Consider the following 113,280-nt stretch of genomic DNA (forward strand, 5'->3'; position numbering starts at 1 on the left):
GGGCCGTAGTCGGTCTGGATGCGCTCCAGCTCCTCGTGGAAGAGATCGAGGGCCGCATCCCAGGTCAGCCGCACGAAGCGGTTGTCGCCCCGGGTGGTGCGGTCGCCGTTGTGGCGATTCTTCAGCCACTCCAGGCGCACCATCGGATAGCGGATGCGCGACGGGTTGTAGATCAATCCCTTGATGCCGTTGAGCATCTCGGTGGGGTACTGGTCGGCACCGAACGGCTTCACCTCGGCCACCTTGCCCCCCTTCACCAGGGCATTCATGGCGCCCCAGTGGGAGCCGGCCGTCTTCCAGACGCCCTGCTCGGTCACCCCGGCAGCGGCGGTGCTGGTGAGTAGCCCGGGGCCGATCAGCGAGGCAGCGGAGCCGGCCATGGCCCCCTTGAGGAAACTTCTACGGCTGATAGTCATGAGAGCTCCTTGGGCGTCATCAGTGAGCACCGTCGGCATAATCGGATGAGTGCATCTGCAGGTACTTGAGCACCAGCTCCTGGGTGCCTGCGCTCAGGTTGGTGAAGCCCACCATGCCCGAGAACATCGCCGGCCAGGTGTTGGCATCGAAGTGCTCGGGCGCCGGCTCGGTGTGGCAGACGCTGCAGGCATCACGATAGGTCTGTCCGGCGGTTTCCCAGAGCGAATCACGGGTTTCGAGGTAGGCTCCCTTCTCGGCCCATAGCGCCACGCTCACCCTGCCCCAAGGCAGGCCGGTCATCTCGTCGACCACATCGGTCTCCTGGACCTCGATCAGGGCATCATCCTGGGCAATATCCTTGTTGAGGACGGCACTGCTGATGTTCTGGCCGAAGTCCTCGTAGAGCACCCGTCCGAAGCCCTTCTCCTTGCGCCATGCGGGGATCTCCAGCTTCACGCTGTCCCCCTGGGTGTCGACGATGCTGACCTCGGTGGCCACCTGCAGCACCCCGGCACGCTCGGTGAGTTCAGCATCGGTGTAGAGGTCCACGGACTTGGCGCTGTAGTACTGCTGCCCCTCATCCACGCTGACCGAGGTGGCTTCGCGAACCAGGCTGGCCAGCATGGGATCCTCGCTGCCCATCTGCTCGGGCAGCTTGTGGGCGATACCCTTGTGGCAATCGATGCAGCTCTGATCACGCTCGGCGGCGGGCTCCATGAAACGCCGCGCTTCGTCGGACATCTTGTCCCAGTCCATGCTGTTGTAGTCGTGGCAGCTGCGGCACTCCAGTGAGCCGTTGGCCTTGAAGCGCGCCCACTCGTGCTGGGCCAGCTCCAGGCGCTTCGCCTCAAACTTCTCGGGGGTATCGATGGTGCCGAAGATGGCACCCCAGACCTCCTTGCTCGCCTGCATCTTGCGGGCGATCTTGGCGGTCCAGTCATGGGGCACGTGACAGTCGGAGCAGATGGCCCGGACCCCGGTGCGGTTGGACCAGTGCACGGTGGTCTGCAGCTCCTGGTAGACGTTGTCCTCCATCTCGTGGCAGCTGACGCAGAACTCTTCGGTATTGGTGTACTCCATGGCGGTATTGAAGCCACCCCAGAACACAATGCCGGCGAAGAAGCTGACGATGATGATGACCCCCAGGCTGATATGCACAGGGGGTTTCTTCAGGGTGTTCCACAGCGTTGCAAGGATCTTCATGTCTCGTCTCTCTCTATCAGTAGGGGCTTAACCGCCATGCCCGGGCGGGCCCAGCACGAAGACCTGCAGCATCCACACCACGAAGCCATAGCCGCCCACGACGGCAATGGTCAGCAGTGGCACGACGACCGCCGTGACAAAAAGAAAGGCAAGCCACTCTCGCCGCTTGCCACCGGAGCCAGTTTCGTTCTCGCTCTTGACCTCTGCCATATCGCCCCCTCGCAGGTCAGCCAGCACAGTTTCGGCATGCACAACACGCATGCGCACAATGTTGATTTAATCAGTACGCGAACAGTAGCAGCCTGCCGGGAAATAGCCATGACATTCATCAAGAAATCGCCGCTTCCTTATGATGCATGGTGACGACCTTAGTCCTTCGACCTCGACCGGCCCCGAGACCCGGAATGCATCGCGGCATCCCTTTCGCCATGTTCGCCATCGCTGTCGCTCTCGAAGGCTTCGAGATTCTGCTCGTACTCCTCGGAGTGAATCCAGTCCGCCAGGCGCGCCAGCAGGGCATCCAGCTGGTGGGCCTCGGATACCGCCAAGGGCGCCAGCAGCAACTCCTCGAGAGCATCCGACAATCCTTTCGCCACCTCCCGCTTCGCATCGCCCATCTGCGTGGTGAACAGCCGGAAGCGGCGCGCATCCGCTTCGTCATTCTCGCGCCTCACCAGCTCCTGCTTGATCAACCGCTGGATGATGCGTGACGTGAGGCTGCGCTCCATGCGGGCCTGGTGCGTGAGCTCGACAAAGGTGATCCCCGGATTCTGGCCGATGATCCGCAGCACCCGTACCTCATGAACCTTGAGGCCCACCCGCGCCTGGAAGATATCGTCGTTGGCGCGAATCGCCTCCTGGGCCAGGATATCGAGGCGAAAGGTCAACCTCTCGCGACTGAACGGCTTTGCCACCTCTTGCTCCTTCTTTCATGTTCCGCGGCGAGCGGCAGGCTGGCCCGACAGGGGCCTGCATGGCACCGGACGCTCGCCGCCGGTGTGTCACCCATGATAATCGAATGGGTGACGCGACTATTGATACCAGTCAATATTCTCAATCTGCAACTATCTTAACCTGATCCCAAGAGCAGACCGGTTCGAGCCGAAGCACCCGACTCGCTCCCTTCACTGCTCCTTCGTGGCTGTGCCTCCACCGGTACGGCCTTGAGCGAGCCAATCGAGGACCGTCGTCATGACCCAACCCGCTACCACCTACCAGGGTACCGACAGACTGCTGTACGGCATCATCCTGGGCGTCCTGGCCTTCTGGCTGTTCGCCCAGACCACTCTCAATATCGCCCCCACCATGGCCGCCGACCTGGGGGTAGAACAGAACCTGATGAACATCGCCGTGTCGATCACGGCACTCTTCTCTGGCATCTTCATCGTCGTCGTCGGCGGCCTCGCCGACCGCATCGGCCGCGTCAAGACGGTGATGTGGGGCTTCGTCTTCTCCATCATCGGCTCGCTGCTGATCGGCCTGGCCCCCTCGGGCTCGCTGGGCAGCAGCTTCCTGATGGTGGGGCGGATCTGCCAGGGTCTCTCGGGCGCCTTCATCATGCCGGCGTCCCTGGCGCTGGTGAAGGAGTACTGGGAAGGCGCCGGCCGCCAGCGCGCCATCTCCCTGTGGTCCATGGGCTCCTGGGGCGGCTCCGGCTTTGCCGCCCTGTTCGGCGGCCTGATGGCCCAGAACGTGGGCTGGCGCTGGATCTTCATTATCGCCGCCGCTCTCTCCGTGGTCGGCATGCTGATGGTGCGTGGCACGCCGGAGTCCAAGGCCGAGAACAAGGGCGCCTACAAGTTTGACCTGGTCGGTGTCATCACTTTCATGGTGGCCATGGTCGCACTCCAGGTGCTCGCCACCCAGGGCAGCAAGTTCGGCTGGACCAGCATGGCCTCGTTGGGCCTGATAGCCATCGTCTTCGTGTTCGGCGCCGTCTTCTTCAAGGTCGAGTCCGGCAATCCCAACGCCTTCGTGCAGTTCCGTCTGTTCCGCAACAGCACCTACACCGGTGCTACCATCTCCAACATGCTGCTCAATGCCACCGCCGGCATCATCATCGTCGCCATGCTGGTACTGCAGCAGGGGGGCGGTATCTCGGCCCAGGAAGCCGGCCTGCTGACGCTGGGCTACGCGATCTCCATCCTGGCCTTCATCCGCGTTGGCGAGCGGCTCCTGCAGCGCTTCGGTCCGCGCCAGCCGATGCTGTGGGGCTGCTATATCGTCGGCCTGGCCATCGTGCTGCTGATGCCCACCAACCTGATGCTGGGCAGCTACAAGATCCTCGCCGTTATCGCCTTCTCGCTGTTCGGTGTCGGCCTCGCCTTCTACGCTACTCCCTCTACCGATGCGGCGCTCTCCAACCTGCCCGCCGACCAGTCAGGTGCCGGCGCGGGCATCTACAAGATGGCCTCCTCCCTGGGCGCCTCCTTCGGCGTGGCGATCTCCTCGGCGATCTACACCGCCATCGCAGGCAACAACGCCGGCATCCGCTGGATCGAAGGGGTCATCAGCTTCGTCGGCAACCAGACCAACCTGGCCTCCCGGGAAGCCGCCTTCTTCGCCTTGCTGGTCATGCTGATCATGCTGCTGGTCGCCATCGCCTCGATCGTGCTGACGATCCCCAAGGGCCGCCCGGCCGACCATGCCTGATGCCATAACGGCCCACCGGCCGAGCGGCCGGTGGGCATCAACCGAACGTTGCTGCAACTGCCCTTAGATTGAAGAGGAAAGAGACATGAATGCCATCGTCAAGGAAATCAAGCAGAACGAAACCCAGCTCCGTGAGTGGTTCGAGCACCTGCACCGTCATCCCGAGCTCTCGATGCAGGAGTCGCAGACCGCCAGGTACATCGAGGAGACCCTGCGTAGCCTGGGTGCCTATGAGATCGAGACCGGCGTCGGCAAGCACGGCATCGTCGCCTCGCTGAAGGTCGGCGACAGCGACCGGGCCATCGGCCTGCGGGCCGACTTCGACGCCCTGCCGATCCAGGAAACCAATGATCTGGACTATCGCTCGGAAACCCCCGGTGTCTCGCACCTCTGCGGCCACGACGGCCATACCACCATGCTGCTGGCCGCCGCCAGGCAACTGGCCGAGACCCGTAACTTCGACGGCACTGTGCATCTGATCTTCCAGCCGGCGGAGGAGACCATGGAAGGGAGTCCGGCGATGATCGCCGACGGCCTGTTCGAGCGCTTCCCGATGGACGCGGTGTTCGGCATGCACAACATGCCCGGACTGGAACTCGGCAAGCTCTACTTCACGGAAGGCGACACCATGGCCGCGGTGGACAACTGGGAGGTGGAGATCACCGGCAAGGGCGGCCACGGCGCCTTCCCGGAGCATGCCATCGACCCGGTAGTCGCCGGCTCCTCGCTGGTGATGGCCCTGCAGAGTGTGGTCGCCCGCAATGTGGCCCCCGCCCACCGCGCCGTGGTCACCGTGGGCGCCTTCCAGGCCGGCCAGGCGGGCAACGTGATCGCCCACAGCGCCATCCTGCGCCTCTCCATCCGCACCACCACCCCCGAGGACCGCGAGATGGTGCTGGGCAATATCCGCCGCCTCATCCAGCAGCAGAGTGAATCCTTCGGCTGCACCTCCGAGATCCGCGAGGGCGTGCCGGGCGCCGTGCTGACCAACGACCCCGAGGAGACCCGCAAGGCGGCCGCCATCGCCCGTCAGGCCTTCGGCGAGGAGCTGGTGTTCGAGGAGGGGCCCACCTACCTGGGCTCCGAGGACTTCGCCTTCATGCTGCAGCAGAAGAAGGGCACCTACTGCTTCCTGGGCAATGGCGACACCCCCTTCGTCCACCACCCGGAATATGTACTCAACCCGGAGATCCTGCCCATCGGCGCGGCCTACTGGGTAGCGCTCACCGAGGGCTACCTGGCCAAGCAGGGCTGAGGCTCGGCACCCGCTGCGCCACGGGGCGATTCCGCCCCGTGGCGCCTTGTCGTGGACGGCCTCTTCACGCTAGACGACGGCGCAGAGACACCGCCAGGCATCGGCAGCAGCGCTACTACCAAGGTCGCAGGCTTGACGCGAAAACCACTTGATACCAGCCTCAGGGGGCGCCATTATCAGCGCCCACTCGCCTCCCCCCTGCCAGGGTGGTCGAGCGAGGCCAAGACACTTACTCTCTACCCGATCTGGATTCGAACCCCATGAGCAAAGTCCTGATTATCGGCGCCGGCGGCGTCGGCGGCGTCGTTACCCACAAGTGCGCCCAGCATCCCGAGGTCTTCAGCGAGATCATGCTGGCCAGCCGCAACGAGGCGAAGTGCAAGGCCATCGCCGACCAGCTGGATCGACCGATCCAGACCGCCCGGGTGGATGCCGACGACGTCGAGGCGCTGGTCGCCCTGATCGAGTCGTTCAAGCCCGACGTGCTGATCCACGTGGCCCTGCCCTATCAGGACCTAACCATCATGGAGGCCTGCCTGCGTACCGGCGTGCCCTATCTGGACACCGCCAACTACGAGCATCCGGACGAGGCCAAGTTCGAGTACAAGGAGCAGTGGGCCTTCCAGGAGCGCTACAAGGACGCGGGCAACATGGCCACCCTGGGCTGCGGCTTCGACCCGGGCATGACCAACATCTACTGCGCCTACGCCCAGAAGAACCTGTTCGACGAGATCCACCGCATCGACATCCTGGATGCCAACGGTGGCGACCACGGCTACCCCTTCGCCACCAACTTCAACCCGGAGATCAACATTCGCGAGATCACCGCGAAGGGTCGCTACTGGGAGAAGGGCGAGTGGAAGGAGACCGACCCGCTGGCGGTGAAGCGCACCTTCGACTTCGACGGCATCGGCGAGAAGGACCTCTACCTGCTCTATCACGAGGAGCTCGAGTCCCTCAGTCAGAACATCAAGGGCCTGGAGCGCATCCGCTTCTGGATGACCTTCTCCGACAAGTACATCACCCATCTCAAGGTGCTCGAGAACGTCGGCATGACCAGCATCGAGCCGATCAAGGTGGGAGATACCGAGATCGCCCCGCTGGAGTTCCTCAAGGCGGTGCTGCCCGACCCGGCCTCGCTGGGCCCGCGCACCAAGGGCAAGACCAACATCGGCATCATCGCCGATGGCATCAAGGACGGTAAGCGGCGCAAGGTGCACATCTACAACATCTGCGACCATCAGGAGTGCTACGCCGAGGTGCAGTCCCAGGCCATCTCCTACACCACCGGCGTGCCGGCGGTGACCGGCGCCATGCTGATGCTGGAAGGCATCTGGAAGGGTGACGGCGTGTTCAACGTCGAGCAGCTCGACCCCGACCCCTTCATGGAGCGCATCGGCGAGATGGGCCTGCCCTGGCAGGTGGTCGAGCTCGACCCCGACCACGACCCCCTGGCCTGAGCCATGGCGAACGCACGCGAGCAGGGCCTGGGCTTCGATCTCAATTTCGACGTTATGGCCTGCCCCTCCCCGGCCTATGTGATGGACGACGCCCTGCTGCGCCGCAACCTGGAGCGCCTCGGCGAGGTCCAGGAGCGCAGCGGGGCGAAGATCCTGCTGGCCCTGAAGGGCTTCGCCATGTGGGACACCTTTCCGCTGGTACGCCAGTACCTGGTGGGCACCACGGCCAGCGGCCAGGACGAGGCACGCCTGGGCGCCGAGACCTTCGGCGGCGAGGTCCACTGCTACTCGCCGGCCTTCACCGAGGAGGAGATGCGGGTGGTGCTGCGCTACGCCGACCACCTCAGCTTCAACTCGCCAGGCCAGTGGCAACACTTCCGCGAGACGATCGCGGCAGCGCCCCGCCGGGTCTCCTGCGGCCTGCGGGTCAACCCCGAGCACTCCACGGGCGACGTGCCTCTCTACGACCCCTGTGCGCCAGGCTCGCGGCTCGGCACCCGGGCGGCGGACCTGACGTCGGAGGTGATGGAAGGCCTCGAGGGGCTGCACTTCCATACCCTGTGCGAGCAGAACAGCGACGACCTGGAGTCGACCCTGACGGCCTTCGAGGAGCGCTTCGGCCACTACCTCGCCGGCCTGAAGTGGGTCAACTTCGGGGGCGGACACCATATCACCCGTGACGACTACGACGTCGAGCGGCTGGTGCGGGTGATCCGCGACTTCAAGGCTCGCCATCCGCATCTCGAGGTCTACCTGGAGCCGGGCGAGGCGATCGCCCTGAATACCGGCTACCTGGTATGCACGGTGCTGGATATCGTCGAGAATGACGGCCCCATCGCCATCCTCGACACCTCCGCCACGGCGCATATGCCCGACGTGCTGGAGATGCCCTACCGCCCGCACATCATCGGCGGCGGCGAGCCGAACGAGAAGGGCCACACTTACCGCCTGGGGGGGCAGACCTGCCTGGCCGGCGACGTGATCGGCGACTACTCCTTCGACGCGCCCCTGCAGATCGGCGACCGTCTGGTGTTCACCGACATGGCCCACTACACCATGGTCAAGACCACCACCTTCAACGGCATCCGCCTGCCGTCGATCTGCCGGATCGACGAGGCGAGCCGCGAGGTGCGCACGGTCAGGACCTTCGGCTATGTGGACTATATGCAGCGGCTGAGCTGAGCCTCCCTGCCCTGCCGCTGGCCTCGCGAAGCCCCCTCACGGGGGCTTTTTCGTGGTGGTTCAGGGTGGGCGCGGAACACCTGCCCCTTCACCACTCCCCCCGCGGGCTCTATGGTGAGGAAAAGCCACTGCCACAGGGAGCCCGTGATGCCCGAGATCTACAAGTTCGGCGGCGCCTCGATAAAGGACGCCGAGGCCATCCGCCGCCTCGGCGAGCTGCTGTCCCGCCACGACCTGCACCCTCGCGCCCTGGTCGTCTCGGCGATGGGCAAGACCACCAACGCCCTGGAGGCCCTGCTCGACGCCGCCCGCGGCGATGAGCCCGGCCCCTATCGCGAACGCCTCGAGGCTCTGCGCGATGATCACCTGGCGGTGGCGAAGACGCTGTTCGACTCGGGCTCCGCGGCCGAGGCCGACCTGGAGCGGCTGCTGGAGGAGCTCGATGCCGCCCACCGGGCCCACTGCGATGCCCCCTACCCGATGCACTATGACCAGACCGTGGGATTCGGCGAGCTGCTCTCCACCACCCTGGTAGCCGCCTGGCTCAACGAGATCGGCCTGCCCACCCGCTGGTGTGATGCCCGCGAGCTGATCGTCACCGACGACCACCACCAGGCCGCCGGGGTCGACTGGCGCGAGACCTGCAACCGCCTGCAAACGCTGGCCAACGAGGAGGAAGCCCTGCTGCTGACCCAGGGCTTTATCGGCGCCACCGCAGGCGGCACCATGACCACCCTGGGGCGCGAGGGCTCCGACTTCAGCGCCGCCATCCTCGCCCACTGCCTGGATGCGCCGGGCCTGACCATCTGGAAGGACGTCACCGGGGTCTTCAACGCCGACCCCGGGCGCTTCGACAACGCCCGCCAGCTCGAGCGCCTGAGCTACGCCGAGGCCGTGGAGCAGAGCTGGCACGGCGCCAAGGTGATCCACCCCCGCACCCTGGCCCCGCTGCAGCGCAAGGCGATCCCGCTCACCGTGCGCTCCTTCCTCGAGCCCGGGGCCACCCCCAGCCGCATCGGCCCGGAGCCCGGCGACGGCGACCGCCAGCCCGCCTGCATCCTGCGCGACGACCAGCGCCTGCTCGACATCAGCCCCGCGGACTTCCGCTTCATGGACGAGGCGTGCCTGGGGGAGGTGCTCGGCCTCCTGGCCCGCCATGGCCTGCACGCCAACTACCTCGCGTGCGAGGCGATGCGCCTGAGACTGGCCATCAATGACGATGCCGCCAAGTGCGCCGCGCTGCTGGCCGACCTGCGAGGAGACTACCGGGTCGAATGCCGGGAAGGGCTGACCCTGCTGACCGTGCGCCACCCCGGCGATGGTCTGCTGCAGCTGCTGAGCGGCGACATGCCGGTCGTCGCCGAGCAGTGCAGCGCCACCACCGCCCAGCGGCTCTTCCCCTCCGACGCCTGCCCGACTGCCTGGCACCTGCCGGACTAGGCGCGCCGCGTGGCCAGTCTCTGCCCGGCATGATGGCCGGCCCAGGCAGCGCCGAGCCAGGCCACCAGGCTCAGTGCCACATAGCCCAGGGCCGTCACGAAGCGCCCCTGGCTGAGCATCACCAGGGTCTCGAGGCCGAACAGCGAGAAGGTGGTGAAGCCGCCACTGAAGCCGGCGACCAGGAAGGGCTGCCAGCGTGCCACCCGGCCATGGGCACGGCCCGCGGCGTAGGCGGCGAACAGCGCAATCAGCCCGGAGCCTGCCAGGTTCACCACCAGGGTCGCCCAGGGAAAGTCGGGGGTCGCCAGCCAAGCGCCGAGCTGATAGCGCAGCACGCTGCCCAGCCCGCTGCCCAGGCCGACTGCGGCGTAGGCCCGCCAGGCACTCATGCCAGGCCTCCCGTCAGCCAGGCACCCAGAGCCAGGGCGGCGAGCCCGGCGACCAGGGTCATCGCCATGTAGCCGATGGCCGCCGTCTCGCGGCCCTGCTGCCACAGCGTCACCGCCTGCAGGCTGAGCGACGACACCGTGGTGTAGCCGCCCAGCAGGCCGATGGCGAGCAGGGACCAGGCGGTGTTCGACACGCCCGGGGCGGGGAAGCCGAGCACACCGGCCAGCATCCCCATGGCCAAGGCGCCACTCAGGTTGACCGCCAGGGTACCCCAGGGCAGATGGGCTCCCAGCTGCCGGCCCACGGCGTTGCCGAGAGCCAGGCGCACCATGCCTCCCAGCGCCCCGCCGAGCAGTACCGACAGCAGTTCCAGCATGCCTGACCGTCTCCCTGAAACGAAAAACGCCACCCGAGGGTGGCGAAAGAGTATCGCATGCTTGCCGCGCCGACGGCAGGAGGCGCCGCCGACAGGACAAAGATGGCACAAACAGATCAGGATGTACAATTAATGTACATGTATGTGCCGTGACAGGCCCCGGGGTCGTGGCCTCACGGCAAAGCCCGTATCATGTCGACCTGACACCTCATCGCCCCACACGCCAAGAGACGGAGGTCACCGCGTGAACCCCAAGCGAGTCCTACCCCTGATGCTCGGCTGGCTGCTGCTTGTCCTGCTGGCGCTGGCGGGTCCTGCCCAGGCGCAGCAAGAGAGCGGCGGCGGAGAACCGCCAGCCTACTCCACCCTGGCCGACCTGCTCGAGAACGAACAGACCCGCCAGGAGCTGATCGACCAGCTGCGCGGCATGGCCGGCGACGTGGCCGAATCGGCCCCCGCCGAGGAAGCCGCCGCCGAGCCCTCGCTGCCGCGACAGCTGGCCCAGGTCACCAGCCGCGTCGCCGGCGACGTCGGCGCCCAGTTCGACGCCATCGCCTCCGCCATCGGCGGCATGTTCGCCAGTGACCTGGAGAGCACCTTCGACATGGCGGCCTTCACCAGCGCCGCCATCAACCTGGGCCTGGTCATCCTGGCGACCTTCGTGGTGTTCGCTGTCGTCCGTCGCCTGGCTCGGCCGCTGTTCACCGGCATCAGCCAGTGGTCGCTCAACGGCAGCGGGCTGACCCCGATCCTGCGCCTGATCATCTGCGTGGCCCTGGCCGCCGTGGTGGACGTCCTGATCGTGGCCTTCGCCTATCTGGGTGGCAACCTGATCGCCACCTTCGCCATCGGCGAGACCGGTGAGCTCTCCACTCGCGCCTCGCTGTTCCTCAACGCCTTCCTGGTGATCGAGCTGCTCAAGGCCGGGGTGCGCATGCTGTTTGCCTCCCGCTACGAGGGGCTGCGCCTGCTGCCCATCGGCTCCGACGAGGCCTCCTACTGGAACCGCTGGATCGCTCGGCTGATCGGCCTGGTGGGCTACGGGCTGATGGTGGTGGTGCCTCTGGTCAACGCCTACGTGTCACCGGCAGTGGGTCAGGGCCTGGGCACCCTGATCATGATCGGCGCCTTCCTCTATGCCGTGGTGGTGGTGCTCAGGAACCGCAAGCGCCTGCGCGACGCCATCAACGCCAAGGCCAGCCAGGCCACCATGGCGGCGAGCCGCGTCACCCTGCAGCTGTTCGCGCGCACCTGGCACCTGTTCGCCCTGGCCTACTTCGTCATGGTCCTGGTCTTGACCCTGACGCGCCCCGCCGATGCCCTGCCCTACGTGCTCTTCGCCACCCTCAAGACCATCGCCGCAGTGGTGGTGGGCCTGCTGGCCTCCAGCTTCCTGACCCAGACCATCGGCCGGCGCATCCGCCTGTCCGATGACCTGCGGCGCAAGCTGCCGCTCCTCGAGCCGCGCCTCAACAGCTACGTGCCCAACGCCCTGCGGGTCATCCGCACGGTGATCGTGGTGCTGGTGGTGATGGTGGTGCTCAACGCCTGGGGCGCCTTCGACCTCGCCGCCTGGTACGCCTCCGAGGCGGGCCGGGGCCTGGTCGGCAAGCTGGTCAGCGTGGCGATGATCCTGGCCATCGCGGTCATGGTATGGCTGGCGCTGGCCAGCCTGATCGAGCACAAGCTCAACCCCGAGACCGGCGGCGGCGTGCCCTCGGCGCGTGCCCAGACCCTGCTCTCGCTGTTCCGCAACGCCCTGGCCATCGCCCTGATCACCATGACGGCGATGATCGTGCTAGCCGAGATCGGCATCAATATCGGGCCGCTGATCGCCGGTGCCGGTGTGCTGGGCCTGGCCATCGGTTTCGGCGCCCAGAAGCTGGTGCAGGACATCATCACCGGCATCTTCATCCAGGTGGAGAACGCCATGAACACCGGCGACGTGGTCACCGTGGGCGGCGTCACCGGTACCGCCGAGAAGCTCAGCATCCGCTCGGTGGGCATCCGCGACCTCTCCGGCACCTACCACGTGGTGCCCTTCTCCAGCGTGGACACCGTCTCCAACTACATGCGCGAGTTCGGCAACCACGTGGGCGAGTACGGCATCGCCTACCGCGAGAATATCGACGAAGCGATCGAGCAGCTCAAGGTGGCCTTCGAGGACCTCAAGGCCAGCGACGAGCATGGCCACAAGCTGCTGGCGCCGCTCGATGTGGCCGGCGTCATCGCCCTGGCCGACAGCTCGGTGAATATTCGGGTGATCATCAAGACCACCCCCGGCGACCAGTGGGCGGTGGGGCGTGCCTACAACCGCCTGGTCAAGCTGCGCTTCGACGAGGCCGGCATCGAGATCCCCTTCCCGCACACCACCCTCTACTTCGGCGAGGACAAGCAGGGGGACTCCCCGGCCGCCAATGTGCGGGTGCTGGAATCTCGCAGCAGGGCCCGGCAGGCCGAACCTGCCTCCGCTGCCGCACACCGCGACGCTCAGGAGATCAGCAACCCGGAGCACGAGAAGCCCAGCGGTGACGACGTGGACGAGCCCGACGAGCCCTGAGCCCGACGACTCGGCCACACCAAACAGCGGGGCCGCCTTCGGGCGGCCTCGCTGTTTTTGTTTCTGCCCCGGATACACGAAGGGGGCGCCGAAGCGCCCCCTGGAGTGGTGTGGGTGAGGTGGAGTGTTGGAAAGAATCAGGCTGCCTTCAGGAAGCCTTCTTCGCCTCCTTGCCCTCTCCAAGCACGTCCTTGTCCTCGCTGGGCTGCGGCAGGGAGGGTAGTGACTTGTCGAGCAGCTCCACGCTCTGGCGGTAGTAGAGCTGGCTCTTCTGGTGCTCGCCCAGGTTGGCGAAGAGCCGCGCCAGCTCGGCACACACCACGCCACTCGGCCGCTGGCGCTGGCTCGCCTCGAAGTACTCCTGAGCCTTGCCCCAGTAGGCGTTGCGCAGCGCCAGGCGACCCAGGGTGAGCAGCAGGTCGGGATCGTTGGGCCGCTCCTGCAGCCACTTCTCGGCGGTGACCAGCTGACGCGAGGCATCCACGTCGAGCAGGCCATAGCGCAGCACCAGGCGGCTATCCCAGCTCTCCTTGAGGGAGTGGCGCAGCAGCCGCTCGGCGATGGGCTCCTGGCCGCCGCGCACCAGCGCCTCGGCGTAGAGCACGATCAGCTCGACGTCGCCACGCAGGTGGTCGGGCATGTCCGCCCACAGGCTGCGCACCGTCTCGATGTCGCTGCCCTCGCGGGCCTCGCGCACGATCAGCTCGCGGTAGGCACGCCGCTCGAGCTGGTCGCGCTCCTCGCGGGAGATCAGCTGCTGGGCGCCCAGGCGCGGCATCAGGCGGCGCAGGCCATCCCAGTCGCTGACGCTGAGGTAGGCCTGCTTGAGCTGCTTGAGCACCTGGGGGTGGTTGGGCAGCTGGCGGTCGAGGCGGGTCAGGATGGCCAGCGCCTCCTCGTACTGCTGACGGTCGAGCATCAGCTGGGCCTGCATCATGCCCACCGCGGTATCGGCGCCCTCGGTGCTTAGATGGGCCCGCTTGAGCAGGGTATCGGCCTGGTCGAAGCGACCCTGGTAGTGAGCCGCCAGCGCCGCTGAGAGGTAGTTGACCAGCGGGGTGCTGGAGTCGTCCGCCGCCTTGACCAGCGACTTCTCGGCCTTCTTCCAGCGCCCCTCGGCCAGCGCCACCAGGCCGCGCACGGTGCGCTTCATGGCAGTGCGGTTGCGCGAGCGGCTGTTCCACACCTTGAAGCGCGACACCGGGCGCGACAGGCGCATCAGCAGGCGCAGCGCGAAGTGCAGCACCAGGAAGGCCGCCAGCAGCAGCACCAGGCCGAACCAGAAGGAGGTCTGGAATGAGGTGTCACCCACCCGCACCAGCCAGTAGCCGGGCACCGACATCATCAGCTGCCCGAACAGCGCACCGATGGCCAGGCCCAGGACGATGATCAGTATCAGCTTTCTCATGCCTCATCTCCCTGGCGCGACTCGAAGCGCCGCTCGATGAAGGTGGCCAGGGCCTGCTGCGAGCCGCTGATGTCGGGCAGCTCGGGACGCACCGCCTCACCCTTCAGCTCACCCAGCCGCGCGAGGACCGACTGCACGCCGCTGTCATCGGTGTCGTAGTAGCCTTCGATCAGGGTGATCGCCTTGTCGAGGCTGGCCTCGTAGAGCTCCTCCTCTTCCTTGAGCAGGGCCAGCTGGGCCTGCTCGATCACCAGGCGCACACTCTGGCGCAGGTAGGACTCCTGCTCCGGCGAGATCAGCGCCTCCAGGGCCTCGTCGTGCTGGCGCACGGTGACCAGGTCCTTGAGCTCCTGACCGAAGCTCGACAGCTGCTGCTGCCAGGAGCCGCTGGGCGCCTCCTGCATGCCGGAGCTGGCGGTGATCTCATCGATATCCTGGGAGAGCGGACGCCCGGCGATCTGCTCCTGCTGGGCGTTGAGCGCCAGCCACAGGCCGGTGCGATCCACTTGCGGCACCGCCTCCAGGGCGGAGAGCTCGCTGGCGATCTCGCGGCGCACCGGTACCAGCGCCGGGTTGTCGGCCTCCTTCAGGCGGGCGTCGGCGGTGCGCAGCAGCGCCGCGGCACCCTGAACATCACGCTCCAGCTGCAGGCGCTGGTTGGCCAGGCGCAAGAGGTAAGCGGCCTCGGCGTGCAGCCAGTCGCGCTCGTCGGTCTCCTGCTCGCTTGCAAGCTCGGCCAGCACCCGGTCGAGGGTCTCGTCGACCTCGCCACGGTAGTCGCTGAAGTCGCTCTCGAGGGAGGCCACGGCCTCCTCGAGAGCCGCCTGGCGCTCGCCCTCGGCCTCCTCGAAGCGTGACTGCAGCTGGTTCAGGTCGCTGGCGGTGGCGGACTGGCTGGTCTGGGACTCCAGTTCGGCGATGCGCGCCTGCTGGGCGTCGAGCTTCTGCCACGCCTGCCAGCCGAACAGGCCGGCGGCGATGGCCAGCAGGACGACCAGCACGATCGCCACCATGCCGGCCTTGCCCCCCTTGCCATCGCCGCCACCACCGGCAGGCGTGCCGGGCTTGCCACCACTCCCGCCCGGCTGCGACTTGCCGGCCTGGGACGGGGCCGCTTCGGCCTTGTCGGCGGCGGGTTTCGATGACGACGCCCGTGTGTCAGTGGCCTTCTGGTCGGCCGGCTTGTCGGCCTCCTGCTTGCCGCCCGAGGACTGGCCGGCCGCCGACGACTCGGCGGATGCCTGGCTCTGAGCGGGCCTGGTGGCCTCGCTCCTGCCGGTGCCGCCGCCCTGGTTGGGCTTGTCATGCCGACGCGAACGACGTCTGCCGGAGGCGTTGCCTCTGCTTGCCTCGTCTCCCGAGGTCGCCGACTGTGCGCCGTCAGACGCCTTCTGTTCTTCCTGCTCGTGTGGTTGCTTGCTCATCTTGTCGCTAGCCCTTTTCGAGATCGTCTTGATCGACATCGGCTTCCTGCGGGTCACAGGCATCGGCCACGGCCGCCGCCAGCGCCGTCGGGGTGGCGCCACGCGCCACCACGGAGTCGCGAAACCCCAGCTTGCCGGCCAGTGTAGCCAACCGGGCGCTGGAAACGATTAGCGGTTGGTTCAAGGCGGCGCCTGAACACCATCTTGCCAGATATTCGAGGATTTCTCCGCTACTGACCACCAGCGCACGGAAGTCGCCCGCCGCGAGGCAGTCGGCCATGGCCGGCTCGGGGGGCTGGAGGGTGCGTCGGTAGACGGCCAGGCGGGTCACCCGGGCACCGCGCTCGGTGAGCGTCTCGGCCAGCAGGGTGCGCCCGCCTTCGCCGGCCACCAGCAGGATCTTCTCGTCGTGAAGTGTGCGCAGGGAGCCCAGGGTCAGCAGGGCCTCGCTGGTATCCTCGCCGGCAGTCGACGGCGGCACATGGACGCGCACCCCGAGCCGCTCATGCAGGACGGCGGCGGTGGCCGCTCCCACGGCGTAGTAGTCGATGCCCAGTGGCAGTTGGGGCCAGTAGCGGTCCAGCGCCTCGGCGAGGCACACCGCGGCGAAGGGGCTCACCACCACCACGCGCCGGAAGTGGTCGAAGTCGAGCCAGGCGGCGCGCTGCTCGGGAGTCTCGGGCAATGCCTCGACGCGCATCGCCTCGAGGCGCGCCACCGGTAGCCCGCGCGCCTCGATGGCCGCGGCGAGCACGGCACCGCGCTCACCGGGACGGGTGATCACCACCGGCGGCTGAATATCCATCAGCCGGCGCCGTAGACCTCGGCGAGAATCTCCCCGGCGCCCATCTCCAGCAGCTCCTCGGCGACGCGAATACCCAGCGCCTCGGGCTCATGGATCGAGCCGCGCCCCTCGGCGCGCAGCACCCTGGCACCATCAGGGGTGCCCACCAGGGCGCGCAGCCACAGGGTCTGGCCATCGTTCTCGAATACCGCATGGCCACCGATGGGCACCTGGCAGCCCCCCTCGAGGCGGGTGTTCATGGCGCGCTCGGCGCGCACCCGGGTGGCGGTATCGGGATCATCCAGCGGCGCCAGCAGGTTGATCAGCTCGGGATCGTGGAGGCGACACTCGATGCCCAGGGCGCCCTGGCCACAGGCCGGCAGGCACACCTCGGGCGGCAGCTCCTGGGCGATGCGTGCGTCCAGCTCCAGGCGACGCAGGCCGGAGGTGGCCAGGATGATGGCATCGAACTCACCGTCATCGAGCTTGCCCAGCCGGGTCTGGACATTGCCGCGCAGGCTGAGGATCTCCAGGTCCGGGCGCGCCTCCTTGACCTGCAGGCCGCGGCGCAGGCTGGAGGTGCCCACCCGAGCCCCCTCGGGCAGCTCATCGAAGCTGGCGTAGTGGTTGGAGACGAAGGCGTCGGTGGCCTCGGCGCCGGCCAGGATCACCGAGAGGCCAAGCCCCTCGGGGAAGTGCATGGGCACATCCTTCATGGAGTGCACGGCGATATCGGCGCGGCCGTCGAGCATCGACTCCTCGAGCTCCTTCACGAAGAGCCCCTTGCCGCCCACCTTGGCCAGCGGGGTATCGAGGATCTTGTCACCGCGGGTGGACATGGCCACCAGCTCCACCTCGAGGCCGGGATGGAGGGCCAGCAGACGATCGCGGACATGTTCGGCCTGCCACATGGCCAGTTGACTCTTGCGCGTGGCGATACGCAGCTTGGTGATGGCTTGCACGAAGTTCTCCCTGTACCGGTTTCCTCGCTGGCGGCGAGCCAGCGCCGACACCCGGTGAAGTTGGCATGCGTGACGCACGGTTACCCTCATCATAAAGCACGCGGCCAAGGAGGAAAAATCCACGCCCCGGGCGGCCAGGCGCCCCTCGCCTGCCTCGGCGACTCTGGTACACTCCTGCCATGTCGCGCCTGCCGCCGCGAGACCGGCGGCCGCGGGGGGCCCTCGCCCCCAGCCAACCGCAACCCGTCATGCAGGATCCCAAGCCGATGACCTCGAACTCTTCCAGCCCCGGCACCAACCAGTCCTGGGGGGGCCGCTTCAGCGAGCCCACCGACGCCTTCGTCGCCCGCTTCACCGCCTCGGAGGCCTTCGACCGCCGCCTGGCCTTCCACGACATCCAGGGCTCCATCGCCCACGCCACCATGCTGGCCCGGGTCGGCGTGCTCGAGGAGGCCGAGCGCGACGCCATCATCGCGGGGCTCGACGAGGTGCGCGGCGAGATCGAGCGCGGCGAGTTCCCGTGGTCCGTGGAGCTCGAGGACGTGCACATGAACATCGAGGCACGCCTGACCGCGAAGATCGGCATCACCGGCAAGAAGCTGCATACCGGTCGCTCGCGCAACGACCAGGTGGCCACCGATATCCGCCTCTTCCTGCGTGACGAGATCGACCAGGTGGCCATGGAGCTGGCCCGCCTGCGCGAAGGGCTGATCGAGCTCGCCGACCGCGAGGCCGACACCATCATGCCGGGCTTCACCCACCTGCAGACCGCCCAGCCGGTGACCTTCGGCCACCATCTGCTGGCCTGGCAGGAGATGCTGGCCCGGGATCACGAGCGGCTTCTCGACTGCCGCAAGCGGGTCAACGTGATGCCGCTGGGCGCCGCCGCGCTGGCCGGCACCACCTACCCCATCGACCGGCATGTCACCGCCGAGCTGCTGGGCTTCGAGCGCCCCGCCGAGAACAGCCTCGACGCGGTCAGCGATCGCGACTTCGCCATCGAGTTCACCGCCTTCGCCAGCCTGCTGCTGATGCACATGTCGCGCATGAGCGAGGAGCTGGTGCTGTGGACCAGCGCCCAGTTCGACTTCATCGACCTGCCCGACCGCTTCTGCACCGGCTCCTCCATCATGCCGCAGAAGAAGAACCCCGACGTGCCCGAGCTGGTGCGCGGCAAGTCCGGCCGGGTCTACGGCCACCTGATGGGCCTGCTGACCCTGATGAAGTCCCAGCCGCTGGCCTACAACAAGGACAACCAGGAGGACAAGGAGCCGCTGTTCGACGCCGTGGACACGGTCAAGGACTGCCTCAAGGCCTTCGCCGACATGATCCCCGCCATCGAGCCGAAGAAGGCCAGCATGGCCGAGGCAGCCCGCCGCGGCTTCTCCACCGCCACCGACCTGGCCGACTACCTGGTGCGCAAGGGGGTGGCCTTCCGTGACGCCCACGAGATCGTCGGCGAGTCAGTGGCCTTCGGCATCCGCGAAGGCAAGGACCTCTCCGAGATGACCCTCGACGAGCTCCGGCAGTTCTCCGACACCATCGAGCAGGACGTCTTCGAGGTGCTGACCCTGGAGGGCTCGGTAGCCGCCCGCAACCATATCGGCGGCACCGCCCCCGACCAGGTGCGCGCCGCCGCCCAGCGGGCCCGCGAGGCCCTCGCTGCCCTGACAGGAGGTGCCTGATGGCCCGACTTGCCGTCCCGGCGCTCGGCCTGGCACTGATCCTGGGGCTCGCCGGCTGTGGCCAGAAGGGGCCGCTCTACCTGCCCGATGACGAGCAGGCCGCCGAGCAGTATGGTCCCCGTGAGGCCGCGCAGAGCGAAGAGGAAAGCCCCGCGGGCGACGACGCCGAGCGCGAGGGCAGCGAACCCCGGGAGGACGAGGAGTAGCCATGGACCACTTCAACTACCGCGACGGCGTGCTCTACGGCGAGGAGGTCCCGCTGACCCGCATCGCCGAGGAGTTCGGCACGCCCTGCTACGTCTACTCCAAGGCCACCCTGGCGCGCCACTTCCGTGCTTACACCGAGGCGCTGGGCAGCCATCCGCACCTGATCTGCTATGCGGTCAAGGCCAACTCCAATCTGGCGGTGCTGGGGCTGCTGGCCCGCCTGGGCGCCGGCTTCGACATCGTCTCGATGGGCGAGCTGGAGCGGGTGCTGGCCGCCGGCGGCGACCCGGCCAGGGTGGTCTTCTCCGGCGTGGCCAAGCAGGAGGCCGAGATGGCCCGGGCGCTGGAGGTGGGCATCAAGTGCTTCAACGTGGAGTCGCGCCCCGAGCTCGAGCGCCTCGACGCCGTGGCCGGGCGGCTCGGCAAGGTCGCCCCGGTGTCGCTGCGGGTCAACCCGGATGTCGACGCCGGCACCCACCCCTATATCTCCACCGGGCTCAAGGACAACAAGTTCGGCATCCCGGTGGACGAGGCGCTGGCGGTCTACGAACTGGCCGCCACGCTTCCCAACGTGCGCATCACCGGCCTGGACTGCCATATCGGCTCCCAGCTCACCGAGCTCTCGCCCTTCCTGGACGCCCTGGACCGCCTGCTGGTGCTGCTCGAGACCCTGCGCGAGCGCGGCATCGAGGTGGAGCACCTGGACCTGGGCGGCGGCCTCGGCGTGCCCTACCGTGACGAGCATCCGCCGGCGCCCTTCGACTACGCCACCGCCCTGCTCGAGCGGCTCTCGAGCTGGCCCGGCAGCGAGCGCCTGACCCTGCTCTTCGAGCCGGGCCGCTCCATCGCCGCCAATGCCGGGGTGCTGCTGACCCGGGTGGAGTTCCTCAAGCCCGGCGAGACCAAGAACTTCGCCATCGTCGACGCCGCCATGAACGACCTGATCCGTCCCGCGCTCTACCAGGCATGGCAGGCGATCCTGCCGGTAGACACGCGCCGTGCGCGGCAGAGCGCCACCTACGACGTGGTGGGCCCGGTCTGCGAGACCGGTGACTTCCTGGGCAAGGAGCGTGAGCTTGCCATCGCCCCCGGCGACCTGCTGGCGGTGCGCTCCGCCGGGGCCTATGGCTTCGTGATGGCCTCCAACTACAACAGCCGCCCGCGCCCCGCCGAGGTGATGGTGGATGGCGACCAGGCCCACCTGGTGCGTCGTCGCGAACGCCTCGAAGAGCTGTGGGCAGGCGAGTCCCTGCTGCCGGAAGAGCCGCTGCCGGAGGGAGCGCGCTGATGCTGCTGCACTTCACCAAGATGCATGGCCTCGGCAACGACTTCATGATGGTCGACCTGGTGACCCAGCGCGCCCACTTCACCGACGCCCAGGTGCGCCGCCTGGCCGACCGTCGCTTCGGTGTCGGCTTCGACCAGCTGCTGGTGGTCGAGCCGCCCCGGGACCCGGACATGGACTTCCGCTATCGCATCTACAACGCCGACGGCAGCGAGGTGGAGAACTGCGGCAATGGCGCGCGCTGCTTCGCCCGCTTCGTGCGCGACCAGCGCCTGACCCACAAGCGCGAGATCCACGTGGAGACCGCCGGCGGCCCGCTGGTGCTGAAGGTGGAGGACGACGGCCGTATCCGGGTCGACATGGGCGAGCCGCGCTTCGCCCCCGAGGCCCTGCCCTTCACCCCCGAGCCCTTCGAGGCGACCGAGGACCGCGTACTGCACGCCCTGGACGTCGACGGCGAGCGCCTCGAGGTGGGTGTGGTCTCCATGGGCAACCCCCATGCGGTGCTGCGGGTCGACGACGTCGACACGGCTCCCGTCGAGCGTCTGGGGCCGGCCATCGAGGCCCACCCGCGCTTCCCGAGACGCGTCAACGCCGGCTTCATGCAGGTCGTGTCGGCGCACGAGATCCGCCTGCGTGTCTACGAGCGGGGCAGCGGCGAAACCCTGGCCTGCGGCACCGGCGCCTGCGCCGCGGTGGCCAGCGGCATCCGCCAGGGAGTGCTGGAGAGCCCGGTCAACGTGCATCTGCCGGGGGGCGAGCTGACCATCGAGTGGGCCGGCCCCGGCCACCCCCTGTTCATGACCGGCCCCGCCGAGCGCGTCTTCGATGGCCGCCTGGTGCTTTACTGAGAGAGCTAACCCGATTTCGCGACCCCGCGAGGAGATGGCATGTCACGAGCCGCCCCAGAACCGCGCAAGACCCTCGACCCGGACCGGGTCGCCGAATGGCTGGCCACCCATCCCGACTTCTTCGTCGGCCGCGAAGGCCTGCTGCAGCAGCTCAAGGTGCCCCACCCCGAGGCGCGCGGCGCCACCTCGCTGCTCGAGCGCCTGGTCCACGACCTGAGAACACGCGCCGAGCAGGCCGAGTGGCGCCTGGAGCAGCTGCTGGAGTCGGCGCGCCACAACGAGGCCCAGTACCGGCGCACCCGCGAGCTGGTGCTGGCGCTGGTGGAGGCCCAGGACCGCGACGCCCTGGGGCAGGCGCTGGCCACCCACCTCGCCGAGCACTTCGCCACGCCCGCGGTGGCGCTGTGGTGCCCGTCCAGCCTCTCCGATGCCGAGCCGCACCCGCCCCAGGCCCCGCGCCAGGTGCTCGACGAGCATGCCGGGTCACGCCTGGCGGCGCTGCTCGACGGCCGCACCAGCCGCTGTACCCGACTGACACCTACCGACTGGAAGCGCCTGCTGCCCCACACCAGCGCACCGCGTCGCTCGGGCTCCTGCGCCATCACCCGGCTGAGCCTGGGCGAGCCGCTGGGGTACCTGGTGCTGGCCAGCCCCGATCCCGATCACTTCCGGGCCAGCATGGACACCCTGTTCACCGAATATGTGGGCGACGTGGTGGCACGGCTGCTGATACGCCTCGGCCCCGAGCATGCCTAGCCCCGGACCGCTCGCCGCCGAGGTGGAGGCCTTCCTGGCCAGGCTCGCGCGCACCGCCAGTCTCGCCACCCTGGACGCCTACCGGCGCGACCTGACCCGCCTGCTCGACTTCCTGGAGGAGCAGGAGGTGACGGCATGGCGCCAGCTGGATGCCGGCCTGATGCGCCGCTTCCTGGGCGGCGAGCGGGCCCGGGGCCTGGCGCCACGCAGCCTGGCCCGGCGTCGCTCGGCCTGCTCGCGCCTGGCCGACCACCTGCTCGCCGCGGGCCACCTCGACCACAACCCGGTGGCACTGGTGCGCAGCCCGCGTCAGCCCCGCCACCTGCCACGCCCGGTGGACGTGGATCGCCTGGCGAACTTCCTGGATACGCCCCACGACGGCTCCCCCCTGGCGGTGCGCGACCAGGCGATGCTCGAACTCTTCTACTCCAGCGGCCTGCGCCTGGCGGAGCTGGCGGGGCTCGACCTCGACGACCTGCGCGACGAGCGGGTACGGGTGCTGGGCAAGGGCGGCAAGCCGCGCCAGGTTCCGGTGGGATCGCGTGCCCGCCAGGCGCTGCAGGCCTGGACCGGTGTGCGCGCGGCCATGGCCGCCCCCGGCGAGACCGCCCTGTTCGTGGGCAAGCGCGGTACCCGGCTGGGTCATCGCGCCATCCAGCAGCGCCTGGCGCTGATCGCCCGGCGCCGCGGGCTCGACGAACACCTCCACCCCCACCGCCTGCGCCACTCCTTCGCCAGTCACCTGCTGGAGTCGAGCCAGGACCTGCGCGCCGTCCAGGAGCTGCTGGGCCACGCCAACCTCTCCACCACCCAGGTCTATACCCACCTCGACTGGCAGCACCTGGCGGCCAGCTACGATGCCGCCCACCCCCGGGCGCGGCGTCGACACAACGACGAGACCCCGACATGAGCCTCGAGGCGATCACCTTCGACCTGGACGACACCCTGTGGGACAACGGCGGCGTGATGACGCGCACCGAGCAGGGCCACTACGCCTGGCTCGACGCGGCGCTGGCCGAGCAGGCGGCCGAGGCCTCCAGCGGCCGCTTCGCCGCGCGCTTCCCGCTGGAGGCCTTCGTGGCGCGCCGCCAGGCCCTGGCCACCGCCCATCCGCCACGCCGCGGCGACTTCACCTGGCTGCGCCGACGGGCGCTGGCCGAGCTGCTGGGGGAGTACGGGCTGACGAATGAACACGCCGAACACTGGGCGGACCGGGCCATGGAGCGCTTCATGGCGCTCAGGCACGAGGTGGAACCGCACCCTGAGGTGGAGACGCTGCTCGAGGCGCTGGGACGACGTTACCGGCTGGCCAGCATCACCAACGGCAACGTCGAGGTCACGCGCCTGCCGCTGGGCCGCCACTTCCCGGTGGCCGTCGCCGCCGGTGAGCTGCTCGCCCCCAAGCCCGACCCGCGCCCCTTCCTGCTGGCGATGTCACGCCTGGGCGTACACCCCGCGCGAGCACTCCACGTGGGCGACTCCTGGGAGGAGGATGCCCTGCCCGCCCGTCGCCTGGGCATGCGCGCGGCGTGGATCGGCCCCGACGACCGCCCGATGCCCCAGGGCATCCACCGCCTGGCCCATGTGCGCGAGCTGCCGGAGCTGATTCGCTGGCTGGAAGCACGGAGCTGACCCCCGGCAAGGAGCGCCGTGGACCCCGGCAAGGAGCGCCGTGGACAAGCCGAAGAAGGCCGTCCACGGGAAAGCTCCGACCGAAAGTTACGCTTCTGTGGGCCCCAGCAGCCAGGCATCCAGGCGCGCCTCGAGCTCCTCGATACCCTGCCCCTTGAGTGACGAGAAGAGCTGGATACTCACCAGGTCCTCCCACTCGCGCAGCCGCGAACGCACCTGCTGCAGGGCGCTCGCCGCGGGGCCGCGCTTGAGCTTGTCGGCCTTGGTCAACAGGATATGCACCGGCATCTCCTGGGCATCGGCCCAGCCGAGCATGGTCTGGTCGAACTCGGACAGCGGGTGGCGCACATCCATCACCAGCACCAGGCCCTTGAGCGAGGCGCGGCGCTGAAGGTAGTCGGAGAGGTGGCGCTGCCACTCCAGCTTGACCGACTCGGGCACCTTGGCGTATCCATAGCCGGGCAGGTCCACCAGGCGCCGGTCGAGGTTGTCACCCAGCGAGAAGAAGTTGATCAGCTGAGTCCGCCCAGGCGTCTTGGAGATCCGCGCCAGCGCATTCTGCCGGGTCAAGGTATTGATTGCGCTTGATTTTCCCGCATTCGAGCGGCCGGCGAAGGCCACCTCGGCACCGTCGTCCGCCGGGCACTTGGCCAGGGTCGGAGCGCTGATAAGGAAGCGGGCGGTCTGGTAGTTGAGACGAGAGTTGAGTCGCGCCATGGGCAAGAATTCCTGACATTGATCAAGGGCCTGGCGGCTTGCATTCCCGCCGGCGGGGTGATTCGGTATAATACAGTGTCTTTTGTCTGCGACCCGGGGCACGCTAGTGTACCACCGCGCCCACGACGTCCGCGATTGGCCCGCTCGATAACCCATAGGCTGGCCGGCGTCGCGATCCGGGCGACACCCAGGGTACGTACCGGTCAACAACGTAACGGCATAGTGGATTAGCGATGAGAAAGTTACTGGCAAGCCTGGCAATCACCATGGGCGCCGTCGGCGCCGCCCACGCAGACCTCGAGGCCGATGCCGATGCGGCAGCCGGTCGCGACAAGGCCGCCGCCTGTGCGGCATGTCACGGCCAGGAGGGCATCAGTCCCACCGGCGCCTTCCCCAACCTGGCGGGTCAGCAGGCCTCCTACCTGGCCAAGCAGATCATGGACATCCGCGACGGCAATCGCGTGGTGCCGCAGATGGCCGGCCAGGTCGACAACTTCTCCGACCAGGACGCCTGGGACGTAGCCAAGTTCTATGCCGACAAGGACGCGGCCCTGGGCCAGGCCGACCCGGACGAGGCGCTGGTCGCCCGCGGCCGCGAACTGTATCGCGCCGGCGACATGGCCAAGGGCATCCCGGCCTGCGCCGCCTGCCACACCCCCACCGGCCAGGGCATCGGCACCGCCGTCTACCCGGCGCTCTCCGGCCAGCATCCCGAGTACACCCTGGCCACCCTACAGGCCTTCGCCTCCGGCGAGCGGGCCAATGATCCGGCCAACATCATGCGCGACATCGCCAGCAAGATGAGCGATGCCGACATGGAGGCCGTGGCCAACTACGTGCTGGGCCTGCACTGAGACCGTCTCGGTCAGCGCATCTGCACACAGTCGGGGCGGCCTTCGGGCCGCCCCTGGCATATTTGCCGTAGCGTGCGTGGGGAACCCGAGCCCGACGACGCGCTCAAAGGCAGCGACACCCGGCCCGCCGGGACGCGATTCATCCCAAGGAGAGAGATGCCCATGTTGAAACCCCTGATGCTCGTGCTCGCCGGCCTCGCCCTGCCGGGCCTGGCCTCGGCCCAGAACCTGGTCGAGGGTGAGCACTACGAGGTGCTGCCCGAGCCGGTGGAGACCCGCGTGGACGAGGGCCAGATCGAGGTCACCGAGGCCTTCTGGTACGGCTGCCCCCACTGCGACAACCTCGAGGAGCCGCTCAACGCCTGGGTCGCCGAGCTTCCCGACGACGTCAGCTTCCAGCGTATGCCGGCCACCATGGGCGGCGACTGGAACCAGCACGCCCTGGCCTTCTACGCCGCCGAGGAGCTGGGCATCCTCGACGCCATCCATGACGACTTCTTCCACGCCATTCACGAGGAGGGCCGCAGCCTGACCGGGAATGCCGAGATCGCCGAGTTCTTCAGCGACTACGGCGTGAGCGAGGAGGAGGCACAGCAGGCGCTGGGCTCCTTCGCGGTGAAGAGCCAGGTCAACCAGGCCAATTCCCGCATGCGCAAGATGCGCCTGATGGGCGTCCCGGCACTGATCGTCGACGGCCGCTACCTGGTCAGCCCGAGCAGCGCCGGCAGCCTGGCCAACATGCCACAGATCGCCGAGGCCCTGGTCGGGAAGGTCCGCGAGGAGCGTGAAGACTGAGATGTCTCACCTGGCCGAGGCAAGGATGCCGCCCCTTGAGGGCGGCCACCTCAAGCTGCTCACCTTCAACCTGCAGGTGGGCATCCAGACCTCGGCCTATCATCACTACCTGACCCGCAGCTGGCAGCACCTGCTGCCTCATCCCCGGCGACAGCACCGCCTGGACATGGTTAGCGAGGTGCTGGGGCGCTTCGACATCGTCGGTCTTCAGGAGGCCGACGGTGGCAGTTTCCGCTCCAGCCACGTCAACCAGGTGGAGTACCTCGCCACCCATGGCGGCTTCCCCCATCACTTCCAGCAGCTCAATCGCAATCTGGGCCGCATCGCCCAGCACAGCAACGGCCTGCTGTCACGACTCCCTCCCGCCCGCATCGAGGAGCACCAGCTCCCCGGCACGCTACCCGGACGCGGCGCCATCCACGCCCGCTTCGGCGAGGGCCCCGACGCGCTACACCTGTTCGTCGCCCACCTGGCGCTGAGCCACCGAGGCCGGGTACGCCAGCTCGACTACCTCTCCGAGATCATCCAGCCGTTGCGCCATGTGGTGGTGATGGGCGACCTCAACTGTACCCCCGAGCAGCTCCACGGCCACCAGCGCTTCAGCGCCGCGCTGCCGCTGCACCCGGTACGGCCGCCACTCAGCTATCCCTCCTGGCAGCCACGCCGTGCCCTGGACCATATCCTTCTCTCCAATTCCCTGGAGGCCGACGAGGTCCGCGTGCTCGACCACCTGTTCTCCGACCACCTGCCGATTGCCGTGGATATTCGCCTGCCGGCGGCTTGCCTGAAGGCCCTCACCCCACGCCTCAAGGACCACCAGGACTGACCGCGTTGGCCGCGGATAGGTGACGCTGGCCGGGGAATCGGCGAAGATGCGCCTCCGGATCAACTGGCAGCGGAGGAGACATGCCCCACCCTCGCCACCTGGGCCTGCTGAGGGGCCTCGACGCCGTGACCGACCTTGTCGGCCGCGCCACCGCCTGGCTGGTACTCGCCATGATGGCGGTGCAGTTCGCCATCGTGGTGATGCGCTACATCTTCGGCGTCCACAGCATCGCCCTGCAGGAGTCGGTGATGTACATGCACGCCATGGTATTCATGCTCGGGGCCGCCTGGACCCTGCGCCATGACGCCCATGTGCGCGTCGATATCTTCTATCGCAAGCGCTCGCCTCGGGGTCGCGCCGCCACCGACCTGTTCGGCACCCTCTTCCTGCTGCTTCCGGTGACCCTGTATATCCTGCTCGGCAGCTTCGGCTATGTCGGCAGCAGCTGGGCCATCCTCGAGCGCTCCCCGGATGGGGGCATCCCCGCGGTGTTCCTGCTCAAGAGCCTGATCCTGGTGATGGCGGCCCTGCTGCTGCTGCAGGGCATCGCCCAGCTGATCCGCCAGACGCTGATCCTCAAGGGTCGCCTCTCCTCCGATACGCCGACCCACGAGGAGAAGCTGTAATGCTCGCAACGCTGCTCGAACTGATGCCCCTGGTGCTGTTTGCCACCATCTGCGGCGTGCTGATGCTGGGTTATCCGGTGGCACTGTCGCTGGCGGGCACCGCCCTGATCTTCGCCGGTCTGGGCTTCGCGCTTACCCACCTGGGGGTTCCCGTCCCCTTCGAGGCGGGCTACCTCAGCGCCATGCCCAACCGCCTCTACGGCATCATGACCAACCAGACCCTGCTGGCGGTGCCGCTGTTCGTGCTGATGGGGGTGCTGCTGGAGAAGTCGCGGGTCGCCGAGACCCTGCTCGACGCCATGGCCCTGGCCTTCGGCTCGCTGCGCGGCGGGCTGGGCATCGCCGTGGTGATGGTCGGCATGCTGCTCGCGGCCTCCACCGGCATCGTCGGCGCCACCGTGGTGACCATGGGTCTGCTGTCGCTGCCCACCATGCTCAAACGCGGCTACTCCGCCTCGCTGGCCACCGGCACCATCTGCGCCACTGGTACCCTGGGCCAGATCATCCCGCCCTCCATCGCCCTGGTACTGCTCGGCGACGTGCTCTCCAACGCCTACCAGCAGGCCCAGCTGGCGATGGGCGTATGGAGCCCCAGGACCCTCTCGGTGGGCGACCTCTTCATCGGTGCGCTCGTCCCGGGCGTGCTGCTGGTGGCCGCCTATATCGTCTACGTGATCCTGACTGCCTGGCTGCGCCCCAGCGTGGCCCCGCCGGTGGACCGACAGGCACTGATGGAGGAGCTCGGCCACAGCGGCAGCCTCTGGCCACTGCTGCTCAAGGGGCTGCTGCCGCCGGTGCTGCTGATCGTGGCCGTGCTGGGCTCGATCCTCGGCGGCTTCGCCACGCCTACCGAGGCCTCGGCGGTGGGCGCCGCCGGCGCCTTCCTGCTGGCCCTGACCAATCGCCGTCTGAACCTTCGCATGCTGCGCGAGGTGGTCCACTCCACCGCCCAGGTCACCAGCATGGTGTTCCTGATCCTGATCGGCGCCGCGCTCTTCTCGCTGGTGTTCCGCGCCTTCGGTGGCGAGGAGCTGGTCATCGAACTGTTCGAGGCGCTGCCCGGCGGCGTGGTGGGCGTCACCCTGGTGGTGATGCTGGTGATCTTCCTGCTCGGCTTCATCCTCGACTTCATCGAGATCACCTTCGTGGTGGTGCCCATCGTCGGGCCGGTGCTGCTGGCCATGGGGCTCGACCCCATCTGGCTGGGGATCATGATCGCTGTGAACCTGCAGACCTCGTTCCTGACACCGCCCTTCGGCTTCGCGCTCTTCTACCTGCGTGGGGTGACGCCAGAATCGGTACCCACCTCGGCGATCTACCGCGGGGTGCTGCCCTTCATCCTGATCCAGCTCGGCATGCTGGGGGCGCTGGCGCTGTTCCCGGGACTGGCCACCTGGCTGCCCGGGGTGCTCTAGCCACGCGCGGCGAGCTACTGGCAGAGCGGCGCCAGCCACGCCTCGGCGAGCCACAGCACCAGCGCATAGCGCGCCGCCTTGGCCACGCCGATCAGCAGGATGGCCCGCCACCACGGAAGCCGGAAGAGGCCGGCCAGCACGGTGAGCGGGTCGCCCACCACCGGCACCCAGGAGGCCAGCAGGCTCCACTCGCCGAAGCGGAGGTACCAGCGCTCGGCCCGCGCCAGGCTCGCCGGCGAGGCGGGAAACCAGCGACGCCCCTGGAAATGGCGCGCATAGCGGCCCAGGGCCACGTTGACCAGGCTGCCCAGGGTGTTGCCGGCGGTGGCCACCGCCCACAGGGCGAGGGCGGGCTGCTCCAGGCACCACAGCCGTGCCAGCCATGCCTCGGAGCCACCGGGCAGCAGGGTGGCACTGGCCAGGGCCACCAGGAAGAGGCTCAGCATGGCCTACCCCCCACTCCTTGCAGTAGGCTGGAAACCTTCCAATGACCCTGTGATGACATGACGATGACGCCCCTCTCAGACCGGATTCCCAATGCCCTGACCATCGCCGGCTCCGACCCCAGCGGCGGCGCCGGCATCCAGGCCGACCTCAAGACCTTCTCGGCGCTCGGCGCCTATGCTACCAGCGTCATTACCGCCCTGACCGCCCAGAACACGCGTGGCGTCAGCGGGGTTCACCCGGTGCCCGCCGACTTTATCGCCGCTCAGCTCGCGACCCTGCTCGACGACGTGCGCATCGATGCGGCGAAGATCGGCATGGTGGCCAGCCGCGAAGTGGCCGAGGTGATCCGCGACGCCCTGGCGCGACGCCGGCCGCGCTGGGTGGTGCTTGACCCGGTGATGGTGGCCAAGAGCGGCGACATCCTGGTCGACGACGCCGGCATCCGCGCGGTACGCGAGGTGCTGGTGCCGCTGGCCGACCTGGTGACCCCCAACCTGCCCGAGGCGGCGGTGCTGCTGGACACCCCGGCGCCGACCGACCGCGCCGGCATGCTGGCGATGGCCCCGGCGCTGCGTGAGCTGGGCGCCGGGGCCACCCTGCTCAAGGGCGGCCACCTGCACGGCGAGGAGTGCCCCGACCTGCTGGTCACCGCCGAGGCGGCCACCTGGATCGAGGGGGCGCGGGTCGACACCGCCAACCTCCACGGTACCGGCTGCACCCTCTCCTCGGCGATCGCCGCACGCCTCGCCCGGGGCGATGCCCTCGAGGAGGCGGTGGCCGCGGCCAAGCACTGGCTTGGAGCAGCGCTGGCCGCCAGCCGGCGGCTGGATGTGGGGCACGGCCACGGGCCGGTACACCACTTCCACGCCTGGTGGTAGTGGCCTTTCGCGCATCTCGCCTTGCAGGCCCGGCCGGCGCCTCCCATGCTGAAGGTCTACACCGCCGTGGCGCCACGCCAAGGAGCCGTCATGACCCCGACCCTGCTGTTTGCCTGCGACCTCTCGGCCGAGAACCGCGCCGCCTTCGCCAGGGCGGTGCGCCTGGCCGGTGAACAGGGCGCGCGTCTCGACGTCATCCATGTCCTCGACCCCTACCTGCCACGCCGCGTGCTCCACGATCTGGAGGAGGCCGTGGTGGCCGACATGCAGGCCACCCTCACCGATATCCGCGAGGACTACGCCCTGCCCGAGCCGCGGGTGCTGATGCAGACGGTCACCGGCTCCCCCTATGCCGAGATCATCCGCGAGGCCCACGAACGCGAGGTGGACATGATCGTGCTGGGGGCTCACCGCAAGCGGGGCCAGCCCGATCTGGTGGCCGGCACCACCCTGGCCCGGGTGCTGCGCAGTGCTCCCTGCCCGGTGCTCTCGGTGAGCCACACCGCCAGCCAGGGCTGGGAAGAGATCCTGCTGCCCATGGACTTCTCGCTCACCTCCCGCCACACCCTGCGCGAGACCCTCCGCCGCTTTCCCGACACCCGCCTGACCCTGCTCCACGCCTGGGATATCCCCGGTGAGCGCGAGCTCGGCTCCCGCGGCGACTTCGCCCGCTGGCGCGACCGCGAGGTGGCACGCCTGCAGAGCCAGCTGGAGACCGAGGTGGAACGCCTGATGGCCGAGCTCGACGACGTGCCCGAGGTGGAACTGGTGCTGGAGCAGGGCGCGCCCCTGGAGGTGCTGATGAACCGCCTGCGTCGCCAGCCGCCCGACCTGCTGGCGCTGGGCAGCCGCGGCCAGCTGGGTCGCCACAGCCAGATCACCGAGTCGCTGCTGGCCGAGCCCCACTGCGACATCATGCTGTGTCGTGCCTGGTAGCGAGCAAATAAATAGACAGAACTTGTACATGGTGGCATTGTCTGCACAGGAAGATCCCCTTCTCCTGGAGGCACTGCCATGCATCTGTTTCCCCTTATCTCCCTGCTGGCGCTCCTGCTGCTTGCCCCCACGGCCAGCGCCCAGGCCAGCGAGCGCGTGGAGGTCAACGGCGCCCGCTTCACCACCCAGCTCGAGGTCGACGGCCAGCCCTTCCATCTGGTCGGCCACGGCCTGTTCCGTTACATGATCTGGGACGCCTATGCCGGGGCCTACTACCAGGCGCCGGAGAGCCGGACGCCCGCCCCCCTGGACGAGATCCCGCGGCGCCTGGAGCTGGAGTACTTCCACGCCATCGAGGCCGACGACTTCGCCGGCGTCACCCGCGACCGGGTCCGCGAGAACCTCGGCGAGGCCGGCTACCGCGAGCTGCTGGCGGGGCTCAACGCCTTCACCCGCGCCTACCGCAGCGTCGAGCCCGGTGACCGCTATGCCCTGACCTGGAGTGACGAGGAACTCAGCCTGGCACTGAACGACGAGGAGCTCTACCGGGGCGGAGACACGGCCCTGGCCGAGGCACTCTTCGCCATCTGGCTGGGTGCGTCGCCGCTCAAGGAGAACTTCCGTGACTCCCTGCTGGGGCGCGGCTGAGCCTCGCCGCGTGCTACCCTGCGCGCGTTCGAGATCGTCGGGAGACTCAGGATGAAGGCGTTGATCCAGCGCGTGACCCGCGCCAGCGTGGAGGTAGAGGGACGCACCGTGGGCGCCATCGACCACGGCCTGCTGGCCCTGGTCGGGGTAGAGAAGGGCGACGACGAGGCCGCCGTGGAGCGCCTGCTGCACAAGCTGCTGCACTACCGCGTGTTCAGCGATGCCGATGGCAAGATGAACCTCAACCTGCAGCAGGTCGATGGCGGCCTGCTGCTGGTCTCCCAGTTCACCCTGGCCGCGGATACCCGCAAGGGGCTGCGGCCCAGCTTCTCAAGCGCCGCCCCGCCCGCCGAGGGCGACCGCCTCTTCCACCTGCTGCTGGCGCGCGCCGAGGCGGCCTGGCCGAAGGTCGCCAGCGGCGAGTTCGCCGCCGACATGCAGGTCACGCTGGTCAACGACGGTCCGGTGACCTTCCTGCTCGAAAGCTAGCCGCCCAGTTCGGCCTGCATCGCCTCGAGGGCCTCCTCGGCGACGAGCCACTCCGCCTCCAGATCGTCGAGACGCGACTTGAGCTCGCCCTGGCGGGCCAGGGTCGTGGTGAGCTCCTCCTTGCGGGCGGAATCGGTGTAGAGCTCGGCATCACCCAACAGCGCTTCCACCTCGGCAAGTTGTGACTGGACCTTGTCCATGGTCTGCTCGACGCGGTCGCGCTGCTTCTTCAGCGGGCGCAGCTTCTCGCGCTGCTCGGCGGCGGCACGACGCGACGCCTTGCGATCCTCCTTCGGCGCGCCCTCCTCGACCTGGCGTTCCTCCTTGTCGCCGCGGGCCTCGCGCCGCTCGCCCTCCAGGCGCGCCTTGAGCCACAGGCGATAGTCCTCCAGGTCGCCATCGAAGGGCTCCACCCGATGGTCGGCCACCCGCCAGAACTCGTCCACGCTGGCGCGCAGCAGGTGGCGGTCGTGGGAGACGATGATCACCGTGCCCTCGAAGCCCGCCAGGGCCTCGGTCAGCGCCTCGCGCATCTCGAGATCCAGATGGTTGGTGGGCTCGTCGAGCAGCAGCAGGTTGGGCTTCTGCCAGGCCACCAGGGCCAGCGCCAGACGCGCCTTCTCGCCCCCCGAGAAGCGCCCCACCTCGCCGAACACATCGTTGCCCGGGAAGCCGAAGCCGCCCAGGAAGTTGCGGATCTCCTGGTCGCTGGCGGTGGGCGAGAGACGCTGCACATGCATGAAGGGGGTGGAGGCGAGATCCAGCCCCTCGAGCTGGTGCTGGGCGAAGTAGCCGACCTTGAGGTGCTCGCCGGCCACCCGCTTGCCGGCGAGCAGCGGCAGTTCACCGATCAGCGACTTGATCAGGGTCGACTTGCCGGCGCCGTTGGGACCCAGCAGGCCGATACGCTGCCCGGGCAGCAGCGTCAGCCTGACGTTGTCGAGCTGTACCGACTCATGGCCCGCCTCGTCGCGATAGCCCAGCCGCGCCTCGTCCAGCACCAGCAACGGGTGGGAGGTCTTCTCCGCGGCGGGCAGGGTGAAGTGAAAGGGCGAGTCGGCGTGAGCCACGGCGATATCGCCCATGCGCTCGAGCATCTTCAGACGGCTCTGGGCTGCGCGCGCCTTGGTGGCCTTGGCACGAAAGCGCGCCACGAAGCGCTCGATCTCCTCACGGCGCGCCTGCTGCTTGGCGGCCTCGGCCTGCTGCAGGGCCAGCTTCTCGGCCCGGGTGCGCTCGAAGGTGGTGTAGTTGCCGCGATAGAGCACCAGCGAGCGGCGATCGAAGTGCACGATGCAGTCGCACACCGCATCCAGGAAGTCACGGTCGTGGGAGATCAGCAGCAGCGTGCCGGGATAGCGCGTCAGCCACTGCTCCAGCCACAGCAAGGCGTCGAGGTCGAGGTGGTTGGTGGGCTCGTCGAGCAGCAGCAGGTCGGAGGGCATGAACAGGGTGCGTGCCAGGTTGACGCGCATCCGCCAGCCGCCGGAGAAGGATGCCAGGGGGCGATCGAGGTGGGCCTGCGAAAAGCCCAGGCCCACCAGCAGCTGGGCGGCCCTGGCCGGGGCGCTGTAGCCGTCGAGTGCCTCGATGACACCGTGCAACTCCGCCTCGCGATGGTCGTCGCTCGCCTCCCTGGCGGCCGCCAGGGCCGCCTCGGCCCGACGCAGCTCGGCATGGCCGTCAAGGACGTGATCGAGCAACGAGCGGTCCAGCGCCTCCACCTCCTGGGCCATATGGGCGATGCGCTGGCCGCCACTCATCTCGACCTCGCCACGATCCGGCGCCAGCTCGCCGAGCAGCAGCTTGAACAGGCTCGACTTGCCGGCCCCGTTGGGGCCGACGATGCCCGCCTTGTGACCGGCGTGCAGGGTGAGGTCGGCGCCCTCGAGCAGGGCCTGGGTGCCGCGTTGCAGGGAAACTTGGCGCAGTGCGATCATGCGAGCTCCACGAGGATGCGGCCGCCGCTCGACGCGGCGACGAAAAAACCATGACCGACGATTCTACCGAAATGCTGGCCGCCTTGCGGTGCCGACTCGCCGAGTCGCCACTCTGGCCCTTCGCCCTGGCGCTCTATGCACGCCCGGGCGTCGAGGCCGCCTGCCTGCAACTGCAGGATGAGGCCGGCGTCGACGTCTGCGAGCTGCTGTGGCGCTGCTGGCTGCTTCACCATGGTGCCATCCCGGAGCCGGGCAGCGAGACGGCCCTCGCGAAGGTGCGCCGCTGGCAGCGCGAGGTCACCACCCCGCTGCGGCGACTGCGCCGCGAACTCAAGGCCGCCGCCGCCGAGCACCATGGCGTGGCCCAGCTGCGCGAGACCCTCAAGCGGGCCGAGCTGCAGGCCGAGCGCGAGACGCTCGCACGCCTGCAAGCCGTGGCGATGACCGGGCCGCTGCGCCGACGCGCTGCGGGCGACCCGGCGCCGCAGGAACTTCTTTCGAATGTCCTGCAACTGAAGAAAAAAGCCCATCTTTCAACGCTCAATAGCCTGGTGATGCGCCTTGACCCTCCCCGGGGCCCACGCTAGCCTGAAAATCAGCCGTGTGAATGTGAATTCACCAGATGCCGCGTGGCGAGCGCTTGCGCCGCCCCGGGCAAAACCTGCAGAGGGACCACAAGAATGAAGTCACACAAGCTGTTGACCACCGCCGGTATCGGCGCACTGATGTTCGGCATGACCTCCGCCGCCATGGCAGACAACTGGCGCTACGCCCACGAGGAGTACGAAGGCGACGTGCAGGACGTCTTCGCCGTGGCCTTCAAGGAGTATGTCGAGGAGAACTCCGACCACAGCGTCCAGATCTACCGCTTCGGCGAGCTGGGCGAGTCCGACGACATCATGGAGCAGACCCAGAACGGCATCCTGCAGTTCGTCAACCAGTCGCCGGGCTTCACCGGCTCGCTGATCCCGTCGGCACAGATCTTCTTCATCCCCTATCTGCTGCCCACCGAGATGGAGACGGTGCTCGAGTTCTTCGACGAGAGCAAGGCCATCAACGAGATGTTCCCGGAGCTCTACGCCGAGCAGGGCCTGGAGCTGCTCAAGATGTACCCCGAGGGCGAGATGGTGATCACCACCGACGAGCCCATCGAATCCGTGGATGACTTCCAGAACAAGAAGATCCGCGTGATGACCAACCCGCTGCTCTCCGAGACCTACAACGCCTTCGGCGCGACGCCCACGCCGCTGCCCTGGGGTGAGGTCTACGGCGGCCTGCAGACCGGCATCCTCGACGGCCAGGAGAACCCGATCTTCTGGATCGAGTCCGGTGGCCTCTATGAGGTCTCCCCGCACCTGACCTTTACCGGCCACGGCTGGTTCACCACCGCCATGATGGCCAACCAGGACTTCTTCGAGGGTCTCTCCGACGAAGACAAGGAACTCGTACGCGAAGCCTCCGGTGCGGCCTACGACCACACCATCGAGCATATCCAGGGCCTGGCCGAGGAGTCGCTCAACAAGATCACGGAAGCCTGCGACAACTGCACCGTCACCCGCCTGGATGACGAGCAGATCGCCAAGCTCAAGGAGCAGGCACCGCAGGTCGAGGAGAAGTTCGTCGAGATGGCCGGCGAGCAGGGCCAGGAGCTGCTCGAGCAGTTCAAGGCTGACCTCGAGGCCGTGACCTCCGACGAGGAGTAATTCGCTTCCCGTCGCCATGACAGGGGGTGGCCCATAGCGGGTCACCCCCTTGTTCGTTGCGTGCATCCAGCGTTGACCCCGGGACCACACCTCGCCTCTACGCGGCGTATCCTGACAGTCGAGAAGCCGTTGCTTGATACACGGCCAACAACCAACTGCATGCTGAAGGGAGTGCAGCCATGACAGATGAAGAAGCCGAAAACGCCTATCGCTCGGGCCTGCCCGGCCCGCTGGGCGTCATCGATACCCTGATCAGCAAGCTGGAGGCGGTGCTGCTGGCCATGGGCGTGCTGCTGATGGCTATCAACACCATCGCCAACGTCATCGCCCGCTTCGTGCTCGGCGACAGCATCTTCTTTACCGGCGAGATCAACCGCATCCTGATCATCATGATCACCTTCGCCGGCATCGGCTATGCGGCGCGCCACGGCCGCCACATCCGCATGTCGGCCATCTACGATGCGCTGCCGGTGGGCGGCCGCCGTGCCCTGATGATCTTCATCGCCCTGTTCACCTCGCTGGTGATGTTCTTCCTGCTCTACTACTCGCTCATCTATATCCTCGACCTCCAGTCCAAGGGTCGGGTACTGCCGGCACTGGGCTTTCCGATCTGGCTGATCTATGTCTGGGCGCCACTGGGCTTTTTGATCACCGGCATCCAGTACCTGCTCACCGCCATCAAGAACATGACCTCAAGGGATGTCTACCTGTCGACCGGCGTGGTCGATGGCTACAAGGACACGGAAACGGAAGTCTGACGCAGGGCGCTACGCTCGGGGGAACGCACTATGACCACAATAATGGTTTGCACCATGATCGCCCTGCTGTTGCTGGGCTTTCCGATGATGATCCCGCTGATCACCGCCGCGGTGATCGGCTTCTTCATGATGTTCAACGGCCTGGGGCAGATGGATACCCTGATCCAGCAGATGATGGCCGGTATCCGGCCCGCGTCGCTGATCGCGGTGCCGATGTTCATCCTCGCCGCCGACATCATGACCCGCGGCCAGTCGGCCGACCGCCTGATCGCCATGGTGATGTCCTTCATCGGCCATATAAAGGGTGGCCTGGCGGTCTCCACCGCCACCTCCTGCACCCTGTTCGGCGCCGTCTCGGGCTCTACCCAGGCCACCGTGGTAGCAGTGGGCTCCCCGCTGCGTCCCAAGATGCTCAAGGCCGGATACTCCGACTCCTTTACCCTCGCGCTGATCATCAACGCCAGTGATATCGCCTTCTTGATCCCGCCGAGCATCGGCATGATCATCTACGGGGTCATCTCCGAGACCTCCATCGCCGAGCTCTTTATCGCCGGCATCGGCCCGGGCCTGATGATCCTGGCGATGTTCTCCGCCTACTGCGTCGCCTACGCCATCATCCGCGATGTGCCCACCGAAGCCAGGGCCAACTGGAGCCAACGCCTTACCGCCGTTCGTCAGGCACTGTGGCCCCTGGGCTTCCCGGTGATCATCGTCGGCGGCATCTACGGCGGCGTCTTCAGCCCCACCGAGGCCGCGGCGGCCTGCGTGCTCTACGCGGTCTTCCTGGAATTCGTCATCTTCCGTTCGCTGAAAATGCAGCATATCTACGCCATCGCCAAGTCCACCGGCCTGATCACCGCGGTGGTGTTCATCCTGGTAGCGGCGGGCAACGGCTTCTCCTGGATCATCTCCTTCGCGCAGATTCCCCAGGCGATCCTGGAGGCCGTGGGCATCAACGAGGCCGGACCTACCGGCGTGCTGATCGCGATCTGCATCTCCTTCTTCGTGGCCTGCATGTTCGTCGATCCCATCGTGGTGATCCTGGTGCTGACGCCGATCTTCGCCCCGGCGATCGCCGCTACCGGCCTCGATCCGGTGCTGGTGGGTATCCTGATCACCCTGCAGGTCGCCATCGGCTCGGCCACGCCACCCTTCGGCTGTGACATCTTCACCGCCATCGCGATCTTCAAGCGCCCCTACCTGGACGTGATCAAGGGCACGCCACCCTTCATCTTCATGCTGGTACTGGCCGCGGCGCTGCTGATCATGTTCCCGCAGATCGCCCTGTTCCTGCGCGACGTGGCGTTCAACTGATCCAAGGAGAGTGAACCATGTTCAATCGGATCCTGGTCCCGGTGGATGGCTCCAAGGGCGCGCTCAAGGCACTCGAGAAGGGCGTGGGGCTGCAGCTGCTGACCGGAGCGGAGCTCTACCTGCTGTGCGTCTTCAAGCACCACAGCCTGCTCGAGGCATCGCTCTCCATGGTGCGCCCCGACAAGCTGGAGATACCCGACGACGCCCTCAAGGAGTACGCCACCGAGATCGCCGTGCATGCCAAGAACCAGGCCATCGAGATGGGAGTGCCGGCCGACAAGCTGCGCGCCTTCGTCAAGGGCGGGCGTCCCTCGCGTACCATCGTGCGCTTCGCCCGCAAGCGCGAGTGCGACCTGATCGTGATCGGCGCCCAGGGCACCAACGGCGACAAGAGCCTGCTGCTGGGCAGCGTCTCCCAGCGCGTGGCGGGCTCTGCCCACTGCCCCACCCTGGTGGTCTGACCCCGCCCCCGGCCCGTGCCACCACAGTTAGCTCGGTCTCGGTAGCGAAAGGCGCCGGGGACAGGTCGTAGAGGGGGTCCTATGCCAGGGATGGCATCGGTAGCGCCCAGGGACGGGTTTACAGCGCCCCCTCGCAGGCCTGTCTCCGGAAAAGCCTTGAGCGATGTTGCCATCCATCTACGACTCCCCCGGCCCGGTTTCGCGCTGCTGCGGAACCGGGCCGGCCCTGTTAGAGTCCCAAGGTTCGCATTCACCCAGGCGCCCGACGGCGCCGGAACCACAAGGGACTTCCATGAAACGACTGCTGACCACCGCCTCTCTCGCCGCCCTGCTGGGTGCCGCCCCCCTGGCATTCGGCGCCATGGAAAGTGACGACGAGAAACTCGGCTACAGCCTGGGCGTGACCCTGGGCCAGAGCATCCAGCAGGACGTCGAGGACCTCGATGTCGACGCCTTCACCCAGGCGATCCAGGATGTCTTCGCCGGCGAGGATCTCGCGCTGAGCGACGAGGAGATGGCCGAGGCGCTGATGAATTTCCAGCAGCAGGCCGCCGCCGCTCGCCAGGCGGAGGCCGAAGCCGCCGCCGAGGCCAACCGCGCCGAGGGCGAGGCCTACCTGGCCGAGAACGCCGAACGCGATGGCGTCGAGACCACCGACTCCGGCCTGCAGTACCGCGAACTGGAATCCGGTGATGGCGCCACCCCCGGCGCTCAGGACAGCGTCGAGGTGCACTACGAGGGTACCCTGATCGACGGCACCGTCTTCGACAGCTCCTATGAGCGCGGCGAGCCGGTCAGCTTTCGTGTCGACCAGGTGATCGAGGGCTGGCAGGAGGCCCTGCAGCTGATGAGCGTGGGCGACACCTGGGAGATCGTGATCCCCGCCGAGCTGGCCTATGGCGCCCAGGGCCAGGGCCCCATCGGCCCCAACGAGACGCTGACCTTCAAGGTCGAGTTGCTCGGTATCGACGACGCGGAAGCCTCCTCCGGCGACAGCCAGGACAATGAGTAAGTCGCAGCGAGGCGCCTGGGTAGCCGTCGCGCTGCTCGCGGCACTCCCCTCGACTGCGCTGCTTGCCGAAACCTCACCGCCTGCCGATACCCCACCACAACGGCTCCCCGCGCTGGGCGCAAGCAGCGCGGGCGCCAGCGTGCTCGGCGTCTCCTCGGGAGGCTATATGGCCACCCAGCTGGCGGTGGCCTGGCCCGAACGTTTCGCGGGACTCGGCGTGCTGGCCGCCGGCCCCTGGTCGTGTGCCCAGGGCTCGCTGGGGCTGGCGCTGGGCCAGTGCATGACCACCCGGCGCGGCATGCCCGACCTGCAGGCGCTGGAGCAGCGCCTGGCCGACTACCGCGAGCGCGAACTGGTGGGCGAGGCCGAGGCGCTGGAGGCACTCAGGGTCTATGTCTGGCACGGCGACGCCGATACGGTGGTCGAGCCACGCCTGGGCGCGGCGCTGGCCGAGCAGTTCCAGGGCTGGCTCGGCGATCCGTCACAGCTGCAGCTACGCCAGGACGCGGAAGTGGGTCACGGCTGGCCCGTGGATGCGGCGGTGATCCCGTCCGACGCCGGCGAGCTTGCCGACTGCCGTGAGGGGGGTGCCCCCCACCTGCTGGCCTGCGATCTGGATATCGCCGGCGATGCCCTGGCCTGGCTCCACGGCGAGCAGGCACCTCCCGCCAGCGATGGGCTGGACGGTGAGCTGCTGCGCTTCGATCAGGGCGACTTCGAGGCCAAGGGACTGGCCGATACCGGCTACCTGTTCGTGCCGGAGGGGTGCGAGGCGGGTGACTGTGCGGTCAGCCTGGCACTGCACGGCTGCAGCATGGGCGCCGAGCAGATCGGTGAGACCTTCGTGCGCCACACCGGGCTCAACGCCTGGGCGGCGGAGAACCGGCGCATCGTGCTCTATCCCCAGGCCGAGACCCGCCTGGGCAACCCCCAAGGCTGCTGGGACTGGTGGGGCTATGCGGAGAGCACCTGGCAGCTCGACCCCCTGCACGACAGCCGCCAAGGCAGCCAGACACGCGCACTGATGGCGATGCTGGAGCGCCTGCAGGAAGACCCCTCGCCACGCTGATCGCCCGGTGGTGAGGGCAAGGGTGCCTAGAGCGTCTCGTGCAGTGCGGCGAGCAGTCCCTGGTGGGAGGGGGAGTAGAGCACCCGCCGCTGGATCTGCCCCTCACGATCGACCAGGTAGAGCGACGAGCTATGGTCGATGGTGTAGCCCATGGCCGAATCCGGCGCCTCGACCTTGCGCCACACCACGCCGTAGCGCTCGGCCAGCTCCTCGAGCTGGGCCTGGCTGCCGGTGGCACCGATGAAGCGCTCGCCGAAGAAGGCCAGATACTCCTCCAGCCGCTCGAGGCTGTCGCGCTCCGGATCCACCGAGACCATCAGCGGCACCACGCGCTGGCGCTGGGCGGGCTCGAGCTCGGCCAGCGCCTGACGCACCACCGCCAGGCTCATCGGGCAGACGTCGGGGCAGTAGGTATAGCCGAAGAAGAGTACCGCCAGCTGGTCCTCCTCGAGCTGAGTCAGCGAGAAGTCACCCTGGGTCGAGGGGAGCTCCACCGGCCCTCCGACCGGGCCGCCATCGCCCCCGGAGGCCAGCAGCTGCTGGTACCAGCCGACGCCACCCACCGCCAGCAGCAGCACGATCAGGACAACACCGGCCCAGACTCCCTTGCGTTTCATGGCGCGTCTCTCTCCACATCGAAATCGAACCCGCTGCCCAGCTTACCATCGGCCGTCTCGACGATGACACGCGCCCGCCACGGCATCACCACATCGGTACAGATCGGGATCTGCCCCTCGCCGTGGTAGCGGCCATCCTCACCCAGGGTCAGGGGGTAGCGGTGCAACCCCATGTCCATGTCGCGGCCCACGAAGTCCACCACCACGCGCTGGGCATCCACCCCATCGAGGTCGACCTCCAGGGGCAGGCGCTGCAGGGCGCGGATCTCGCCACGCACGCCGAGGTCGAGGGCCAGCCGGCGCTCATTGCCCAGCTCGGCCAGGCAGGGCCCAGCACTCAGCTCGCAGCCGGGCGCCTCGGGGTACCAGTGCACCTGCCCCGCATCGCGCAGCAGGTGACTGGCCAGGAACCACAGCGCCACAGCCACCGTGCCCAAGGTAAACAGCACCAACAGGCGCAGCAGCGGAGGACGGGTAATGATCGCTTCGTGGCTGGAAGAGTCGGGCATGGAGGACATGATCCCCACGGTAAGAGGCTATGCCGGCAAGCTTATCAGCATTCGTCTGTGGCAGACTGCGGAGCGATGTCGCAGGCAACGAGACCAAGGAGACCGACATGGCGGATATCGCGGGGGCCCTGGGGCCCCTGTTCCTGCTGATCCTGCTGGGCTGTGTGCTGGATTGGCTGCGTCAGCCGGGGGGTGACTTCTGGCCACGGCTTGAACGGCTGATCTACTTCCTGCTGTTCCCCGCCATGCTGGTCTCGACCCTGGCCACCGCCGACGTCAGCCAGGTACCGGTGACCCGGGTGGCGGTGGCGCTGCTCGGTGCCATGGGGGTGTTCGCCGCCCTGCTGTGGGCGCTACGCGGCTGGCTGGGCATGGAGCCCGCGGCCTTCACCTCGGCTTTCCAGGGCGCACTGCGCTTCAACACCTACGTGGGGGTAGCCGGCGCCGCGGCACTGCACGGTGCGCCGGGGGCCACCGTGGCCGCGGTGGCCGTGGCGCTGATGGTCCCGGTGGTCAACGTGCTCTGCGTGACCAGCTTCATCGCCGCGGGAACGTTGGGCAGCGGCAGCCTGGGCAAGAGCCTGGCCGCCCTGGGTCGCAACCCGCTGATCCTCGCCTGCCTGGTCGGTATCGGCCTGAACGTCAGCGGCATCGGCCTGCCGGGCTGGAGTGCGGCGACGGTGGAACTGCTGGGACGTGCCGCCCTGCCCCTGGGCCTGGTGGCGGTGGGCGTGGCGCTGCGCCCCGCGGCCCTGGTGCGCCGCGATCGCGGCATCTGGGCCAGCCATCTGGTGAAGCTGGGGCTGATGCCGGCCCTGGCCCTGGCCCTGGCGCTGCTGCTGGGTCTCGATCCGGTGAGCCGCGACGTAGTGCTGCTGTTCGCCGCCCTTCCCACCGCCACCTCGGCCTATATCCTGGCCCGCCAGCTGGGCGGCGATGCCGAGATGATGGCGGCGCTGATCACCGGCCAGACCCTGCTGGCCATGGTGACCCTGCCGCTGTGGCTGCGCCTGGCGGGCGCCTGATTCGCACTGCAAATAAAAAACGCTCGCATTTGTGTTGACAAGGCAAACGAGAACGATTACTCTTCAGTTGTCGGCGTTGATGAGGCGCCGTCACCAGCCAGGGCCCGCCAGTCTCCTGGCCTGGTTTCTCCCTCCTCATTGCTAGTCACGGTCTTGCGCCACCCTCACCGAGGGTGGCCTTTTTCGTTCTACACCGTGCGCGAATAGCGCCCCTTGCTGTGGGCCAGGTAGGCGTCGAAGGCCATGGCGGCGTTGCGCATCATCAGCCGACCGGCGGGCAGCACCTCGATCTCGGCATCGCGGATCGCCAGCAGGCCGTCGTCGGCCATCTCCTGAAGCTCCTCCAGGGCATCGGCGAAGTAGTCACGGAAGACGATGCCATGCTCCGCCTCGATGACGGCGAAGTCGATGCGGTTATGGCACATCAGGGCGTTGATCACGTCGCGACGCAGGCGATCGTCGTCGCTGAGCCGGTAGCCACGGAACACCCCTAGGCGGCCCTCCTGCAGGCGATGCTGGTACTGGGCGGTCTCCTTGACGTTCTGGCTGTAGGTGTCGCCTACCTTGCCGATGGAGGTGATGCCCAGGCCGATCATGTCGCAGTCGGCATGGGTGGAGTAGCCCTGGAAGTTGCGCTGCAGGGTGCCATTCTCGCGGGCCAGGGTCAGCTCGTCCTCGGGCAGGGCGAAGTGGTCCATGCCGATGTACACGTAGCCGGCCTCGGTGAGGCGGCGAATGGTCAGCTCCAGCAGTTCCAGCTTGCGCTCGGGGGGCGGCATGTCCTCGGGGCGGATCAGGCGCTGGGCCTTGAACAGTTCCGGCAGGTGGGCATAGCTGTAGGTGGCGATGCGGTCCGGGCGCAGGGCGATGATCTTGTCCAGGGTGGTGTCGAAGCTGGCCACCGTCTGCAGCGGCAGGCCGTAGATGAGATCGACGCTCACCGACTCGAAGCCCGCGTCGCGGGCGGCGTGGACGAGGGAGATGACATCCTCCTCGCTCTGCACGCGGTTGACCGCCTTCTGCACGTCGGGGTCGAAGTCCTGCACCCCGAAGCTCAGGCGGTTGAAGCCCAGCGCATGCAGCTCATGGATCTGCTCGGGGGTCACGGTGCGCGGGTCCACCTCCAGCGAGAACTCGCGCTCCTCGGGCGGCGCGAAGTGGAAGGCGTCATCGAGGCTCGCCATCAGCTCGCCGAGCTGGGTATTGCTCAGGTAGGTCGGGGTGCCGCCGCCCAGGTGCAGCTGGGTCATGCGCCGGGTCTCGTCGAACAGCGCCCCCTGCACACGGATCTCCTGCTGGAGCCAGGCCAGGTACTCCGCGGCACGCTCGGTGTTGTGGGTAATGATCTTGTTGCAGGCGCAGTAGTAGCAGAGGCTCTTGCAGAAGGGGATATGCACATAGACCGACAGCGGCTTGGGCGTCTCGGCGCGGTTGCTGCGCTCGGCCGCCGCACGGTAGTCATCCTCGGCGAAGGCCGCATGGAACTGGGGCGCCGTGGGATAGGAGGTGTAGCGCGGCCCGGGGCGGTCGTACTTCTCGACCAGCGGGCGATTGAAGAGCAGATGGTCTTGCATGATCAAACGGCCTCGTTGAAAGCTCTGGCAGCGCCACGGCGCTGCCGAATGCTGGGCAGTATGCCAGCCTGGGGCCGGCGCGTCGGTACCCTTGTGGTGGTAGTTGACGCCGGTCAAATCCTAGTGCGACTCGGCACGCGTCGTGACCAGCCAAGCAGTCGCCAGGCGGTGAGCAGCCAGGCCAGGCTCCAGGCCAGGGCGGAAGCCCACAGCAGGGGCAGCCAGGCGGCGCCGGCCGGATAGGCCACCAGGCGCAGCACGGCGGCCACGGTGAAGAGCAGTGCCAGCGGCAACAGCAGCGGCTCTCGCTCGGGCCGCCCCTTGGCCCGGAGAATGGCCTGACGCAGCATGATGCCGCTGGCCAGGGTGCCCAGTGCCCCCACGGTAAAGGCGTGCAGCACACCACCCAGCGGCTGGCCCAGCCACAGGACACGCGCCGCCAGCAGCGGCCCGACCCCCAGCCAGGCATAGCCCAGCATCAGGCCGAGCAGGTCGGGGCGCTGCCGGCAGGCCCAGGGGCGCCAGCGCCAGAGCCGCCACAGCACCAGCAGCCCCGCCATCGCCGTCAGGGGCGCTGCCAGGCTTGCCGTGGCTGACCAGGGGGCGAGCAGCGGAGTCACGCCCAGCAGCACGATCAGCGCCGCCTCCAGGCGCGGCTGGACTCCGGCCCCGGCCTGGCGCCGGCTGGCCATCAGATGGCCGTTGATGGCCGGCGCCAGCACGCGCCCCCCCATGAAGGTCATCAGCAGCACCAGCCAGAGCACGGCGTGGCGTATCAGTGCAGGAGTCAGCATGCCGTGCTGCACCAGGCGCCCGGCCAGGCTGGCAATGGCGAGCAGGCAGAGCAGGCCCAGCAGCGGCGACAGCATCCGATTGCGCCACTTCTTGGCGGCCTGGAAGCGCGGCACCAGCCGCCAGGCGAGCAGCGCGGCGAACAGGGCATCGGCCAGCAGCACGGGGAGCGCCTCGGGACCAACCAGCCCGCCGATCCGGGCAACGAGCCACAGCGCCGCCAGCCCCAGCAGCCCGCGGCGCGACAACGGTCCCAGCAGATAGCCGGCGATCACCGCCAGGGCGAAACCGAACAGCAGTTCGCGACCGTGTGCCGCAGGGGAAGCGATGAGCCCCAGAGGCAGGCCGTGATAGAATACGGCCAGCGTCAGCGGCACCGTAATCGCGGCATGCAGGGCCGCCAGGGGAAAGAACAGCCGCCAGGCCGGCAGCGTGGGGCGAGAGATGTCGGCTTTCGTTGACATGGCGCAAACTCCCACCTTCCCCGCAGTGCTAAGATGCATATAAATTGCTACTTAACAGTCTACGCCCTCGAGCACGGGAGGTCACCACATGTCAGGATCCGCCTCGCGGCTCGCCTGGTGCGGGCTTACCTATGGCTGCATCGGGCTCGGTACCGCCGGCATGGTGCTGCCACTGCTGCCGACCACCCCCTTCCTGCTGCTGGCGGCCTGGTCGGCCCCCAAGGGGTCACCGCGGCTGGCGCGCTGGCTGCATGACCATCCACGCTTCGGCCCCTCCCTGCAGGCCTGGCGCGAAGAACGTGCCATACCGCGACGCGCCAAGGTCCTGGCACCGCTGCTGCTGGCCGCCAGCTGGATGATGCTGTGGGCCAGCGGCGTGCCGCTCCCGGGACTGGTGGCATCGGGGCTGTTATTCGTTGCGGTGGCCGGCTATGTGCTGAGCCGCCCTGCCAGCGTGGCAGCGCCTTCCTTTGAGGCACCCCGAAGCTGGGCCCGACGCTGATTCGATCCACGACGCCAGGAGGCGACGCTTTCTCTCATGCACCTGACTCGCTTTACCGACTATTCGCTGCGTGTGCTGCTCTATCTGGCGGTGAAGGGCGAGCGTCGCTCCACCATCACCGAGATCGCCGAGCGCTTCGACATCTCGCGCAACCACCTGATGAAGGTGGTCCAGGACCTCAGTCACCACGGCTATATCACCTCCATTCGCGGCAAGAACGGCGGACTGCTGCTCCGGCAGGAGCCACACAGCATCGTGCTTGGCGAGCTGGTGCGCCGCACCGAACGTGACCTTACTCTGGTGGAGTGCTTCGGCGACGACAATGAGTGCGTGATCACCCCTGCATGCCGGCTCAAGCATATCCTGAAGGAGGCACTCGAGGCCTTCCTCGCGGTGCTCGACGGCTACACCCTGGAGGACCTGCTGGGCCCACGCCGCCAGCCACTGATCCGCCTGCTGCAGCTGGACGACACTCCCGCCGCCTGAAGCGGCCACCCTCCCACGCTCGCGGCCCATGCCGGGCCCGCTGCTCCGGCGACTCCCGGGCGACCTCATCGCCGGGTCGCGGCGGCCCTGCCGACACCTCCCCCATGCTTTATTAGGCATTTCTTTTGCTTTTTTGCCTCATGGGTCTAGGCTGTAGATGACCCACGTCAAGCTGAGCAGTCACGTTGCCTGGCAAGATGGCAATAGCTGCCCGGTGAGGTCGATTGTCGCAACCGGGCTTTTCTAGGCAATTGAAAATGCATTCTGGAGGTTCCTTATGAAACTGATCCTCGCGGCCACCATGCTGGGCGGAGCCCTACTGGCCATGGACGCCCAGGCCGCCGGCGACGCCGAGGCCGGGGCTGACAAGATCGGCACCTGCGTGGCCTGCCACGGCACCGACGGCAAGGGCCTGGCCCCCATCTACCCGAACCTCAACGGCCAATCGGCCACCTACCTCGAAAGCAGCCTCAAGGCCTATCGCGACAGCCAGCGCCAGGGTGGCAACGCCATGCTGATGACGCCCATGGCCCAGGGCCTCTCCGATGAGGATATCGCCGACATCGCCGCCTACTATTCAAGCCAGGAATGACCGCCAGTCAGTAATGACGGTCCGGGCCGGCACAGCGCCGGCCCTGCTGCATATGGGTGGCGGCCGGGATGCCGCCCGTGCCGCCTAGGCTCACGCCCCCAAGGACCTCCCCATGCCCGAATCATCCCTTCGGCCGGCCGGACTTGTCGGCCTGCTGCTGACGCTTATTTTCCTGCTGGTTTCCCTGCCGCTGCACGCCATGGAGCTGGCGCAGGTGCGCGAAGGCTTCCCCGCGGCGGACCGCCTAGAGCCTGCCGACTCCCAGTGGCCGGTCAGCCGGGTCATGGCCGGTAACGAGACGCTCGGTTACGCCTTCGAGAGCGTCGAGATGGCGCCGATTCCCGCCTACTCCGGCAAGCCGGTCAATATGCTGGTGGCCTTCGACCTCGATGGGAATATCGTCCAGGCCGACGTGATCAGCCACGAGGAGCCCATCATGCTGGTGGGCATTCCCGAGCAGAAGCTCGAGGATTTCGCCGACGACCACGTCGGCGCCCACGTCAACGACCGCATGAAGGTAGGTGGGAACCTCGACGCCATCTCCGGTGCCACCGTGACCGTCATCGTGGTCAGCGACACCGTGATGCGCGCCGCCCGCCTGGTCGCCGCCGAGCAGGGGCTGATCGCCGACCCCTCCGCCGCCCCGGCGGCAACGGTGCGCGAGGATGTCTTCGAGGCGGCGGACTGGTCGACGCTCACCGGCGACGGCACCATCCGCCGCCTGCACCTGACCCATGGCGAGGTGGACGACTCCTTCGTGGGCACCCCGGCCGAGGATTACATGCATACGCCGCAGCCGGCGGAGCGCACCTTCATCGAGCTCTTCTACACCTACCTGAACCCGCCCACCGCCGGGCGCAACCTGCTCGGCGACACCGGCTACGAGCAGCTGATGGAGCGGCTCGACGAGGGCGAGCATGCCATCGCGGTGATGGGACGCGGCGACTACTCCTTCAAGGGCTCCGGCTACGTGCGCGGGGGCATCTTCGATCGCATCGAGCTCTCCCAGAACGGCAACACCGTGAGCTTCCATGACCGCGACCATATCCGCCTGGGCAACCTCGGCATCGAGGGCGCCCCGGCCTTCGACGAGCGCGATATCTTCATCATTCGCGATGCGGCCGCCTTCGACCCCGGCCAGCCGTGGCAGCTGGAGCTACTGGTGCGCCGCGCCTCCGGCCCCCTGGACACCGAGTTCAGCCGCTTCAGCGCCGACTACAGCGTGCCCGAGGCGTATATCGAGCGTCCCGAGCCGCCCAAGGAGGTGCCGATCTGGGTCGAGGTGTGGAAGGACAAGGCCTTCCAGATCGCCGTGCTCGCCGCCGGCCTGATCGTGCTCACCGGCATCATGCTGTTCCAGGACGTGCTGGTGAAGCATCCGCGCATCCTGCGCCCGCTGCGCCTGGGCTTTCTGGTCTACACCCTGGTGTTCATCGGCTGGTACTCCCTGGCCCAGCTCTCGGTGGTCAATATCCTGACCTTCACCAACGCCCTGATCACCGACTTCAGCTGGGGCTCCTTTTTGATCGACCCGATGATGTTCATCCTCTGGTCCTTCGTGGCGGTGAGCCTTCTGCTGTGGGGCCGCGGCGTGTTCTGCGGCTGGCTGTGCCCCTTCGGCGCCCTCCAGGACCTGGTCAACAAGGCTGCCCGCAAGCTCGGCGTGAAGCAGTACGAGCCGCCCTTCGGTCTCCACGAGCGGCTCTGGGCGCTGAAGTACATCATCCTGCTGGGGCTGTTCGCGGTCTCGCTGCACTCGCTGGGCACCGCCGAGCGCTATGCCGAGGTGGAGCCCTTCAAGACCGCCATCACCCTGCGCTTCCAGCGCGAGTGGGGCTTCCTGCTCTACGCCCTGGTGCTGGTGGCGATCTCCGCCGTCAACCACAAGTTCTACTGCCGCTACGTCTGCCCGCTGGGCGCCGGCCTGGCGATCCCCGCCCGCCTGCGCCTGTTCGACTGGCTGAAGCGGCACCGCGGTGACTGCGGCACCCCGTGCCAGATCTGCGCCAACGAATGCGAAGTGGCCGCCATCCACCCGGATGGTCGCATCAATGCCAACGAGTGCCACTACTGTCTCGACTGCCAGATCACCTACCACGACGACAAGCGCTGTCCGCCGATGATCAAGCGGCGCAAGCGCTATGAGAAGGCGTCGCGCCTCTCCCGTGGCAAGGGAGGCGTCGAGAGCCATGACCCCGCCAGCGCACGGCTGCAGCGGATTCCGACCTATCAGGAGGAGTGAACCATGAGTGACAAGAAGAAGACGATCGAGAATCTCGGGCGCCGCCACTTCCTGCGCAATAGCGCGGTGACCGGCGTGGCCGGGGCGGGCCTGGCCGGCGGCTTCGGCGCCGGCACCCTGCTCGGCGGCAGCGAAAAGGCCCGCGCCGCCGAAGGCAGCATCGAGGTCGCCCCGGGCGAGCTCGATCAGTACTACGGTTTCTGGAGCGGCGGCCAGTCCGGCGAGGTCCGGGTGGTCGGCATCCCCTCCATGCGCGAGCTGATGCGCATCCCGGTGTTCAACCAGGAGGGGGCCACGGGCTGGGGGATCACCAACGAGTCCAGGCGAGTGCTGGGCGACTCGGTCAAGTTCCTCAACGGTGACTCCCACCACCCGCACATCTCCATGACCGATGGCAGCTACGACGGCAAGTACCTGTTCATCAACGACAAGGCCAACACCCGGGTGGCCCGTATCCGTCTCGACATCATGAAGACGGACAAGATCACCACCATCCCCAACGTCCAGGCGATCCACGGCCTGCGCCTGCAGAAGGTGCCGCACACCAAGTACGTGTTCGCCAACGCCGAGTTCCCCATCCCCCATCACGACGACGACATCGTCAATGACGGCCGCGGCATGGAGAACCCGGAGGGCTACTACACCATGTTCAACGGCATCGACGCCGAGAGCATGGAGGTGGCCTGGCAGGTGATCGTCGACGGCAACCTCGACAACACCGATGCCGACTACACCGGACGCTTCGTGGCCTCGACCTGCTACAACTCCGAGAAGGGCATGACCCTGGCCGACACCATGCGCGCCGAGCGCGACTGGGTGGTGGTATTCGACGTCGAGGCGATCGAGGCCGCCGTGGAAGCCGGCGAGTTCAAGACCCTGGGCGACAGCGAGGTGCCGGTGGTCGATGGCCGCAAGGGCTCCAAGCTGACCCGCTACATCCCGGTGCCCAAGAACCCCCACGGCCTCAACACCTCGCCGGACGGCAAGTACTTCATCGCCAACGGCAAGCTCTCCCCGACCTGCTCGATCATCGCCATCGACAAGCTGCCCGAGGTGTTCGACGATTCCATCGAGCCGCGTGACGCCGTGGTCGGCGAACCGGAGCTGGGCCTGGGGCCGCTGCACACCACCTTCGACGGCCGCGGCAACGCCTACACCACGCTGTTCATCGATAGCCAGATCGCCAAGTGGAACATCGAGGACGCCATCCGCGCCTACAACGGTGAGGAGGTGAACTACCTGCGTCAGAAGCTGGATGTCCACTACCAGCCGGGGCACAACCACGCCAGCCTTACCGAGACCAAGGATGCCGACGGCAAGTGGCTGGTGGTGCTCTCCAAGTTCTCCAAGGACCGCTTCCTGCCGGTGGGCCCGCTGCGCCCGGAGAACGACCAGCTGATCGATATCTCCGGCGAGGAGATGAAGCTGGTCCACGACGGCCCCGCCTTCGCCGAGCCCCACGACTGCATCCTGGTGCGCGCCGACCAGATCAACCCCAAGAAGGTCTGGGACCGCGATGACCCCTTCTTCGCCGAGACCGTGGCCATGGCCAAGGAGGACGGCGTCACCCTGGAGACCGACAACAAGATCGTGCGCGACGGTAACCAGGTACGCGTCTACATGACCTCGGTGGCACCGCAGTTCGGGATCACCGAGTTCAAGGTCAAGCAGGGCAATGAGGTCACGGTGGTGATCACCAACCTCGACCAGGTCGAGGACGTCACCCACGGCTTTACCATGACCAATCACGGCGCCGTCATGGAGATCAGCCCCCAGCAGACCGCCAGTGTCACCTTTACCGCCGACCGGCCCGGGGTGCACTGGTACTACTGCCAGTGGTTCTGTCACGCCATGCATATGGAGATGACCGGCCGCATGCTGGTCGAGAAGGCCTGATAGCACCCAGAGGGGCCGGGCAGACGCCCGGCCCCGCTTCTTTACTGGAGAGACGCATGACCCGACGACAGCCCCGCGTCGTCCCCCGACTGTTTCTTGCCGCCTGGCTGCTCGTGTGGCTGCCGGGCGGCCTGCTGGCCGCCGACCTGACGGCCACTCCCGGCGAACCGCTGCAACCGCTGATCGAGCGCGCCGAGCGCGGCGACCGCCTGCTGCTTCCCGCGGGCCGCTACCCCGGGCCGCTGGTCATCGACCGCACCCTGACCCTCTCGGGCGCAACGGGCGCGGTGATCGATGGCGGCGGAGAGGGCCACGCCGTGGTACTCGACGCCCCGGACATCGTGATCGAGGGCGTGACCATCGAGAACTGGGGCGCCAACCTCACCGAGATGGACGCCGGCATCTTCATCGAGGAGAGCGCCGGCGGCAGCGTGATTCGCGACTCGCGGCTCGAAGGCCCCGGCTTCGGCCTGTGGCTCGACGCCGTCAGCGACGTCCAGGTGCTCGACAACGTGATCCGCGGCGACGCTACCGTGCGCTCCCAGGATCGCGGCAACGGCGTGCACCTGTTCAACTCACGCAACGTCCGGGTGGAGGGCAACGATATCCGCCATACCCGCGACGGCATCTATATCGACACCAGCAGCCAGTGTCTGCTGCGCGGCAACCATATGCAGGAACTGCGCTATGGCGTGCACTACATGTATGCCTACGACAACCGCGTGGAGGAGAACACCACCCGGGATACCCGCACCGGCTACGCGCTGATGCAGTCCAAGCGCCTCAGGGTGGTCGGCAACCGCTCGGAGGGGGATCGCAACTACGGCATCCTGATGAACAACATCACCGACTCCCTGCTGCGCGACAACCGGATCACCCGCGCCCACCAGCGCCGCGACGCCCAGGGCAAGGGGCTGGTCAGCGGCGCCGATGGCAAGGCGCTGTTCGTCTACAACTCCCAGTACAATCGCTTCGAGGCCAACCGCCTGGCCGAGAGCGATATCGGCATCCATCTCACCGCCGGCTCCGAGGACAACGAGCTGGTGGGCAACGCCTTCGTCGACAACCGCCAGCAGGTGATGTACGTGGCCACCCGGGCCCAGGAGTGGTCCGAGGCGGGACACGGCAACTACTGGAGCGACTACCTGGGTTGGGATCTGGATGGCGATGGGGTGGGCGACACCCCCTACGAGCCCAACGATGCCATGGATCGCCTGCTGTGGCGCTACCCGGTGGCGCGGCTGCTGATGCACAGCCCCGCGGTGCTGGCGCTGCGCTGGGTACAGCGTCAGTTCCCGGTATTCCGCCCCCAGGGGGTCAAGGACAGCCACCCGCTGATGAATGAACCCGACCTGGATGCATCCGACTCGAATGGATCCGCCTTCCATACACCCGAAAGGGGAGACGCCAGCGCATGACCGCGGTAATCGATTTCCAGGGCGTCACCCGCCGCGACGGCGGCCTGGTGCGCCTCGACGCCCTCGACCTGCAGGTGGACGAGGGCGAGGTGCTGGCTCTGCTGGGCCACAACGGTGCCGGCAAGACCACCACCATGCACCTGATCCTGGGGCTGCTCTCGCCCAGCGAAGGGCAGGTGGCGGTCCTCGGCGGCGCCCCCGACGGCGCCCACGCCGAGACCCTGCGCCGCCGCCTGGGCTACCTGCCCGAGAATGTCAGCTTCTACGAGCAGTTGAGCGGCCGGGAGGTACTCGACTACTTCGCCCGCCTGAAACGGGTCGATCGCGGCCAGGTGGGTGAACTGCTGGATCGGGTCGGCCTCGGCCACGCCGCCCACCGCCGGGTGAAGACCTACTCCAAGGGCATGCGCCAGCGCCTGGGGCTGGCCCAGGCGCTGCTCGGCGATCCGCGCCTGCTGCTGCTCGACGAGCCCACCACCGGCCTCGACCCGGCCGCCACCCGCGACTTCTACGACACGGTGCGCGGCCTGCGCGAGCGCGGCTGCACGGTGCTGCTCTCCTCCCACGTGCTGCCGGGGGTGGAGCCCTATATCGACCGTGCGCTGATCCTCGGTGGCGGCAAGCGCCTGGCGCTGGGCAGCCTGACGGAGCTGCGCGAGGAAGCGGCCCTGCCGATCACCGTGCGCGCCCGGGGCCACGGCGGCGCAGGCGACCTCGCCCAGCGCCTGGCCGGCTGGGATGACCCGCGTATCACGGTCACCCCCCACGACGCCCACGAGGTGGCGCTGACGGTGCCGCCGGACGCCAAGCTCGCCGTGCTGCGCCGACTCACCGACACCGCCGGCGTCGAGGATATCGAGCTGCTGCCGCCGACCCTGGAGCATCTCTACACCCACTTCTCCGCCGAACTCTCGCCCGCGCAACGAGGAGACGCCGAATGAACGCCATCCTGACCATCGCCGGCAAGGAGTTCCGCGACGGCCTGCGCAACCGCTGGGTGCTGGCCATCGCCCTGGTGCTGGCCTTCCTCGCCGTGGGCATCGCCTGGTTCGGTGCCGCCGCCAGCGGCGGCCTGGGCTTTACCTCCCTGGCCACCACCGTGGTCAGCCTGGCCACCCTCGCGGTATTCCTGATCCCGCTGATCGCCCTGCTGCTGGCCTACGATGCCGTGGTCGGCGAGCAGGAGGCAGGCACCCTGCTGCTGCTGCTCACCTACCCCATCAGCCGCACCCAGCTGCTGCTCGGCAAGTTCCTCGGCCACAGCCTGATCCTGGCCGCCGCCACGGCGCTGGGCTTCGGCATTGCCGGGGCGGTGATCGCCGTGGGCGCCGAAGGCGTGGCGCTGACCGAGCTGGCCGCCGGCATGGGCCTGCTGATCGGCAGCAGCATCCTGCTCGGCTGGGTATTCATCGCCTTCGCCTACCTGATCAGCGTATGGGTCACCGAGAAGGCGCGTGCCGCCGGCCTGGCCCTGGTGGTGTGGTTCCTGTTCGTGCTGGTCTTCGACCTGGGGCTGCTGGCGCTGCTGGTCAGCGTCGAGCGGGGCGGCGACTGGCTGCCCTGGCTGCTGCTGCTCAACCCCACCGAATGCTTCCGGCTGATCAACCTGACCGGCTTCGAGGCCGCCCGCAGCTATACCGGCCTGACCTCCATCGCCGAGGGCAGTGCCTTCCGCCCGGCCATGGTCACCGCCATCCTGGTGGCCTGGATCCTGGTGCCCCTGGGTCTGGCACTGTTGCGCTTCCGACGCCGCGCCGCCTGACCCTCTCCGATTTCCCTAGCCACTCCCGTAGAGAGACCCCATGAAGAAACTGCTTCTGCCGCTGCTGCTGATGTCCGCCCTGCTGCTCGCCGCCTGCGGCGAGTCAGAACCCGAGGCGCTGGCCGCCGCCCAGCCCATCGAGGCGGGCGATAGCTGCCATGTCTGCGGGATGCTGATCACCGAGCACCCCGGGCCCAAGGGCGAGGCCTTCATGGAGAAGCAGAGCGAGCCGCTGAAGTTCTGCTCCACCATGGACCTGTTCGCCTTCCTCAAGCAGCCCGAGAACGAGACCCAAGTCTCCCACGCCTATGTACATGACGTGGCCGCCGCCAGCTGGGCCACCCCCGACGACGAGGCCTTCGTGCCGGCCAGCGAAGCGATCTACGTGGTGGGTCACGACCAGCGCGGCGCCATGGGCCACACCCTGGCCTCCTTCGCCGACGAGGCCGATGCCGAGGCGTTCCGCGAGGAGCATGGCGGGGAGCTGGTCACCTTCGCCGAGATCGACATCGACCTGCTGGGTCGCCTGGGCCGCGGCGAGCTGGGTGGCGATATCGGTGGGGGCATGCCCATGGAGATGGGCGACGACATGGAAGGTATGCAGCATTCCCAATAGCACGGCTATCGCAGTCAGGCATGCGACGGTCGCGAAAGGCGCCGGGGACAGGGCGAAGAGGGGGTCCTATGCCAGGGATGGCATCGGTAGCGCCCACGGAAGGGTTCACAGCGCCCCCTCGAAGCCCTGTCGCCGGAGAAGCCTTGAGCGGTCTTTCTTCTGTTTCCAGTAGCCTCCCGGCTGCGCGTCGGGGGGCGGCATGCTAGCCTCGGGCGCATCGTCCCCCGAGGAGCCCAGGATGCCGTCTCGCCTTCCCCATCTCGTTGCCGTTCTGGTCGGCCTGGCCCTGGCCTGGCCGGTTGCCGCGGTACAGTTCAACGTCGCCGAGGTCGAGCGCCACGGCGCCTGGCAGTCGATGACCCTGAACCTCGGCGAGCAGCGCCTCTACCGCGCCCTGGAGGGCAACACCTACACCGACGCCCACTTCAGCGTCACCTTCACCCCCGGTGCCTGCGAGGCACCCTGGCTGGAGATGCGGGTCGACCTCGGCGAACGCCAGGCCGAGAGTCGCCTGGCCAACCGCGTGCCCGCCGACCTCCGGGTCGACGAGCAGACCATCCATTCGGGCCAGGCCGAGTTTCGTACCGAACGTGGCGACAGCGGCTTCTATGTGCAGTTCGACCTGCCGGAACAGCCGCTGCTGCTCGACGAGATGCGCCAGGGCGAGCTGCTGCGGCTGCGCCTGATGCGCGGCCCCGACGATCCCTGGTTCATGGTCTTCGCCCTCGACGGTGCCGATGAGGCGATGGCACGCGCCCGCACGGCCTGCCGGGACCAAGGCTATCGCAGTTAGCCTGCGGTGATAGCGAAAGACGCCGGGGAAAGCCTTGAGCGGTGCTTCTACTGCGATAACCCTGCTGCCGGGACGACGAGCGCTGACAGCCGCCGCCCGGCGCCGTATGCTGGGCGCTGACTCCACTGACCTGCCCGGAAGGACTGCCCATGCGACGTCTCGCCCTTGCCCTGCTCACCGCCACCCCGCTGATCGCCACCCTGGCAAGCCCCACCTGGGCCCAGTCCACCGCCGAGCCCGACGTGGTGCTGCACACCAGCGAGGGCGCCATCGGCATCGAGCTGTTCGAGGAGCAGGCCCCTCTGAGCGTCGAGAACTTCCTCGCCTACGCCGAGTCCGGCCACTACGACGGCACCCTCTTCCACCGGGTGATCGACGACTTCATGATCCAGGGCGGCGGCTTCGATAGCGACTTCAACCAGAAATCCACCCGCGAGCCGATCCAGAACGAGGCCGACAATGGCCTCAAGAACCGCCGCGGCACCCTGGCCATGGCGCGTACCGGCGCCCCCCACTCGGCCACCGCCCAGTTCTTCATCAACGTCGCCGACAACGGCTTCCTTGACCACGTCAGCAAGCAGTCGGGCCAGACCTGGGGCTATGCGGTGTTCGGCCAGGTCGTCGAGGGCATGGAGGTGGTGGACGCCATCAAGCGCGTGCCCACCGGCAATCGCGGCCCGATGCAGAACGTGCCCGAGAGCGCAGTGGTGATCGAGCGGGTCGAGGTGCTGGACGCCGCCCCCTGAACACGCTCTTCAGGCCCGAACGACAAGCGCCCCCGCCGGTCTTCCCGGCGGGGGCGCTGTCGGTAGGGGCGCCTCGGCGCCCCAGGATCACCCGAGCATGATCAGCTGCGGATCAGGTGGTCGAAGGCGCCCAGGGCGGCCTTGGAGCCCTCGCCCATGGCGATGACGATCTGCTTGTAGGGCACGGTGGTCACGTCGCCGGCGGCGAAGATGCCCGGCACGCTGGTCATGCCGCGGGCATCGACGACGATCTCGCCGCGCTCGGAGAGCTCGATGGGCGACTCCTTGAGCCACTCGGTGTTGGGCACCAGGCCTATCTGCACGAAGACGCCCTGCAGGTCGATCTGGCGGATCTCGCCGCTGGCACGCTCCTCATAGGTGAGGCCGGTGACGCGCTTGCCGTCGCCGTTCACCTCGGTGGTACGGGCACCGAGGACGATATCGACATTGGGCAGGCTGCGCAGCTTCTTCTGCAGCACGGCGTCGGCGCGCATCTCGTCCATGAACTCGATCAGGGTCACATGGCCGACGATGCCGGCCAGGTCGATGGCCGCCTCGACGCCGGAGTTGCCGCCGCCGATCACCGCCACGTGCTTGCCCTTGAACAGCGGACCATCGCAGTGGGGGCAATAGGCCACGCCCTTGTTGCGGTAGTCGGCCTCGCCGGGCACGCCCATCTCGCGCCAGCGGGCGCCGGTAGCCAGCACCAGGGTCTTCGCCTTGAGGCTGGCGCCGGACTCGAACTGCACCTCATGCTCCTCGCCGGGACGGCCGGGCAGCAGCTTGACCGCCCGCTGCAGGTTCATGATGTCGACCTCGTACTCCTTGACGTGCTCCTCCAGCGCCGCGGCCAGCTTGGGGCCTTCGGTGTGGGGCACGGAGATGAGGTTCTCGATGGCCATGGTGTCGAGTACCTGGCCGCCGAAGCGCTCGGCGGCAACGCCCGTGCGGATGCCCTTGCGTGCGGCATAGACCGCCGCCGCGGCGCCGGCGGGACCACCACCGATCATCAGGGTGTCGAAGGTCGGCTTCTCACCGAGCTTGGCGGCCTCGCGCTCGGCGGCCCCGGTATCCACCTTGGCCAGGATCTGCTCCAGGCTCATGCGGCCCTGGTCGAAGGGCTCGCCGTTGAGGTAGATGCTGGGCACCGACATCACCTGGCGCTCCTCCACCTCGTCCTTGAACAGCGCGCCATCGATGGCGACGTGGTGGACATCGGGGTTGAGGATCGCCATCAGGTTGAGTGCCTGGACCACGTCCGGGCAGTTCTGGCAAGAGAGCGAGAAGTAGGTCTCGAAGTGGAGCTCGCCCTCGAGGCCCTTGATCTGCTCGATCACCTCATCGGAGGCCTTGGGCGGATGGCCACCCACCTGCAGCAGCGCCAGCACCAGGGAGGTGAACTCGTGGCCCATGGGCAGGCCGGCGAACACCACGCCGGTCTCCTCGCCGGGACGGTTGATCGCGAAGGAGGGGCGGCGCGCATCCTGGCCATCGAGCTTGAGGGTAATCTTGTCGGTCAGGCCGACGATATCGGTCAGCAGGCCGTGCAGTTCCTTCGACTTGGCGCCGTCATCGAGGGACGCAACGATCTCGAAGGGCTGGGTGACCTTGGCCAGGTAGGCCTTGAGCTGAGTTTTCAGATTGTCGTCCAACATGACAGCGTGTTCCTTCATGTTCGGGAGTCGGTATCACGAGGCAGCCGCGCCCTGCCGGTCAGGCAGCGCGGGAGGGGCTCGTGAGTCGGAATAGGGGCCCCGGGCGGGGGAAGGTGCCCGGGGCAGGGGCGGCGAGGCCCGGGGGCGGGGCCTCGCGGCAGGGACCGGCTTAGATCTTGCCGACCAGGTCCAGGGACGGAGACAGGGTCTCTTCGCCTTCTTCCCACTTGGCCGGGCAGACCTCGTTGGGGTTGGCACGCACGTACTGGGCGGCCTTGACCTTGCGCAGCAGCTCCTCGGCATTACGGCCGATGTTGCCGGCGTTCAGCTCGACGATCTGGATCTTGCCGTCGGGGTCGACCACGAAGGTGCCACGCTCGGCGATACCGTCTTCCTCGATCAGCACCTCGAAGTTGCGCGAGATGGTGTGGGTCGGGTCAGCCAGCATCGGGTAGGTCAGCTTGCCGATGGTCTCGGAGCTGTCGTGCCACGCCTTGTGGGTGAAGTGGGTGTCGGTGGAGACGCTGTAGATCTCGACGCCCAGCTTCTTGAACTCTTCGTAGTTGTCCTGCAGGTCGCCCAGCTCGGTGGGGCAGACGAAGGTGAAGTCGGCCGGGTAGAAGAAGAAGATGCTCCACTGGCCCTTCAGCTGCTCTTCGTTCAGCTCGACGAACTCGCCGTTGTGGTATGCGGTGGCCTTGAACGGCTTGACTTCGGTGTTCAGCAGGGACATTCGGTAATGCTCCTTTAGACTTAAGTATAGGGATGTCTCGAATACGGAGGCATGGTAGCCCGCATCGACTGATAGCGACAATTAAATGGTGTCATCACCCTAATAATTCAACCCTATGGCGATGACGCTTCCATGTCAGCCGATGCGCACCGCCTCGCCCTGGCGGTCCAGTGCCAGGAACTGGTCGACATTACCCATCTTCAGCGACTCCACCATGCGCTCGAGCTGCGCCTCGGCCTGCTCGGAAGCCGGCGCCTCGCTGCCGCGACCGGAGAGGGCGCCGACGAAGACGATGTCCCACTCGACGCCGGTGTTGCGCGACTCCGCCACCAGGGCGGCCATGTCGCTGAGCTCCTCGGGAGTCTTGTCGACGCACAGCACCGGGGTGAGCACACCGCCCTCGCCCTGCTCGAAGCGAGCACGCTGCTCGCTGGAGGGGTTGTCCGGCAGTTCGGCGCGGGTGAAGACGAACAGCAGGCGCTGGGCATCGGGCTGCAGGCGCGCCTCGCTGAGCAGGTCGGAAAAGTTGGTAATGGCCACGGTTAGCCTCCAGGGTCGGTCGAAAGAGGGACAGTCGAAGAAGAATGAGCGCCAGCCTGCCCCCTTTGGCGGCGACGCTCAAGGGGCAGGCGGGCGAATCGTGTTGGTCAAGATGGCGGGGGGCAAGGATTCAGGCACACCGCCTTTAGCAGGTCGCTCGAGGCTACTCCGGCGGCTGGCCTTCGAGGGGGCGCTGTGAACCCTTTCGTGGGCGCTACCGATGCCATCCCTGGCATAGGCCCCCCTCTACGACCAGCCCCCGGCGCCTCTCGCTATGAGTAGCCGCGGCATGGACATTCTGTGCGCCATCAGCCTTGGCGGGCGCTGAGGATATGGTGCAGGCCGCCGCACTCCACCAGGGGGTCATCGCAGTTGACCACCACCTCGGTGTGGCCCAGCACGTAGGCCTTGCCGGTGATGGTGTTCTCCACCACCGTGTGGGGCCCCTCCGCGTGGGTGCCGGTAAAGGTGCCGATGAAACCGGTCTCGCGCAGGGAGATGGTTTCCAGCCTGTCGCCAGGCTTGATGGTGCCCTCGTGGCGCATCAGCGCCAGGCGCGCCGAGGTACCGGTGCCGGTAGTGCTGCGGCAGATCACCCCGGGATGCACATAGGTGGCCGAACGCGAGCGGTAGAAGTCGTCGGCGACCTGCTCCACCGGCCCCATGAAGTGCAGGAAGGGCAGCGGGCCCACGTCGCCCAGGGTGTAGTGGGAGAAGCCGCGCTCGGCCTGGATCGCCTCGACGATGCGGTGGGCGCACTCGGCGAGCTCGCGCTCCTCGTCTCGGTTGAGGTGGAAGCCGAGTTCGGTGGCGTCCACCAGAGCGTAGAAGCCGCCGCTGTAGGCCACGCTGTAGGTCACCTCGCCCAGCCCCGGCACATGGATCGTCGCGCGGTAGGTGTCGATGTAGCTGGGCAGCCCCTCGCAGGTGATCGCCTCCACCACGCCGTTCTCCACCCGCGCCTCGATGTTGACCCGGCCCGCCGGGGCCTCGAGCGTGAAGCGCTGGACGCCCTCCTGCTTGGGCACGATGCCCGCCTCGAGCACCGCGGTGGCGGTGCAGATGGTGTTGGAGCCGGAGTAGATGGGGTAGCCCATCACCTCCATGATGATGTAGCCGGCCGCCGCCTCGGGGTCGGTGGCGGGCACGATGAGGTCCACCGACATCTCCGGCACGCCGTAGGGCTCGAACAGCAGCAGTTTGCGCAGGCCGTCGGCGTCATCGCGCAGGTAGTGCATCTGGTCGCGCACCGTGGCGCCGGGCAGGACGTCGATGCCACCGAGCACGATGCGGCTGACGTCGCCGCCGGCGTGGGTATCCATCATCCTGAAGGTCAGCGGATGGCTCATGGGCGCGGCTCCTGGTTGGCGGAGGACTGGCTGGAGGGGGAAGAGGCCAGGGCGAAGGGGGCGCCGTGCTCATTCCACTGGCTGTCGGGCACGATCACGACCTTGCCCAGGAAGTTGCTGCCGCGACTGACGAAGTAGCGTTCGGCGGCGTGCAGCTCGGAGAGCGGGAAGGCGGCATGCAGCACCGGCCTCAGCTCGCCGGAACGGATCCAGGCGATCAGCTGCTCGGCCTCCTCCCGGGTGCCGTGGGAGACGCCGAAGATCTGCACCTGGTAGAGGTAGATGCGCGTCCACAGGATCTCCGAGATGTTGCCGCCGCTGGCGCCGGCGATGGAGAGTCGCGGGTAGCTGGTGCGCGCCTTCATGTCCTGGATCATGGTGTCGATGAAGCAGTCGGTCATCTCGCCACCGACCAGGTCCATCACCGCGTCGATGGGCGCGCCGCCGGTGGCCGCGAGCACCCGCTCGGCGAAGCCGTCGAGGTCGCCACGGTCGATCACCGCCTCGGCGCCCAGTGCCTTCAACGCCGCGGCCTTCTCCGGCTGGCTCACCGCGTAGGGAATCGCACCGACGATGCGACACAGCTGGATCAGCGCGGTGCCCACGCCGCCACTGGCGCCGCTGACGAGGACGCGCTCCCCCGCGCTGACGCGGGCGGAGGTCATCATATGGTAGGCGGTCTGGTAGGAACACATGCCCAGGGCGGCGAGCTCGGCATCGCTGAGCTCGGGGTTGGGCACGTGGTGGAACTGATCGGAGGGCACGGCGACGTACTCGGCGAAGCCGCCGTCGGCGCCGTGGCCGTAGTAGTCCGGGGTCAGGTTGATGTCGCGGCGAGCGTCCGGGTAGAGGTTGAAGTCGAGCAGGCCGCGCTCGCCGAGGCGGGCCGGGTCGACCCCCTCGCCCACCGCCACCACCCGACCGGCGATATCGGCGCCTTGGATGCGCGGGAAGGTCAGGGTCGGCTCGCCGCCCATGGCGAAGGAGGTCACCTCGCCCTTCTTCACCGGGTAGAGCCCCTCGCGGGCCTTGCGGTCGGTGTTGTTCTTGGCCGTGGCCGTGACCCGCACCAGCACCTCGCCGGGCCCCGGTTGCGGGGTCGGCACGTCGTCACGATAGACCAGCTTGTCGACGTCGCCATGGCCGGTCAGCAGCATGGCCGACATGGTGGCGGGAACGGTCGCGTCTGGGGGATTCGCCATCTGCTGCCTCCTGTGTGGGGCCGCCGGCAGCGTACCGACGGCGTGGATTGTGCACGAGACAATAGCAGAAGCCTCCCGGCGCCACCGAGCCCCTGCGGGGCCTGAGGAGGGAGAAATCCTTTCCGTTTTCGCAGGGGGAAAGTTGTGGTTTTTCCTGCTTCTCTTTCCTGCCCCCTTTCCTGATCCCCTACCAGTGCAGCGGATAGCGACGATGGCGGGCCAGGTTGTTCACCAGTACGGCCACCACCAGCATGATGGCGCAGCCGATGCCGATGGGCATCAGCGGGTACCACCAGCCCAGTCCGGTGATCTCCGGGCCGCCGATCACCGCCACCAGGGCCGCCGCCGCACCAGGCGGATGCACGCTATGGGTAAGCTGCATCAGCAGGATGGAGAGCGATACCGCCAGGGTCACCGCGAGCGGCGTGGCGCCCAGCAGCTGGAAGCAGGCGACCCCCGCCACCGCCGAGAGCAGGCTGCCCAGCAGCACGTTGCGCGGTTGGGCGAAGGGGCTCTCCGGCGCCGCATAGAGCAGCACCGAGGTGGCGCCGAAGGAGGCCACGATCAGCAGATGCTGGGAGAGCCAGTGGGCACTGAGCCAGCAGATCGCCCCCATACCGACCACGGCCCCCAGCCATGACCAGAGGGCATCACCGAGATCGGGGGTCTCGCGTTGCAGGCGCTCGCCGCGCATCTTTCCCAGATAGGTCTTCATCGTCCCTGAATCGTGGAGAGTGAGCGGGGAAGTCTGCCAAGACATAAGAAGATATAAAAGACAATATTTTTTATAACAACATGGATAAAACTTGACCGGGATCAGCTCCCCATCTACTCCAATGGCTTCCACACAAGACATGATCTCCATCAAGCAACAGGATCGAACAGGACGTGCCTCCGGGACGGAGGGGGCGACCTCGCGGTCGATTGGGCGCCTACTCCCTGCGCTCCTCGAGGAAGGCGAGCAGCTCCTCCAACGGCATCGGTCGAGCGAAGTAGTAGCCCTGGAAGGTCTCGCAGTGATGGTCGCCAAGGTAACGGAACTGCTCCTCGGTCTCGATGCCCTCGACGACCACGTCCAGTTCCAGCTCCCCGGCCATGGAGACAATGCCCCGGACGATGGCGGCGTCACGAGGATCGCTGACCACATCCTGGATGAAGGCACGATCGATCTTGATCTTGCTGATCGGCAGATACTTCAGGTAGCCGAGGCTTGAGAAGCCGGTACCGAAGTCATCGATGGCGATGCGAATCCCCTGCTCACGCAGCAGGCACAGGGTCTCGATCACCCGTTCGGTGCTGTCCATCAGCACCCCTTCGGTGAGCTCCAGCTCGAGGAGGGCCGGCGCCAGTCCGCTTTCCACTACCGTCTGCATGACGCCCCTCACGAACCCCGGCCGCTGGAACTGCATGGGCGAGATGTTCACGGCCATGGTGAGGTCATCCATGCCGATGGCATTGAGGTCCCGGGCGTCGCGGCAGGCGGTGGCCAGTACCCAGTCGCTGATCGGGATGATCTGACCGGTATCCTCGGCCAGGCCGATGAAGGCAGCCGGCGAGATGAAGCCACGCTCGGGATGATGCCAGCGCACCAGCGCCTCCACGCCCACGACCTTGCCACTGGGTCCGTGGATCTGGGGCTGGTAGTAGAGCTCGAACTGCTGCTCCTCGATGGCTCGCTGCAGGGCATTGCGCAACGAGACCCGCTCGCTCACCTTCTGGTTGAGTTCGCGGGTGTACCACTGGAAGGTGTTGCGCCCTTGACGCTTGGCCTTGTACATGGCCAGGTCGGCCTGTTGGATCAGCTCCATGGGCCGCTCGACTCCGCCGTCGCACAGGGTGATACCGATGCTCGCCGTGATGCGCAGCTCGTTGCCATCGATATGGTAGGGGGCTGCAACCTGGGCCAGCAGGCGCTCCACGACCGGCAGTACATCATCCTCGTGGGCCAGGTCGGGGAGCAGGATCACGAACTCGTCGCCGCCGAAGCGGGCCACGCTGTCGCCGGGGCGCAGCTGCTGCTCGAGTCGACCTGCAACCTCCTGCAGGATGCGGTCGCCGGTCTAGTGGCCCAGGGTGTCATTGATTGGCTTGAAGCCGTCCAGGTCGAGGAAAAGCACCGCCAGGAACCGCCGGTAGCGGCGCGCGATCTGGCACCCCTGGGCGAGGCGATCCTCCAGCAGGGTGCGGTTGGGGAGCCCGGTCAGTGCATCGTGACTGGCGTTGTAGGCGAGCTGTGACTGGTACTCCTTCTGGGTAGAGATGTCGTTCTGCACCCCGATGAAGTGGGTGACATCGCCCGTCTCATCACGCACCGGGGAGATATAGAGGTCGTTCCAGAAGGTGGTGCCGTCACGACGATAGTTGCGGATGACAATGTGCACGTCGCGACGGTTGGCGATGCCCTCCCGCAACGCCAGGGTGGCACGCGGCTCGGTGTTCTCGCCCTGCAGGAAGCGGCAGTTGCGCCCGACCGCCTCCTCCCTGGCATAGCCGGTGATGCGCTCGAAGGCCGGGTTGACGTAGACAATGGGCAGGTCGGGCTTGCGCGCATCGCAGATCACAACGCCGTTGATGCTCGAGGCCACGCTGCTCTCGAGGATACGCAGCTGGCGCTCCGACTCCTTGCGCTGATTGATGTCACGGAAGTAGACCGCCAGCCCCTCATCGGAAGGATAGGCGTGTACCTCGACCCACAGTTCAAGGCGGGGGTTGCAGGCCTCGAAGTGGGCGGCGACTCCCGTATCGATCGCACGTCGGTATTCGATATCGAAACGAGAGCCCCAGGCTTCCGGGAAGGCCTCCCAGATATTGCAGCCCAGCAGCGAGCCGGGAGCACTCTGCAGCAGCCGCTCGGCCTCGCGGTTGACGTAGGTGAAGCACCAGTCGGCATCCAGGGTGAAGAAGCCGTCGGTGATGCTCTCCAGGGTGGTGGTGAGACGCTCCGCCAGCCGCGAGACCTCGGCGCGCAGCCGGCGCTGCTCGGTGATGTCCTGGGTCGAGCCCTGCGCCCTCAGGATGCACCCCACCTCGTCGTGGACCGCCTGGCCGATCACCCGCACCCAGATGTGGCGCCCGCGCGCGGTAACCACCTCGAACTCCTCGTCGAAGGCGGTGCCATCGCGACAGCACGCCGCGAAGCGCTCGCTCAGCCGCTGGCGGTCATGCGGAGCGTAGTAGGCGATGGCCTGATCCACCGTAGGCTGGAAGCCGGCGGGCTCGTCGTGGATGGCACAGACCTCGTCGGACCAGATCGGTGAGCCTCCGGGAAGCTCCACGTACCAGGCACCGATCAGGGCCGTCTCTCCCACGATCGTCGAGAAGTGTTCATGCCGGCTCATGGCCGTCTCGCTCTGCCGGCGAGCCGAGATATCCCGAGCCACCACGTAGATCACCCGCTCCTCACCGATGGCGGCATTGATCTCCACCCAGTGCAGGCGGCCCTCGTGGTCGTGGACCCTTGCCTCGAGCCCCCTGACGGCGCCACCGGACGCCAGCCGCTCTATCGCCTCGGCGATGCGGGCATGGTCCTGCTGGTCCACCAGGCGGGTGTAGGGTTGATGGAGGAGCTCGACCTCGTCATAGCCAAGCTGGTGCTGAAAGGCGGGGTTGACCTGCAGGAATCGGCCCTCAAGGCTGACGCGGCAGAACAGGTCGGTCGAGAGGGTAAAGAACTGATCCTGCCGACCGGTAGCCGGCAGCAGCAGGGAACGCAATCGAGCAAGCAGCGGGCGGATCATGGACGTCCTGTGACTGTTGTTATGGGCGACCAGGCCTGGCCAGACAATGGCCACCCGATCCGGAAGGGGAGTCACAAACAGCGTTCGAAAATCGGCGAAAGCATAGTCGCACGATGCCTTTCCAGGCTCAAATCAGGTACAGGCGTGGGAAGGCGGACAGCAGGCAAAAAAAAGCGAAGGGCCCACAGCGATGCTGTGGGCCCTCGAAATTCGTGGCGCGCCCGGCAGGATTCGAACCTGCGACCCTCGGCTTCGGAGGCCGATACTCTATCCAACTGAGCTACGGGCGCATCACCCGGCATGGCGCCGAGCGGACGACATCCTAACTGCCAGGCCTGCCACTGTCCAGCATGGGGCACAGTGAAGGCCCCCGCCTCATCCCAACGGCGGGGGCCACGCCATTTTCCTGGCGACAGGGTTGCCGGTATACTGTCCGCAACGACTGCAAGATGGCATCTCCCTCGGCTGCGTTGCCGACACCGTTTCCGCCGGGCGCTGCCGCGAACAACTTCCTAAAGGACCGTGAAGAGGTGGTGAGAGTGAAATCCAGCAAGCTGATCATGGGGTGCCTGGCCACCCTGGGCCTGACCGCCAGCGCCGGTATCGCCCTGGCCCAGGACGATGCCGAGCGCGAAGCCATCGCCGAGCGCCTGAAGCCGGTGGGCGAGCTCTGCGTCCAAGGCGAGGATTGCGGCACCATGGCTGCCGCCAGCGGTGGTGGCAGCAGCGCCTCCAGCGGTGGCGGTGACGATATCGACGGCGCCGGCATCTACAACAATGTGTGCATGGCCTGTCACGAGACCGGCGCCGCCGGCGCCCCGATCCGCGGCGATGAGGCCGCCTGGGCCGACCGCGTGGAGCAAGGCTTCGCCACTCTGCTGGATCACTCGATCAACGGCTTCAACGCCATGCCGGCCCGAGGCGGCAACCCCAACCTCTCCGATGCCGAGATGGAGGCCGTCACCGCCTATATGGTCGAGCCGGTGATGGACGTGCCGGAGCTGGGCGGAGGTGCGGATGAAGCGTCGGCCGAAGATACCGCTGCCGCCGAAGACGCCGCCGCTGCCGAAGAGACCGCTGCCGCCGAAGACGCCGCCGCTGCCGAAGAGACCGCTGCCGCCGATAACGCCGATAACGCCGATAACGCCGCTGGCGAAGATACCGGTGCTGCCGAAGACGCCGCTGCCGCCGATAACGCCGCTACCGAAGTCGCCGCCGCCGATCTGCCCGGCGCCGACAAGATCGGTACCTGTGTGGCATGCCATGGTCAGGATGGTCACGGTACCGCGCCGATGTATCCGAACCTCGCGGGCCAGAATGTCGCCTATATGGAAGGTGCTCTTAAGGCCTATCGCGATGGTCAGCGCCAGGGCGGCATGTCGGCGATCATGACCCCGATGGCAGCTTCCCTGTCCGATGAAGATATCACGGACATCGCCAACTACTACCATCAGCAGCCGCGCTAAGTCCCTGCCTAAGCCCCTTTGCCGACACCCCCGGAGGTGATCACGCCAGTCCGGAGTGGTGTCGGCCAGCAGGGACTTTCCGGTTACGAACTTCAAGACTAGTCAAGTAACGAGCGCAACCCGGCGATGGCACTCTGACCCCGTGCCTGCTTCTTCTCCGGATCCTCGCGGTCCGGCCTCCCCTCCCACTCCAGGTCGGCCTCGGGCAGCTCGTCCAGGAAGCGGCTCGGGGCACAGTCCATCAACTCACCATAGGTCTTGCGCTGGCGGGCCAGGGTCAGGGTCAGGGTGCGCCGCGCCCGGGTGATTCCCACGTAGGCCAGGCGTCGCTCCTCCTCCACCGTCCCCGCCTCGATGGCGTTGCGGTGGGGCAGCAGCTCCTCCTCCAGCCCCATCAGGTAGACGTGCGGGAACTCCAGCCCCTTGGAGGCGTGCATGGTCAGCAGCTGGACCCGGTCGGAGTCGTCCTCCTCGGCCTGCTGCTCGAGGATATCGCGCAGCACCAGTCGCGAGATGGCCGCCTCCACGCTGTCGGTCTCGGTCTCCTCGGAGGCGGTGCTTTCGTCCGGCCCCTCATCCTCGGGTGAGGCCTGCATCGACTTCTCCAGCTGGTCGATCAGGATCCAGACATTGGCCATGCGCCGCTCGGCGATGGTCGGGGCACTGGCGTTCTGGTATAGCCAGGCCTCGTAGTCCATCTCGCGCAACATGTCGCGGATGGCGGCGATGGCATCGCCGCTATCCATGCGCCGTCGCACCGCGTCGATGAAGTGGGTGAAGCGCCCCAGCCGCTCCACCGCCCTGACCGGCAGCTGCTCGGCCAGGCCCAGCTCGTGGCAGGCGGCGAACAGCGCGATGCTCCGCTCGTTGGCATAGTTGGCCAGCTTCTCCAGGGTGCCGGGGCCGATCTCCCGGCGCGGCACGTTGACGATGCGCAGGAAGGCGTTGTCGTCGGCCGGATTGATCAGCAGCCGCAGGTAGGCCATGGCGTCCTTGATCTCGTTGCGCGAGAAGAAGGAGGTACCCCCGGAGAGCTTGTAGGGAATCTGGTAGTGCTGCAGCTTGAGCTCCAGCAGCCGGGCCTGGAAGTTGCCGCGATAGAGCACCGCGAAGTCGCGCCACTCGGCGCGCTCCTTGATGCGCCGGGTGAGGATCTCGCTGGCCACGCGATCCGCCTCGGCCTCCTCGTGGCGGTTGACCACCACACGGATCGGCGCCCCCTCGCCCATGTCCGACCACAGGGTCTTCTCGTAGACGTGGGGGTTGTTGCTGATCAGGGTATTGGCGGCTCGCAGGATGGTGCCGGTGGAGCGGTAGTTCTGCTCCAGCTTGATGACGTCCAGGCGCGGAAAGTCCTCGCCCAGGGTCACCAGGTTCTCGGGGCGCGCCCCGCGCCAGGCGTAGATCGACTGGTCATCGTCACCCACCACGGTGAAGGTCTTGCGCTCCCCCATCAGCAGCTTGACCAGCTGGTACTGGCTGACGTTGGTGTCCTGGTACTCGTCCACCAGCATGTAGTGGATGCGCTTGCGCCAGCGCGCCAGGGCCTCGGGGTCGTCGCGCAGCAGTACCACCGGCAGCAGGATGAGGTCGTCGAAGTCCACCGCGTTGTAGGCCTTCAGGTGGCGGTTGTAGGCCTCGTAGACCCGGGCGGCGAACAGCTCGTCCTCGTCCGCAGCGTGGGACATCGCCTGACCCGGCAGCACCAGGTCGTTCTTCCACTCGGAGATGCGGTGCTGCACGGCATTGATCTGGTCGGCATCGACCTGGGCATCCTTGTGCATCAGGTCGCGCAGCAGCGCCTTGGCGTCCTCGGGGTCGAACAGCGAGAAGCCGGAACGATAGCCCAGCGCCTTGAGCTCGCGGCGGATGATGTTGAGCCCCAGGGTGTGGAAGGTGGAGACGGTCAGGCCATGCCCCTCCTTGCCCTTGAGCATGCTGCCCACGCGCTCCTTCATCTCCCGGGCGGCCTTGTTGGTGAAGGTCACCGCGGCGATCCGGCGGGCGCTCATGCCGCACACCTGCACCAGGTAGGCGATCTTGGTGGTGATCACGCTGGTCTTGCCGGAACCGGCGCCGGCCAGCACCAGGCAGGGGCCGTCGATATAGCGCACCGCCTCCTGCTGGCGGGGGTTCAAGCCGGCGAGTCGCTGCTGGATGGAGGGGGGCGAGTTCATCGGCTGTCGACTCCGGCGGCACCGGCGAAGTCCAGCTGTCGCCAGGCTTCATAGACCAGCACCGCACAGGCGTTGGAGAGATTGAGGCTGCGACTGTCCTCGCGCATGGGAATGCGCAGTCGCTGCGCCTCGGGCAGGGCCTCGAGCATCGCCCCGGGCAGGCCACGGGTCTCGGGGCCGAACACCAGAGCATCGCCGGCACGGTAGCTCGGCTCATGGTAGCCCGTCCGCCCGCGGGTCGATACCGCGAAGACCCGCCGAGGGCTGGCCGCCTCGAGGTAGGCCGGCCAGTCGCGGTGCACGCGCACTGCCGCCCACTCGTGATAGTCGAGGCCGGCACGGCGCAGGCGCCTGTCGTCGAGCTCGAAGCCCAGCGGTTCGATCAGGTGCAGGTGGAACCCGGTGTTGGCACACAGCCGGATCAGGTTGCCGGTGTTGGGGGGTATCTCGGGCTGGTAGAGGACGACATCGAGCATGGCTTATCCGCGGTGGGGCCCGGTGGAACGCAGGCGGGCCCCGTGACGGGGCCCGCAATCATCGACGCAGGGGACGCTCAGAAACGCAGGCGCACGCCGACCTGGGCGCCGCGATCCAGGGTGCGGCTGTCGCGCTCCTCGTCGAAGTCGGCATCCAGCTGGCGCACGCCCAGATAGCCATCCACGTTGGGGGTAAAGGCATAGCGTGCACGCAGGCCGACCTCGTAGCCCTCTTCGAGCTCACTGGTGGTCACCGCATCGGGGGTATAGTAGCCGTAGCCACCCAGCGAGACCGCCGGCAGGTTGGGCAGGTAGACGTAGCCGTAACCGCCGAGCCCCAGGCCGCCGCCATCGCCGACGTCGGTGTCATACTGGGTCCAGCGGGCACCGATGCCCACTTCGCGACGCGAGGTGTGCTGGCTGCCCATCAGCTGGGCGTGGTAGACGGTGGCGTCCTCGCGGTAGTCGCTGTCCACCACCCCGCCGCCGAGCTGGATGCCCTCCACGAGCTCGCCGGCCGCCTCGAACTGCACCGCATCCGACCCCAGGTTGAGGTCCAGGCTGGCGGCCTGGGCGAGGCCGGCACCGCCCAGCAGTACCAGGCCCGCCAGCAGCGTCTGTATCGATCTCATCATGCTCTCCCTATCCTGTGCCGTCGGCAAATCCTGTATGGTTCTTGTACAGCTTAGCGCAATCGGCCGTCACGCCACAGTGGAAACGCCGTACCGGGCACGATAGTCGCGAATGGCGGCGGCATGGCCACGCAGCGAATCGCCGGCATGCTCTTCAAGATAGGTCAGGACCATGTCCAGCGTCACGATGCTCACCACCGGCATGGCGTAGCGCGCCTCCACCTCCTGGATGGCGCTGAGGGCCTCGCCTTCGACCTCGGCGCTGCCGCGCTCCTGGCGATCCAGGGCGATCACCACCCCCGCGGCGCGGGCACCGGCCCCTTCGATCAGCGTCATCACCTCGCGGATGGCGGTGCCGGCGGTGATCACGTCGTCGATGATCAGGATATCCCCGGTCAGTTCGGCACCGACGATGGTGCCGCCTTCGCCATGGGCCTTGGCCTCCTTGCGGTTGAAGGCGTAGGGCAGGTCGCGGCCGTGGTGGTCGGCCAGCGCCACGGCGGTGGTGGTGGCCAGGGGAATGCCCTTGTAGGCAGGGCCGAAGAGCACGTCGAAGGCCGGCGCCTGGTCGGCGATGGCGCGGGCATAGAAACGCCCCAGGCGGGCCAGGGCGCCGCCGGTGCGAAACAGCCCGGCATTGAAGAAGTAGGGGCTGACGCGACCGGACTTGAGAGTGAACTCGCCGAAACGCAGCACGCCCTGTTCGATGGCAAACTCGATGAACTCACGCTGGTAGGGCTGCATGCGTCGATCCGCCACGGGGCCTCCTATCACGTTTATTGGCCTTGGCCATTTACCCAAACGTCGAAACGTCGGGTATCATACACGCGCGACGGTAAAGGGACCACGTATGAAAATAGCAACCATCAACGTCAACGGCATCCGCGAGGCCGTCGGGCGAGGCTTTCTCGACTGGCTGGCCAACCAGGACGCCGATGTCGTCTGTGTCCAGAATCTCAAGGCCAAGAGCTTCGAGCTGGACGACAGTATCCTCTATCCGGAAGGCTACGAGGGCTACTTCCTCGATGCCGAGCAAGACGGCTTCTCCGGGGTGGGGCTCTACTGCCGGAAGATCCCCAAGGCGATCATGTACGGGCTGGGCTTCCCCCAGTGCGACCACGAGGCGCGCTTCCTGCAGGCCGACTACGACCGCTTCAGCATCGCCAGCTTCCTGATGCCCGACGGCAGCGACCCGGCCGCCAAGCAGTCCTTCATGGCCCAGTACCAGGAGTACCTGAGCAAGATGGCTCGCAAGCGTCGCGAGTACATCATCTGCGGCACCTGGCACATCGCCCACAAGACCATTGACCTGGAGAACTGGGCCGACAACCAGGAGACCCCCGGCTTCACCCCCGAGGAGCGCGCCTGGATGGATCAGGTGTTCGGTCCCACCGGCTTCATCGATACCTTCCGCGAGATCAACCGCGACGCCGGTGAATATACCTGGTGGCCCAAGCTCGACCAGGAGGTGCCGCGCTCCCGTCAGGAGGGCTGGCGCATCGACTACCAGGTGGTGGGCCCCAACTTCCGCCGCCACGTGGTGGACGCCTGGATCGACTACGACGCCACCTTCTCGGAGTTCGCGCCGCTGATCGTCGAGTACGACCTGCCGCTCTGAACCTCCCTCCGTCGCCGTTCCGGGGCACCGGAACGCATCACGCCGGCCATCATGGCCGGCGTGATGCGTTGAGGGACCTTGCCCGGCGGCATCGCTTCCTGCCTAGCGCGGAATGCCCAGCGACTCACGCTGATGGTCGAACAGCTGCACGCCGGCGTTCTCGGCCAGCTCGAGCATGGCGTTGAGCTCGGCGCGGCTGAAGGTGCCCTTCTCGGCGGTGCCCTGCACCTCGATCAGGCTGCCATCCTCGGCCATCACCACGTTCATGTCGGTATCGGCGCCGCTATCTTCGGGGTAGTCCAGGTCCACCACCGGCACTCCCCTGAAGATGCCCACCGACACCGAGCTGACCAGCTGCTTGAAGGGGTCACCCTTGATCAGCTTGTTGCGCTGCAGGTAGCGGATGGCATCCACCAGCGCCACGCAGCCACCGGTAATGGAAGCGGTACGGGTGCCACCGTCGGCCTGGATCACGTCGCAATCCACGGTGATGGTGAATTCGCCCAGCTTCTTGAGGTTGACCGTCGCGCGCAGCGAGCGGCCGATCAGGCGCTGGATCTCCAGGGTACGGCCACCCTGTTTGCCGCGGGTCGCCTCGCGGCCGCCACGAGTGTGGGTGGCGCGGGGCAGCATGCCGTACTCGGCGGTGACCCAGCCCTGGCCCTTGCCGCGCAGCCAGCGCGGCACGCCGGGCTCGACACTGGCGTTGCACAGCACCTTGGTATCGCCGAACTCGACCAGCACCGAGCCTTCGGCATGGCGGGTGTAGTCGCGGGTCAGTCGGATCTCGCGGGGCTGTTCGGGGGCACGCCCGCTGGGGCGACGGAATTCGGTAGACATGGCACCTCGTGATCAGAGTCGGTTGGGGATCGGCTGGCCGTCATTCTACACGCTTGGCCCGGCGGTGACGGCGAATCGGTTACACTGCGGCCTGGCCACCACTCATGACTCACCACACTGTTCCACTCACCCAAGCTTTCCCCGGGAGCCTCGCCATGGTGCACAGCATGACCGCCTTCGCCCGCCAGGAGCGCGCCGCGCCCTGGGGCACCCTGCAGCTCGAGCTGCGCTCGGTGAACCAGCGCTATCTGGAGCCTCACTTCCGCCTGCCGGAGAGTCTGCGCGACCTGGAGCCGGCCTTTCGTGACGCCCTGCGCGCCCGCCTGGCGCGAGGCAAGGTGGAGGTCAGCCTGCGCTTCGACGCCGCCGGCGATAGCGCCGGACTCGCCGTGAACCCGGCACGGCTCGCCGAACTCTCCCGGGCCCTCGGCGAGGTACGTCAGGCCGTGGAAGACACCACCCCGCCCGACGCCCTGGCCCTGCTCGACTACCCCGGCGTGCTCGAGAACCGTGGCCCCGACCCCGAGACGATCAAGGCCGAGGCCCTGGCGCTGTTCGAGCGCGCCCTGGACGACCTGGTCGCCGGCCGCGCCCGGGAGGGCGACAAGCTCGCCGCCCTGATTCGCGAGCGACTCGCCGGCATCGAGGCCCAGGTGACCGAGGTGCGCCGCCTGATGCCACAGATCCTCGAGCGCCAACGTGCCCAGCTCCTCGAGCGCCTGGAGACGGTGATGGCCGAGCTCGACCCCCAGCGCCTGGAGGCGGAGCTCACCCTGCTGGCCCAGAAGGCCGACGTCGACGAGGAGCTCGACCGTCTGGCCACCCATGTCGCCGAGGTGAAGCGCCAGCTCGACCAGAAGGGTCCGGTGGGCCGGCGCCTGGACTTCCTGATGCAGGAGCTCAACCGCGAGGCCAACACCCTGTCGTCGAAATCGGTGGTCGCCAGCACCACCCGCTGCGCCGTGGAGCTCAAGGTGCTGATCGAACAGATGCGCGAGCAGGTGCAGAACATCGAGTGATATGATGGCGGCCATCACCGGCCTACTACCCAATCACCATGGAGATGCGCATGTCGCAAGGTACGCTGTTCGTCGTTTCCGCCCCCTCCGGCGCCGGCAAGACCAGTCTGGTGCGCGAGCTGGTCGAGAGCCTCGACGGCATCCAGGTCTCGGTCTCCCACACCACCCGGCCCCGCCGCGACGGCGAGGTAGACGGCGTCAACTACCACTTCGCGGACGTGCCCGGCTTCGAGGCGATGATCGAGCGCGGCGAGTTCTTCGAGTACGCCCGAGTGTTCGACAACTACTACGGCACATCGCGCCCGGCGGTGCAGGCCGCCCTGGCCGCAGGCCAGGATGTGATCCTGGAGATCGACTGGCAGGGCGCACGCCAGGTACGCCAGCAGCTTCCCGACGCGGTGTCAGTGTTCATCCTGCCGCCCTCCCGTGAAGAGCTGGAACGGCGCCTCTCCGGGCGCGGCACCGACGAACACGCGGTGATCGAGCGGCGCATGCGCGACGCGGTGAGCGAGATGTCCCACCACGACGAGTATGACTACCTGGTGATCAACGACGACTTCACCACCGCCCTGGACGAGCTGCGTGCTCTGGTGGTGTCACGGCGACTGACCCGCGAGCGCGCCGGTGCCACCCATGCCGCCCTGCTCCAGGCGCTGCTCGCCTGAGCCCTCCCCCCGTGGCGCTTGTCAGCGCTGCCGGGCGTCGAGTAACCTATCAGGTCTATCCATAGCGGACTCCCGTCCACGCGCCCACCGCGTGACCGACGCCGGGGTCCCGTCAGCTCTTCAGGAAGGCACCCATGGCGCGAGTCACAGTCGAAGATTGTCTGGAAAACGTCGAAAACCGCTTCAAGCTGGTGATGATCTCCACCCACCGCGCCCGCCAGCTGGCCCGCGGCTCCCGCGATGCCCAGCTGCCGTGGGAGAACGACAAGCCCACCGTCATGGCCCTGCGCGAGATCGCTGCCGGCCTGGTCGACGCCAGCGTGCTCGACGAGCCCGTCGAGGCCCTGGTGCGTCCGCCCCAGCCCCAGTACGGCAGCTTCACCGAGGAGTGATCCATGACGGCGCCCAGGCGCCGTCCTCCCCTTCCGGACACTCACGCAGGAGTCAGGGCGCGCCGCATGTTCACCATCGATGACCTGGCCGACCGTCTCGGCGGCTACCTACCCCAGGGCGAGATCCAGCAGGTCAAGCGTGCCTTCTACTACGCCGAGCAGGCCCACGACGGCCAGCGACGACGCTCCGGCGAGGCCTATGTGACACATCCTCTGGCCGTCGCCAACATCCTGGCTAACATGCATATGGACCATCAGAGCCTGATGGCGGCCATGCTGCATGACGTCATCGAGGATACCGGCGTCGGCAAGGAAGCCCTGGCCCGTCAGTTCGGCGCCCCGGTAGCAGAGCTGGTGGATGGCGTCTCCAAGCTGACCCAGATCGCCTTCGAGGACAAGGCGGTGGCCCAGGCGGAGAACTTCCAGAAGATGGTGATGGCGATGTCCCGGGACATCCGGGTAATCATCGTCAAGCTCGCCGATCGCCTGCACAACATGCGCACCCTGGGCGCCCTGCGTCCCGAGAAGAAGCGCCGCATCGCCCGCGAGACCCTGGAGATCTACGCCCGCATTGCCAGCCGGCTGGGCATCAACACCATCCGCGTGGAGCTGGAGGACCTCTCCTTCCACGCCCTCCACCCGATGCGGGCCGAACGCATCAAGCGCGCCGTCTCCAGCGCCCGGGGCCACCGTCGCTCGACGATCCGCCAGATCCAGAACAACCTGCAGCGCAGCCTGGACGACGAGGGGCTGCCCAGCACCGTGGTGGGGCGCCAGAAGCACCTGCTGTCGATCTACCGGAAGATGCGCGACCAGCGCAAGTCGTTCAACGAGATCATGGACGTCTTCGGCTTTCGCATCCTCACCGAGGATGTCGACAGCTGCTATCGCATCCTCGGCATGGTGCACAACCTCTACAAGCCGGTGCCCGGACGCTTCAAGGACTATATCGCCATCCCCAAGGCCAACGGCTACCAGAGCCTGCACACCACCCTGTTCGGTCCCGGCGGCATGCCCATCGAGGTGCAGATCCGTACCCGTGAAATGGAGGCCATGGCCAACAACGGCATCGCCGCCCACTGGCTCTACAAGGCGGGCCAGACCGACCACCCCATCGCCGAGGGTAGCCGCGCCCGGGCGCGCTCCTGGATCAAGGGGCTGCTGGAGATGCAGCGCCACGCCGGGGACTCGCTGGAGTTCATCGAGCACGTCAAGAACGACCTGTTCCCCGACGATATCTATGTGTTCACCCCCAAGGGCGACATCATGGAACTGCCCCAGGGCGCCACGGTGATCGACTTCGCCTACAGCGTACACACCGATATCGGCAACAGCACCATCGCCTGCCGCATCGACCGCCACCTGGCTCCCCTCTCGACCCGCCTGGAGAGCGGCCAGACCCTGGAGATCATCACCGCCCCCGGGGGGCGCCCCAACCTCTCCTGGCTCAACTTCGTGGCCACCGCCAAGGCGCGATCGGCGATCCGCCATGCCTTGAAACACCAGCAGCACACCGAGGCGGTCCAGCTCGGCCGACGACTGCTCAACAAGGCCCTCGGGGGGTTCGAGACCAGCCTGGAGGAGCTGCCCGACGGGCTGCTTCCCGGCCTGCTCGACGAGTTGGGCCTGAAGAACGAGGATGCCCTGCTCGAGTCCATCGGCCTCGGCTCGCGAGTCGCCCACGTGATCGCCCGGCGTCTGATGGACCTGCAACACGGCGAGGCGACGGTTCGCTCCAACCTCCCGGGCAGCCGCCAGCATGGCCCAATCGTGATCAGCGGCGCCGAAGGCATGGTCATCAAGTTCGCCCGCTGCTGTCACCCCCTGCCAGGCGACCCGGTGGTGGGCCACCTCTCGGTGGGCAAGGGCATCGTGGTGCACCGAGCCGAGTGCCGTAACCTAGGCGAACTGAAGGACGACCCCGAGAAGCTCTTCCCCCTGGAGTGGGCAGAGAACATCGACGAGGACTTCCCGGTGGCGCTGCGCCTCGAGGTGGAGAGCCGCCGTGGCCTGGTGGCCGAACTCGCCGGGGTGGTCACCGATGCCGATGCCAATATCGAGCGTATCGGCATCGAGGAGCGCGACGCCCACCTGGCCACGGTCAACCTGACCCTGGCGGTACGCGACCGCGTCCACCTGGCGCGCATCATCAAGCGGCTGCGCAACCTCTCCCACGTCGAGCGTATCAGCCGCCTGGGCAACTGACACTTCCCCCACCGGTCCGGTCGCCCCCGCCGGGGGCACCGGGCCGTTTCCTTGCTGTACAGAACCACAACGGAGCGACACCATGAGCAACAAGGCCGTGATCAACACCGAGAAGGCACCTGCCGCCATCGGCCCCTACTCCCAGGCCATCAAGGCCGGCAACACCGTCTACCTCTCCGGCCAGATCCCCCTGGACCCGGCCACCATGGAACTGGTCTCCGACGACTTCGAGGCCCAGGCCCGCCAGGTCTTCACCAACCTGCGTAGCGTCTGCGAGGAGGCCGCCGGCTCCCTGCAGGACATCGTCAAGCTGAACCTCTACCTGGTCGACCTGGGCCAGTTCGCCGTGGTCAACGCCATGATGGAGGAGTTCTTCGAGAAGCCCTATCCGGCACGCGCCGCCATCGGCGTCAAGGCGCTGCCCAAGGGCGCACAGTTCGAGGCCGAGGGTGTCATGGTCATCGGCGACTGACCGAGCCGTGCGACTATTTCTGGCTCTGGAGCCCCCGCCCGCGCTGCGCGCGCGGTTGGGGGCGCTGGCCGACCTCGCCCAGGCGCAGTGCGGCGGGCGGCGGGTGCCGGACGAGAGCCTGCACCTGACCCTGGCCTTCCTCGGCGAGGTGGAGACCGCACGGGCCGAGACACTGATCGAGTGGCTGCAGGGCGAGGCGCCCCAAGGCGGCGAGTGGCGTCTGGATCGCTGGGGAACCTTCCGCAGGCCGGGCATCGTCTGGGTTGGCGGAAGCACGCCCGACCCGGCACTCGCCGCTCTGCAGGCGCGACTGTGGGACGGGCTGGAGGCCCTCGGCCATGGCGGGCCGCCGACGCGTTTCGTGCCCCACATCACCCTGCTGCGCCGGGCGCGGCGCCTCTCCATCGAGGCGCTGCCGCCGGTCGACCTCACCTGGCGCTGGCGTCGCCTGACGCTGCTGCGCTCCTTTACCCTGGATGACGGGCCACGTTACGAGGTTCTGGCCCGCTCGGCCTGAACGGCCTGAACGGCCTGAACGGCCAGGAGTCAGGCCTTCTCCGGCAGGAATCCGCCCTCCCGCAGCACCTGCGCATACCCCTCGCGAAAGCTGGGATAGCGGAACTGGTAGCCGCTCTCCAGCAGACGGGCGTTGCTGCAGCGCTTGCTGGCGCGGCGGCGCAGCGGCGACTGGATGGTCTCCGTGGCCTCCACCTTGAGCTGCCTGGCCAACCAGGCCATGACATCGTGGAGCGGTGCCGGCTCGCAGTCGGTGGCCAGATAGAGCTCCTCTACGCTCTCGCCCTCCAGCACCCGGCCGATCAGGTGGGCCAGCACCCCGGCGCAGTCGTCGCGGTGGATGCGGTTGGTGTACATGGCGGGGCTCGGCGGGGCGATACGCCCCTCGCCCACCTGACGGATCAGGCGATCGCGGCCGGGGCCGTAGATGCCCGAGAAGCGCACCACGCTGCCGGGCAGGGCGTGGTCGAGCAGTGCCCGCTCGGCCTCGCACATCAGCTGGCCCGAGAAGCCGGTGGGATCGGTGGGGCTCGCCTCGTCCACCGTCTCGCCGTCACGCTGGGCATAGACGCTGGTGGAGGAGACGAAGAAGACATGCCGCGGCGCCTTTTCGCGCGCGCCGAACTCGGCCAGGGCGGCCGCCAGCCCCTCGGGGTAGGCGGCACGATAGGCGGCCTCCTCGAAGCGGTCGGCGCTGGCCACGTAGACCAGGATATCGGCGTCGGGCAGCGCGGCCAGGCTGGCCGGGTCGGTAAGGTCGGCGGCGACCGCCTCCAGGCCAGAGTCCCTGAGCGACTCGGCGCTGCGCCGGGCGCCGATCACGCGCTGGCCTTGTGCCTGGAGGCGTTGGCCCAGCGCCGTGCCGATGTCACCGCAGCCCAGAATCAGTGTGGTTGTCTTCACCTTTGCCTCGCCCCCTGATAAAAAGTCCCTATTGGAAATCCACGAGGATGCCGTCCAGGCAACCCAGATGACTCTAACAGAACTCCGCTACATCGTGACACTGGCACAGGAACGCCACTTTGGTCGTGCCGCCGAACGCTGCTTCGTCTCCCAGCCGACCCTCTCGGTGGCGGTGAAGAAGCTCGAGGAGGAGCTCGGCGTGCCGCTCTTCGAGCGTTCCAAGTCCACGGTCCAGGTCACGCCGCTGGGCGAGAAGATCGTCGAGCAGGCCCAGCGGGTGCTGGAGCAGACCAGCGTGATCAAGGAGCTGGCCTCCGCGGGGCGCGACCAGCTGGCGAGCCCCCTGCGCATCGGCGCCATCTACACCATCGGCCCCTACCTCTTCCCCCACCTGGTGCCGGAACTGGCGCGCAGTGCCCCGCAGATGCCGCTCTATATCGAGGAGGGCTTCACCGGCAACCTGCGCCGCAAGCTGAGAAGCGGCGAGCTCGACGCCATCATCGTCGCCCTGCCCTTCACCGAGACCGACGTGCTTACCAAGGCCCTCTACGAGGAGGAGTTCGAGGTGCTGGTGCCGGCGGACCACGCCTGGGCCGGCCGCGACTGCGTGTACAAGGAGGAGCTGCTCCAGGAGCGCCTGCTGCTGCTCGGAGAGGGCCACTGCTTCCGAGACCAGATCCTCGAGGCCTGTCCGGCGATCAGCCAGAAGCTCAACAGCCCCCACAACACCCTGACCGCCGAAGGCGGCTCGCTGGAGACCATCCGCCATATGGTGGCCTCCAAGCTCGGTATCACCGTGCTGCCGCACTCGGCCATCGGCACCGTCCACTATGAGAGTGGCCTGCTCGCCAGCGTACCCTTCGCGGCCCCCGCCCCGACGCGCACCGTGGCCATCGCCTGGCGCGCCAGCTTCCCGCGGCCCAAGGCGATCGACGCCATCACCGACGCCGTCGCTCGCTGCCGCCAGGCCGACCCCGCCTCGGCATGAGCGCCGACCAGACGGCTCTCGACGCGCCGGTCACCTCGCTCAAGGGCGTCGGCGAGGCGCTGGCCCAGAAACTCTCCCGGCTGCGCATCGACAGCGTGGCCGACCTGCTCTTCCACCTGCCGCTGCGCTACCAGGATCGCACCCGCATCACCCCCATCGGCACCCTGCGCGCCGGCCACGAGGCGGTGGTGGAGGGCGAGGTGGTGGCCGCCGAGGTGGTGCGCGGCCGCCGGCGCAGCCTGCTGGTGCGCCTCAAGGACGGCAGCGGCATACTCAGCCTGCGCTTCTTCCACTTCTCGCCGGCCCAGCAGCAGCAGTTCCAGCCCGGCACCTGGGTACGCGGCTTCGGCGAGGCCCGCGCCGGTGCCACCGGACTCGAGCTCTACCACCCCGAGTATCGCCTGCTCAAGGCCGATGCCCCGCCGGTGGAAGACCACCTCACCCCGATCTACCCCGCCACCGAGGGACTGCACCAGACCCGGCTGCGGGCACTGATCGAGCAGGCCCTGGCGCGCCTCGACGCTGCCCCCGAAGCGCTCCCCGACTGGATCACCGAGGATCTGCGCCAACGCTTCCGGCTGCCCGAGCTGCACCGCTGCCTGCACGTGCTCCACCAGCCACCGCCGGAGGTCGACCCCGAGCAGCTGGCGAGTGGCCGCCACCCGGCCACCCGCCGCCTGGCGCTGGAGGAGCTGCTCGCCCACCGCCTCAGCCTGCAGGCGGTACGCCTGCAGATCCAGCAGGATGGTGCCCCGGCCCTGCCCTCGGGGCGTGGCCTGCAGGCGCGCTTCCTGACCCAGCTGCCCTTCTCGCTGACCGCCGCCCAGCGCCGAGTGCTCGACGAGATCGCCGCCGACCTGGGCCGGGAGGTGCCCATGCTGCGCCTGGTGCAGGGCGACGTGGGCTCCGGCAAGACGGTGGTGGCCGCCATGGCGGCACTCTCCGCCATCGCCGGCGACTGCCAGGCGGCCATGATGGCCCCAACCGAGATACTCGCCGAGCAGCACTACCGGGCCTTCAGGGCCTGGTTCGCACCCCTGGGCATCGAGGTGGCGTGGCTGGCCGGCAAGCTCAAGGGCAAGGCGCGCCTGGACACCAAGGCAGCTATCCAGGACGGCCGCGCGCGCATGGTGGTGGGCACCCACGCGCTCTTCCAGGGCGACGTGCACTTCCAGCGCCTGGGACTGGCGATCGTCGACGAGCAACATCGCTTCGGGGTCCACCAGCGTTTGGCGCTGCGAGAGAAGGGCGAGGCCGGCGGCCTCACGCCCCACCAGCTGGTGATGACCGCCACCCCCATCCCGCGCACCCTGGCGATGAGCGCCTACGCCGACCTGGATGTCTCGGTGATCGACGAACTGCCCCCCGGTCGCACCCCGGTGAAGACCGTGGCGATGCCCGACGAGCGGCGTCCCGAGGTGGTCGAGCGCATCCGCCACGCCTGCACCGAGGGACGCCAGGCCTACTGGGTCTGCACCCTGATCGAGGAGTCCGAGGTGCTGGAGTGCCAGGCCGCCGAGGCGACCCGGGACGAACTCACCGAGGCACTGCCGGAACTCGCCATCGGCCTGGTCCACGGGCGCATGAAGGCCGCCGAGAAGGCGGAGGTGATGGATGCCTTCAAGGCCGGGGAGCTGGACCTGCTGGTGGCCACCACGGTGATCGAGGTGGGGGTCGACGTGCCCAACGCCAGCCTGATGATCATCGAGAACCCCGAGCGGCTGGGGCTCTCCCAGCTGCACCAGTTGCGCGGCCGGGTCGGGCGCGGCGCCACCAACAGCTTCTGCGTGCTGCTCTACCATCCGCCGCTCTCCGCCCACTCCAAGGAGCGCCTGGCGGTGATGCGCGAGACCACCGACGGCTTTCGCATCGCCGAGAAGGACCTGGAGCTGCGCGGCCCCGGAGAAGTTCTGGGCACCCGCCAGACGGGCCTTGCCCAGATGAAGATCGCCGACCTGGAACGCGACGCCGACCTGCTGGACCGCGTCGCCCCCCTGGCCGAGGCGCTGATGGCCACCCACCCCGAGGCCAGCCAGCCACTGATTCGCCGCTGGCTGGGCGAAGAGGCCGGCCGCTACGGACAGGTGTGACGGTCGCAAGCCCGCAAGATCCCGGTCAAGGCTGATCCTCGATCAGCCTTGCCGAGGCTTCCCGCAGCGGCGCCAGCTGATGACCGATCAGCTCAAGCTGAGCCCCCAGCAGAGAGTCCGGCGCCGCCTCGCTCACCTCCAGGGAGGCATGCGGATCGATCGGTTCCCGCCGCTCCAGCGCCCGGGCCAGGCCGTCCAGTTCGGCGAGGACCGCCTCGGCCAGCGCACTCTCCGCCGGTGTCACGCCGCGACTCTCGCCGCGATGGGCGCCCAGCGCGGAAAGATAGTTGAGCAGGGTGTGGGCGTGGAGCTGGAAGGGCAGCCCGCGGTCGACGTCGCGGCGGAAGGGACCTGGCTCCTGCTGCACATTGGCCAGCATCGCGGCGAGCTCCGCATCGGCGTTGTGGGCATTGCGGCGAGCCAGGCGATAGGCCAGGTCGTCGCGCTTGCCGCTGGCATACTGCTCGACCAGCGCCGCCAGATAGTCGCGCCCCGCCGCCAGGGTGGCGGCTGCCTGACGATGCAGCCGCCTGCCCTGCCAGTCGGGCAGGATCGTCAGCACGGCAAGCCCGGCGATGCCGGCGCCCAGCAGGGTATCCATCAGCCGCGGCCAGATCAGCCCGAAACCATCCCCCACCTGGTTGAAGCAGCTCAGCACCATCAGGGTGATCGCCCCCGTGGCCAGGGTGTAGTGGCGCCCGCGCAGGGCGAAGAACGCGACCCCGGCGACCACCGCGATCCCCGCCTGGAGCGCCGGCGACGGGAACAGGCTGATCAGCGCCCAGCCCACCACCAGCCCCAGCACCGTGCCCAGGATGCGCTGCCAAAGGAAGCGCCGAGTGGCGCCGAAGCTGGGCCGGCAGACGAACAGGCTGGTCAGCAGGATCCAGTAGCCCTGGGTGGGATGGATCAGGTGCAGGACCGCATAGCCAGCGACCAGGGTGGCAGCCAGGCGCACGGCGTGACGGAACACCGGCGAGCGCGGGGTCAGCTGGGCCTGAAGGCGTTCGACCACGTCACCCAGGCCCCGGGGGGTGCGGTCATGGAGTGCATCATCGTCCCCCTCGCCGAGCTCCGGATGGCGCGCGCCGGCCAGGGCTCGCTCCAGGGTCGCCAGATTATCGGCCACGGCCCCCAGGGGGGGCAGCAGCGGCTGGCTCTCGTCGGATATCGTCCCCCGCAGGTGCACCAGGGAGGCCTCCAGGTCGACCAGTGCCTGCTCGCTGGGGGCCAGGTCGAAGGAGCGCTTGAGCAGCAGGCCCCGGGCCAGGGTCCGGCACGCCTCGCCCTGGGCCTGGAGCACCCGCTGGACGCGGAACAGCACGTCGTGATGGAAGAAGGCCTCGGCCAGCTCGGCATAGGGGGAGTGGGAGGAACTGGCCCGCTCGTGGATATCCTGGGCGATGAAGTAGAGACGCAGGTAGCGCGCCAACCGCGGCGAGGCGCGCTGCCCCTCCAGGCGACGAAAGAGGCGCTCCTTGGCGTCGTTGAGGGCCTCCACCACCCGGCCGTTCTGGCGCGCCAGCGCCAGGCGCCGACCCTCCACATCCAGCCCGCGCAACGGCTCGAAGAGCGCTGCCTTGAGTCCGAGGTAGCGGGCCAGCTCGCGGTAGACCCTCGCCATGGCCAGCTGCAGCGGCTGACGCGAGAAGAGCGCACACCACGCCACGGAGATCACGCCATACCAGGCGGCACCCGCCACCAGCAGCGCCGGCTCACGCCACAGTTCGCCCAGCGCCGGGCTGCCGCGCTGCTCGAGGCTGATCAGGGTGTAGATGGTCAGGATCAGGGTGGCATTGGCGATGGTCGCGTAGCGCTGGCTGACCGCGCCGAGCATGGTCATGCCAAAGGCCGCCAGGCCCAGGGTCACCACCAGGGGCCAGGGGTGGGCGAAGAGCAGCTCCATCGCCAGGGAGGCCAGCGCAAAGCAGACCAGGGTGACCAGCAGGGCGGCAAGCCGGCCGGACCACTCATCATCGGTCTCGGCCAGGGCACTGGCGATGGCACCCAGGAACAGCGGAATCAGGCTGGCCATGTCGCCGCGCCACCAGCACAGCAGCGTGATACCGGCCAGGGCGATGAAGACCCGCAGGCTGTAAGCGGCAGGCTCGAGGGTCCAGAAGCGGCGCAGGACCAGGGTGGGGGACATGGCGGGCACGGATCTCCCGCGGTCAGAGGTGGCGCAGCAGCTTCTGCAGACGCTGGAGATCGGCGGCGTCGCCGACCAGGCGCACGCGCCCATCCATCATGCCGTCGAGGAAGACCTGCTGGGTCGGCTTGCGCAGCACCTCGAGCGCGGTGGCCGCGTCCTCGAAGCGCAGCTCCAGGTCGAGGTCCACGGGCAGGCCGCGGCCATGCTCGATGCCGCGGGGCGACATGCGATAGTGGCGGGCGATGGAGAGGTCCTCGGTGGCCACCCCCCAGTCGAGGCCGCGCATCTCGCCGAGCAGCTCGCGGAAGCGGGGCTTGCGACGCAGGGCGCGGGTGAGCAGCCAGCCCAGCACCCAGAGCATCAGTTTCAACTTCATGTCATCACCACCGGATCCCTGGAGGGTGGAAACGAAGACGCCTGGCGCCGGAACCTGGCCAGGCGTCCCGGGGTTACCTTCCCGGAGTTACTTGGCCACGGCGTCCTTGAGCCCCTTGCCCGGCTTGAAGGCTACCGTCTTGCTGGCCGGAATGGTCAGCGGCTGGCCGGTCTGGGGGTTCTTGCCGGTGCGCGCGGCGCGCTCGCGCACGGCAAAGGTGCCGAAGCCGATCAGTGAGACATCCTGTCCCTGGGAGACACTCCCGGTGATCTCGTCGAGGATGACATTGAGGACCTGGCTCGCCTTGTCCTTCGACAGGTCGGCACGCTCGGCAATCGCCGCCGCGAGTTCTGGCTTACGCATACAACCCTCCTGGTGTGGCACTGGATCCCGGCGCATCGCACGGGATGTTGTTGTCATGGCAGACGGCGCTCGCCGTTCACCCGGTAACGTCACCGGGCGACGGGCGAACGGCGTCGAAAGGTACGCTGCGGCGACCGCCACGGGTCGCCATCGCCGGTCTAGCCTAGCAACGCCGGCGCAGCCCGCGCCAGTTCGACTTTCCGACGCACGCAGGCGCCTGTCAACGCAAATCCGATCAAACGTCCGTCCTCGGCCTCGGCCAGGGCAGTGAGATCCCCCGCCTCCCCTTCGATCCGCCAGCGTGCCGGGGCACACATGGGCGGCAGCGCCACCACCGGCAGCAGCGGCGTCTTGACCAGCACCGGCCAGGCGCCGTAGCGCACCGGGGTGGGTGTGCCGGTCAGGGTGTGGGCCAGGGCCCGAGCGGAGGCCTGGAGCGGCTGCACGTACATGGCGTTGACCCCCTCGACGCAGGCCACATCGCCCAGCGCATAGACATCCGCCGCCGAGGTGGCGAGGGTCCGATCGGTGTGGATTCCCGCGGCGCTGACCGCGAGGCCCGCCGCCTCGGCCAGCGCCGTGCGGGGCGACAGGCCGGTGGCCAACAGGATCAGGTCGGCCACCACGGCAGTGCCGTCCTCGAGACATACCAACGCATCGCCGCCCTCGGCCTGGAGTCCCACGACACCCGCGCCCAGGTGCAGGCCCATGCCGGCATCCCGGAAGGCCTCGCCCAGCGCACGCCCCAGCGGCTCGGGAAGCAGGCGCGGCAGCGGCGCGGCCTCCGGTGCCACCAGGCTCACCCGGTGGCCGCCGGCCAGCAGGTCGTTGGCGAACTCGCAGCCCACCAGGCCGGCACCCACGATGGCCACCCGGGCCGGCCGGCCCAGGTCGCTCACTGCGGCGTGGAAGGCGCGGTAATCGTCCAGGTCGTTGACCGTCATCACCCGTCCGGCCAGGGCCTCGGGCACGTCGAAGGGGGTGACCGGTGCCGCCCCGGCGGCCAGCACCAGCTCCCCGTAGTCCAGCCGCTCCTCGCCGATGCGCAGGGTATGGGCCCGGGTGTCGATGGCCTCGACCCGGGTATGGGTTCGCACCACCGCGTTCAGGGACTCGGCGATCGCCAGGGCGCTGCGGGCGGCAAGCCGCTCGGGCGGCAGCCCCTTGGCGAAGCCGGTGGAGAGCAGCGGCTTGGAGTAGTCGTCGCCGCTGTCGGCGGTGATCAGGGTCACCGGTCGCTCGGTGTCAAGGGCGCGCAGCTGGCGCAACAGGCCGAGACCCGCCATGCCGCTGCCGAGGATGGTCAAGGGGGCGCTCATGGGTCTCCTCGTCGAGGAAGGGGGATGGTGGCGCATGGTACACTACCCGGCCCCAAGGATGGACACGGAGCCCGTGGTGCCCGATTCCACACGTCACGCCCTGCCCGGTCCGGTGCGCTGGCTGCCGCTGGCCGCGGCGCGGCCCGCCATGAGCCCCGCCTGGCGGCGCTGGGTCGGCTCCCGAGATTCTCTGACCCTGCGACTCACCGAGGCCGGTCGGCCGCGCCCCTTCCAGGTCCAGCTGCTCGACCAGCGTACCGGAACCCCGCGGCGCGACGAGGCCCAGGCCCTCGCCCTGCCACCGGGACGCCAGGCCTGGCTGCGCGAGGTCGCACTGTGCCTGGGCGAATCACCCTGGGTGGTGGCGCGTTCGGTGGCCCCCCTTGAGGGGCTGCCCGCCCATGACCTGGAGCATCTCGGCGAACGCTCCCTGGGCAGCTGGCTGTTCCGCCAGCCGGACCTCGAGCGCGGAGAGATCGAGGTGACCCGCGCCCCTGCCGGCTTCCACCCAGACCGCGGGCCCTGGGGGCGCCGCTCGGTGTTTCGCCACGGCGACTTCCGCGTGCTGGTGCAGGAATGGTTCCTCGACGCCATGGCGGATGACCTCGGCCTGCCTTCGCGCTAGGCTCTGGGATTCCCGATGCCCAGGGGCGCCGGGGATACGCCGAAGAGGAGGTCCTACGCCAGGGAAGGCGTCGGTAGCGCCCAGGGAAGGGTTCACAGCGCCTCCGGAAGGCCGGCCCCGCTCGAAGGCGTATCACCGGAACAGCCCAGTCAGCGCATCCCCCCACTCCACAACCCACCGCGAGGTAGAGATGGACCGCTCCCTGATGCGCCCCACGGGCCTGGCCCGGATACCCGACTTCCTGCGCCTGATGCGCCTCGACCGCCCCATCGGCACCTGGCTGCTGATGTGGCCCACCCTGTGGGCGCTGTGGGTAGCCGCCGAGGGCCTGCCGGAGCGCCACCTGCTGCTGATCTTCGTCGCCGGCGTCTACCTGATGCGCGCCGCCGGCTGCGTGGTCAACGACTACGCCGACCGCCACTTCGACGGCCACGTCAAGCGGACCCTGGATCGCCCCCTGGCCACCGGCCGCATCAGCGAAGGCGAGGCCCAGGCGCTGTTCCTGCTGCTGGTGCTCGCGGCCTTCGTGGTGGTGCTGTTCACCAACCTGTTCACGGTCCTGCTGTCGATCGGCGGCCTGATCCTGGCCTTCATCTACCCCTTCATGAAGCGCTACACCCACCTGCCCCAGCTCTTCCTGGGGGCCGCCTTCTCCTGGGCGATCCCCATGGCCTTCGGCGCGGTGCTCGGCCAGGTGCCCTTCGAGGCGTGGCTGCTGTTCGCCGCCAATGTGGTATGGACCGTGGCCTACGACACCCAGTACGCCATGGTCGACCGCGACGACGACCTGAAGATCGGCATCAAGTCCACCGCGGTGCTGTTCGGCGGCGCCGACCGCTTCATGATCGGCCTGCTGCAGCTGGTGACGCTGGCACTTCTGGCCTGGGCCGGGGCACGGCTCGACCTGGGCGGTTTCTTCTGGCTGGGCCTGGCGGCCATGGCCGCCACCTTCGCCTGGCAGCACTGGCTGATCCGCGAACGCGAACGCGAGCCCTGCTTCCGGGCCTTCCTCAATAACTACTGGTCGGGGCTGCTGGTGTTCGCCGGCATCGCCCTGAGCCTGTGGCCGGGCATCCAGTAGGGCAGTGCTGTCACTCCAGTGTCATAATGGCGTGGTGCAATCGACATCGACCCGTCATTGACCCGAGGCTTCAGGATGACCGCCAAGACCGTACTGATTGTCGACGATGAAGCGCCGATCCGCGAGATGATCGCGATGGCGCTGGAGATGGCCGACTATCGTGTGCTCGAGGCGGACAACGCCCAGACCGCCCACGCCATGGTGGTGGATCACCAGCCCGACCTGCTGCTGCTCGACTGGATGATGCCCGGCACCAGCGGCATCGAGCTGGCGAGGCGCCTCAAGCGCGAGGAGACCACCGCCGAGCTTCCGATCATCATGCTCACCGCCAAGGGCGAGGAGGACAACAAGATCCAGGGGCTCGAGTCCGGTGCCGATGACTACATCACCAAGCCCTTCTCGCCCCGCGAGCTGGTGGCGCGCCTCAAGGCCGTGCTGCGCCGCGCCACACCGCGCGGCGTCGAGGATCCGGTGGAGGTGGAGGGACTGCTGCTCGACCCGGTCAGCCATCGGGTCAGCGCCGACGGCCAGGGGCTGGAGATGGGTCCCACCGAGTACCGCCTGTTGCAGTTCTTCATGACCCACCAGGAGCGCGCCTACACCCGCAGCCAGCTGCTGGACCAGGTGTGGGGCGGTAACGTCTACGTCGAGGAGCGTACCGTCGACGTGCATATCCGCCGCCTGCGCAAGGCGCTGGGCGAGCGCCACCAGCATCTGGTACAGACGGTGCGCGGCACCGGCTACCGGTTCTCCGCCAAGGCCTGATGTGAGGCTCTGGAAGCGCGAGCTGTGGCGTCTTCTTCTGCTGGCTGGCCTGGGCCTGGCGATCGGCTGGCCGCTGGGTGCACCGGGAGTCGGCCTGGCCCTGGGTCTCGCGCTGTGTCTCGGCTACCACCTCTATCAGTTGCGCAGCCTCTACCGTTGGCTGACCCATGACACCCAGGCGGAGCCGCCCTCGGCCGCGGGGCTGTGGGGCGACCTGATGGACCGCCTCTACCGCTATCAGAAGGGCCAGCGCATCACCCAGGGGCGGCTGCTCAGCACCCTGCGGCGTATCCAGGAGTCCTCCGAGGCGATGCGCGACAGCGTGGTGATGCTCGACCGCCATGGCGACATGGAGTGGTGGAACAGCGCTGCGGAGCAGATGCTGGGGCTGAAGGCGGCGCTGGATCGCGGTCACCACATCACCAACCTGCTGCGCGACCCACGCTTCGTCGACTACTTCCACCGTCGCGACTACCGCGAACCCCTGACCCTGCCCTCGCCCATCGACGAGCGCATGATCCTGCAATTCCAGATCACCCTCTACGGCGACGACGAGCGCCTGCTGATGGCCCGCGACATCACCCGCCTGCACCGCCTGGAGGAGATGCGCCGCGACTTCGTGGCCAACGTCTCCCATGAGCTGCGCACGCCGCTCACGGTGCTCGCCGGCTACCTGGAGACCTATGCCGACCAGGCCGAGCTGCTACCCCCCCGCCTGGGGCGCGGCCTCGCCAGCATGCAGGAGCAGACCACGCGCATGCAGAACCTGGTCCAGGACCTGCTGCTGCTGTCGCGGCTGGAGATCGACCGCGGCGGCGCCGACCATGTACCACTGGACATGGCCGCACTGCTGGAGAGCGTCAGACGCGACGCCGAGGCGCTCTCCGGCGGGCGCCATGTCATCACGGTGGAGCTCAAGGAGCCGCGGGCCCTGACGGGCAGCGAGCAGGAGGTCCGCAGCGCCCTCTCCAACCTGGCCTTCAACGCCGTGCGCTATACCCCCGAAGGCAGCCATGTCACCCTGAGCTGGCGCCCAGGCCCCGACCACGGCGCCTGCCTGGAGGTGATCGACGACGGCGAGGGCATCGATCCGGTGCATATCCCGCGCCTTACCGAGCGCTTCTACCGGGTCGACAAGGGGCGCAGCGCGGCCACCGGCGGTACCGGCCTGGGCCTGGCCATCGTCAAGCATGTGCTGCTGCGCCATGATGCCCGCCTGGAGATCGATTCCCTGCCCCACCAGGGGGCCACCTTCCGCTGCGTCTTCCCTGCCACCCGGCTGGCAACCGGCACCCACGCCGGCTGACGCCTCAGCCGCGGCGCGCCGGCAGGTCGCGATAGTGGCCATCCCACATCAGCACCCCAGCAGCCACCGCCCCGGGCAGCAGGAAGAGGTTGGCCAGCGGCAGCCAGGTAATCAGGGTGACCCCGCCACCGTAGCTCAGCGTCGGCCACCAGCGGGACTTCAGGCGGCGCCGCATGTCGGCGAAGCTCACCTTGTTGTTGTCCATGGGGTAATCGAGGTAGGTGATCGCCATCATCCAGGCCGAGAACAGTGCCCACAGCAGCGGTGCTGCCAGGTTGACCACCGGGATCCAGCTGATCACGAACAGCGCCGCCATGCGCGGCAGGATGTAGGCGAGCTTGACCATCTCGCGGCCCAGCGCATCCACCGCGGTCTTGGCCAGGCCACGGTCGTCGAGGGGCGCCCTGCCGGTGGCGGCGATCTCCACCTTCTCGGCCAGGAAGCCGTAGAAGGGCGCGGCGATGATATGGGTCACCAGGGTGAAGGTGAAGAACACCGCCAGCACCAGGCTGAGCACGAACAGCGGCCAGATCAGCCACTCCAGCCAGGCGAGCCAGCCGGGCACCATGGCCATCCAGTGATCCAGCCAGCTGCCGAAGTTGGCCAGAACGAACCACAGCATGGCGACATAGACCAGCAGGTTCACGACGATGGGAGCAAACACGTAGCGGCGCAGGCCGGCCCCGTAGACCAGACGGGTGCCACGGGCCAGGGCCGTGAAGGCATCAAGCATTGCAGTTCCTTGCGAGAGCGACGACCAATGAAAGCAGGCCATCACCCTGTGGCGATGGCCTGCGCTATTGACGATGAATCGCCGCCCGAGGTCAATCCCTGCGCGAGATCGCCTCGGCGTCGAGGTCCTCGGGGTCGGTGTGGCGGATGTCCATGCCCTTGACCAGGTAGACCACGTACTCGGCCAGGTTGTTGGCGTGGTCACCGATACGCTCCAGGGCACGCAGGATCCACATCAGGCTGAGCACCGGCGAGATCGAGCGCGCATCCTCCATCATGAAGGTCATCAGCGAACGCATGGCGCTCTGGTACTCGTTGTCAACCTGCTCATCCTCGTGGACCAGCTTGAGCGCCAGCTCGGTGTCGAAGCGGGCAAAGGAGGTCAGGGCGTCACGCACCATGCGCCGCACATGCTCGCTGATCATGCGAACCTCGACGAAACCGCGGCTGCCGTTGTCGCCGTCGATCAGCTCACAGGCGTTGCGAGCGATCTTGCTCGCCTCGTCGCCGATGCGCTCCAGGTCGGAGCCGGCACGGATCACCGCCAGCACCAGGCGCAGGTCGGAGGCGGTGGGCTGGCGGCGCGCCAGCACCTGGGTGCACTCCGCGTCGATCTTGATCTGCATGTCGTTGACCGCGCGGTCATTCTCGACCACCTGGCGGCCCAGCGCGGAATCGCCCTCGAGCAGGGCAGTGACGGCGTCCTGAACCTGCTTCTCGACCAGCCCCCCCATCGCCATCAGGTGGGTCTTGAGCTCCTCGAGCTCCTGGTTGAACTGCCGGGAAATATGCTGGCTGTGGATATCGCTGCTGATGTCCATGGGACTCTCCTTGGGGCCGGACCATTCAGGTCATGCGCCCGGTGATGTAGTTCTCGGTGCGCCGCAGGCGCGGATTGGTGAACAGCGTCCGGGTGGGGCCGTACTCCACCAGTTCGCCCTGCTGCAGGAAGGCGGTGTAGTCGGAGACCCGCGCCGCCTGCTGCATGTTGTGGGTGACCAGTACCAGGCTGAGCCGCGACTTCAGGTTGCGGATCAGTTCCTCGATCTTCAGGGTCGAGATCGGATCCAGGGCCGAGGCCGGCTCGTCGAGCAGCAGCACCTCGGGCTGCACGGCCAGGGTACGGGCGATGACCAGGCGCTGCTGCTGGCCGCCGGAGAGGGTCCACGCCGAGGCGCGCAGGCGATCCTTTACCTCCTCCCACAGCGCCGCCGACTGCAGGGCCCACTCGACCGTATCGTCCATCTCGCGCTTGCGCATGCCGCCCTGCAGGCGCAGACCGAAGGCCACGTTGTCATAGATCGACATGGGGAAGGGGTTGGGTGCCTGGAACACCATGCCCACCCGACGCCGCAACTCCGCCACGTCCACCTGAGGGGCGTGGATATCCTGCCCTTCGAGACGGATCTCGCCGCGCCGCACCACCTCCTCGTTGAGGTCGTGGAGCCGATTGAGGGCGCGCAGCAGGGTCGACTTGCCGCAGCCCGACGGCCCGATGAAGGCCGTCACCCGATGCCGCGGAATACGCAGCGTGAGATCGCGCAGCGCCGGCTTCTCGCCATAGGCGAGACTCAGGCCAGCGATCTCCAGGCTGCTCTCGGCGGCCGCGAAATCGATGATCGGCCCGCCGGCGGCGGATGACGAGGTGAAAACGGACACGAAACAGGCTCTCCCTGGGGCCGGCGCTACCAGCGCGACGGCGCCCCATGACGCGCCCTCAGATGATGACGCAGGAATATTGCAGTCAGGTTAAGCACCAGGATCACCAGCACCAGCAGCAACGCCGTGGCGAAGACCAGCGGCATGGCGGCCTGGACGTCATCGCCGTGGAAGGCCGCGTCATAGATGTGGTAGCCCAGATGCATGAACTTGCGCTCAAGATGCAGGAAGGGAAAGTCGCCGTCCACCGGCACCTGGGGTGCCAGCTTGGCCACCCCCACCAGCATCAGCGGCGCCACCTCGCCGGCGGCCCGGGCCACGGCCAGGATCATCCCGGTCAGCATGGCGGGCAGGGTCATCGGCAGCACCACCCGGGTGAGCATCTCCATGCGCGTGGCGCCCAGGGCCAGGGCGCCCTCCCGCTGGTGGTCGGGCACCCGGGCCAGCCCCTCCTCGGTGGCCACGATCACCACCGGCAGGGTCAGCAGGGCGAGGGTCAGGGAGGCCCACAGCAGCCCCCCGGTGCCGAAGGTGGGCGACGGCAGGCGGTCGTCGAAGAACCACTCGTCCAGGGTGCCGCCGATGCCATAGACGAACACCCCGAGCCCGAACACCCCGTAGACGATGGCGGGTACCCCGGCCAGGTTGCGCACCCCGATGCGCACCAGCCGGGTGAGAGGCCCCTGATGGGCCACCTCGTTCAGGTAGATCCCCGCCAGCACCCCGAAGGGAGTCACCACCAGCGACATCAGCAGCACCATCAGCACGGTGCCGAAGATCGCCGGCCATACCCCGCCGGCGCTGTTGGCGGCCCGCGGCCCCTCGGAGAGGAAGCGCCATACGCCCCCTGCCCAGGCGCCGAGCTTGTCTAACGGCGACATGGCATTGGGGCGCCAGGCACGCAGCACGAGATCCAGCGGCTGCTCGACACGACGCCCGTCGATGCTCTCCACTATCAGGGTATCACCGCCCATGGCCGACTGGAGCTCACGGATCCGCCCATTGGCCCGGGTCAGCGCCGCACGGGACTCGGCGTCGCCGCTGCCATCGGCATGCTCGAGGCGACGGACCAGGGGTACCACCACGTCGTCGCGCAGCCGATCGCGCTCGTCGCGCAGGGTATCGAGCTCGGCCAGTCGCGCCTGCAGGGCGGGCCAGGCGGCTTCGCCGGTGTGGCGCTCGCCGTTGCCTTCGAGGGCAACCAGTCGACCGAGGAACTCGCCCCAACGGCTGCGCTGCAGCACCACCAGTTCGGCGGGGTGGCGGATATCGGCGATGGCACTCACCTCGACCCAGCGCCAGCGATCGCCGTCCAGGTCGCGGTTGCCGGTAAAATAGAGCCGCTCACGCGTCTCCTCGCCGGGAATCCGCTCCTCGCGCACCGCCACCCCGGCGAAGGGCTGGCCATCCTGGGGTGTCACCAGGACCACCTCGGCAGGCCAGAAGTGGCCCAGGCCACGGACGGCCAGCAGCAACAGCAGTGACAGCAGCATCAGCAGCGACAGCGCTACGCTGCCGGCGGCCAGCCAGGGCCAGGGGCCTTCGCCTCGCCGGTGCCACAGGCTCCTCATGCGCCGCCCTCCAGGCGCCTGTAGCGACGACGCAGTCGGGTGCGTACCCCCTCGGCGAGTGTATTGACCAGGAAGGTGAAGGCGAACAGCAGCAACGCCGCCAGGAACAGCAGCCGATAGTGGGTACCGCCGGCGGCGGCCTCGGGCAGCTCGATGGCGATGGTGGCCGACAGCGAGCGCAATCCCTCCAGCGGGTTGAGGCTCATCAGGGCGGTGTTGCCGCTGGCCATCAGCACGATCATGGTCTCGCCCACCGCACGGCCGGCGCCGATCATGATCGCACTGAAGATACCCGGCGCCGCGGCGGGCAGCATCACCTTCCAGAGCGTCTGCCAGCGAGTGGCCCCCAGTGCCTGGGCCCCCTCGCCGAGGCTGTCGGGCACTCCGGCCAAGGCATCCTCGGCCAGGGCATAGATGCCGGGAATCACCGCGAAGCCCATGGCCAGGCCAACGACCATGGCATTGCGCGCCGCATAGTCGAGGCCCAGGGTAGTGGCGAGCCAGCCGCGCAGGTCGCCGCCGACCAGCGTGGCCTCGGCCAGCGGGGCCAGCCACAGGGTGGCGATTCCTACCAGCACCAGCCAGGGCATCAGCCACAGCCCCGCCCAGCCGAGGGGCAAACGCTCCCTCAGGGGAACCGGCAGCAGTGCCCTGCCTCCTCCTGCCAGCAGTGCCCCGAGGGGCATCATCACCAGCAGCAGCAGGGCGGCGGCCAGATGACGCTCCACCCAGGGCGCCAGCAGCATGCCGGCGACGAAACCGATCACCACCCCGGGCAGCGCCTCCATCAGCTCCAGGGTGGGCTTCAGCCGGGCGCGCAGGCGACGCGGCATGTAGAGCGCCGAATGAATGGCGGCGCCCAGCGCCAGGGGCACCGCAAACAGCATCGCCCAGAGCGCGGCCTTGAGGGTGCCCCAGGCGAGCGGCGCCATGCCGAAGTGGGTGGTATCCCCCTCAACCAGCGGTTCGGGCCGCCAGCGATACTGGGGCTCGGCATATCCCTCCACCGGCTGGGGACGCCACAGCTCTCGGGCATCCAGGGCATCTGCCCCCAGGAACAGCGGCACCACTTCCAGGGCCAGGAATACCCCGATGGCCAGCACCGAGACCACCACGCCAACGCCCCCCGCGGTGATCAGCAGGGTCGCCAGGCGGTCACGAACGCGGCGGCGGCGCAGGCGCAGGGTGAGGTGGGGGCGTAGGTCGTTCATGGCCACTCATGGGCGTTGAGGAAAAGGGCGAGAGCACCACTTTACGACACTGGGGTGACAATCGCGTGACACTGCTATTCGGCAGGCGGCAGCGAGGCCAGCCATTCACGCTGCTCGGCCAGCCGCTCCTCGCTCAGGACGACGAAGCCCTGCTCCTCGACTACCGCCTGGCCGAGCGGGGAGAACACCAGTTCGAGGAAGGCTTGCTCCGGAGCCGGCAGCGCACCGCCGGGGGGCAGGTTCAGGTAGAGATAGAGGGAACGCGACAGCGAATAGTCGCCGCGCCGAACCGCCTGCGGCGTGGGGGCGGCGACTTCACCTGCGGCGTCGCCACGCGGCAGCGCCTTGACGCCTGCGGTCAGGTGATTGAGACCGGCGAAGCCGATGGCCGAGGGCTCGGCTGCCACCGCGGCCACCACGGCCGCCGAGCCGGGGTGCTCGTTGAGATGCACCCGATAGCTGCCACCGCACAGCGCCCGCAGGCGGAACAGGTCATGGGTGCCCGAGGCGACGTTGCGCCCATGCAGCACGATGCGATCGCCCGGCAGCTCGACTCCCAGCTGCGACCAGCGCTCGATGCTCTCCTCGGCACCGCAGCGGCGCGACTCGGAGAAGATGGCATCCAGCTCCCGCCGGGTGAGGCTCGCCAGCGGATTGTGGCGATGCACGATGACCGCCAGGGCATCGCGGGCGATCTCCAGCTCCACGGGGGGGTAGCCATGGCGTTCGCTGAAGGCCTCGCGTTCGACCTCGTTCATGGGGCGCGACATGGGCCCCAGGCGCGTGGTGCCCGCCGTCAGGGCCGCGGGGGCACTGGCCGAACCGCTGGCCTGGAGCTGCAGGCGCAGGCCCGGGTGACGCTCGGTCAGCAGCTCGCCCCAGCGCAGCATCAGCCCCGCCAGGGTATCCGAGCCCACCGCACCCAGGGGGCCGACGACGTCATCCGCCGGCAGGCGTACCGCCAGCAGGGTCAGCAGCCCGCCCAGCAGCAGCGCCATCCAGCGCCCTCGCCTGTGCTCTCGCCTGGGTCTGCCCTTTACCGCCATGCTACCTCCGCCGATCGTTGCTCTCCCGGCCCATGATACCCCACCCCACCCGACGGGTCGGACGGGGCTGGAGGGCAAGCCGAGCTGGGTTTACCATGGGCCGCGGTCTCGCCCCCCAATAACAAGCCAGGATGATGACACCTTCATGACAGACCTCGACGACAGCCCCCGCCCGCGGGGCGAGCTCACCCTCAAGCTGCTGGCCAGTCGCCAGGACACCAACCTCCACGGCGATATCGCCGGCGGATGGCTGGTCGCCCGCATGGATCAGGCCGCCGAGCTGGCCGCCGACCGGGAGGCCAATGGCCGCACCGCCACCGTGGCCATCGAGGCCATGGACTTCCTGTGCCCGGTGCGGGTCGGTTCCATGGTGAACATCTTCACCCGCCTGGTGGAGATCGGCCACAGCTCAATAAGGATCGACGTCGAGGTGTGGATCCGCCAACCTCATGAACGCAACTCCGACGAGCTTCACAAGGTCACCGAGGCGCGCTTCGTGATGGTGGCCATGGATGACAAGGGGCGCATCCGCGCGGTGCGGCGCGAGACATAATCCAGCCGGCCACGATCACAAACCAGCGGGGGCGCCATTCGGCGCCCCCGCTGTGTGTTACCTGACCGGCCCGGTCGCGATGAACGACTCGCTCAGGCACCGACCGCCTCGCGAGCCTTGAGGTAGGCGAACTCGCCGGCGTCGTTGGAGGGCCGCACCAGCTTCTGGAAGGCGACGTAGGAGTCATGGACCTTCTTCGAGTCCGCATCGTTCTCGACCTGCTCGGCGATCACCTCCTGGGAGGCCTCATAGAGCGCCTTCATCACATCCTCGGGGAAGCTGCGCAGCTCGACACCATGCTCGTCGACCAGGGTCTCCAGGGCCTGGGCGTTGCGGAAGGTGAACTCGCTGATCATCGCCAGGTTGGACGCCCGGGCCGCCTCGGTCACCACCGCCTTGAGGTCGTCCGGCAGGGCGTTCCAGGCATCCAGGTTGACCGTCCCTTCGAGGATCGCACTGGGCTCGTTCCAGGCCGAGGTGTAGTAGTAGTCGGCCACCTGGTGCAGGCCGAAGGCCAGGTCGTTGTAGGGGCTGACCCAGTCGGCGGCATCCAGTACCCCGGTCTGCATGGAGGTGAAGATCTCCGAGCCCGGCATATTGACGGTGGTGACGCCGATACGGTTCATGGCCTCGCCGGCCAGGCCGGGCAGGCGCAGCTTGATCCCCTGCAGGTCCTCGAGGGAGTTGATCTCCTTCTTGAACCAGCCACCGGGCTGGGTGGTGGTGTTACCCACCGGGAAGGGCTTGAGGTTGTGCTTGGCATAGACCTCGTCCCACAGCTCCTGGCCGCCACCGTGATAGAGCCAGGCGTTGGTCTCCTGGGTGTTCATGCCGAAGGGCACGGCGGTGAAGAACTGCGCCGCCGCCACCTTGCCGCGCCAGTAGTAGGCAGCGGAGTGGCCCATCTCGGCGGTGCCGGCAGATACGGCATCGAACACCTCCAGCGGCGGCACCAGCTCACCGGCACCGTGCACGCGAATACGCATGCGTCCGCCGGATAGCGTCTCGATACGCTTGGCGAATTCACTGGCACCGGTACCCAGGGCCGGGAAATTCTTGGGCCAGGAGGTGACCATGTTCCAGGTGATGGTCTCCTGGGCCTTGGCGGTAGAGACGAAGGGAGCGGCGGCGACACCGGCGGCGCCGGCGCCTAGCGTCTTGATAAAGTTGCGACGTTGCATGCAGGCATGACTCCGTGCGGATTATTGTGCGAGCGCCACGCCTGTCGCGTGGCAGTGTCCGCCAGGCAGTATGCTCCAGGTCTGAACAGACTCACAAGCCGCGGGCCTGTCGTGAACGTCAACGGAAAATCATGCCGCCCGAACAGTCGCAGCATGATCAGTTCGGCAGGAGTTATAGTCAAATCTGGTGGATGGCAGTCAGGCGGCAGTCTTGTCTGACTGATCGATTACTTGCTCTCCATCCTGAAACCGAACGTTGTTCACGACCAGTTCCAGCTTCCTGAACCCCTTGATGCGCTTCCAGCGCTTCTCGGCGCTCTGGAGCAGCTTGAAGACCATCGCCAGGGTCGTCGCCCGGGAGCCGCAGTTCTTGCTGCGCTTGGTCCGCAGGCGGACCGTGGCGAAGGTCGACTCGATCGGGTTGGTGGTGCGGATATGCACCCAATGCTCTGCCGGGTAGTCGTAGAACGCCAGCAGCTCGTCCCGATCCTTGGCCAGGCACGCCATCGCTTTGGGATACTTGGCCTCGAAGCGTTTCACCGTGCGATCAAAGGCCTTGTGTGCCTCATCGCGGGTCTCGGCCATCCAGATGTCATGGAGATCGACCTTGACCTTGGGCTGCACCGACTTTGGCAGCTTGTTCAGTACGTTGGCGGTCTTGTGGACCCAGCAGCGCTGATGATCGGTCGCCGGATAAATCTTGCTCAGCGCTGCCCAGAAGCCCATGGCACCGTCGCCGACCGCTAGCTTGGGAGCCGTGCTCAGGCCGCGCTCTCTCAGGCCCGTCAGCAGCGTCTCCCAGCTGTCCGCCGACTCGCGGAAGCCGTCCTCGACGGCCACCAGCTCCTTGCGGCCCTGCTCGGTGACGCCGATGATCACCAGCAGGCACAGGCGGTCATCCATGCGCACCTTGCTGTAGATTCCATCGGCCCACCAGTAGACGTAGCGCCGACCGTTCAGGTCCCGCTTCCGCTACTCGGCATGCTCGGCCTCCCACTGCTTCTTGAGCCGCGACACCGTGTTGGCCGACAGCCCCTTGGCCTGATCGCCCAACAGCGCCGCCAGGGCCTCCTGGTAGTCGCCGGTGGAGATCCCCTTGAGGTAGAGCCAGGAGATCAGCTCCTCGATGCTGCTGGCCCGCTTCAGGTAGGGCGGCAGCAGGCTGCTGTTGAAACGAGCGCCACCGCCGCTGCGGTCACGCACCTTGGGCACCTGCACGCTGACATCCCCGATCCCGGTCTGCACCGTGCGCTCGGGCAGGTAGCCGTTGCGGACCACGGCCTGACGTCCATCGTCGAGCCGCTGATCGGCATACTGCGCAAGAAAGGTAGCCAGTTCGGCCTCAACAGCCTTGGCGATCAGGTCACGGGCACCTTGGCGCAGCAACTCGTGAAGCGGGTCAGCGACCTGGGGTTCTGGTTGTGAAAGAGCCCGGAGGGTAGAATCGGTCATGGCGTATCCACTCGTGTTGGTTGAGATCTTGGTCGTGATCAATCAACAGGATACGCCACCCTTCCTACTTCCTCCCATACACCAGACCTGAGCTTAACTCTTCGGCAGAGCCCCTCTCACAAGGCAATCTCACAATAATATACCTAAAAAAATGGGCCACGTTAGCGGCCCATTCAGTCCCGGTAAATACCATTCCTCAGCTGGCCTCGCTAGAACCACTCCTGATTTCAGGTTGCGAGAAGACCAGCACCTCGGGCAGGTCGCCCTCGAACTTCTCGACGTCCCCTACGCCGGTCTGCCCACAATTGGCCTGGGACAGCTTGGATGTGGCAATCCCCGGTGTGAGGTTGTTGACGTCACCGTAACAACACAGGCTGCCGATCTCGCGGGGATTGAGGGGATCGAACCAACCGCCTTCCGACACCCGCACCACCCCCGGCATGACGTCTTCGGTCACCACCGCACCGGCGAGAATCTGTCCGCGATCGTTGAAGACCCGCACCACATCGCCATCCTTGATATTCCGAGCCTTCGCATCGTGTGGATTCATCCAGCAGGGTTCACGATTCTGCACCGCGTAGGTCTTGCGGAACTCCGTGCCACAGAGCTGCGAATGCAGCCGGCCGCGGGGGTGATTGCTGGCGATGCTCAGTGGGTACTGGGTGTCGGGCCCGTCGAGGCGCTCGATGGGCTCCAGCCAGGTCGGATGCGGCGGGCAGTCATCGTAACCGTACCCGGCGATCGCTCGCGAATAGATCTCGAACTTGCCGGTGGCGGTACCCAGTGCGCCGAGAATCGGATCCTCGCGGAAGGACGCATGGCGAACGAAGTACTTTTTTTCGTCCTCCAGCGGGAACGCAAGGGGCTTGTTGGATTCCCAGAATACATCGAAGACCGGCATTTCCATACCCTTGGCCCGAGCCTCGATCTTGGCAGATTCGTAAAACCCACGAATCCAATCCATTTCCGAGCGACCTTCGGTGAACTCCCGACCCTTGCCCAGCTTGTCCGCAATGGCGGCGAAGATGTCGAAATCATCCCGCGCTTCGAATTGAGGCTCGACGACTTGCCGCATTGCCACTATATGAGAGAGTGCATAGTCACCGACCTGCTCGATATCATTGCGCTCGTAGGAAGTGGTACACGGCAGCACGATATCGGCATGGCGAGCAGTGGCCGTCCACTGAAAATCGTTGACGATGAAAGTATCAAGCTCCCGCCAGGCCCTGAGCATCTCGTTGCGATCCTGGTGGTGAGCAAAGGGGTTGCCCCCCGCCCAATAGGCGAGCTTGATCAGCGGCAACTCGATCTCGCTGCCATTGAACTGCATGGTCTTACCGGGGTTCAACAGCGTTTCGACAAAACGCGCGACCGGGATCATGACATCACTGCCGGACTCATCGACTGACCCGCCGCTACCACCGCCAGCCCCATCGCCGATCGCCTTGAGAATAGGGCTATTGTGGGTCGGCGCACCGCCGGAAGAGTAATGATAGCTCAAGCCATAGCCGCCGCCGGGCAGGCCTATTTGGCCCAGCATGCAGGCCAGTGTGACCAGCATCCAGGTGGACTGCTCGCCGTGATGCTGACGCTGCATGGAGTAGCCGAGCGCCAGCATGGTGCGACTGCTGGCAAAACGCCGGGCAAGATCGCGGATGGTATCCGCGTCGATACCACAAATTTCCGCCGCCCACTCCGCATCCTTGGGCTGGCCATCGGACTCGCCGGTCAAGTAGGGCTTGAACTCCTCGAAGCCGCTGGTGTAGCGATCAAGAAATTCCTGATCGTGCAGATCTTCGCTCAGCAGCGTATGGGCGATACCCAGCATCAGAGGAACATCGGTCTGGGGCTTGGGCGCGATCCACTCACCGTCGAGATAGTCGCAGGTCAGGGTCTTGAGCGGGTCGATGGAAATGGCCTTCACGCCGGCTTCCTTGAGCATCTCGATGCCAGGGAAGGCGCCATGATCCGCCACCTGCCAGGAGATCTGTGAGTTGTTGTGGGGGTCGCAGCCCCAAAACACCATCAGGTCCGTATGTTCGGCTAGCACCGGGTAGGTAGTGCACTGCTCATAGACTTCTATCGAGCCGGTAACGTAAGGCAGAATGACCTGGGCCGCCCCGGTCGAATAGTCCCCGATGCTGGAAGTGAAGCCACCGGTCAGGTTCAACATGCGGCGTAGCAGCGTTTTACAGTTATGCAGCTTGCCGGGGCTCTTCCAGCCATAGGAGCCGCCATAGACCGCTTGCTGCCCATGCTGCTCGCGTACTCGGGTGATTTCATTGGCTACTAGCTCGATAGCCTTGTCCCAGGAGACCCGCACGAAATCGCCGTCACCACGGCCGTCAGGATCGGCTCCCGGCCCCTGCTCAAGCCAGGCGCGACGCACCATCGGATAACGGATACGCGAAGCGGAGTAGATCGAATCACGAACTCCCTGAAGCATGGGTGTAGGCTGGGGATCATCCCCCCAGGGTTTGAATTCGACAGCGCGACCATCCTCGACGACGCCCTTGAACACTCCCCAGTGACAACCGGAAATGACTTCCTTTGTTGCCTCCTGGGCAAGCGCCCCCTTGCTCAGGAACGAAAGTGAAAATGGCATGGCGCTTAAGGCTGCGGTGGCAGCCGAACCCTGCAGGAAGCGTCGCCGCCCCGGGGAAGCAACGTCCGCATTGGATACAACGCGCAACTCATCAGTTTTCTTGCTCATGCAAATGCTCCTTCACGTTGTTCGTTAACGGACGCCGTGGCATGTTGTACACTCACCAGTGCGGTAGGCGCTTTATCAATGGAGGCGAGCAACAGGTCGCCTGCGGCAGCGTAAAAGCCATCCGGGTCTTGTCGGCTCAATGCTTCATTAAATGCTGGCACCCAGTTTTGCAGACGGCGCACCAGGTCCGCCGCGACCGTGTCCCGGTCGTCACGAAGCGCTGCCGCCAAGGCCGCCAGCTCAATGGCAAGATGATCCGGCGGCTCACAGCAGTCATTGCTGACATGAAGATCGAGCGCGCGCAGCACTGCCTTCATCTCGACGACGGATTCGCCGCCTAGCGTCGATCCGTTTTGCCCTTGCCAGGCGCTCTCGTAGGGCAGCACGGCACGATGCCGAAAGATGCCCTCGAACAGCGCCGTATAACGGCGCTGCAGATGAACGGCCAGTTTTTCAGGATCGTCCTGATCGAGGATTCGGCAGAGAGCTTCCGCCGCTGCCGACACGTCCAGTTGTTCTCCCATCCAGCTCAACACCTCTTGACCTGGCGTTGCGCTGGTCTGTACCACCTGTCCCGATGTCATCGGGGCCATGAAGATACCGCTCAACCATTCGGTGGCGACAATCAGCGCGCTGGAATCCGGGCCGGCAATGCGGCCTTCGACGATAGCGTCGCGACTCATTGCGGCACCCCCTCGCTGGCATGCTCGACGACCATTTCGCCACTCTCGGCTCCAAGGTCACTGGAATGGTTCTGCAGATAGGAAAGAATCAGCCGGTATTCATCATCGGTAAAGCTGGTGAAACGCCTCATGGACTTGAGCGTACCGATCCACTGGTTGGCAGTGAAGTGATCCTCTCCCGCCAGGCTATGACAAGATGAACAGCTTTCCTGATAGGCATTCTCGCTGAAGCTCCAGAGCACCTCCTGATCCAGGTTGAGTTCGCTTGCATCGCTCCAGGCTTGCAGAGTGACCGGTCGCCAGACCTGATCCGTGTTGGGATCGACCTCCACTTCACCATGCTCGGTGGCGGCGACGGCATCATCACCGAGGGCGGCCATGATCACGCGCTGGCCGATTGCCTGATAGATAACCGACGGGGCATTTTCCGGTTGCCAGCCAGAAACCTCGAGTTGTAGCTTATCGCCCTGCTTGGCGAGCACCCTGGCTTCGGTACCACCGAGAAGCTTACCGTCCTCGCCCTCGGCCTCCTCCAGCTCGGCGGTTGTGTAGAGCGACTTGGTACCGGCGACAAAGACCGTATCACCTTCACCAATCTGTTGCGGGTCGCTGGTCGGCAGAGGGGGACGATTATCGACGGCGGTATCGAGCATCACCACCTCTTCGGTGAAGTTCGGTTCGGGCATACCCGGAGCGGGTGCTTCAACGGCCGGTATATTGTTGAGGTAGGTCGCCATGGCTTGCAGGTCTTCCCACGGCAGCTGTGAGGTGTTCTCGATGACCTCGGCCATATCTGCGCCCGACTCGCGACCGATCGGATTGACCCCGGTATGCAGGTAGTTAGCCATTGCCGCGGTAGACCAGAAGCCGATGCCGGTCTCGTCCGGCGTGATATTCGGAATATAGCCATGCCCTTCGGGATCCGGGCCGCCGGCGTAGCGTTTGCCGTCGGGAATATTCCCCATGAAGGTACGCGGCGAGTGACATTCCACACAGTGTGCAGGCCCCTCAACCAGGTAGCGGCCGCGCTCGAACTTGGCGTGATCAATGCCTTCGGGAAGGTCGGCAATGTCAGCTCCCATTTCTCCCGCACTCTTGCCATCCAGGAAGAAAAGCCGCCAGACACCGATGCCACGACGGAGATTGTAGGGAAATTTGAGCTCATGATCCGGCACGACCTTGCCGCTTTCCGGCAGCGTCATCATGTAGGCGTACAGGTCACGCACATCTTCCGGCTTTATCCGCTGATAAGAGGTATAGGGGAACGCCGGATAGAGGTTTTTGCCATCAGGCAGAAGGCCACCGGGGCTGACGCCCTGGCGCACCGAGCGGTCGAACTCCTCGAGCGTCCAGTCGCCGATACCATGCTCCGGATCCGGCGAGATATTGGGCATGTGAAACTTGCCGAACTCGGTGTCTAGCACCTTGCCACCACCAAGTAGCTCATGACTGTCCTGTCCTGTGGTGGCATGGCAGGTAGCGCAGTCAGAAGCAATAAAGATGCGTTTACCGTTTGCGATATCCGCCGCACCGTCAGCACCGGCCGTCGGTGGAAGACTGTGAGTCAACGACCAGGTCCATGGCGAGGTTAGCACCAGGAAGCCGGCAGCGCCGACAGCGGCGACGGCGGCTACCGAGATGGAAATCTTCTTTCGTTTGCTTGGCATGGCTTGCTCCCGGTCGGTGCCGTAATAGGCGAATCATTACCTTCTTGTCACGACTCTAAGCCAATATCGTAGGGCAATAAACCTCCTGCCAGCATTGTTTGACCTATATCAAACCTATATTTATGGAATTCAACTAACTTGTTTTTTCTTTCCCCCGTGGGCAGCATAGGCCTCAACATGGGAAATTTATCGTGTTGAGTAAACGTTGATTGCCCTCAAATGGGGACATTACTGCAATCCAGCTGAGGGAGTGAGTCACATGGCAGAGAGGAAGCGATGTCGCTGATATCGATCCAGCCCATGACGCTTTTCAGCAGCGGCGTACACAGCCGGTCTGGCCAGTGGGTGGATGGAAGGCGGGAACAAGCTAACTGTCGATCTGAGAGACTGGCCTCACCGACGACTCACTTCACGATTTAAGCCGTAGAATGCGGCGGCACTTTATCAACGATCAGGAGCAGCTGCTTTTCAAACAGCTGCTCAAGCCATGATACATAGACCATTTGCATCCGATAGATGGTCTCCGACTCCTTGCCGACCTTTCCAGGGCGCACGATAGGCCTCGAGTTCGTGTGGCTCCAGTTGTCTGCAGATCAAGGCTAGCGAGACCAGGTGGGCTGCCCATGCAGGAAGAGGAGCGGGTCGCCGCTACCATGTTCGATATAGTGCATGCGCCCCCTGCACAGGTCCTCGGCCTCTCCCAGGGCTTCGCAAAACACCTAAAGTTACAGCGGCGTCAGCTTGGCGAAGCCCAGCACCAGCCACTTGTCCCCCTCGCCCTCGAAGCTGACCTGCACCCGCGCCCGGGGCCCCTCGCCCTCGGCGTTGAGGATCACCCCCTCGCCGAATACCGGATGGCGCACACGCTGGCCCAGGGAGAGGGAGGGCAGGTCGTCGCCGCCGTTGACCTCGCTCTGGCGCAGTCCGGCAGGGCGCGAGGCGGTCACCGGCCGCGACACCTGACCGCGCAGGCGCACCTCCTCCAGGTACTCCTCGGGAATCTCGCGCAGGAAGCGCGAGGCGCGCTGGAAGGTCTCCTTGCCGTGAAGCCGGCGAATCTCGGCGTGGGTCAGGTAGAGCTTGTGCATGGCGCGGGTGAGGCCCACGTAGCAGAGGCGGCGCTCCTCCTCGAGGCGCCCCGGCTCCTCGACAGACATGCGGTGGGGGAAGAGCCCCTCCTCCACCCCGGCGATGAACACCACCGGGAACTCGAGCCCCTTGGCGGAGTGCAGGGTCATCAGCTGCACGCTGTCCTCGAACTCGTCGGCCTCGTGCTCGCCGGCGTTGAGCGCCGCCTCGGAGAGGAAGGCCTCCAGCGCCACCGCGCCCTCGCCGGCCTCGGGCGGGTCGAAGGATTCGCCCTGGGTGAATGCCCTGGCCGCGGTGACCAGCTCCTCGAGGTTCTCGACCCTGGCCTGGCCCTTCTCGCCCCGCTCGTTGCGGTGGTGCTCGAGCAGGCCGGTACACGCGATGACATGGTCGATGATCTCGTGCAGCGCCAGGCCGGCACTGTCGTTGTCCAGGGCGTCGATCAGGTCGGCGAAGGCCTGCAGGGCGCTGCCGGCCCGTCCCTTGAGGGAGCCATCGGCCAGGCCGTCATGGAGCGCCTGCCACAGCGAGACGCCGGCCTCCCGGGCACGCTGGCGCAGCAGCTCCACGGTCCGCGTACCGATACCCCGGGCCGGCACGTTGATCACCCGCTCCAGGGAGGCGTCGTCGTCGCGGTTGAGCAGCAGGCGCAGGTAGGCCAGGGCGTTCTTGATCTCCAGGCGCTCGTAGAAGCGATGGCCGCCGTAGATGCGATAGGGCACGCCCTGACGGATCAGGGTCTCCTCGATCACCCGCGACTGGGCGTTGGAGCGGTAGAGGATGGCGATCTCACGACGATTGACGCCCTCCTCGACCCGTTCACGCAGGGTATCGACGATGAAGCGCGCCTCGTCGAGGTCATTGAAGCCGCTGTAGACCGAGATCGGCTCGCCGCGCTCGCCGGCTGTCCATAGCGTCTTGCCCATGCGCTCGGCGTTGTGGCTGATCAGGGCGTTGGCGGCCTCGAGGATGGCGCTGGTGGAGCGGTAGTTCTGCTCCAGGCGCACGGTCTTCGTGGCGGTGAACTCACGCTCGAAGCGGCGGATATTCTCCACCCGGGCGCCGCGCCAGCCATAGATCGACTGGTCATCATCACCCACCACCGTCATCGGCGTGGTCATGCCGGTGAGCAGCTTGAGCCAGGCGTACTGCAGGGTGTTGGTATCCTGGAACTCGTCCACCAGTACGTGGGCGAAGCGTTCCTGGTAGTGGGCCAGCAGGGCGGGATTGTCGCGCAGCAGCTCCAGGCTGCGCAGCAGCAGCTCGCCGAAGTCCACCAGGCCGCCGCGCTCGCAGGTGAGCTGGTAGCGCTCGTAGAGCTCGACCATCTGACTCAGGTAGGCATCGCCGTGGACGTCCACCTGGTGGGGACGCAGCCCCTCCTCCTTGCAGCCGGAGATGAACGACTGCACCTGCCGCGGCGGGAAGCGCTCGTCGTCGACGTCGTTCTCCTTGATCAGCCGCTTGACCAGGCGGAGCTGGTCATCGGAGTCGATGATCTGGAAATGCTGGGGCAGGCGGGCATCCTGCCAGTGGGTGCGCAGCAGGCGATGGGCGATGGAGTGGAAGGTGCCCACCCAGACGTGGCGCAGCGAGAGGCCCAGCAGCGCTTCCAGGCGAGTGCGCATCTCGCGCGCCGCCTTGTTGGTGAAGGTCACGGCCAGCACCGCATAGGGGGAGAGCCCTTCGGCCTGCATCAGCCAGGCGATGCGATGCACCAGCACCCGGGTCTTGCCGGAGCCGGCCCCGGCCAGTACCAGCATGTTGCCCTGGGGGGCGCTGACCGCCTCGCGCTGGGCGGCATTCAGGTGGTCGAGGATCGCCGTGACGTCGTCCATGGGAAGGCATCGCTGCTCGGAAAATGGGCGGATAGCTTAGCATACTGGCCCATTCAGAGCCGGAGCCGTAACAAACCGGAGGGAGTCGGGGCTGATCCGTCGACAAGCCTGCGAGGAGGCGCTGTGAACCCATCCCTGGGCGCTACCGACGCCATCCCTGGCGTAGGACCTCCTCTTCGGCTTGTCCCCGGCGCCCCTTGTTCTAGGGCTTCCCTTCCTGCTCCGGGAAGCGCAGCGGCGTCAGGCTCTTCTTCACTTCACGAAGCTGCTCGGCAAGTTTGGGGCCACGGGTCTTGGCCACACCCACGGCGAGCACGTCGACCAGCACCAGGTGGGCGATGCGCGAGCTCATGGGGGTGTAGATCTCGGTGTCCTCGTGGACATCGATATACAGCGGCAGGGTGACCTCCTCGGCCAGCGGCGAGCCGCTGGGGCAGAGCCCGATCACGGTAGCGCCGGCCTCCTTCGCCAGGCGCACGCTGGCCACCAGCGCCCGGGTACGCCCGGTCTGGGAGATCGCCACTACCACGTCGCCCTCCTTGAGGGTCACCGCCGACATGTTCTGCATGTGCGGGTCGGCATAGGCGGCGGTGGAGATCTGCAGGCGGAAAAACTTGTGCTGGGCATCGAAGGCCACCGCTCCGGAAGCCCCGAAGCCGTAGAACTCGACCCGGTTGGCCATGGCCAGGGCGTTGATCGCCTTGCTCAGCGCCTCGTTGTCGAGGCGGTCGCGCACCGACAACAGGGTGCCCACGGTGGAGTCGAAGATGCTCTGGGAAAATTCCGCCACCGAGTCGCTGTCGTTCATCGAAAACTGGGCGAACTGGCTGCCGGTGGCCAGCATCTGCGCCAGCTGGAGCTTGAAGTCCTGGAACCCGTTGCAGCCCAGCGCCCGGCAGAAGCGCACCACCGTAGGCTCGCTGACCTTGGCCTCGGTCGCCAGGTCGACGATGCGCATATGGATCACTTCCTCGGGGTTGCGCAGCACGAAGCGGGCCACCTTCTGCTCGGAGCGGCGGAAATGCTCCATGCGGCGTCTCATCTCATCGAACAGGGCACGACTCACGCGGAACTCCTTGGCTGGCCACCGCAGGGCGGCGACGGGGCGATCATGGTATCTGCCTACAGTATGCCCGAAGGCGATGCGGGATGGGCAGCGCGGCCTTTCGCGGGGAGCGTTGGCACAGCGTTGTGGAAGAACGCCCACGCCGTCATCATTCTGTCAAGTGAGGTATAGTAATAAATGCAGTGTCGCGTAGCGTCCAAGGAGAGTGTTTATCATGCACAAGGCCGAACGGTTGACCTCCCTGAAGAGCGAACTCCTCGACATCTTCATGAGCATGGAAGTCCAGGAACACGAACAGCGCAGCCGCACCGCCGCCCAGCGCCACCTGCGTGCCCGGCGCGGCATCGAATTGCATGACGAGTTCAAGCGGCTGTCGCGTGACATCGCCGAGTTGCCCGAAGACGAACTCGCCGAAGACGCCATGCACTGACCCCCACCCCATCACGCGACGAGCCCCGCCAGGGCGGGGCTCGTCGGGGCATTCGCCCAGGTATCGCTGCGGCGTGCTAGATCAGGCCGTAGACGAATACCGCGATCACGCCGATCGGCGCCACCACCCGGGCGACGACCTGCCACAGCTGGGCCTGGACACCGGAGAGACCCAGTTCACCCAGCACGCTGTCACGATCGAGGCGCCAGGCCACGAACAGGATCGCCCCCAGGCCGGTCAGCGGCAGCATGAACTTGCTGGTCAAGGTATCCAGGAAGTCGAAGATGTTCAGGCCCGCGATCGACAGTTCGCTCCAGACGTTGAATGACATCAGCGCGGCGATGCCCAGCGCCCAGACCGCCACGCCGGCCACCAGGGTGGCGGCCACACGGGAGAGCGGGGTGCGCTCCTCGAGCAGTTCTACCGTCGGTTCCAGCAGCGAGATGGCCGAGGTCAGGGCGGCGAAGGTCAACAGCAGGAAGAACATCAGGCCGAGGATGGTGCCGCCTGCCATGTTGCCGAAGGCCAGCGGCAGGGTGACGAAGATCAGTCCCGGCCCCTCGCCCGGGCTCAGGCCGTTGGCGAAGACGATGGGGAAGATCGCCATGCCGGCGAGCAGCGCGATGACGGTATCGAAGATGATCACGGTGCGGGCGGTGCCGATCAGGCTGACGTCCTCGCCCAGGTAGGAGCCGTAGGCCATCATGATGCCCATGCCCAGCGACAGGGTGAAGAAGGCCTGGCCCATGGCGGCCAGCACCACCTCGCCGTTGATGGCGCTCCAGTCGGGGCTGAACATGAAGGCCATGGCCTCGCCGAAATGCCCGGTGGTCATGCCGTAGATCACCAGGATCACCATCAGGATCACCAGCGCCGGCATCAGGGTGCGTACGGCGCCCTCCAGGCCCTTGGTCACGCCGCGGGCGACGATGAAGATCACCAGCGCCATAAAGGCGGTGTGCCACAGGGTCAGGGCGGTGGGGTTGGCCAGCAGGCCACTGAACAGGGCGCCGATGCCGTCGGAGTCCTGGCCGCTGAACTGGCCGGTGACCGAGCCCAGGGTATAGGAGAGCGACCAGCCGCCGATGACGCTGTAGAAGGAGAGGATCAGGAAGGCGGCGAGCACGCCGCTGGCGCCAACCACCGCCCAGGCCGGCATTCGACCACTCTTGCGGGCCAGATCGATCATGGAGTTGATCGGGTTCTCCTGGCCACGGCGGCCGATCAGCCACTCGGCGACCAGGATCGGCAGGCCCACCAGGGCCACACAGGCCAGGTAGACGAGCACGAAGGCCGCGCCCCCGCTGTCACCCACCATGTAGGAGAAGCGCCAGATATTGCCCAGCCCCACCGCCGAACCGGTGGCTGCCAGGATGAAGGCCATCTTCGATGACCACTGTGCGTGGGAGAGTTTCGACATGTTTCACCCTGAGTGTACGTGTCACCAACGGCCGATCCGGCGCGATGGCGGCTTGTGCTTGTCATTGCCACGTCCAGAGCGCCCCGGGTCACGGGGCACCGTCAAGAGTGGCAGGGATCCAGGCAGGATCGCTGCCGCTGCGCTCGCGCCAGCCGGCGGGTTGCCATCTACCGCGGGCGCCGGAGCGCCGGAATATCGCAAGATCCACGCGGGTTAGGCGCAAGATCCAGTCAAATTCCAGGGATAAAGACGCTCCGGACCATAAAACTATCCGATCAAACGCCCGATGGCCAGCGTCTTTTGGGGTGCAACACTTGTGCCCCCGGGAACCATCCTAGGGACCAAACAGGCTGGCCTGTGCCTCGCCGGGAAAGGCGGCCAGCGGCGGCAGTGACAGCCTCGCCGCCAGCCGCTCATGAAGGCGCCTGGCCAGCTGGGGTGCCCGGCGATTATCGGGAGTATGCACAAACAGGAAAGGGGTTTTCCCCTGATCTATCCACAGGCAGAGCCGCTCGATCCAGGCCTCGAAATAGCGCGCGTTGATCTCCCCGTCGAGATGGCCGATAAAGCGCACCAGCGGTCGATGCCCCGTGGAAAGCACGTGTAATGGGCGTCTCGGCTTCTCGCGCTGGGCCTGGAGCAGGCCGGTATGGTCACCGGCAGGTGTCGAGAAGAGCGGCCGCACATCGAGCATCACGCGATCGACCCCGTGAGTTATCAACAATCTGTTCAGGGCGACCTCGGCCCTCCCCTTGTGGAAGAATTCGCTGTGACGCACCTCCACGGCGCAGGGAATTCCTGTCGGCCAGCGTGCCAGCAGGGCTTCCAGTTGCCCCAGTTCGGCGCCACCGAAATCCCGGGGCAGCTGAACCATCACCGGACCCAGGCGATCGTGCAGCGGGGCCAGGCCCTCGAGAAAGGCGTCAAGGTCCGACTCGATACCGAGCAGCCGCCGCTCATGGGTCAGGACGGCGGGCAGCTTGAAGCAGAAGCGGAACCCGGGCGGTGCCTGGCGGGCCCAAGAGGCCACCGTCTCGGCTCGCGGCGTCCCGCTGTAGAAGGTGGTGTTGCCCTCCACGGCGGAGAATACCCGGGCGTACTCCTCGAGCCCGCCACCACCCGACGGGTAGAGACCACCTCGCCAGTCGGCATTGGCCCAAATGGGCAGCCCCAGGTGCAGGCGGGGCTCGGCACTATCCGGGATAAGGGTTACTCCACCGTCACCGACTTGGCCAGGTTGCGCGGCTGGTCCACGTCGGTGCCCTTGAGCACCGCCACGTGGTAGCTGAGCAGCTGCAGCGGCACGGTATAGAGGATCGGCGCCAGCGCCTCGTGGACCCGGGGAAGATGCAGCACATGAATGCCATCGGCCGCCTCGAGTCCGACCCCCTCGTCGGCGAACACGAACAGCTCGCCGCCGCGGGCCCGCACCTCCTGGAGGTTGGACTTGAGCTTGTCGAGCAGCTCGTCGTTGGGCGCCACGGAGATCACCGGCATGTCGCTGTCCACCAGCGCCAGGGGCCCATGCTTGAGCTCACCCGCCGGGTAGGCCTCGGCGTGGATGTAGGAGATCTCCTTGAGCTTGAGCGCCCCCTCCAGGGCGATGGGGAAGTGGGCGCCGCGGCCCAGGAAGAGGGCATGGTGCTTCTCGGCGAAGGCCATGGAGAGCGCCTCGATGGCCGGATCCAGCGCCAGCACCCGCTCCACCAGCCGCGGCAGGCCGCGCAACGCCGTCACCACCTCGGCCTGCACGGTCTCGTCGAGGCCCCTGATGCGACCCAGCGCCAGGGTCAGCAGCATCAGCGCGGTGAGCTGGGTGGTAAAGGCCTTGGTGGAGGCCACGCCGATCTCGGGGCCGGCCTGGGTCATCAGCGAGAGGTCGGACTCGCGCACCAGGGAGCTGCCCGGCACATTGCAGATCGCCAGGCTGGCCAGGTAGCCGCCCGTCCTCGCGAAGCGCAGTGCGGCCAGGGTATCGGCGGTCTCGCCGGACTGGGAGAGGGTCACGAACAGGGTTCCTTCGGGCACCACCACCTGGCGATAGCGATACTCCGAGGCGACCTCGACCTGCACCGGGATCCCGGCATAGCGCTCCAGCCAGTATCGCGCCACCATGCCCGCATGGTAGCTGGTGCCGCAGGCGACGATATGGATCTGCCTGGCCTGGCGGAACAGCGCCTCGGCGTCGGGACCGAAGCTCTCCACCAGCGCCGAACGATCCCCCAGCCGCCCCTCCAGGGCGGCGGCGATCACCGCCGGCTGCTCGTGGATCTCCTTGAGCATGAAGTGGCGGTAGTCACCCTTGCTGGCGGCGCCGTCGCCGTGCTCGAAGGTCTGCACCTCGCGCTCAACGGCCGAACCCTCGGCATCGAACACCTCGATGCATCCGCCGGCGGAGAGGCGTACCGCGTCGCCCTCCTCCAGGTAGATGAAGCGGTCGGTGACCTGCAGCAGCG

Annotated in this window: 105 protein-coding genes, 1 tRNA gene and 3 pseudogenes (2 of these 109 only partly in view); 57 read left to right on the forward strand and 52 right to left on the reverse strand. The window is 67.2% G+C overall.

Annotation, left to right across the window (positions count from 1 at the left end; genetic code table 11):
* From torA (GRB96_RS08885) to GRB96_RS08900, 4 genes are all read right to left on the reverse strand, one after another.
* Positions 1-416, reverse strand: the 5' portion of a protein-coding gene (gene torA, locus GRB96_RS08885) for a trimethylamine-N-oxide reductase TorA (protein WP_161431807.1). Its footprint begins 2,083 nt before the window's first position; the window shows 416 of its 2,499 coding nt (coding positions 1-416); it begins with the start codon at positions 414-416; its stop codon lies beyond the left edge, outside the window.
* Between the two features lie 19 nt (positions 417-435).
* Positions 436-1,620: a pentaheme c-type cytochrome TorC gene (gene torC / locus GRB96_RS08890; protein ID WP_161431808.1), complete on the reverse strand. Its 1,185-nt coding sequence runs from the start codon at positions 1,618-1,620 to the stop codon at positions 436-438.
* A gap of 27 nt (positions 1,621-1,647) precedes the next feature.
* The gene (locus GRB96_RS08895) at positions 1,648-1,830 is read right to left on the reverse strand and encodes a periplasmic nitrate reductase, NapE protein (protein WP_161431809.1); all 183 of its coding nucleotides are present in this window, start codon (positions 1,828-1,830) and stop codon (positions 1,648-1,650) included.
* Positions 1,831-1,988: 158 nt separating this feature from the next.
* A complete protein-coding gene (locus GRB96_RS08900) occupies positions 1,989-2,534 on the reverse strand; it encodes a MarR family transcriptional regulator (RefSeq protein ID WP_161431810.1) in 546 nt (181 codons plus the stop codon).
* Positions 2,535-2,811: 277 nt separating this feature from the next.
* Between GRB96_RS08900 and GRB96_RS08905 the strand changes: the two genes are divergently transcribed.
* The 5 genes from GRB96_RS08905 to GRB96_RS08925 all read left to right on the forward strand — a co-directional run bounded on the left by GRB96_RS08905 (position 2,812) and on the right by GRB96_RS08925 (position 9,609).
* Positions 2,812-4,272, forward strand: a complete 1,461-nt coding sequence (locus tag GRB96_RS08905; protein WP_161431811.1) for an MFS transporter — start codon at positions 2,812-2,814, stop codon at positions 4,270-4,272.
* Positions 4,273-4,357: 85 nt separating this feature from the next.
* Positions 4,358-5,527: a M20 aminoacylase family protein gene (locus GRB96_RS08910; RefSeq protein WP_161431812.1), complete on the forward strand. Its 1,170-nt coding sequence runs from the start codon at positions 4,358-4,360 to the stop codon at positions 5,525-5,527.
* Positions 5,528-5,787: 260 nt separating this feature from the next.
* The gene (locus tag GRB96_RS08915) at positions 5,788-6,987 is read left to right on the forward strand and encodes a saccharopine dehydrogenase family protein (protein WP_161431813.1); all 1,200 of its coding nucleotides are present in this window, start codon (positions 5,788-5,790) and stop codon (positions 6,985-6,987) included.
* A 3-nt stretch (positions 6,988-6,990) separates the two neighbouring features.
* Complete coding sequence (nspC, locus tag GRB96_RS08920) at positions 6,991-8,169, forward strand: carboxynorspermidine decarboxylase (RefSeq protein WP_161431814.1); 1,179 nt, start codon at positions 6,991-6,993, stop codon at positions 8,167-8,169.
* A gap of 147 nt (positions 8,170-8,316) precedes the next feature.
* Positions 8,317-9,609, forward strand: coding sequence for an aspartate kinase (locus GRB96_RS08925; protein ID WP_161431815.1), 1,293 nt, complete (start codon positions 8,317-8,319; stop codon positions 9,607-9,609).
* On the opposite strand, the gene GRB96_RS08930 is transcribed toward GRB96_RS08925, so the two are convergent.
* Positions 9,606-9,998, reverse strand: a complete 393-nt coding sequence (locus tag GRB96_RS08930; RefSeq protein WP_161431816.1) for a fluoride efflux transporter FluC — start codon at positions 9,996-9,998, stop codon at positions 9,606-9,608. The two genes, GRB96_RS08925 and GRB96_RS08930, sit on opposite strands and share 4 nt — an antisense overlap.
* On the reverse strand, positions 9,995-10,375 hold the full coding sequence (locus tag GRB96_RS08935; RefSeq protein ID WP_161431817.1) for a fluoride efflux transporter FluC: 381 nt from the start codon (positions 10,373-10,375) through the stop codon (positions 9,995-9,997). Before GRB96_RS08935 ends, GRB96_RS08930 begins: the two co-directional genes overlap by 4 nt.
* A 244-nt stretch (positions 10,376-10,619) precedes the next feature.
* Here GRB96_RS08935 and ybiO point away from each other — a divergent pair, with 244 nt between their 5' ends.
* Complete coding sequence (ybiO, locus tag GRB96_RS08940) at positions 10,620-12,935, forward strand: mechanosensitive channel protein (protein ID WP_161431818.1); 2,316 nt, start codon at positions 10,620-10,622, stop codon at positions 12,933-12,935.
* 148 nt (positions 12,936-13,083) lie between these two features.
* Here ybiO and GRB96_RS08945 read toward each other — a convergent pair whose 3' ends face one another.
* From GRB96_RS08945 to hemC, 4 genes are read right to left on the reverse strand one after another with little or no spacing between them, the layout of a single operon-like run.
* Positions 13,084-14,343, reverse strand: coding sequence for a heme biosynthesis HemY N-terminal domain-containing protein (locus GRB96_RS08945; protein ID WP_161431819.1), 1,260 nt, complete (start codon positions 14,341-14,343; stop codon positions 13,084-13,086).
* Positions 14,340-15,767, reverse strand: a complete 1,428-nt coding sequence (locus tag GRB96_RS08950; protein WP_161431820.1) for a uroporphyrinogen-III C-methyltransferase — start codon at positions 15,765-15,767, stop codon at positions 14,340-14,342. The genes GRB96_RS08945 and GRB96_RS08950 overlap by 4 nt, the downstream gene beginning before the upstream one ends.
* Positions 15,768-15,774: 7 nt before the next feature.
* Positions 15,775-16,572, reverse strand: a complete 798-nt coding sequence (locus GRB96_RS08955) for a uroporphyrinogen-III synthase (protein WP_205743513.1) — start codon at positions 16,570-16,572, stop codon at positions 15,775-15,777.
* On the reverse strand, positions 16,572-17,513 hold the full coding sequence (hemC, locus tag GRB96_RS08960; RefSeq protein WP_161431821.1) for a hydroxymethylbilane synthase: 942 nt from the start codon (positions 17,511-17,513) through the stop codon (positions 16,572-16,574). Before hemC ends, GRB96_RS08955 begins: the two co-directional genes overlap by 1 nt.
* 266 nt (positions 17,514-17,779) lie before the next feature.
* On the opposite strand from hemC, the gene argH reads away from it, so the two are divergent.
* The 7 genes and pseudogenes from argH to GRB96_RS08995 all read left to right on the forward strand — a co-directional run bounded on the left by argH (position 17,780) and on the right by GRB96_RS08995 (position 23,929).
* Positions 17,780-19,198 (forward strand): argininosuccinate lyase, encoded by a 1,419-nt coding sequence (gene argH / locus GRB96_RS08965; protein ID WP_161431822.1) that lies wholly within the window; start codon positions 17,780-17,782, stop codon positions 19,196-19,198.
* Positions 19,198-19,314, forward strand: a pseudogene (gene lptM / locus GRB96_RS15835) (LPS translocon maturation chaperone LptM); the annotation flags it as partial. The gene argH and the pseudogene lptM, both read left to right, overlap by 1 nt.
* 92 nt (positions 19,315-19,406) lie before the next feature.
* A complete protein-coding gene (lysA, locus tag GRB96_RS08975; RefSeq protein ID WP_161431824.1) occupies positions 19,407-20,693 on the forward strand; it encodes a diaminopimelate decarboxylase in 1,287 nt (428 codons plus the stop codon).
* Entirely contained in the window at positions 20,693-21,541 is an 849-nt protein-coding gene (dapF, locus tag GRB96_RS08980; protein ID WP_161431825.1) for a diaminopimelate epimerase, read from the forward strand. Before lysA ends, dapF begins: the two co-directional genes overlap by 1 nt.
* Before the next feature lie 39 nt (positions 21,542-21,580).
* Entirely contained in the window at positions 21,581-22,297 is a 717-nt protein-coding gene (locus GRB96_RS08985; RefSeq protein WP_161431826.1) for a DUF484 family protein, read from the forward strand.
* Positions 22,290-23,207, forward strand: coding sequence for a tyrosine recombinase XerC (locus GRB96_RS08990; RefSeq protein ID WP_161431827.1), 918 nt, complete (start codon positions 22,290-22,292; stop codon positions 23,205-23,207). Before GRB96_RS08985 ends, GRB96_RS08990 begins: the two co-directional genes overlap by 8 nt.
* The gene (locus GRB96_RS08995) at positions 23,204-23,929 is read left to right on the forward strand and encodes an HAD family hydrolase (protein ID WP_161431828.1); all 726 of its coding nucleotides are present in this window, start codon (positions 23,204-23,206) and stop codon (positions 23,927-23,929) included. Before GRB96_RS08990 ends, GRB96_RS08995 begins: the two co-directional genes overlap by 4 nt.
* A gap of 87 nt (positions 23,930-24,016) precedes the next feature.
* Here the strand turns inward: GRB96_RS08995 and yihA are convergent, their stop codons facing one another.
* Positions 24,017-24,646, reverse strand: a complete 630-nt coding sequence (gene yihA / locus GRB96_RS09000; RefSeq protein ID WP_161431829.1) for a ribosome biogenesis GTP-binding protein YihA/YsxC — start codon at positions 24,644-24,646, stop codon at positions 24,017-24,019.
* A 233-nt stretch (positions 24,647-24,879) separates the two neighbouring features.
* Here yihA and GRB96_RS09005 point away from each other — a divergent pair, with 233 nt between their 5' ends.
* The 5 genes from GRB96_RS09005 to GRB96_RS09025 all read left to right on the forward strand — a co-directional run bounded on the left by GRB96_RS09005 (position 24,880) and on the right by GRB96_RS09025 (position 29,162).
* A complete protein-coding gene (locus tag GRB96_RS09005) occupies positions 24,880-25,500 on the forward strand; it encodes a c-type cytochrome (protein ID WP_161431830.1) in 621 nt (206 codons plus the stop codon).
* A 162-nt stretch (positions 25,501-25,662) separates the two neighbouring features.
* On the forward strand, positions 25,663-26,295 hold the full coding sequence (locus GRB96_RS09010) for a thiol:disulfide interchange protein DsbA/DsbL (RefSeq protein ID WP_161431831.1): 633 nt from the start codon (positions 25,663-25,665) through the stop codon (positions 26,293-26,295).
* A gap of 1 nt (position 26,296) precedes the next feature.
* Positions 26,297-27,121 (forward strand): endonuclease/exonuclease/phosphatase family protein, encoded by an 825-nt coding sequence (locus GRB96_RS09015; RefSeq protein ID WP_161431832.1) that lies wholly within the window; start codon positions 26,297-26,299, stop codon positions 27,119-27,121.
* 80 nt (positions 27,122-27,201) lie between these two features.
* Complete coding sequence (locus GRB96_RS09020; RefSeq protein ID WP_161431833.1) at positions 27,202-27,747, forward strand: TRAP transporter small permease subunit; 546 nt, start codon at positions 27,202-27,204, stop codon at positions 27,745-27,747.
* A complete protein-coding gene (locus GRB96_RS09025; protein ID WP_161431834.1) occupies positions 27,747-29,162 on the forward strand; it encodes a TRAP transporter large permease in 1,416 nt (471 codons plus the stop codon). The genes GRB96_RS09020 and GRB96_RS09025 overlap by 1 nt, the downstream gene beginning before the upstream one ends.
* A gap of 14 nt (positions 29,163-29,176) precedes the next feature.
* Here GRB96_RS09025 and GRB96_RS09030 read toward each other — a convergent pair whose 3' ends face one another.
* Complete coding sequence (locus GRB96_RS09030) at positions 29,177-29,608, reverse strand: YqaA family protein (protein WP_161431835.1); 432 nt, start codon at positions 29,606-29,608, stop codon at positions 29,177-29,179.
* A gap of 63 nt (positions 29,609-29,671) precedes the next feature.
* On the opposite strand from GRB96_RS09030, the gene thiD reads away from it, so the two are divergent.
* The 4 genes from thiD to dtd all read left to right on the forward strand — a co-directional run bounded on the left by thiD (position 29,672) and on the right by dtd (position 32,560).
* Positions 29,672-30,487 (forward strand): bifunctional hydroxymethylpyrimidine kinase/phosphomethylpyrimidine kinase, encoded by an 816-nt coding sequence (thiD, locus tag GRB96_RS09035; protein WP_420841750.1) that lies wholly within the window; start codon positions 29,672-29,674, stop codon positions 30,485-30,487.
* Between the two features lie 90 nt (positions 30,488-30,577).
* Entirely contained in the window at positions 30,578-31,423 is an 846-nt protein-coding gene (locus GRB96_RS09040) for a universal stress protein (protein WP_161431837.1), read from the forward strand.
* A gap of 78 nt (positions 31,424-31,501) precedes the next feature.
* Positions 31,502-32,071, forward strand: a complete 570-nt coding sequence (locus tag GRB96_RS09045; RefSeq protein ID WP_161431838.1) for a chalcone isomerase family protein — start codon at positions 31,502-31,504, stop codon at positions 32,069-32,071.
* 51 nt (positions 32,072-32,122) lie between these two features.
* Positions 32,123-32,560 (forward strand): D-aminoacyl-tRNA deacylase, encoded by a 438-nt coding sequence (dtd, locus tag GRB96_RS09050; RefSeq protein ID WP_161431839.1) that lies wholly within the window; start codon positions 32,123-32,125, stop codon positions 32,558-32,560.
* On the opposite strand, the gene GRB96_RS09055 is transcribed toward dtd, so the two are convergent.
* The gene (locus tag GRB96_RS09055) at positions 32,557-34,500 is read right to left on the reverse strand and encodes an ATP-binding cassette domain-containing protein (RefSeq protein ID WP_161431840.1); all 1,944 of its coding nucleotides are present in this window, start codon (positions 34,498-34,500) and stop codon (positions 32,557-32,559) included. The two genes, dtd and GRB96_RS09055, sit on opposite strands and share 4 nt — an antisense overlap.
* Positions 34,501-34,550: 50 nt before the next feature.
* Between GRB96_RS09055 and GRB96_RS09060 the strand changes: the two genes are divergently transcribed.
* From GRB96_RS09060 to GRB96_RS09090, 7 genes are all read left to right on the forward strand, one after another.
* Positions 34,551-35,087 carry a TIGR02444 family protein gene (locus GRB96_RS09060; protein ID WP_240894146.1) on the forward strand — a complete coding sequence of 179 codons (537 nt, stop codon included), beginning with the start codon at positions 34,551-34,553 and terminating at the stop codon, positions 35,085-35,087.
* A gap of 93 nt (positions 35,088-35,180) precedes the next feature.
* On the forward strand, positions 35,181-36,203 hold the full coding sequence (locus GRB96_RS09065; RefSeq protein WP_161431841.1) for a TRAP transporter substrate-binding protein: 1,023 nt from the start codon (positions 35,181-35,183) through the stop codon (positions 36,201-36,203).
* Positions 36,204-36,382: 179 nt separating this feature from the next.
* Positions 36,383-36,961, forward strand: a complete 579-nt coding sequence (locus tag GRB96_RS09070; RefSeq protein WP_161431842.1) for a TRAP transporter small permease — start codon at positions 36,383-36,385, stop codon at positions 36,959-36,961.
* A 30-nt stretch (positions 36,962-36,991) separates the two neighbouring features.
* A complete protein-coding gene (locus GRB96_RS09075; RefSeq protein ID WP_161431843.1) occupies positions 36,992-38,275 on the forward strand; it encodes a TRAP transporter large permease in 1,284 nt (427 codons plus the stop codon).
* 17 nt (positions 38,276-38,292) lie between these two features.
* Positions 38,293-38,736 (forward strand): universal stress protein, encoded by a 444-nt coding sequence (locus GRB96_RS09080; protein WP_161431844.1) that lies wholly within the window; start codon positions 38,293-38,295, stop codon positions 38,734-38,736.
* Positions 38,737-39,028: 292 nt separating this feature from the next.
* A complete protein-coding gene (locus GRB96_RS09085; protein ID WP_161431845.1) occupies positions 39,029-39,748 on the forward strand; it encodes a BamJ family beta-barrel-assembly machinery protein in 720 nt (239 codons plus the stop codon).
* A complete protein-coding gene (locus tag GRB96_RS09090; RefSeq protein ID WP_161431846.1) occupies positions 39,741-40,817 on the forward strand; it encodes an alpha/beta hydrolase family protein in 1,077 nt (358 codons plus the stop codon). Before GRB96_RS09085 ends, GRB96_RS09090 begins: the two co-directional genes overlap by 8 nt.
* Before the next feature lie 26 nt (positions 40,818-40,843).
* On the opposite strand, the gene GRB96_RS09095 is transcribed toward GRB96_RS09090, so the two are convergent.
* Both GRB96_RS09095 and GRB96_RS09100 read right to left on the reverse strand, forming a co-directional pair.
* Positions 40,844-41,434: an SCO family protein gene (locus GRB96_RS09095; RefSeq protein ID WP_161431847.1), complete on the reverse strand. Its 591-nt coding sequence runs from the start codon at positions 41,432-41,434 to the stop codon at positions 40,844-40,846.
* A complete protein-coding gene (locus tag GRB96_RS09100; RefSeq protein WP_161431848.1) occupies positions 41,431-41,943 on the reverse strand; it encodes a hypothetical protein in 513 nt (170 codons plus the stop codon). Before GRB96_RS09100 ends, GRB96_RS09095 begins: the two co-directional genes overlap by 4 nt.
* A 107-nt stretch (positions 41,944-42,050) precedes the next feature.
* On the opposite strand from GRB96_RS09100, the gene GRB96_RS09105 reads away from it, so the two are divergent.
* Positions 42,051-42,968, forward strand: coding sequence for an AEC family transporter (locus GRB96_RS09105; protein ID WP_161431849.1), 918 nt, complete (start codon positions 42,051-42,053; stop codon positions 42,966-42,968).
* Positions 42,969-43,156: 188 nt separating this feature from the next.
* Here GRB96_RS09105 and hemN read toward each other — a convergent pair whose 3' ends face one another.
* The gene (gene hemN, locus GRB96_RS09110) at positions 43,157-44,542 is read right to left on the reverse strand and encodes an oxygen-independent coproporphyrinogen III oxidase (RefSeq protein ID WP_161431850.1); all 1,386 of its coding nucleotides are present in this window, start codon (positions 44,540-44,542) and stop codon (positions 43,157-43,159) included.
* Positions 44,543-44,655: 113 nt separating this feature from the next.
* Positions 44,656-45,798, reverse strand: coding sequence for an NnrS family protein (locus tag GRB96_RS09115; protein WP_161431851.1), 1,143 nt, complete (start codon positions 45,796-45,798; stop codon positions 44,656-44,658).
* A gap of 88 nt (positions 45,799-45,886) precedes the next feature.
* Between GRB96_RS09115 and GRB96_RS09120 the strand changes: the two genes are divergently transcribed.
* From GRB96_RS09120 to GRB96_RS09170, 11 genes are all read left to right on the forward strand, one after another.
* Positions 45,887-46,300 carry a YbaN family protein gene (locus GRB96_RS09120; RefSeq protein WP_161431852.1) on the forward strand — a complete coding sequence of 138 codons (414 nt, stop codon included), beginning with the start codon at positions 45,887-45,889 and terminating at the stop codon, positions 46,298-46,300.
* A gap of 36 nt (positions 46,301-46,336) precedes the next feature.
* The gene (locus GRB96_RS09125) at positions 46,337-46,786 is read left to right on the forward strand and encodes an Rrf2 family transcriptional regulator (RefSeq protein WP_161431853.1); all 450 of its coding nucleotides are present in this window, start codon (positions 46,337-46,339) and stop codon (positions 46,784-46,786) included.
* A 277-nt stretch (positions 46,787-47,063) separates the two neighbouring features.
* A complete protein-coding gene (locus GRB96_RS09130) occupies positions 47,064-47,378 on the forward strand; it encodes a c-type cytochrome (RefSeq protein ID WP_161431854.1) in 315 nt (104 codons plus the stop codon).
* Positions 47,379-47,490: 112 nt separating this feature from the next.
* Entirely contained in the window at positions 47,491-49,620 is a 2,130-nt protein-coding gene (gene nosR / locus GRB96_RS09135) for a transcriptional regulator NosR (RefSeq protein ID WP_161431855.1), read from the forward strand.
* Between the two features lie 3 nt (positions 49,621-49,623).
* Positions 49,624-51,516, forward strand: a complete 1,893-nt coding sequence (gene nosZ / locus GRB96_RS09140; RefSeq protein WP_161431856.1) for a TAT-dependent nitrous-oxide reductase — start codon at positions 49,624-49,626, stop codon at positions 51,514-51,516.
* 56 nt (positions 51,517-51,572) lie between these two features.
* Positions 51,573-52,934, forward strand: a complete 1,362-nt coding sequence (locus tag GRB96_RS09145; RefSeq protein WP_161431857.1) for a nitrous oxide reductase family maturation protein NosD — start codon at positions 51,573-51,575, stop codon at positions 52,932-52,934.
* Positions 52,931-53,875, forward strand: coding sequence for an ABC transporter ATP-binding protein (locus GRB96_RS09150; protein WP_161431858.1), 945 nt, complete (start codon positions 52,931-52,933; stop codon positions 53,873-53,875). Before GRB96_RS09145 ends, GRB96_RS09150 begins: the two co-directional genes overlap by 4 nt.
* The gene (locus GRB96_RS09155) at positions 53,872-54,696 is read left to right on the forward strand and encodes an ABC transporter permease (protein ID WP_161431859.1); all 825 of its coding nucleotides are present in this window, start codon (positions 53,872-53,874) and stop codon (positions 54,694-54,696) included. The genes GRB96_RS09150 and GRB96_RS09155 overlap by 4 nt, the downstream gene beginning before the upstream one ends.
* A 40-nt stretch (positions 54,697-54,736) precedes the next feature.
* On the forward strand, positions 54,737-55,312 hold the full coding sequence (locus GRB96_RS09160) for a nitrous oxide reductase accessory protein NosL (protein ID WP_161431860.1): 576 nt from the start codon (positions 54,737-54,739) through the stop codon (positions 55,310-55,312).
* 238 nt (positions 55,313-55,550) lie between these two features.
* Positions 55,551-56,105, forward strand: coding sequence for a hypothetical protein (locus GRB96_RS09165; protein ID WP_161431861.1), 555 nt, complete (start codon positions 55,551-55,553; stop codon positions 56,103-56,105).
* Positions 56,106-56,254: 149 nt separating this feature from the next.
* Complete coding sequence (locus tag GRB96_RS09170) at positions 56,255-56,851, forward strand: peptidylprolyl isomerase (RefSeq protein WP_161431862.1); 597 nt, start codon at positions 56,255-56,257, stop codon at positions 56,849-56,851.
* A 101-nt stretch (positions 56,852-56,952) separates the two neighbouring features.
* On the opposite strand, the gene ahpF is transcribed toward GRB96_RS09170, so the two are convergent.
* The 9 genes and pseudogenes from ahpF to GRB96_RS09210 form a co-directional block, all read right to left on the reverse strand.
* Positions 56,953-58,506, reverse strand: coding sequence for an alkyl hydroperoxide reductase subunit F (gene ahpF / locus GRB96_RS09175; RefSeq protein WP_161431863.1), 1,554 nt, complete (start codon positions 58,504-58,506; stop codon positions 56,953-56,955).
* A gap of 169 nt (positions 58,507-58,675) precedes the next feature.
* Positions 58,676-59,239 carry an alkyl hydroperoxide reductase subunit C gene (ahpC, locus tag GRB96_RS09180; RefSeq protein WP_161431864.1) on the reverse strand — a complete coding sequence of 188 codons (564 nt, stop codon included), beginning with the start codon at positions 59,237-59,239 and terminating at the stop codon, positions 58,676-58,678.
* A 135-nt stretch (positions 59,240-59,374) separates the two neighbouring features.
* Complete coding sequence (locus tag GRB96_RS09185) at positions 59,375-59,779, reverse strand: ribonucleotide reductase subunit alpha (protein WP_161431865.1); 405 nt, start codon at positions 59,777-59,779, stop codon at positions 59,375-59,377.
* 308 nt (positions 59,780-60,087) lie between these two features.
* Positions 60,088-61,128, reverse strand: a complete 1,041-nt coding sequence (locus GRB96_RS09190) for a proline racemase family protein (protein ID WP_161431866.1) — start codon at positions 61,126-61,128, stop codon at positions 60,088-60,090.
* Entirely contained in the window at positions 61,125-62,330 is a 1,206-nt protein-coding gene (locus tag GRB96_RS09195; protein WP_240894147.1) for an alcohol dehydrogenase catalytic domain-containing protein, read from the reverse strand. Before GRB96_RS09195 ends, GRB96_RS09190 begins: the two co-directional genes overlap by 4 nt.
* Before the next feature lie 187 nt (positions 62,331-62,517).
* Positions 62,518-63,045 (reverse strand): HPP family protein, encoded by a 528-nt coding sequence (locus GRB96_RS09200; RefSeq protein WP_161431867.1) that lies wholly within the window; start codon positions 63,043-63,045, stop codon positions 62,518-62,520.
* Between the two features lie 217 nt (positions 63,046-63,262).
* Positions 63,263-64,108: a putative bifunctional diguanylate cyclase/phosphodiesterase gene (locus GRB96_RS15675; protein ID WP_240894248.1), complete on the reverse strand. Its 846-nt coding sequence runs from the start codon at positions 64,106-64,108 to the stop codon at positions 63,263-63,265.
* A pseudogene (locus GRB96_RS09205) lies at positions 64,082-66,067 on the reverse strand (sensor domain-containing protein); the annotation flags it as partial. The gene GRB96_RS15675 and the pseudogene GRB96_RS09205, both read right to left, overlap by 27 nt.
* A 213-nt stretch (positions 66,068-66,280) precedes the next feature.
* Positions 66,281-66,357 (reverse strand) — tRNA-Arg (locus tag GRB96_RS09210).
* Positions 66,358-66,606: 249 nt separating this feature from the next.
* Between GRB96_RS09210 and GRB96_RS09215 the strand changes: the two genes are divergently transcribed.
* A complete protein-coding gene (locus tag GRB96_RS09215) occupies positions 66,607-67,533 on the forward strand; it encodes a c-type cytochrome (RefSeq protein WP_338074022.1) in 927 nt (308 codons plus the stop codon).
* 98 nt (positions 67,534-67,631) lie between these two features.
* Here GRB96_RS09215 and rep read toward each other — a convergent pair whose 3' ends face one another.
* From rep to pyrE, 4 genes are all read right to left on the reverse strand, one after another.
* Positions 67,632-69,710 (reverse strand): DNA helicase Rep, encoded by a 2,079-nt coding sequence (gene rep / locus GRB96_RS09220; RefSeq protein ID WP_161431868.1) that lies wholly within the window; start codon positions 69,708-69,710, stop codon positions 67,632-67,634.
* The gene (gene trmL, locus GRB96_RS09225) at positions 69,707-70,186 is read right to left on the reverse strand and encodes a tRNA (uridine(34)/cytosine(34)/5-carboxymethylaminomethyluridine(34)-2'-O)-methyltransferase TrmL (RefSeq protein WP_161431869.1); all 480 of its coding nucleotides are present in this window, start codon (positions 70,184-70,186) and stop codon (positions 69,707-69,709) included. The genes rep and trmL overlap by 4 nt, the downstream gene beginning before the upstream one ends.
* Positions 70,187-70,263: 77 nt before the next feature.
* Positions 70,264-70,818, reverse strand: coding sequence for a YfaZ family outer membrane protein (locus tag GRB96_RS09230; RefSeq protein ID WP_161433065.1), 555 nt, complete (start codon positions 70,816-70,818; stop codon positions 70,264-70,266).
* A gap of 69 nt (positions 70,819-70,887) precedes the next feature.
* A complete protein-coding gene (pyrE, locus tag GRB96_RS09235) occupies positions 70,888-71,562 on the reverse strand; it encodes an orotate phosphoribosyltransferase (RefSeq protein WP_161433066.1) in 675 nt (224 codons plus the stop codon).
* 106 nt (positions 71,563-71,668) lie between these two features.
* Between pyrE and GRB96_RS09240 the strand changes: the two genes are divergently transcribed.
* A complete protein-coding gene (locus tag GRB96_RS09240; protein ID WP_161431870.1) occupies positions 71,669-72,436 on the forward strand; it encodes an exodeoxyribonuclease III in 768 nt (255 codons plus the stop codon).
* Between the two features lie 102 nt (positions 72,437-72,538).
* Here the strand turns inward: GRB96_RS09240 and rph are convergent, their stop codons facing one another.
* Positions 72,539-73,276, reverse strand: a complete 738-nt coding sequence (rph, locus tag GRB96_RS09245) for a ribonuclease PH (RefSeq protein WP_161431871.1) — start codon at positions 73,274-73,276, stop codon at positions 72,539-72,541.
* Between the two features lie 155 nt (positions 73,277-73,431).
* Here rph and GRB96_RS09250 point away from each other — a divergent pair, with 155 nt between their 5' ends.
* The 6 genes from GRB96_RS09250 to thpR all read left to right on the forward strand — a co-directional run bounded on the left by GRB96_RS09250 (position 73,432) and on the right by thpR (position 78,546).
* Positions 73,432-74,295 carry a YicC/YloC family endoribonuclease gene (locus tag GRB96_RS09250; protein WP_161431872.1) on the forward strand — a complete coding sequence of 288 codons (864 nt, stop codon included), beginning with the start codon at positions 73,432-73,434 and terminating at the stop codon, positions 74,293-74,295.
* A 50-nt stretch (positions 74,296-74,345) separates the two neighbouring features.
* On the forward strand, positions 74,346-74,960 hold the full coding sequence (gene gmk / locus GRB96_RS09255; protein WP_161431873.1) for a guanylate kinase: 615 nt from the start codon (positions 74,346-74,348) through the stop codon (positions 74,958-74,960).
* 134 nt (positions 74,961-75,094) lie between these two features.
* Positions 75,095-75,352, forward strand: coding sequence for a DNA-directed RNA polymerase subunit omega (rpoZ, locus tag GRB96_RS09260; protein ID WP_161431874.1), 258 nt, complete (start codon positions 75,095-75,097; stop codon positions 75,350-75,352).
* Positions 75,353-75,418: 66 nt separating this feature from the next.
* The gene (locus tag GRB96_RS09265) at positions 75,419-77,557 is read left to right on the forward strand and encodes a RelA/SpoT family protein (RefSeq protein ID WP_161431875.1); all 2,139 of its coding nucleotides are present in this window, start codon (positions 75,419-75,421) and stop codon (positions 77,555-77,557) included.
* Positions 77,558-77,639: 82 nt separating this feature from the next.
* A complete protein-coding gene (locus GRB96_RS09270; RefSeq protein ID WP_161431876.1) occupies positions 77,640-78,029 on the forward strand; it encodes a RidA family protein in 390 nt (129 codons plus the stop codon).
* Between the two features lie 7 nt (positions 78,030-78,036).
* Complete coding sequence (gene thpR / locus GRB96_RS09275) at positions 78,037-78,546, forward strand: RNA 2',3'-cyclic phosphodiesterase (protein ID WP_161431877.1); 510 nt, start codon at positions 78,037-78,039, stop codon at positions 78,544-78,546.
* Between the two features lie 29 nt (positions 78,547-78,575).
* On the opposite strand, the gene GRB96_RS09280 is transcribed toward thpR, so the two are convergent.
* A complete protein-coding gene (locus GRB96_RS09280) occupies positions 78,576-79,448 on the reverse strand; it encodes an NAD-dependent epimerase/dehydratase family protein (protein WP_161431878.1) in 873 nt (290 codons plus the stop codon).
* 67 nt (positions 79,449-79,515) lie between these two features.
* Here GRB96_RS09280 and GRB96_RS09285 point away from each other — a divergent pair, with 67 nt between their 5' ends.
* Together GRB96_RS09285 and recG are read left to right on the forward strand one after the other, a co-directional pair.
* Entirely contained in the window at positions 79,516-80,436 is a 921-nt protein-coding gene (locus GRB96_RS09285; protein WP_161431879.1) for a hydrogen peroxide-inducible genes activator, read from the forward strand.
* Entirely contained in the window at positions 80,433-82,526 is a 2,094-nt protein-coding gene (gene recG / locus GRB96_RS09290) for an ATP-dependent DNA helicase RecG (protein ID WP_161431880.1), read from the forward strand. Before GRB96_RS09285 ends, recG begins: the two co-directional genes overlap by 4 nt.
* Positions 82,527-82,551: 25 nt before the next feature.
* Here recG and yccS read toward each other — a convergent pair whose 3' ends face one another.
* The 4 genes from yccS to GRB96_RS09310 form a co-directional block, all read right to left on the reverse strand.
* Positions 82,552-84,675: a YccS family putative transporter gene (gene yccS, locus GRB96_RS09295; RefSeq protein ID WP_161431881.1), complete on the reverse strand. Its 2,124-nt coding sequence runs from the start codon at positions 84,673-84,675 to the stop codon at positions 82,552-82,554.
* A gap of 22 nt (positions 84,676-84,697) precedes the next feature.
* A complete protein-coding gene (locus GRB96_RS09300) occupies positions 84,698-85,054 on the reverse strand; it encodes a hypothetical protein (RefSeq protein ID WP_161431882.1) in 357 nt (118 codons plus the stop codon).
* A gap of 87 nt (positions 85,055-85,141) precedes the next feature.
* Positions 85,142-85,417, reverse strand: a complete 276-nt coding sequence (locus GRB96_RS09305; protein WP_161431883.1) for an HU family DNA-binding protein — start codon at positions 85,415-85,417, stop codon at positions 85,142-85,144.
* 158 nt (positions 85,418-85,575) lie between these two features.
* Positions 85,576-86,736 (reverse strand): FAD-dependent oxidoreductase, encoded by a 1,161-nt coding sequence (locus GRB96_RS09310; RefSeq protein ID WP_161431884.1) that lies wholly within the window; start codon positions 86,734-86,736, stop codon positions 85,576-85,578.
* 148 nt (positions 86,737-86,884) lie between these two features.
* Between GRB96_RS09310 and GRB96_RS09315 the strand changes: the two genes are divergently transcribed.
* The 4 genes from GRB96_RS09315 to phoR all read left to right on the forward strand — a co-directional run bounded on the left by GRB96_RS09315 (position 86,885) and on the right by phoR (position 90,513).
* Entirely contained in the window at positions 86,885-87,361 is a 477-nt protein-coding gene (locus GRB96_RS09315) for a chorismate--pyruvate lyase family protein (protein ID WP_161433067.1), read from the forward strand.
* Between the two features lie 190 nt (positions 87,362-87,551).
* Complete coding sequence (ubiA, locus tag GRB96_RS09320; protein ID WP_161431885.1) at positions 87,552-88,442, forward strand: 4-hydroxybenzoate octaprenyltransferase; 891 nt, start codon at positions 87,552-87,554, stop codon at positions 88,440-88,442.
* Between the two features lie 75 nt (positions 88,443-88,517).
* Positions 88,518-89,207 (forward strand): phosphate regulon transcriptional regulator PhoB, encoded by a 690-nt coding sequence (gene phoB, locus GRB96_RS09325; RefSeq protein ID WP_161431886.1) that lies wholly within the window; start codon positions 88,518-88,520, stop codon positions 89,205-89,207.
* Position 89,208: 1 nt separating this feature from the next.
* Positions 89,209-90,513, forward strand: a complete 1,305-nt coding sequence (phoR, locus tag GRB96_RS09330; RefSeq protein ID WP_161431887.1) for a phosphate regulon sensor histidine kinase PhoR — start codon at positions 89,209-89,211, stop codon at positions 90,511-90,513.
* Positions 90,514-90,517: 4 nt separating this feature from the next.
* Here phoR and cysZ read toward each other — a convergent pair whose 3' ends face one another.
* The 6 genes from cysZ to GRB96_RS09360 form a co-directional block, all read right to left on the reverse strand.
* Positions 90,518-91,246, reverse strand: a complete 729-nt coding sequence (cysZ, locus tag GRB96_RS09335; protein ID WP_161431888.1) for a sulfate transporter CysZ — start codon at positions 91,244-91,246, stop codon at positions 90,518-90,520.
* A 91-nt stretch (positions 91,247-91,337) separates the two neighbouring features.
* Complete coding sequence (phoU, locus tag GRB96_RS09340; RefSeq protein WP_161431889.1) at positions 91,338-92,066, reverse strand: phosphate signaling complex protein PhoU; 729 nt, start codon at positions 92,064-92,066, stop codon at positions 91,338-91,340.
* A gap of 25 nt (positions 92,067-92,091) precedes the next feature.
* A complete protein-coding gene (gene pstB, locus GRB96_RS09345) occupies positions 92,092-92,865 on the reverse strand; it encodes a phosphate ABC transporter ATP-binding protein PstB (RefSeq protein WP_338074053.1) in 774 nt (257 codons plus the stop codon).
* Between the two features lie 65 nt (positions 92,866-92,930).
* On the reverse strand, positions 92,931-94,475 hold the full coding sequence (pstA, locus tag GRB96_RS09350) for a phosphate ABC transporter permease PstA (protein WP_161431891.1): 1,545 nt from the start codon (positions 94,473-94,475) through the stop codon (positions 92,931-92,933).
* Positions 94,472-95,686, reverse strand: a complete 1,215-nt coding sequence (locus GRB96_RS09355) for an ABC transporter permease subunit (RefSeq protein ID WP_161431892.1) — start codon at positions 95,684-95,686, stop codon at positions 94,472-94,474. The genes pstA and GRB96_RS09355 overlap by 4 nt, the downstream gene beginning before the upstream one ends.
* A 74-nt stretch (positions 95,687-95,760) precedes the next feature.
* The gene (locus GRB96_RS09360; protein WP_161431893.1) at positions 95,761-96,684 is read right to left on the reverse strand and encodes a PstS family phosphate ABC transporter substrate-binding protein; all 924 of its coding nucleotides are present in this window, start codon (positions 96,682-96,684) and stop codon (positions 95,761-95,763) included.
* A gap of 193 nt (positions 96,685-96,877) precedes the next feature.
* Between GRB96_RS09360 and GRB96_RS09365 the strand changes: the two genes are divergently transcribed.
* A complete protein-coding gene (locus GRB96_RS09365) occupies positions 96,878-97,285 on the forward strand; it encodes an acyl-CoA thioesterase (protein WP_161431894.1) in 408 nt (135 codons plus the stop codon).
* Positions 97,286-97,377: 92 nt separating this feature from the next.
* Here the strand turns inward: GRB96_RS09365 and GRB96_RS09370 are convergent, their stop codons facing one another.
* The 7 genes and pseudogenes from GRB96_RS09370 to hexR all read right to left on the reverse strand — a co-directional run bounded on the left by GRB96_RS09370 (position 97,378) and on the right by hexR (position 108,974).
* On the reverse strand, positions 97,378-98,466 hold the full coding sequence (locus GRB96_RS09370) for a TRAP transporter substrate-binding protein (protein WP_161431895.1): 1,089 nt from the start codon (positions 98,464-98,466) through the stop codon (positions 97,378-97,380).
* Between the two features lie 198 nt (positions 98,467-98,664).
* Positions 98,665-99,918: pseudogene (locus GRB96_RS09375) on the reverse strand (IS256 family transposase).
* A gap of 196 nt (positions 99,919-100,114) precedes the next feature.
* On the reverse strand, positions 100,115-102,631 hold the full coding sequence (gene torA / locus GRB96_RS09380) for a trimethylamine-N-oxide reductase TorA (protein ID WP_161431896.1): 2,517 nt from the start codon (positions 102,629-102,631) through the stop codon (positions 100,115-100,117).
* Positions 102,628-103,314 (reverse strand): TorD/DmsD family molecular chaperone, encoded by a 687-nt coding sequence (locus tag GRB96_RS09385; RefSeq protein WP_161431897.1) that lies wholly within the window; start codon positions 103,312-103,314, stop codon positions 102,628-102,630. Before GRB96_RS09385 ends, torA (GRB96_RS09380) begins: the two co-directional genes overlap by 4 nt.
* Positions 103,311-104,981, reverse strand: coding sequence for a c-type cytochrome (locus GRB96_RS09390; RefSeq protein WP_161431898.1), 1,671 nt, complete (start codon positions 104,979-104,981; stop codon positions 103,311-103,313). The genes GRB96_RS09385 and GRB96_RS09390 overlap by 4 nt, the downstream gene beginning before the upstream one ends.
* A 725-nt stretch (positions 104,982-105,706) precedes the next feature.
* Complete coding sequence (uvrD, locus tag GRB96_RS09395; protein WP_161431899.1) at positions 105,707-107,908, reverse strand: DNA helicase II; 2,202 nt, start codon at positions 107,906-107,908, stop codon at positions 105,707-105,709.
* 202 nt (positions 107,909-108,110) lie between these two features.
* The gene (hexR, locus tag GRB96_RS09400) at positions 108,111-108,974 is read right to left on the reverse strand and encodes a transcriptional regulator HexR (protein ID WP_161431900.1); all 864 of its coding nucleotides are present in this window, start codon (positions 108,972-108,974) and stop codon (positions 108,111-108,113) included.
* A 214-nt stretch (positions 108,975-109,188) separates the two neighbouring features.
* Between hexR and GRB96_RS09405 the strand changes: the two genes are divergently transcribed.
* Entirely contained in the window at positions 109,189-109,404 is a 216-nt protein-coding gene (locus GRB96_RS09405; RefSeq protein ID WP_161431901.1) for a PA3496 family putative envelope integrity protein, read from the forward strand.
* 76 nt (positions 109,405-109,480) lie between these two features.
* Here GRB96_RS09405 and GRB96_RS09410 read toward each other — a convergent pair whose 3' ends face one another.
* The 3 genes from GRB96_RS09410 to glmS all read right to left on the reverse strand — a co-directional run.
* A complete protein-coding gene (locus GRB96_RS09410) occupies positions 109,481-110,824 on the reverse strand; it encodes a sodium-dependent transporter (protein WP_161431902.1) in 1,344 nt (447 codons plus the stop codon).
* A 334-nt stretch (positions 110,825-111,158) separates the two neighbouring features.
* Complete coding sequence (locus GRB96_RS09415) at positions 111,159-112,028, reverse strand: DUF72 domain-containing protein (protein WP_338074054.1); 870 nt, start codon at positions 112,026-112,028, stop codon at positions 111,159-111,161.
* Between the two features lie 5 nt (positions 112,029-112,033).
* Positions 112,034-113,280, reverse strand: the 3' portion of a protein-coding gene (gene glmS, locus GRB96_RS09420) for a glutamine--fructose-6-phosphate transaminase (isomerizing) (RefSeq protein ID WP_161431903.1). The gene runs 589 nt beyond the window's last position; the window shows 1,247 of its 1,836 coding nt (coding positions 590-1,836); its start codon lies beyond the right edge, outside the window — the gene reads right to left on this strand; its stop codon occupies positions 112,034-112,036.

The sequence above is a fragment of the Halomonas alimentaria genome (genome assembly GCF_009902005.1).
In the GTDB taxonomy this organism is placed as follows: domain Bacteria; phylum Pseudomonadota; class Gammaproteobacteria; order Pseudomonadales; family Halomonadaceae; genus Halomonas; species Halomonas alimentaria.

Coding starts and splice junctions, on each gene's coding strand:
- nosR (WP_161431855.1), top strand. CDS start 47,491: ATGCCCGAATCATCCCTTCGGCCGGCCGGACTTGTCGGCCTGCTGCTG.
- pyrE (WP_161433066.1), bottom strand. CDS start 71,562: ATGCAGCCCTACCAGCGTGAGTTCATCGAGTTTGCCATCGAACAGGGC.
- GRB96_RS09130 (WP_161431854.1), top strand. CDS start 47,064: ATGAAACTGATCCTCGCGGCCACCATGCTGGGCGGAGCCCTACTGGCC.
- thiD (WP_420841750.1), top strand. CDS start 29,672: ATGACGCCCCTCTCAGACCGGATTCCCAATGCCCTGACCATCGCCGGC.
- GRB96_RS09010 (WP_161431831.1), top strand. CDS start 25,663: ATGTTGAAACCCCTGATGCTCGTGCTCGCCGGCCTCGCCCTGCCGGGC.
- GRB96_RS09285 (WP_161431879.1), top strand. CDS start 79,516: ATGACTCTAACAGAACTCCGCTACATCGTGACACTGGCACAGGAACGC.
- GRB96_RS09195 (WP_240894147.1), bottom strand. CDS start 62,330: ATGGCGAATCCCCCAGACGCGACCGTTCCCGCCACCATGTCGGCCATG.
- GRB96_RS09170 (WP_161431862.1), top strand. CDS start 56,255: ATGCGACGTCTCGCCCTTGCCCTGCTCACCGCCACCCCGCTGATCGCC.
- GRB96_RS09385 (WP_161431897.1), bottom strand. CDS start 103,314: ATGAGTCGCGACGCTATCGTCGAAGGCCGCATTGCCGGCCCGGATTCC.
- GRB96_RS09025 (WP_161431834.1), top strand. CDS start 27,747: ATGCTCGCAACGCTGCTCGAACTGATGCCCCTGGTGCTGTTTGCCACC.
- GRB96_RS09155 (WP_161431859.1), top strand. CDS start 53,872: ATGAACGCCATCCTGACCATCGCCGGCAAGGAGTTCCGCGACGGCCTG.
- GRB96_RS09015 (WP_161431832.1), top strand. CDS start 26,297: ATGTCTCACCTGGCCGAGGCAAGGATGCCGCCCCTTGAGGGCGGCCAC.
- GRB96_RS09370 (WP_161431895.1), bottom strand. CDS start 98,466: ATGCAACGTCGCAACTTTATCAAGACGCTAGGCGCCGGCGCCGCCGGT.
- rep (WP_161431868.1), bottom strand. CDS start 69,710: ATGAACTCGCCCCCCTCCATCCAGCAGCGACTCGCCGGCTTGAACCCC.
- GRB96_RS09150 (WP_161431858.1), top strand. CDS start 52,931: ATGACCGCGGTAATCGATTTCCAGGGCGTCACCCGCCGCGACGGCGGC.
- GRB96_RS08915 (WP_161431813.1), top strand. CDS start 5,788: ATGAGCAAAGTCCTGATTATCGGCGCCGGCGGCGTCGGCGGCGTCGTT.
- GRB96_RS09065 (WP_161431841.1), top strand. CDS start 35,181: ATGAAGTCACACAAGCTGTTGACCACCGCCGGTATCGGCGCACTGATG.
- GRB96_RS09070 (WP_161431842.1), top strand. CDS start 36,383: ATGACAGATGAAGAAGCCGAAAACGCCTATCGCTCGGGCCTGCCCGGC.
- rph (WP_161431871.1), bottom strand. CDS start 73,276: ATGTCTACCGAATTCCGTCGCCCCAGCGGGCGTGCCCCCGAACAGCCC.
- GRB96_RS09030 (WP_161431835.1), bottom strand. CDS start 29,608: ATGCTGAGCCTCTTCCTGGTGGCCCTGGCCAGTGCCACCCTGCTGCCC.
- recG (WP_161431880.1), top strand. CDS start 80,433: ATGAGCGCCGACCAGACGGCTCTCGACGCGCCGGTCACCTCGCTCAAG.
- nspC (WP_161431814.1), top strand. CDS start 6,991: ATGGCGAACGCACGCGAGCAGGGCCTGGGCTTCGATCTCAATTTCGAC.
- ubiA (WP_161431885.1), top strand. CDS start 87,552: ATGGACCGCTCCCTGATGCGCCCCACGGGCCTGGCCCGGATACCCGAC.
- GRB96_RS09055 (WP_161431840.1), bottom strand. CDS start 34,500: ATGATCGCACTGCGCCAAGTTTCCCTGCAACGCGGCACCCAGGCCCTG.
- phoB (WP_161431886.1), top strand. CDS start 88,518: ATGACCGCCAAGACCGTACTGATTGTCGACGATGAAGCGCCGATCCGC.
- yccS (WP_161431881.1), bottom strand. CDS start 84,675: ATGTCCCCCACCCTGGTCCTGCGCCGCTTCTGGACCCTCGAGCCTGCC.
- GRB96_RS09250 (WP_161431872.1), top strand. CDS start 73,432: ATGGTGCACAGCATGACCGCCTTCGCCCGCCAGGAGCGCGCCGCGCCC.
- GRB96_RS09240 (WP_161431870.1), top strand. CDS start 71,669: ATGAAAATAGCAACCATCAACGTCAACGGCATCCGCGAGGCCGTCGGG.
- rpoZ (WP_161431874.1), top strand. CDS start 75,095: ATGGCGCGAGTCACAGTCGAAGATTGTCTGGAAAACGTCGAAAACCGC.
- GRB96_RS09360 (WP_161431893.1), bottom strand. CDS start 96,684: ATGGCGCTGCTGCTGGGCGGGCTGCTGACCCTGCTGGCGGTACGCCTG.
- GRB96_RS09365 (WP_161431894.1), top strand. CDS start 96,878: ATGACAGACCTCGACGACAGCCCCCGCCCGCGGGGCGAGCTCACCCTC.
- GRB96_RS09085 (WP_161431845.1), top strand. CDS start 39,029: ATGAAACGACTGCTGACCACCGCCTCTCTCGCCGCCCTGCTGGGTGCC.
- GRB96_RS09190 (WP_161431866.1), bottom strand. CDS start 61,128: ATGAGCCATCCGCTGACCTTCAGGATGATGGATACCCACGCCGGCGGC.
- GRB96_RS15675 (WP_240894248.1), bottom strand. CDS start 64,108: ATGTACAAGGCCAAGCGTCAAGGGCGCAACACCTTCCAGTGGTACACC.
- GRB96_RS08895 (WP_161431809.1), bottom strand. CDS start 1,830: ATGGCAGAGGTCAAGAGCGAGAACGAAACTGGCTCCGGTGGCAAGCGG.
- lysA (WP_161431824.1), top strand. CDS start 19,407: ATGGACCACTTCAACTACCGCGACGGCGTGCTCTACGGCGAGGAGGTC.
- dtd (WP_161431839.1), top strand. CDS start 32,123: ATGAAGGCGTTGATCCAGCGCGTGACCCGCGCCAGCGTGGAGGTAGAG.
- GRB96_RS09060 (WP_240894146.1), top strand. CDS start 34,551: ATGACCGACGATTCTACCGAAATGCTGGCCGCCTTGCGGTGCCGACTC.
- GRB96_RS09100 (WP_161431848.1), bottom strand. CDS start 41,943: ATGCCCGACTCTTCCAGCCACGAAGCGATCATTACCCGTCCTCCGCTG.
- cysZ (WP_161431888.1), bottom strand. CDS start 91,246: ATGCTTGATGCCTTCACGGCCCTGGCCCGTGGCACCCGTCTGGTCTAC.
- hemN (WP_161431850.1), bottom strand. CDS start 44,542: ATGCAAGACCATCTGCTCTTCAATCGCCCGCTGGTCGAGAAGTACGAC.
- dapF (WP_161431825.1), top strand. CDS start 20,693: ATGCTGCTGCACTTCACCAAGATGCATGGCCTCGGCAACGACTTCATG.
- torA (WP_161431896.1), bottom strand. CDS start 102,631: ATGAGCAAGAAAACTGATGAGTTGCGCGTTGTATCCAATGCGGACGTT.
- GRB96_RS09410 (WP_161431902.1), bottom strand. CDS start 110,824: ATGTCGAAACTCTCCCACGCACAGTGGTCATCGAAGATGGCCTTCATC.
- GRB96_RS08945 (WP_161431819.1), bottom strand. CDS start 14,343: ATGAGAAAGCTGATACTGATCATCGTCCTGGGCCTGGCCATCGGTGCG.
- GRB96_RS09160 (WP_161431860.1), top strand. CDS start 54,737: ATGAAGAAACTGCTTCTGCCGCTGCTGCTGATGTCCGCCCTGCTGCTC.
- GRB96_RS09300 (WP_161431882.1), bottom strand. CDS start 85,054: ATGAAGTTGAAACTGATGCTCTGGGTGCTGGGCTGGCTGCTCACCCGC.
- GRB96_RS09090 (WP_161431846.1), top strand. CDS start 39,741: ATGAGTAAGTCGCAGCGAGGCGCCTGGGTAGCCGTCGCGCTGCTCGCG.
- GRB96_RS09355 (WP_161431892.1), bottom strand. CDS start 95,686: ATGAACGACCTACGCCCCCACCTCACCCTGCGCCTGCGCCGCCGCCGC.
- GRB96_RS09005 (WP_161431830.1), top strand. CDS start 24,880: ATGAGAAAGTTACTGGCAAGCCTGGCAATCACCATGGGCGCCGTCGGC.
- GRB96_RS09200 (WP_161431867.1), bottom strand. CDS start 63,045: ATGAAGACCTATCTGGGAAAGATGCGCGGCGAGCGCCTGCAACGCGAG.
- GRB96_RS09045 (WP_161431838.1), top strand. CDS start 31,502: ATGCATCTGTTTCCCCTTATCTCCCTGCTGGCGCTCCTGCTGCTTGCC.
- GRB96_RS09105 (WP_161431849.1), top strand. CDS start 42,051: ATGGCGGATATCGCGGGGGCCCTGGGGCCCCTGTTCCTGCTGATCCTG.
- phoU (WP_161431889.1), bottom strand. CDS start 92,066: ATGGACATCAGCAGCGATATCCACAGCCAGCATATTTCCCGGCAGTTC.
- GRB96_RS08905 (WP_161431811.1), top strand. CDS start 2,812: ATGACCCAACCCGCTACCACCTACCAGGGTACCGACAGACTGCTGTAC.
- GRB96_RS08910 (WP_161431812.1), top strand. CDS start 4,358: ATGAATGCCATCGTCAAGGAAATCAAGCAGAACGAAACCCAGCTCCGT.
- GRB96_RS09075 (WP_161431843.1), top strand. CDS start 36,992: ATGACCACAATAATGGTTTGCACCATGATCGCCCTGCTGTTGCTGGGC.
- gmk (WP_161431873.1), top strand. CDS start 74,346: ATGTCGCAAGGTACGCTGTTCGTCGTTTCCGCCCCCTCCGGCGCCGGC.
- torC (WP_161431808.1), bottom strand. CDS start 1,620: ATGAAGATCCTTGCAACGCTGTGGAACACCCTGAAGAAACCCCCTGTG.
- GRB96_RS09165 (WP_161431861.1), top strand. CDS start 55,551: ATGCCGTCTCGCCTTCCCCATCTCGTTGCCGTTCTGGTCGGCCTGGCC.
- GRB96_RS09315 (WP_161433067.1), top strand. CDS start 86,885: ATGAGCCCCGCCTGGCGGCGCTGGGTCGGCTCCCGAGATTCTCTGACC.
- ahpF (WP_161431863.1), bottom strand. CDS start 58,506: ATGTTGGACGACAATCTGAAAACTCAGCTCAAGGCCTACCTGGCCAAG.
- GRB96_RS09120 (WP_161431852.1), top strand. CDS start 45,887: ATGTCAGGATCCGCCTCGCGGCTCGCCTGGTGCGGGCTTACCTATGGC.
- nosZ (WP_161431856.1), top strand. CDS start 49,624: ATGAGTGACAAGAAGAAGACGATCGAGAATCTCGGGCGCCGCCACTTC.
- GRB96_RS08930 (WP_161431816.1), bottom strand. CDS start 9,998: ATGAGTGCCTGGCGGGCCTACGCCGCAGTCGGCCTGGGCAGCGGGCTG.
- GRB96_RS09265 (WP_161431875.1), top strand. CDS start 75,419: ATGTTCACCATCGATGACCTGGCCGACCGTCTCGGCGGCTACCTACCC.
- GRB96_RS08925 (WP_161431815.1), top strand. CDS start 8,317: ATGCCCGAGATCTACAAGTTCGGCGGCGCCTCGATAAAGGACGCCGAG.
- GRB96_RS09310 (WP_161431884.1), bottom strand. CDS start 86,736: ATGAGCGCCCCCTTGACCATCCTCGGCAGCGGCATGGCGGGTCTCGGC.
- GRB96_RS09145 (WP_161431857.1), top strand. CDS start 51,573: ATGACCCGACGACAGCCCCGCGTCGTCCCCCGACTGTTTCTTGCCGCC.
- GRB96_RS09405 (WP_161431901.1), top strand. CDS start 109,189: ATGCACAAGGCCGAACGGTTGACCTCCCTGAAGAGCGAACTCCTCGAC.
- argH (WP_161431822.1), top strand. CDS start 17,780: ATGACCTCGAACTCTTCCAGCCCCGGCACCAACCAGTCCTGGGGGGGC.
- GRB96_RS09040 (WP_161431837.1), top strand. CDS start 30,578: ATGACCCCGACCCTGCTGTTTGCCTGCGACCTCTCGGCCGAGAACCGC.
- GRB96_RS09020 (WP_161431833.1), top strand. CDS start 27,202: ATGCCCCACCCTCGCCACCTGGGCCTGCTGAGGGGCCTCGACGCCGTG.
- GRB96_RS08985 (WP_161431826.1), top strand. CDS start 21,581: ATGTCACGAGCCGCCCCAGAACCGCGCAAGACCCTCGACCCGGACCGG.
- GRB96_RS09270 (WP_161431876.1), top strand. CDS start 77,640: ATGAGCAACAAGGCCGTGATCAACACCGAGAAGGCACCTGCCGCCATC.
- GRB96_RS09125 (WP_161431853.1), top strand. CDS start 46,337: ATGCACCTGACTCGCTTTACCGACTATTCGCTGCGTGTGCTGCTCTAT.
- uvrD (WP_161431899.1), bottom strand. CDS start 107,908: ATGGACGACGTCACGGCGATCCTCGACCACCTGAATGCCGCCCAGCGC.
- GRB96_RS09095 (WP_161431847.1), bottom strand. CDS start 41,434: ATGAAACGCAAGGGAGTCTGGGCCGGTGTTGTCCTGATCGTGCTGCTG.
- GRB96_RS09080 (WP_161431844.1), top strand. CDS start 38,293: ATGTTCAATCGGATCCTGGTCCCGGTGGATGGCTCCAAGGGCGCGCTC.
- GRB96_RS08935 (WP_161431817.1), bottom strand. CDS start 10,375: ATGCTGGAACTGCTGTCGGTACTGCTCGGCGGGGCGCTGGGAGGCATG.
- GRB96_RS09305 (WP_161431883.1), bottom strand. CDS start 85,417: ATGCGTAAGCCAGAACTCGCGGCGGCGATTGCCGAGCGTGCCGACCTG.
- pstA (WP_161431891.1), bottom strand. CDS start 94,475: ATGAGGAGCCTGTGGCACCGGCGAGGCGAAGGCCCCTGGCCCTGGCTG.
- trmL (WP_161431869.1), bottom strand. CDS start 70,186: ATGCTCGATGTCGTCCTCTACCAGCCCGAGATACCCCCCAACACCGGC.
- GRB96_RS08950 (WP_161431820.1), bottom strand. CDS start 15,767: ATGAGCAAGCAACCACACGAGCAGGAAGAACAGAAGGCGTCTGACGGC.
- GRB96_RS09390 (WP_161431898.1), bottom strand. CDS start 104,981: ATGCCAAGCAAACGAAAGAAGATTTCCATCTCGGTAGCCGCCGTCGCC.
- ahpC (WP_161431864.1), bottom strand. CDS start 59,239: ATGTCCCTGCTGAACACCGAAGTCAAGCCGTTCAAGGCCACCGCATAC.
- GRB96_RS08995 (WP_161431828.1), top strand. CDS start 23,204: ATGAGCCTCGAGGCGATCACCTTCGACCTGGACGACACCCTGTGGGAC.
- GRB96_RS08990 (WP_161431827.1), top strand. CDS start 22,290: ATGCCTAGCCCCGGACCGCTCGCCGCCGAGGTGGAGGCCTTCCTGGCC.
- GRB96_RS09230 (WP_161433065.1), bottom strand. CDS start 70,818: ATGAGATCGATACAGACGCTGCTGGCGGGCCTGGTACTGCTGGGCGGT.
- GRB96_RS08955 (WP_205743513.1), bottom strand. CDS start 16,572: ATGGATATTCAGCCGCCGGTGGTGATCACCCGTCCCGGTGAGCGCGGT.
- GRB96_RS09115 (WP_161431851.1), bottom strand. CDS start 45,798: ATGTCAACGAAAGCCGACATCTCTCGCCCCACGCTGCCGGCCTGGCGG.
- yihA (WP_161431829.1), bottom strand. CDS start 24,646: ATGGCGCGACTCAACTCTCGTCTCAACTACCAGACCGCCCGCTTCCTT.